The sequence below is a fragment of the Streptomyces sp. NPDC004065 genome, from assembly GCF_044903565.1.
In the GTDB taxonomy this organism is placed as follows: domain Bacteria; phylum Actinomycetota; class Actinomycetes; order Streptomycetales; family Streptomycetaceae; genus Streptomyces.
Map to the genome: position 1 here is coordinate 1 of NZ_JBJDQT010000018.1, position 113,950 is coordinate 113,950.

General features: G+C 71.3%; 102 protein-coding genes, 1 tRNA gene and 2 pseudogenes (1 of these 105 cut by a window edge). 68 read left to right on the plus strand and 37 right to left on the minus strand.

The window, feature by feature from the left end; all coding sequences use genetic code 11:
- Positions 1-129: 129 nt before the first annotated feature.
- From ACI2LW_RS19590 to ACI2LW_RS19600, 3 genes are read right to left on the minus strand one after another with little or no spacing between them, the layout of a single operon-like run.
- Positions 130-936 (minus strand): amino acid ABC transporter ATP-binding protein, encoded by an 807-nt coding sequence (locus ACI2LW_RS19590; protein WP_404732466.1) that lies wholly within the window; start codon positions 934-936, stop codon positions 130-132.
- On the minus strand, positions 933-1,874 hold the full coding sequence (locus ACI2LW_RS19595; RefSeq protein WP_404732467.1) for an amino acid ABC transporter permease: 942 nt from the start codon (positions 1,872-1,874) through the stop codon (positions 933-935). The genes ACI2LW_RS19590 and ACI2LW_RS19595 overlap by 4 nt, the downstream gene beginning before the upstream one ends.
- Positions 1,875-1,906: 32 nt before the next feature.
- Entirely contained in the window at positions 1,907-2,866 is a 960-nt protein-coding gene (locus ACI2LW_RS19600) for an ABC transporter substrate-binding protein (protein WP_404732589.1), read from the minus strand.
- 550 nt (positions 2,867-3,416) lie between these two features.
- On the opposite strand from ACI2LW_RS19600, the gene ACI2LW_RS19605 reads away from it, so the two are divergent.
- Both ACI2LW_RS19605 and ACI2LW_RS19610 read left to right on the plus strand, forming a co-directional pair.
- Positions 3,417-4,640: an NADP-dependent malic enzyme gene (locus ACI2LW_RS19605; RefSeq protein ID WP_404732468.1), complete on the plus strand. Its 1,224-nt coding sequence runs from the start codon at positions 3,417-3,419 to the stop codon at positions 4,638-4,640.
- Between the two features lie 178 nt (positions 4,641-4,818).
- The gene (locus ACI2LW_RS19610) at positions 4,819-5,784 is read left to right on the plus strand and encodes a zinc-binding dehydrogenase (protein ID WP_404732469.1); all 966 of its coding nucleotides are present in this window, start codon (positions 4,819-4,821) and stop codon (positions 5,782-5,784) included.
- Between the two features lie 244 nt (positions 5,785-6,028).
- Here the strand turns inward: ACI2LW_RS19610 and ACI2LW_RS19615 are convergent, their stop codons facing one another.
- The 7 genes from ACI2LW_RS19615 to ACI2LW_RS19645 form a co-directional block, all read right to left on the minus strand.
- Positions 6,029-7,075 carry a helix-turn-helix transcriptional regulator gene (locus ACI2LW_RS19615; RefSeq protein WP_404732470.1) on the minus strand — a complete coding sequence of 349 codons (1,047 nt, stop codon included), beginning with the start codon at positions 7,073-7,075 and terminating at the stop codon, positions 6,029-6,031.
- A gap of 1 nt (position 7,076) precedes the next feature.
- Positions 7,077-8,069: a DUF4097 family beta strand repeat-containing protein gene (locus ACI2LW_RS19620; protein WP_404732471.1), complete on the minus strand. Its 993-nt coding sequence runs from the start codon at positions 8,067-8,069 to the stop codon at positions 7,077-7,079.
- 456 nt (positions 8,070-8,525) lie between these two features.
- The gene (locus ACI2LW_RS19625) at positions 8,526-8,705 is read right to left on the minus strand and encodes a DUF6104 family protein (RefSeq protein WP_003992906.1); all 180 of its coding nucleotides are present in this window, start codon (positions 8,703-8,705) and stop codon (positions 8,526-8,528) included.
- 165 nt (positions 8,706-8,870) lie between these two features.
- Complete coding sequence (locus ACI2LW_RS19630) at positions 8,871-12,728, minus strand: multifunctional oxoglutarate decarboxylase/oxoglutarate dehydrogenase thiamine pyrophosphate-binding subunit/dihydrolipoyllysine-residue succinyltransferase subunit (RefSeq protein WP_404732472.1); 3,858 nt, start codon at positions 12,726-12,728, stop codon at positions 8,871-8,873.
- Between the two features lie 292 nt (positions 12,729-13,020).
- Complete coding sequence (locus tag ACI2LW_RS19635; RefSeq protein WP_404732473.1) at positions 13,021-14,127, minus strand: sensor histidine kinase; 1,107 nt, start codon at positions 14,125-14,127, stop codon at positions 13,021-13,023.
- Entirely contained in the window at positions 14,124-14,861 is a 738-nt protein-coding gene (locus ACI2LW_RS19640; RefSeq protein ID WP_404732474.1) for a response regulator transcription factor, read from the minus strand. The genes ACI2LW_RS19635 and ACI2LW_RS19640 overlap by 4 nt, the downstream gene beginning before the upstream one ends.
- A 121-nt stretch (positions 14,862-14,982) precedes the next feature.
- Positions 14,983-15,663 (minus strand): spermidine synthase, encoded by a 681-nt coding sequence (locus ACI2LW_RS19645; RefSeq protein ID WP_404732475.1) that lies wholly within the window; start codon positions 15,661-15,663, stop codon positions 14,983-14,985.
- Positions 15,664-15,937: 274 nt separating this feature from the next.
- On the opposite strand from ACI2LW_RS19645, the gene ACI2LW_RS19650 reads away from it, so the two are divergent.
- Positions 15,938-16,972: a rhomboid-like protein gene (locus ACI2LW_RS19650; protein WP_404732476.1), complete on the plus strand. Its 1,035-nt coding sequence runs from the start codon at positions 15,938-15,940 to the stop codon at positions 16,970-16,972.
- 316 nt (positions 16,973-17,288) lie between these two features.
- Entirely contained in the window at positions 17,289-19,712 is a 2,424-nt protein-coding gene (gene lon / locus ACI2LW_RS19655) for an endopeptidase La (protein ID WP_404732477.1), read from the plus strand.
- Between the two features lie 192 nt (positions 19,713-19,904).
- Here the strand turns inward: lon and ACI2LW_RS19660 are convergent, their stop codons facing one another.
- Positions 19,905-20,765 carry a lysozyme gene (locus ACI2LW_RS19660; protein ID WP_404732478.1) on the minus strand — a complete coding sequence of 287 codons (861 nt, stop codon included), beginning with the start codon at positions 20,763-20,765 and terminating at the stop codon, positions 19,905-19,907.
- 281 nt (positions 20,766-21,046) lie between these two features.
- Here ACI2LW_RS19660 and ACI2LW_RS19665 point away from each other — a divergent pair, with 281 nt between their 5' ends.
- Entirely contained in the window at positions 21,047-21,538 is a 492-nt protein-coding gene (locus tag ACI2LW_RS19665) for a MarR family winged helix-turn-helix transcriptional regulator (protein ID WP_404732479.1), read from the plus strand.
- A 184-nt stretch (positions 21,539-21,722) separates the two neighbouring features.
- Here ACI2LW_RS19665 and ACI2LW_RS19670 read toward each other — a convergent pair whose 3' ends face one another.
- Positions 21,723-22,511 (minus strand): protein phosphatase 2C domain-containing protein, encoded by a 789-nt coding sequence (locus ACI2LW_RS19670; RefSeq protein WP_404732480.1) that lies wholly within the window; start codon positions 22,509-22,511, stop codon positions 21,723-21,725.
- Between the two features lie 416 nt (positions 22,512-22,927).
- Here ACI2LW_RS19670 and ACI2LW_RS19675 point away from each other — a divergent pair, with 416 nt between their 5' ends.
- The 5 genes from ACI2LW_RS19675 to ACI2LW_RS19695 are packed head-to-tail and all read left to right on the plus strand — an operon-like array spanning position 22,928 to position 28,923.
- Positions 22,928-26,047 (plus strand): nitrate- and nitrite sensing domain-containing protein, encoded by a 3,120-nt coding sequence (locus ACI2LW_RS19675; RefSeq protein ID WP_404732481.1) that lies wholly within the window; start codon positions 22,928-22,930, stop codon positions 26,045-26,047.
- Positions 26,044-26,547, plus strand: a complete 504-nt coding sequence (locus ACI2LW_RS19680; RefSeq protein ID WP_404732482.1) for a roadblock/LC7 domain-containing protein — start codon at positions 26,044-26,046, stop codon at positions 26,545-26,547. Before ACI2LW_RS19675 ends, ACI2LW_RS19680 begins: the two co-directional genes overlap by 4 nt.
- Positions 26,544-26,981 (plus strand): DUF742 domain-containing protein, encoded by a 438-nt coding sequence (locus ACI2LW_RS19685; protein ID WP_404732483.1) that lies wholly within the window; start codon positions 26,544-26,546, stop codon positions 26,979-26,981. Before ACI2LW_RS19680 ends, ACI2LW_RS19685 begins: the two co-directional genes overlap by 4 nt.
- Positions 26,962-27,600, plus strand: coding sequence for a GTP-binding protein (locus ACI2LW_RS19690; RefSeq protein ID WP_404732484.1), 639 nt, complete (start codon positions 26,962-26,964; stop codon positions 27,598-27,600). Before ACI2LW_RS19685 ends, ACI2LW_RS19690 begins: the two co-directional genes overlap by 20 nt.
- A gap of 60 nt (positions 27,601-27,660) precedes the next feature.
- Positions 27,661-28,923, plus strand: coding sequence for a styrene monooxygenase/indole monooxygenase family protein (locus tag ACI2LW_RS19695; protein WP_404732485.1), 1,263 nt, complete (start codon positions 27,661-27,663; stop codon positions 28,921-28,923).
- Here the strand turns inward: ACI2LW_RS19695 and ACI2LW_RS19700 are convergent.
- The 4 genes from ACI2LW_RS19700 to ACI2LW_RS19715 form a co-directional block, all read right to left on the minus strand.
- Positions 28,887-30,035: an NlpC/P60 family protein gene (locus tag ACI2LW_RS19700; protein ID WP_404732486.1), complete on the minus strand. Its 1,149-nt coding sequence runs from the start codon at positions 30,033-30,035 to the stop codon at positions 28,887-28,889. The two genes, ACI2LW_RS19695 and ACI2LW_RS19700, sit on opposite strands and share 37 nt — an antisense overlap.
- A gap of 103 nt (positions 30,036-30,138) precedes the next feature.
- A complete protein-coding gene (locus ACI2LW_RS19705) occupies positions 30,139-30,474 on the minus strand; it encodes a hypothetical protein (RefSeq protein ID WP_404732487.1) in 336 nt (111 codons plus the stop codon).
- Positions 30,467-31,126 (minus strand): TetR/AcrR family transcriptional regulator, encoded by a 660-nt coding sequence (locus ACI2LW_RS19710; protein ID WP_404732488.1) that lies wholly within the window; start codon positions 31,124-31,126, stop codon positions 30,467-30,469. Before ACI2LW_RS19710 ends, ACI2LW_RS19705 begins: the two co-directional genes overlap by 8 nt.
- 73 nt (positions 31,127-31,199) lie before the next feature.
- Entirely contained in the window at positions 31,200-32,138 is a 939-nt protein-coding gene (locus tag ACI2LW_RS19715; protein ID WP_404732489.1) for a diiron oxygenase, read from the minus strand.
- Between the two features lie 151 nt (positions 32,139-32,289).
- Here ACI2LW_RS19715 and ACI2LW_RS19720 point away from each other — a divergent pair, with 151 nt between their 5' ends.
- Positions 32,290-33,402 carry a ferritin-like domain-containing protein gene (locus ACI2LW_RS19720; RefSeq protein ID WP_404732490.1) on the plus strand — a complete coding sequence of 371 codons (1,113 nt, stop codon included), beginning with the start codon at positions 32,290-32,292 and terminating at the stop codon, positions 33,400-33,402.
- Between the two features lie 112 nt (positions 33,403-33,514).
- Here ACI2LW_RS19720 and ACI2LW_RS19725 read toward each other — a convergent pair whose 3' ends face one another.
- From ACI2LW_RS19725 to ACI2LW_RS19745, 5 genes are all read right to left on the minus strand, one after another.
- Positions 33,515-34,024 (minus strand): DUF3291 domain-containing protein, encoded by a 510-nt coding sequence (locus ACI2LW_RS19725; RefSeq protein WP_404732491.1) that lies wholly within the window; start codon positions 34,022-34,024, stop codon positions 33,515-33,517.
- A gap of 116 nt (positions 34,025-34,140) precedes the next feature.
- The gene (locus ACI2LW_RS19730; RefSeq protein WP_404732492.1) at positions 34,141-35,610 is read right to left on the minus strand and encodes a penicillin-binding transpeptidase domain-containing protein; all 1,470 of its coding nucleotides are present in this window, start codon (positions 35,608-35,610) and stop codon (positions 34,141-34,143) included.
- Positions 35,607-36,968, minus strand: coding sequence for an FtsW/RodA/SpoVE family cell cycle protein (locus ACI2LW_RS19735; RefSeq protein ID WP_404732493.1), 1,362 nt, complete (start codon positions 36,966-36,968; stop codon positions 35,607-35,609). The genes ACI2LW_RS19730 and ACI2LW_RS19735 overlap by 4 nt, the downstream gene beginning before the upstream one ends.
- A 43-nt stretch (positions 36,969-37,011) precedes the next feature.
- A complete protein-coding gene (locus tag ACI2LW_RS19740; protein WP_404732494.1) occupies positions 37,012-37,527 on the minus strand; it encodes an SH3 domain-containing protein in 516 nt (171 codons plus the stop codon).
- 556 nt (positions 37,528-38,083) lie between these two features.
- Complete coding sequence (locus tag ACI2LW_RS19745) at positions 38,084-38,590, minus strand: dual specificity protein phosphatase family protein (RefSeq protein ID WP_404732495.1); 507 nt, start codon at positions 38,588-38,590, stop codon at positions 38,084-38,086.
- A 102-nt stretch (positions 38,591-38,692) separates the two neighbouring features.
- Between ACI2LW_RS19745 and ACI2LW_RS19750 the strand changes: the two genes are divergently transcribed.
- Complete coding sequence (locus ACI2LW_RS19750) at positions 38,693-39,505, plus strand: nuclease-related domain-containing protein (protein ID WP_404732496.1); 813 nt, start codon at positions 38,693-38,695, stop codon at positions 39,503-39,505.
- Between the two features lie 120 nt (positions 39,506-39,625).
- Here the strand turns inward: ACI2LW_RS19750 and ligD are convergent, their stop codons facing one another.
- Complete coding sequence (gene ligD, locus ACI2LW_RS19755) at positions 39,626-40,507, minus strand: non-homologous end-joining DNA ligase (protein ID WP_404732497.1); 882 nt, start codon at positions 40,505-40,507, stop codon at positions 39,626-39,628.
- A gap of 90 nt (positions 40,508-40,597) precedes the next feature.
- Between ligD and ACI2LW_RS19760 the strand changes: the two genes are divergently transcribed.
- Positions 40,598-41,722 (plus strand): Ku protein, encoded by a 1,125-nt coding sequence (locus ACI2LW_RS19760; RefSeq protein ID WP_404732498.1) that lies wholly within the window; start codon positions 40,598-40,600, stop codon positions 41,720-41,722.
- A gap of 197 nt (positions 41,723-41,919) precedes the next feature.
- Here ACI2LW_RS19760 and ACI2LW_RS19765 read toward each other — a convergent pair whose 3' ends face one another.
- The 3 genes and pseudogenes from ACI2LW_RS19765 to ACI2LW_RS19775 form a co-directional block, all read right to left on the minus strand.
- Positions 41,920-43,695, minus strand: a complete 1,776-nt coding sequence (locus tag ACI2LW_RS19765; protein ID WP_404732499.1) for a beta-ketoacyl-[acyl-carrier-protein] synthase family protein — start codon at positions 43,693-43,695, stop codon at positions 41,920-41,922.
- A 753-nt stretch (positions 43,696-44,448) separates the two neighbouring features.
- Positions 44,449-44,820: an oleate hydratase gene (locus tag ACI2LW_RS19770; protein WP_404732500.1), complete on the minus strand. Its 372-nt coding sequence runs from the start codon at positions 44,818-44,820 to the stop codon at positions 44,449-44,451.
- Positions 44,763-45,875, minus strand: a pseudogene (locus tag ACI2LW_RS19775) (oleate hydratase). Before ACI2LW_RS19775 ends, ACI2LW_RS19770 begins: the two are co-directional and overlap by 58 nt.
- On the opposite strand from ACI2LW_RS19775, the gene ACI2LW_RS19780 reads away from it, so the two are divergent.
- Positions 45,793-47,421 carry an MFS transporter gene (locus tag ACI2LW_RS19780; RefSeq protein WP_404732501.1) on the plus strand — a complete coding sequence of 543 codons (1,629 nt, stop codon included), beginning with the start codon at positions 45,793-45,795 and terminating at the stop codon, positions 47,419-47,421. The pseudogene ACI2LW_RS19775 and the gene ACI2LW_RS19780 overlap by 83 nt on opposite strands.
- A gap of 143 nt (positions 47,422-47,564) precedes the next feature.
- On the opposite strand, the gene ACI2LW_RS19785 is transcribed toward ACI2LW_RS19780, so the two are convergent.
- Positions 47,565-49,094 (minus strand): DUF2252 domain-containing protein, encoded by a 1,530-nt coding sequence (locus tag ACI2LW_RS19785; RefSeq protein ID WP_404732502.1) that lies wholly within the window; start codon positions 49,092-49,094, stop codon positions 47,565-47,567.
- A gap of 463 nt (positions 49,095-49,557) precedes the next feature.
- Between ACI2LW_RS19785 and ACI2LW_RS19790 the strand changes: the two genes are divergently transcribed.
- Together ACI2LW_RS19790 and ACI2LW_RS19795 are read left to right on the plus strand one after the other, a co-directional pair.
- On the plus strand, positions 49,558-51,114 hold the full coding sequence (locus tag ACI2LW_RS19790) for a diacylglycerol/lipid kinase family protein (protein WP_404732503.1): 1,557 nt from the start codon (positions 49,558-49,560) through the stop codon (positions 51,112-51,114).
- 196 nt (positions 51,115-51,310) lie between these two features.
- Complete coding sequence (locus tag ACI2LW_RS19795) at positions 51,311-51,733, plus strand: hypothetical protein (RefSeq protein WP_404732504.1); 423 nt, start codon at positions 51,311-51,313, stop codon at positions 51,731-51,733.
- Between the two features lie 167 nt (positions 51,734-51,900).
- On the opposite strand, the gene ACI2LW_RS19800 is transcribed toward ACI2LW_RS19795, so the two are convergent.
- Positions 51,901-52,254, minus strand: a complete 354-nt coding sequence (locus ACI2LW_RS19800) for a hypothetical protein (RefSeq protein ID WP_404732505.1) — start codon at positions 52,252-52,254, stop codon at positions 51,901-51,903.
- A gap of 41 nt (positions 52,255-52,295) precedes the next feature.
- Positions 52,296-52,838, minus strand: a complete 543-nt coding sequence (locus ACI2LW_RS19805) for a hypothetical protein (protein ID WP_404732506.1) — start codon at positions 52,836-52,838, stop codon at positions 52,296-52,298.
- Between the two features lie 461 nt (positions 52,839-53,299).
- On the opposite strand from ACI2LW_RS19805, the gene ACI2LW_RS19810 reads away from it, so the two are divergent.
- The 3 genes and pseudogenes from ACI2LW_RS19810 (at position 53,300) to ACI2LW_RS19820 (ending at position 55,629) form a co-directional block, all read left to right on the plus strand.
- The gene (locus ACI2LW_RS19810; RefSeq protein ID WP_404732507.1) at positions 53,300-53,980 is read left to right on the plus strand and encodes a hypothetical protein; all 681 of its coding nucleotides are present in this window, start codon (positions 53,300-53,302) and stop codon (positions 53,978-53,980) included.
- Between the two features lie 691 nt (positions 53,981-54,671).
- Positions 54,672-54,988: pseudogene (locus tag ACI2LW_RS19815) on the plus strand (transposase); the annotation flags it as partial.
- A 218-nt stretch (positions 54,989-55,206) separates the two neighbouring features.
- Entirely contained in the window at positions 55,207-55,629 is a 423-nt protein-coding gene (locus ACI2LW_RS19820; RefSeq protein WP_404732508.1) for a hypothetical protein, read from the plus strand.
- Positions 55,630-55,651: 22 nt separating this feature from the next.
- Here the strand turns inward: ACI2LW_RS19820 and ACI2LW_RS19825 are convergent, their stop codons facing one another.
- A complete protein-coding gene (locus ACI2LW_RS19825) occupies positions 55,652-56,236 on the minus strand; it encodes an AMP-binding protein (protein WP_404732509.1) in 585 nt (194 codons plus the stop codon).
- Positions 56,237-56,404: 168 nt separating this feature from the next.
- Here ACI2LW_RS19825 and ACI2LW_RS19830 point away from each other — a divergent pair, with 168 nt between their 5' ends.
- The 8 genes from ACI2LW_RS19830 to ACI2LW_RS19865 all read left to right on the plus strand — a co-directional run bounded on the left by ACI2LW_RS19830 (position 56,405) and on the right by ACI2LW_RS19865 (position 65,241).
- On the plus strand, positions 56,405-57,052 hold the full coding sequence (locus tag ACI2LW_RS19830) for an N-6 DNA methylase (RefSeq protein WP_404732510.1): 648 nt from the start codon (positions 56,405-56,407) through the stop codon (positions 57,050-57,052).
- Positions 57,049-58,695 (plus strand): Eco57I restriction-modification methylase domain-containing protein, encoded by a 1,647-nt coding sequence (locus tag ACI2LW_RS19835; RefSeq protein WP_404732511.1) that lies wholly within the window; start codon positions 57,049-57,051, stop codon positions 58,693-58,695. The genes ACI2LW_RS19830 and ACI2LW_RS19835 overlap by 4 nt, the downstream gene beginning before the upstream one ends.
- Positions 58,688-61,231: a GIY-YIG nuclease family protein gene (locus ACI2LW_RS19840; protein WP_404732512.1), complete on the plus strand. Its 2,544-nt coding sequence runs from the start codon at positions 58,688-58,690 to the stop codon at positions 61,229-61,231. The genes ACI2LW_RS19835 and ACI2LW_RS19840 overlap by 8 nt, the downstream gene beginning before the upstream one ends.
- A gap of 653 nt (positions 61,232-61,884) precedes the next feature.
- A complete protein-coding gene (locus ACI2LW_RS19845; RefSeq protein ID WP_404732513.1) occupies positions 61,885-62,733 on the plus strand; it encodes a helix-turn-helix domain-containing protein in 849 nt (282 codons plus the stop codon).
- A 95-nt stretch (positions 62,734-62,828) separates the two neighbouring features.
- Complete coding sequence (locus ACI2LW_RS19850) at positions 62,829-63,218, plus strand: ATP-binding protein (RefSeq protein WP_404732514.1); 390 nt, start codon at positions 62,829-62,831, stop codon at positions 63,216-63,218.
- A 175-nt stretch (positions 63,219-63,393) separates the two neighbouring features.
- Positions 63,394-64,245 (plus strand): sigma factor-like helix-turn-helix DNA-binding protein, encoded by an 852-nt coding sequence (locus tag ACI2LW_RS19855; RefSeq protein ID WP_404732515.1) that lies wholly within the window; start codon positions 63,394-63,396, stop codon positions 64,243-64,245.
- Positions 64,242-65,084: an integrase gene (locus tag ACI2LW_RS19860; protein WP_404732516.1), complete on the plus strand. Its 843-nt coding sequence runs from the start codon at positions 64,242-64,244 to the stop codon at positions 65,082-65,084. The genes ACI2LW_RS19855 and ACI2LW_RS19860 overlap by 4 nt, the downstream gene beginning before the upstream one ends.
- 10 nt (positions 65,085-65,094) lie before the next feature.
- Positions 65,095-65,241: a hypothetical protein gene (locus tag ACI2LW_RS19865; protein WP_404732593.1), complete on the plus strand. Its 147-nt coding sequence runs from the start codon at positions 65,095-65,097 to the stop codon at positions 65,239-65,241.
- Between the two features lie 4 nt (positions 65,242-65,245).
- On the opposite strand, the gene ACI2LW_RS19870 is transcribed toward ACI2LW_RS19865, so the two are convergent.
- Positions 65,246-66,487, minus strand: a complete 1,242-nt coding sequence (locus tag ACI2LW_RS19870; RefSeq protein WP_404732517.1) for an IS256 family transposase — start codon at positions 66,485-66,487, stop codon at positions 65,246-65,248.
- 112 nt (positions 66,488-66,599) lie between these two features.
- On the opposite strand from ACI2LW_RS19870, the gene ACI2LW_RS19875 reads away from it, so the two are divergent.
- From ACI2LW_RS19875 to ACI2LW_RS19925, 11 genes are all read left to right on the plus strand, one after another.
- Positions 66,600-66,875 (plus strand): DUF6233 domain-containing protein, encoded by a 276-nt coding sequence (locus ACI2LW_RS19875; RefSeq protein WP_404732518.1) that lies wholly within the window; start codon positions 66,600-66,602, stop codon positions 66,873-66,875.
- A 243-nt stretch (positions 66,876-67,118) separates the two neighbouring features.
- Positions 67,119-67,466, plus strand: a complete 348-nt coding sequence (locus tag ACI2LW_RS19880) for a hypothetical protein (protein WP_086699578.1) — start codon at positions 67,119-67,121, stop codon at positions 67,464-67,466.
- Positions 67,467-67,471: 5 nt separating this feature from the next.
- Complete coding sequence (locus ACI2LW_RS19885; RefSeq protein ID WP_404732519.1) at positions 67,472-68,827, plus strand: FtsK/SpoIIIE domain-containing protein; 1,356 nt, start codon at positions 67,472-67,474, stop codon at positions 68,825-68,827.
- Between the two features lie 85 nt (positions 68,828-68,912).
- Positions 68,913-69,611 carry a DUF2637 domain-containing protein gene (locus ACI2LW_RS19890; protein WP_381016799.1) on the plus strand — a complete coding sequence of 233 codons (699 nt, stop codon included), beginning with the start codon at positions 68,913-68,915 and terminating at the stop codon, positions 69,609-69,611.
- A gap of 13 nt (positions 69,612-69,624) precedes the next feature.
- Positions 69,625-69,804: a mobile element transfer protein gene (locus ACI2LW_RS19895; RefSeq protein WP_381016802.1), complete on the plus strand. Its 180-nt coding sequence runs from the start codon at positions 69,625-69,627 to the stop codon at positions 69,802-69,804.
- A gap of 16 nt (positions 69,805-69,820) precedes the next feature.
- Entirely contained in the window at positions 69,821-69,976 is a 156-nt protein-coding gene (locus tag ACI2LW_RS19900; protein WP_006134826.1) for a hypothetical protein, read from the plus strand.
- Between the two features lie 20 nt (positions 69,977-69,996).
- The gene (locus tag ACI2LW_RS19905) at positions 69,997-70,302 is read left to right on the plus strand and encodes a SpdD-like protein (protein WP_381016805.1); all 306 of its coding nucleotides are present in this window, start codon (positions 69,997-69,999) and stop codon (positions 70,300-70,302) included.
- 93 nt (positions 70,303-70,395) lie between these two features.
- The gene (locus ACI2LW_RS19910) at positions 70,396-71,772 is read left to right on the plus strand and encodes a replication initiator (protein WP_381016808.1); all 1,377 of its coding nucleotides are present in this window, start codon (positions 70,396-70,398) and stop codon (positions 71,770-71,772) included.
- A complete protein-coding gene (locus tag ACI2LW_RS19915; protein ID WP_189696691.1) occupies positions 71,772-71,942 on the plus strand; it encodes an AlpA family transcriptional regulator in 171 nt (56 codons plus the stop codon). Before ACI2LW_RS19910 ends, ACI2LW_RS19915 begins: the two co-directional genes overlap by 1 nt.
- A complete protein-coding gene (locus tag ACI2LW_RS19920; protein ID WP_404732520.1) occupies positions 71,939-73,312 on the plus strand; it encodes a tyrosine-type recombinase/integrase in 1,374 nt (457 codons plus the stop codon). The genes ACI2LW_RS19915 and ACI2LW_RS19920 overlap by 4 nt, the downstream gene beginning before the upstream one ends.
- A gap of 196 nt (positions 73,313-73,508) precedes the next feature.
- A complete protein-coding gene (locus ACI2LW_RS19925; protein WP_404732521.1) occupies positions 73,509-73,892 on the plus strand; it encodes a DUF6083 domain-containing protein in 384 nt (127 codons plus the stop codon).
- Between the two features lie 175 nt (positions 73,893-74,067).
- On the opposite strand, the gene ACI2LW_RS19930 is transcribed toward ACI2LW_RS19925, so the two are convergent.
- Positions 74,068-74,139, minus strand: a tRNA-Arg gene (locus ACI2LW_RS19930).
- A 168-nt stretch (positions 74,140-74,307) separates the two neighbouring features.
- Here ACI2LW_RS19930 and ACI2LW_RS19935 point away from each other — a divergent pair.
- The 25 genes from ACI2LW_RS19935 to ACI2LW_RS20055 all read left to right on the plus strand — a co-directional run bounded on the left by ACI2LW_RS19935 (position 74,308) and on the right by ACI2LW_RS20055 (position 102,187).
- Complete coding sequence (locus ACI2LW_RS19935) at positions 74,308-74,865, plus strand: response regulator (protein WP_404732590.1); 558 nt, start codon at positions 74,308-74,310, stop codon at positions 74,863-74,865.
- A gap of 109 nt (positions 74,866-74,974) precedes the next feature.
- Positions 74,975-76,120 (plus strand): ArgS-related anticodon-binding protein NrtL, encoded by a 1,146-nt coding sequence (nrtL, locus tag ACI2LW_RS19940; RefSeq protein ID WP_404732522.1) that lies wholly within the window; start codon positions 74,975-74,977, stop codon positions 76,118-76,120.
- A gap of 59 nt (positions 76,121-76,179) precedes the next feature.
- Positions 76,180-77,571 (plus strand): diaminopimelate decarboxylase, encoded by a 1,392-nt coding sequence (gene lysA, locus ACI2LW_RS19945; protein ID WP_404732523.1) that lies wholly within the window; start codon positions 76,180-76,182, stop codon positions 77,569-77,571.
- A gap of 294 nt (positions 77,572-77,865) precedes the next feature.
- Positions 77,866-79,158, plus strand: a complete 1,293-nt coding sequence (locus ACI2LW_RS19950; protein ID WP_404732524.1) for a homoserine dehydrogenase — start codon at positions 77,866-77,868, stop codon at positions 79,156-79,158.
- 6 nt (positions 79,159-79,164) lie between these two features.
- On the plus strand, positions 79,165-80,223 hold the full coding sequence (gene thrC, locus ACI2LW_RS19955) for a threonine synthase (protein ID WP_404732525.1): 1,059 nt from the start codon (positions 79,165-79,167) through the stop codon (positions 80,221-80,223).
- A gap of 674 nt (positions 80,224-80,897) precedes the next feature.
- On the plus strand, positions 80,898-81,815 hold the full coding sequence (thrB, locus tag ACI2LW_RS19960) for a homoserine kinase (protein ID WP_404732526.1): 918 nt from the start codon (positions 80,898-80,900) through the stop codon (positions 81,813-81,815).
- Between the two features lie 414 nt (positions 81,816-82,229).
- On the plus strand, positions 82,230-84,248 hold the full coding sequence (gene rho, locus ACI2LW_RS19965; protein WP_404732527.1) for a transcription termination factor Rho: 2,019 nt from the start codon (positions 82,230-82,232) through the stop codon (positions 84,246-84,248).
- Between the two features lie 398 nt (positions 84,249-84,646).
- Positions 84,647-85,819, plus strand: a complete 1,173-nt coding sequence (locus ACI2LW_RS19970) for an LCP family protein (RefSeq protein WP_404732528.1) — start codon at positions 84,647-84,649, stop codon at positions 85,817-85,819.
- Between the two features lie 149 nt (positions 85,820-85,968).
- Positions 85,969-86,193 carry a 50S ribosomal protein L31 gene (gene rpmE / locus ACI2LW_RS19975; protein ID WP_014675000.1) on the plus strand — a complete coding sequence of 75 codons (225 nt, stop codon included), beginning with the start codon at positions 85,969-85,971 and terminating at the stop codon, positions 86,191-86,193.
- 118 nt (positions 86,194-86,311) lie between these two features.
- Positions 86,312-87,379 (plus strand): peptide chain release factor 1, encoded by a 1,068-nt coding sequence (gene prfA / locus ACI2LW_RS19980; protein ID WP_404732529.1) that lies wholly within the window; start codon positions 86,312-86,314, stop codon positions 87,377-87,379.
- 92 nt (positions 87,380-87,471) lie between these two features.
- A complete protein-coding gene (prmC, locus tag ACI2LW_RS19985; protein WP_404732530.1) occupies positions 87,472-88,311 on the plus strand; it encodes a peptide chain release factor N(5)-glutamine methyltransferase in 840 nt (279 codons plus the stop codon).
- A gap of 73 nt (positions 88,312-88,384) precedes the next feature.
- Entirely contained in the window at positions 88,385-89,032 is a 648-nt protein-coding gene (locus tag ACI2LW_RS19990) for an L-threonylcarbamoyladenylate synthase (RefSeq protein WP_404732531.1), read from the plus strand.
- Positions 89,029-89,706, plus strand: coding sequence for a protein-tyrosine-phosphatase (locus tag ACI2LW_RS19995; protein ID WP_404732532.1), 678 nt, complete (start codon positions 89,029-89,031; stop codon positions 89,704-89,706). Before ACI2LW_RS19990 ends, ACI2LW_RS19995 begins: the two co-directional genes overlap by 4 nt.
- A gap of 1,016 nt (positions 89,707-90,722) precedes the next feature.
- A complete protein-coding gene (glyA, locus tag ACI2LW_RS20000) occupies positions 90,723-91,961 on the plus strand; it encodes a serine hydroxymethyltransferase (RefSeq protein WP_404732591.1) in 1,239 nt (412 codons plus the stop codon).
- Between the two features lie 145 nt (positions 91,962-92,106).
- On the plus strand, positions 92,107-93,495 hold the full coding sequence (locus ACI2LW_RS20005) for an MraY family glycosyltransferase (protein WP_404732533.1): 1,389 nt from the start codon (positions 92,107-92,109) through the stop codon (positions 93,493-93,495).
- Positions 93,496-93,794: 299 nt separating this feature from the next.
- Positions 93,795-94,232: a hypothetical protein gene (locus tag ACI2LW_RS20010; protein ID WP_404732534.1), complete on the plus strand. Its 438-nt coding sequence runs from the start codon at positions 93,795-93,797 to the stop codon at positions 94,230-94,232.
- A 225-nt stretch (positions 94,233-94,457) separates the two neighbouring features.
- Positions 94,458-95,279: a F0F1 ATP synthase subunit A gene (gene atpB, locus ACI2LW_RS20015; RefSeq protein WP_404732535.1), complete on the plus strand. Its 822-nt coding sequence runs from the start codon at positions 94,458-94,460 to the stop codon at positions 95,277-95,279.
- Between the two features lie 74 nt (positions 95,280-95,353).
- Positions 95,354-95,578: an ATP synthase F0 subunit C gene (atpE, locus tag ACI2LW_RS20020; RefSeq protein WP_397659511.1), complete on the plus strand. Its 225-nt coding sequence runs from the start codon at positions 95,354-95,356 to the stop codon at positions 95,576-95,578.
- A gap of 41 nt (positions 95,579-95,619) precedes the next feature.
- Positions 95,620-96,165 carry a F0F1 ATP synthase subunit B gene (locus tag ACI2LW_RS20025; RefSeq protein WP_404732536.1) on the plus strand — a complete coding sequence of 182 codons (546 nt, stop codon included), beginning with the start codon at positions 95,620-95,622 and terminating at the stop codon, positions 96,163-96,165.
- Positions 96,162-96,983: a F0F1 ATP synthase subunit delta gene (locus tag ACI2LW_RS20030; RefSeq protein ID WP_404732537.1), complete on the plus strand. Its 822-nt coding sequence runs from the start codon at positions 96,162-96,164 to the stop codon at positions 96,981-96,983. Before ACI2LW_RS20025 ends, ACI2LW_RS20030 begins: the two co-directional genes overlap by 4 nt.
- 140 nt (positions 96,984-97,123) lie before the next feature.
- The gene (atpA, locus tag ACI2LW_RS20035; protein WP_404732538.1) at positions 97,124-98,716 is read left to right on the plus strand and encodes a F0F1 ATP synthase subunit alpha; all 1,593 of its coding nucleotides are present in this window, start codon (positions 97,124-97,126) and stop codon (positions 98,714-98,716) included.
- 21 nt (positions 98,717-98,737) lie between these two features.
- Positions 98,738-99,655, plus strand: coding sequence for a F0F1 ATP synthase subunit gamma (locus tag ACI2LW_RS20040; RefSeq protein ID WP_404732539.1), 918 nt, complete (start codon positions 98,738-98,740; stop codon positions 99,653-99,655).
- Positions 99,656-101,092, plus strand: coding sequence for a F0F1 ATP synthase subunit beta (gene atpD / locus ACI2LW_RS20045; RefSeq protein WP_404732540.1), 1,437 nt, complete (start codon positions 99,656-99,658; stop codon positions 101,090-101,092).
- Between the two features lie 141 nt (positions 101,093-101,233).
- Positions 101,234-101,611, plus strand: coding sequence for a F0F1 ATP synthase subunit epsilon (locus ACI2LW_RS20050; RefSeq protein WP_404732541.1), 378 nt, complete (start codon positions 101,234-101,236; stop codon positions 101,609-101,611).
- 129 nt (positions 101,612-101,740) lie between these two features.
- Positions 101,741-102,187: a DUF2550 domain-containing protein gene (locus ACI2LW_RS20055; protein WP_404732542.1), complete on the plus strand. Its 447-nt coding sequence runs from the start codon at positions 101,741-101,743 to the stop codon at positions 102,185-102,187.
- A 120-nt stretch (positions 102,188-102,307) separates the two neighbouring features.
- Here the strand turns inward: ACI2LW_RS20055 and ACI2LW_RS20060 are convergent, their stop codons facing one another.
- A complete protein-coding gene (locus ACI2LW_RS20060) occupies positions 102,308-104,137 on the minus strand; it encodes a glycosyl hydrolase family 18 protein (RefSeq protein ID WP_404732543.1) in 1,830 nt (609 codons plus the stop codon).
- A 319-nt stretch (positions 104,138-104,456) separates the two neighbouring features.
- Positions 104,457-105,029: a cob(I)yrinic acid a,c-diamide adenosyltransferase gene (locus ACI2LW_RS20065; RefSeq protein WP_404732544.1), complete on the minus strand. Its 573-nt coding sequence runs from the start codon at positions 105,027-105,029 to the stop codon at positions 104,457-104,459.
- Positions 105,030-105,276: 247 nt separating this feature from the next.
- On the opposite strand from ACI2LW_RS20065, the gene ACI2LW_RS20070 reads away from it, so the two are divergent.
- The 3 genes from ACI2LW_RS20070 (at position 105,277) to ACI2LW_RS20080 (ending at position 109,717) form a co-directional block, all read left to right on the plus strand.
- The gene (locus tag ACI2LW_RS20070; protein WP_404732545.1) at positions 105,277-106,125 is read left to right on the plus strand and encodes a 3-hydroxyacyl-CoA dehydrogenase family protein; all 849 of its coding nucleotides are present in this window, start codon (positions 105,277-105,279) and stop codon (positions 106,123-106,125) included.
- A 145-nt stretch (positions 106,126-106,270) separates the two neighbouring features.
- Positions 106,271-106,594: an STAS domain-containing protein gene (locus tag ACI2LW_RS20075; protein WP_404732546.1), complete on the plus strand. Its 324-nt coding sequence runs from the start codon at positions 106,271-106,273 to the stop codon at positions 106,592-106,594.
- A 546-nt stretch (positions 106,595-107,140) separates the two neighbouring features.
- Positions 107,141-109,717, plus strand: a complete 2,577-nt coding sequence (locus tag ACI2LW_RS20080) for an ATP-binding protein (RefSeq protein ID WP_404732547.1) — start codon at positions 107,141-107,143, stop codon at positions 109,715-109,717.
- 165 nt (positions 109,718-109,882) lie between these two features.
- Here ACI2LW_RS20080 and nucS read toward each other — a convergent pair whose 3' ends face one another.
- Positions 109,883-110,569, minus strand: a complete 687-nt coding sequence (nucS, locus tag ACI2LW_RS20085) for an endonuclease NucS (protein ID WP_404732548.1) — start codon at positions 110,567-110,569, stop codon at positions 109,883-109,885.
- Positions 110,570-110,868: 299 nt separating this feature from the next.
- Here nucS and ACI2LW_RS20090 point away from each other — a divergent pair, with 299 nt between their 5' ends.
- Positions 110,869-111,261 carry an SCO5389 family protein gene (locus tag ACI2LW_RS20090; protein ID WP_404732549.1) on the plus strand — a complete coding sequence of 131 codons (393 nt, stop codon included), beginning with the start codon at positions 110,869-110,871 and terminating at the stop codon, positions 111,259-111,261.
- A gap of 83 nt (positions 111,262-111,344) precedes the next feature.
- On the opposite strand, the gene ACI2LW_RS20095 is transcribed toward ACI2LW_RS20090, so the two are convergent.
- On the minus strand, positions 111,345-112,373 hold the full coding sequence (locus tag ACI2LW_RS20095; protein ID WP_404732550.1) for an LLM class flavin-dependent oxidoreductase: 1,029 nt from the start codon (positions 112,371-112,373) through the stop codon (positions 111,345-111,347).
- 244 nt (positions 112,374-112,617) lie between these two features.
- Between ACI2LW_RS20095 and ACI2LW_RS20100 the strand changes: the two genes are divergently transcribed.
- Complete coding sequence (locus ACI2LW_RS20100) at positions 112,618-112,950, plus strand: ATP/GTP-binding protein (protein WP_404732551.1); 333 nt, start codon at positions 112,618-112,620, stop codon at positions 112,948-112,950.
- A 4-nt stretch (positions 112,951-112,954) separates the two neighbouring features.
- On the opposite strand, the gene ACI2LW_RS20105 is transcribed toward ACI2LW_RS20100, so the two are convergent.
- Positions 112,955-113,827 (minus strand): ABC transporter permease, encoded by an 873-nt coding sequence (locus ACI2LW_RS20105; RefSeq protein WP_404732552.1) that lies wholly within the window; start codon positions 113,825-113,827, stop codon positions 112,955-112,957.
- Positions 113,824-113,950, minus strand: the 3' portion of a protein-coding gene (locus tag ACI2LW_RS20110) for an ABC transporter ATP-binding protein (protein WP_404732553.1). The gene runs 1,196 nt beyond the window's last position; only the last 127 of its 1,323 coding nucleotides appear in the window; its start codon lies beyond the right edge, outside the window; it ends in the stop codon at positions 113,824-113,826. Before ACI2LW_RS20110 ends, ACI2LW_RS20105 begins: the two co-directional genes overlap by 4 nt.

Genomic DNA, 113,950 nt, shown 5'->3' on the forward strand with positions numbered 1-113,950 from the left:
AACGCTCGGCTGGGAAACCCCAGCCGAGCGCCTGCATAAACTGCTCGCGGCCTGATCAACACGACCACGTGTTGCGACGACTCCTAGAAACCGCCGTTCCGTACCGCCCCTCGCGCGTGCGGACGGCCGCTACAGCACCTTCGACAGGAAGGACTGCGTGCGCTCGTGCTGCGGGTTCGTCAGCACCTCGCGCGGGTGGCCCGACTCCACGACCACGCCCTCGTCCATGAAGACCAGGCTGTCGCCCACCTCGCGGGCGAAGCCCATCTCGTGGGTGACGACGACCATGGTCATGCCGGACTCGGCGAGGTCGCGCATGACGTCGAGCACGTCACCGACCAGCTCCGGGTCCAGGGCCGAGGTCGGCTCGTCGAACAGCATCAGCTTCGGGTCCATCGCCAGCGCGCGGGCGATCGCCACGCGCTGCTGCTGGCCGCCGGAGAGCTGCGAGGGGTAGTGCCCCGCCCGGTCGGCCAGGCCGACCCGCTCCAGCAACTGCATCGCGCGGTCCTTGGCCTCGCCCTTGCCCACGCCCTTGACCTGCACCGGCGCCTCGATGACGTTCTCCAGCGCGGTCATGTGCGGGAACAGGTTGAAGCGCTGGAAGACCATGCCGATGTCGCGGCGCTTCATGGCGACCTCGCGGTCGCGCAGCTCGTAGAGCTTGTCGCCCTGCTGCCGGTAGCCGACGAGCTCGCCGTCGACGTACAGCCGGCCGGCGTTGATCTTCTCCAGGTGGTTGATGCACCTGAGGAAGGTCGACTTGCCGGAGCCGGAGGGGCCGATGAGGCAGAACACCTCGCCGGGCCTGACCTCCAGGTCGATGCCCTTGAGCACCTCCACCTGGCCGAAGGACTTGTGCACGCCCTCGGCCTTGACCATCGCGACGGAGGTGCCGCGCGGGGTGGCGTCGTTCTTCGTGAGCTTGTCGGTCATGCGCTCATCGCTCCCTTCGGCCGGCCGAGGGAGAGCATGTTCGCCTTCACCTTCTGCCACGGCGTCGGCGGCAGGCTGCGGCTGGAGCCGCGGGCGTAGTACCGCTCGATGTAGTACTGGCCCACGCTCAGCACCGAGGTCATGATCAGGTACCAGGCGGCGGCGAGGAAGTACATCTCCACCGGGGCGCCCGAGACCTGGCCGATGTCCTGGGCGTAGCGGAACAGCTCCGGATACTGGACGGCCGCCACGAGCGAGGTCGTCTTCAGCATGTTGATGACTTCGTTGCCGGTCGGCGGCACGATCACCCGCATGGCCTGCGGGATGACGATCCGGCGCAGGGTCTTGCCGTGGCTCATGCCCAGCGCGTGGGCGGCCTCGGTCTGGCCCTCGTCGACCGCGAGGAGGCCGGCCCGGCAGATCTCCGCCATGTACGCGGCCTCGTTCAGGCCGAGGCCGAGCAGCGCCGTCAGCAGCGGCGTCATGAAGTCCGACCAGTAGTTCTTGTAGATCGGACCCAGGTTGATGTACTCGAAGACCAGGCCCAGGTTGAACCACAGGAACAGCTGGACCAGGACCGGGGTGCCCCGGAAGAACCAGATGTAGAACCACGAGATGGACGAGGTCACCGGGTTCTTCGACAGGCGCATCACGGCCAGGACGACACCGCCGACGATGCCGATCAGCATGGACAGGACGGTCAGCAGGAGGGTCTTGCCGACGCCCTTCATGATCCGGTCGTCGAAGAAGTAGTCCGGCACCGCGTGCCAGTTGATCTTGCCCTGGCCGAATGCGTAGATGATCGCGACCAGCAGCGCGATCGCGATGACGGCGGAGACGTACCGCCCGTAGTGGCGGACCGGGATGGCCTTGATGGCCTCCGGCCCGGCGGCGGGCGTCCTGCCGGCGCCCGCCGTCTTTTCGATGTCAGCAGTCACGGGTCTTGCCTCTCGGTGGCCGCTCGGAGCGGTCACTTGCCGCCGTTGATGACGGACTCCTTCACGGCGCCGTCCTGGGCGCCCCACTTCTCAAGGATCTTCTGGTACTCGCCGCTCTTGATGACCGCGTTGAGCGCGGCCTGCAGCGCGTCGCGCAGCTGGGTGTTCGACTTGCCGACGGCGATGCCGTACGGGGCCGCCTCGACCTGGTCCCCGACGATCTGGAAGTCCTTGCCGCCGCCGGAGGTCTTCACCGCGTACGCCGCGACCGGGAAGTCGGAGGAGGCCGCGTCGGCACCGCCGGAGCGCAGACGGGTCTGGGCCTGCTGGTCGTCGTCGAAGGCCTCGATGGTGAGCTTCTTGCCGCTCGGGCACTTCTTCGCCTCGGCCTTGGCCAGGTCCTCGGAGACGGTGCCGCGCTCCAGGGCGATCTTCTTGCCGCACAGGTCGGACCAGGTGGTGATGTTCTCGGTGTCGCCCTTGCGGGTGTAGATCGAGACGCCGGCGGTCAGGTAGTCGACGAAGTCGACGCCCTCGCCGACCTTCTTGCCCGTGGTCGGGTCGACGCCCTCCTGACGGCTCTTGTTGTCCGTCATGGCCGACATCGCGATGTCGTAGCGGTTGGAGCGGATACCGGTGAGCAGGGCGTCGAAGGTGCCGTTCTCGAACTGGAACTTCACGCCGAGCTGCTTGCCCAGGGCGGCGGCGAGGTCCGGGTCGAGACCGACGACCTTGCCGGACTTGTCCTTGAACTCGACCGGCGCGTACGCGATGTCGGAACCGACCTTGATGACGCCCTTGTCGCGGATCGAGGCCGGGAGCTTGTCGGCCAGCGGGGCGGAGCCGGCGGACGAGCTGCCGGAGGAGTTGTTCTTGTCCTTGGTCTGGTCACCGCAACCGGTGAGAAGCAGGGCGCCTGCGACCGCGATCGCACCGACCGCTGCCAGACGGGAGTGCGCGGCGGTAGTACGACGGGTGGAGCGTGCGGTCATGGTGGGTTCCTCCGGCGGATGGGTGGAGATGCCGATGGGTCGAACGAGCACACACACCTTCGGGTGTCGCGACCTCGTGTGATTGACGCATCTTGCCATTCAGGTTGCGCCATTCAGGGGAGTCGCCATGTCAAAATCGGATAACGGGTGACCCCCGAGCCGCTCGGAGCCGGCCCCTCAGGGCCGGATCATCTGCGGGAATCCCTCGTTCCAGCCGGAAGATCTTCGGCCCTTCCCCGGTCGCACTGGGGTGTAACGCCGTTTTCACGCGGTCTTGAACGCTTGTCAAACAGCTGCATGTGACTTGTGCCCATATTGGTCCACGTGTCGGACCCCCGTCATGTGACCTTGGCGTTATGGACTCGTCGTCGGCGCCGTCCGTCCGGTATGAAGGTTCTTTACACCCCTCATCCGGGGCTCAGGGCGCGTGTGCGGCGCGCCCGTCGCGTATCCGCCCGAGCGCACCACCGACTGGGCTGTGCGCGGTCCCGCCCACCCCTCACCAGGAGTGGCCACCCTCACAACATGAACACTTAAGGGGTAGAACCAAGTGGCAGCGGAGATCGTCAATCCTCGCAGCGACGGGAGTACGGACCAGGACGGCGGAGCAGAGCCGCTCGATTCCTTCGATCCGGCCTTCGCGCTGCACCGCGGCGGCAAGATGGCCGTGCAGGCCACCGTGCCCGTCCGCGACAAGGAGGACCTGTCCCTGGCGTACACGCCCGGCGTCGCGCGGGTGTGCACCGCGATCGCGGAGCAGCCGGAACTGGTCCACGACTACACATGGAAGTCGTCCGTCGTCGCCGTCGTCACCGACGGTACGGCCGTGCTGGGACTCGGTGACATCGGACCGGAGGCCTCCCTCCCGGTCATGGAAGGCAAGGCCATCCTCTTCAAGCAGTTCGGCGGCGTGGACGCGGTCCCGATCGCGCTGAACTGCACCGGCGTCGACGAGATCGTCGAGACCGTGGTGCGGCTCGCTCCCTCGTTCGGCGGAGTGAACCTGGAGGACATCTCGGCGCCCCGGTGCTTCGAGATCGAGCGCCGGCTCCAGGAGCGCCTGGACATCCCCGTCTTCCACGACGACCAGCACGGCACGGCGGTCGTGACCCTCGCGGCGCTGCGCAACGCGGCGCGGCTGAGCGGACGCACCATCGGTGAGCTGCGCGCCGTCATCTCCGGCGCGGGAGCCGCGGGTGTCGCCATCGCCCGGATGCTGGTCGAGGCCGGCATCGGCGACGTCGCGGTGGCCGACCGCAAGGGCGTCGTGTCGGCCGACCGGCAGGACCTGACGCCGGTCAAGCGGGATCTGGCCGAGTTCACCAACAAGGCGGGCATCAGCGGCACCCTCGAGGAGGCCATGGCCGGCGCCGACGTCTTCATCGGCGTCTCCGGCGGCACGGTCTCCGAGGACGCCGTCGCCTCGATGGCCAAGGGCGCCTTCGTCTTCGCCATGGCCAACCCCAACCCGGAGGTGCACCCCGACGTCGCGCACAAGTACGCGGCGGTGGTGGCGACCGGGCGCTCGGACTTCCCGAACCAGATCAACAACGTCCTCGCGTTCCCCGGCATCTTCGCGGGCGCGCTCCAGGTGCGGGCGTCGCGGATCACCGAGGGAATGAAGATCGCGGCGGCCGAGGCGCTGGCGGGCGTGGTCGGCGACGACCTGGCCGCGGACTATGTGATCCCCTCGCCGTTCGACGAGCGGGTCGCCCCGGCCGTGACGGCGGCCGTGGCCGCGGCGGCGCGCGCCGAGGGCGTCGCCCGTCGCTGACGTGACACGGCATGGCCCCGCCCGCCCGGGCGGGGCCATGCGTCTGTCCGGGCGGGGCCATGCGTCTGTCCGGCAGCAGCCGGCCCGGCCGCGTGTGCCGGCGAACCTTGGCAAGAGGGCGTGTGTCACAGCGGTCCTTGGTTCCGTAGGCCGCACCGCGCCCCCTATCGTCAAGGTCATGTTCGCTGTCTACGCCGCCCGAATCGACCGCGACCAGCCGCTGAGCGGGCTGGAGTCGGGGGAGCGCCCGGCCCCCGAGCCCCGCCCCGGCTGGAGCACCGTCAACGTCAGAGCCGCTTCCCTGAACCACCACGACCTCTGGTCGCTCAAGGGCGTCGGCCTGTCCGAGGACAAGCTGCCGATGATCCTCGGCTGCGACGCCGCCGGAGTCGACGAGGACGGCAACGAGGTCGTCCTGCACTCCGTGATCGGCCAGAGCGGGCACGGCGTCGGCCCCCGGGAGCCCCGCTCGATCCTCACCGAGCGCTACCAGGGCACCTTCGCCGAACAGGTCGCCGTACCCACGTGGAACATCCTGCCCAAGCCCAAGGAGCTCTCCTTCGAGGAGGCCGCCTGTCTGCCCACGGCCTGGCTCACCGCCTACCGGATGCTCTTCACCAACGCCGGGGTGCGGCCCGGTGACTCCGTCCTGGTCCAGGGCGCAGGCGGCGGGGTCGCCACCGCCGCCATCGTGCTCGGCAAGGCGGCCGGCCTGCGGGTCTTCGCCACCAGCCGGGACGAGGCCAAGCGCAAGCGGGCGATCGAGCTCGGGGCCGTGGAGGCGGTGGAGACGGGAGCGCGGCTGCCGCAGCGCGTGGACGCCGTGATCGAGACCGTCGGCGCGGCCACCTGGTCCCACTCGGTGAAGTCGCTGCGCCCCGGCGGCACCATCGTCATCTCCGGCGCCACCAGCGGCGACCGTCCCTCGCATGCCGAGCTCACCCGGATCTTCTTCCTGGAGCTGAAGGTGGTCGGCTCGACCATGGGCACCAAGGACGAACTGGAGGACCTGCTGTCCTTCTGCGCCGCCACGGGGGTCCGCCCGGTGATCGACGAGGTGCTTCCCCTCGACCGCGCCCGCGAGGGCTTCGAGCGGCTGGAGTCGGGCGGCCAGTTCGGCAAGATCGTCCTCACCTGCTCCTGACCTCTCCGTTCCCTCCCCCTCCCCCTCCCCCCTCCCCCCTCCGCCCCCTCCGCTTCTCCCGCGGTCGGCTGCCTGCCGATGGCAGGCAGCCGACCGTCGGCGGCTGCTCATGCCCGCTCGGCTCCGGGCCGCTCGGCTCCGGGCCGCTCGGCTCCGGGCCGCTCGGCTCCGGGCCGCTCGGCTCCGGGCCGGACGGCGCGGAGCGCGGCCGGTTGCGTCGGCCGGGTGAGCCGGCCGGACGCGGTCAGACCTTGGGCCGGCGCAGCAGCGCCCCGATGTGGGCCGCCGCTGTGGACAGATGGCGCCGGGTGTCGCGCAGCTGCTCGGGTGTGACGCCGTGGTCCCGGGCCGCGTCGCGCACGTCGTCCCGGAAGCGGTCCAGGAGCCGGTCGAGGTCGCGCGCCGGGTCGCCGGTGAACTCCTCGTGCGCCCAGGACGGCTCATAGGCCGCGGGGAATTCCTCCGGGGTCTCGGAGTACTCGGGGCGCTCCTTCGTGGTGCCGGCGGACGGGCGCCCGAAGCCGAAGTCCTTGCCGAACTCCTTCCCGAAGTCCTTGCCGAAGTCGCTGAACTCCTTGGCCAGTTCGGTCAGGCCCTCACGCACCCCCGTGGGCCAGTCGCCGCGTGAGAAGTGGTCCTGGACCTGGTCCTGGACACGCCGGGCGATGCGCTGCAACTCCTCCTGCGCCTGCTCCCGCGCACGGTCCTGCGCCTCCTTGGCCTGGCGCCGGGCACGCTGGGCCTCCTCGCGGGCCCGGCGGCTCTCGTCCTTGGCGCGCCGGGCCTGCTCCTTCCACTCCTGCTTGACGCGCCGCATCTCCTCCTTGGCGGCGCGCCACGCCTCCTTCTCGTCCAGGTCCTCGTACGCGCCGGCGCCCCGGCCCGCCCCGCCGCCGGGGCTCTTGCGGGCCTCGGAGGCCGCGGCGCGCATCTCGCGGCGCAGGTCGCCCGCCGCGCCGCGCACATCGGCCCGGATCTCGGCGGCGAGCTCGGCCACCGACTCACGGATCTCCAGCTCCAGGTCGGCCAGCTCACCGCTGCGGTCGGCCAGTTCGGCACGGCCCGCGTCGGTGATGGAGTACACCTTGCGGCCGCCCTCGGTGGTGTGGGTGACCAGGCCCTCGGCCTCCAGCTTGGCCAGGCGCGGGTAGACGGTGCCCGCCGAGGGCGCGTACAGCCCCTGGAAGCGCTCCTCCAGGAGGCGGATCACCTCGTACCCGTGACGGGGGGCCTCGTCGAGCAGCTTCAGCAGGTAGAGCCGGAGGCGGCCGTGGGCGAAGACGGGAGGCATGTCAGAGCACCTTCTTGTCGGTCGTGCCGTCGGTCGTGCCGCCGGCCTGGGCGCCGGTCGTGCCGTCGCCCGGACCGGAGTCGGAATGCTGCCCCGGGCCGGTGCCGGGACCCGCACCCGGGCCGCCGTCCGACGGCCCCTGTCCGGGCCGGGTGTCCCGGGGCTCCGTGTCCCAGCCGCCCTCCTCCGCCGGCGGACGGCGCAGCAGGGCGATGGAACCGGAGACGGTCGTCGCCTTCAGCCGTCCGTTGCCGGCGCCGAGCCGGCCGGTGATCCGCTTGGCGCCCCACTGGCCGCTGACCCGGAGGTCCTCGAAGGCGTTGGACACCGAGCCGCTCGCGGTGTTGGCCTCCACCCGGGTGTCCGCGGGGTGCGGCAGCCGGATGGCGATCTCGCCGGAGACGCTGGTCAGGCTGATGTCGGTGGCGGGTCCCGCCGGGTCCAGGTCGACGATCATGGACCCGCTGACCGAGTCGGCCCGGACCGAGGGGCCGGCCGCCTCGACCACCGTCAGGTCACCGGAGACGGAGTTGAACCGCAGGTCACCCGAGAGGGTCTGCGCCTCCACGCTGCCCGAGACGGTGTCCGCGCGCACCGGGCCGGTCAGGCCGACGAGGGTGGTGTCACCGGTGACGCCCTTGACCTCCGCGCGCCCGTCGATGCCCGAGACCGTCGCCGCGGCGCCCACCACTCCGACCTCCACGCGAGCGCGCGCGGGGACGGCCAGGGAGACCACGGCACTGCGCCGCCAGCCCTTGCGGTCGAGCCACTTGAGGAACCCCTTCCAGGGCAGGTCCTCGTACGCCACCGTGAGGGTGCCGCCCTCCTGGGTGACGATCAGGGGCGGGCCCTCGATCTCGGAGATCTCCAGGCGGGTGGAACCTTCGTCGGTGCCCACGACGTTCACCGTTCCGTTGACGACGCGGACGTTGAGCTCGCTCACGGGCTCGTCGAAGGTGAGCTTCCTCGGCTCGCCGACGGACCACTCTGACATGGTGCAGACCTCCTGGGACGGACCGACCACGCGGGCGGCGGGCCGGAGACGGGACCGGACGGCGGGACGCGACACGCCATATCGCGTCTTACAAGAAACACGATATATCGCGCCCACGGAAAGTCAAGGCACCCGTTTCGGTGAGGCCGCCCGGCGGAGGAACGCCGCACGGACGCCGTGTTTCCGGGCGTCCGGGCACAGCGGTGCCGCCGGCCGCGCCGATGACAGCGTGGCCCGGGCCGGCCCACCGGGGCCCCTCGTTCCGGCGGACTGCCCGGCACCAGCCGATGCACCCGCGCCTCGCACGCGCCCCCCGCGACCGCCTCCGCGCCGCCCACCCGCGCTCCCCGGAAACCGAAGAGGCGCCCCAATGGGGCGCCCCGGTCACTCGTCCTGCACATCCTGCAGGTCCTGCACATCCTGCACGTCCTACAGGTCTGGCAGGTCCTGCACGTCCTACTCGTCGTCCTCGTCGTCCAGGCGGGCCAGCCAGGTGGCCAGCCGTTCGACCGGGACCTCGAAGTCAGGGTTCAGGTCGACGAACGTGCGCAGCTGCTCGGCGAGCCACTCGAAGGTGACCTCCTCCTCGCCACGCCGCTTCTCCAGCTCCTCGATGCCGCGGTCGGTGAAGTACATGCGGTTGTTCTCCTGGGATCTTCCACGGGGTGCCCTGCTCCCTGCCCCACAGGGTACGCAGCGCGGGCGGTGACCGGTGCGAAAGGGGGGCCCGCCCCCGAGCGGACTCGGGACCGGGCCCCCGGGTGCCGGTACCGTGCCGTACGGCCGGACCGGCGAGACGGACTACGCCTCGAACACCTCACGCACCAGCTGCTCCTGCTCCGCCTGGTGCCGCTTGGCGGAACCGACGGCCGGGGACGAGCTGTGCGGACGCGAGATGCGGCGCAGGCGCTCGCCGGGCGGGATGTCCGCGCCGACGGCCAGGTCCAGGTGGTCGATCAGGTTGAGCGCGATGAACGGCCAGGCACCCTGGTTCGCCGGCTCCTCCTGGACCCACAGGTACTTCTCGGCGTTCGGGTACTTCTTGATCTCGGCCTGGAGCTCGGCGCCCGGCAGCGGGTACAGCCGCTCGAGGCGGATGATCGCCGTGTCCGTCGCACCGCGCTTGCGGCGCTCGGCGTCGAGGTCGTAGTAGACCTTGCCGGAGCAGAAGACGATCTTCCGGACGGCTGCGGCGTCCACCGAGGCGTCGCCGATGACCGGGCGGAACCCGCCCGTGGTGAACTCCTCCGCCTTCGAGGCCGCGGCCTTCAGGCGCAGCATCGACTTCGGGGTGAAGACGACCAGCGGCTTGTGGTGCGGGTTGTGCACCTGCCACCGCAGGAGGTGGAAGTAGTTCGACGGCAGGGTCGGCATGGCGACCGTCATGTTGTTCTGCGCGCACAGCTGGAGGTAGCGCTCGATACGGGCCGAGGAGTGGTCCGGGCCCTGGCCCTCGTAGCCGTGCGGCAGCAGCAGGACGACGCCGGAGGTCTGGCCCCACTTCTGCTCGGCCGCCGAGATGTACTCGTCGATGACCGACTGGGCGCCGTTGGCGAAGTCGCCGAACTGGGCCTCCCACATCACCAGCGCGTCCGGGCGGGCGAGCGAGTAGCCGTACTCGAAGCCCATGACCGCGTACTCCGAGAGCAGCGAGTCGTAGACGTTGTACCGGGCCTGGTCGGGCGACAGGTACTGCAGCGGCGTGTAGTCCTCGCCCGTCTCGCGGTCGATCAGCACCGCGTGGCGCTGGCCGAAGGTGCCGCGGCGGGAGTCCTGGCCGGACAGCCGGACCGGGACGCCCTCCAGCAGCAGCGAGCCGATGGCCAGGGTCTCGCCCATGCCCCAGTCGATCGTGCCGTCCTCGACCATCGCCGCCCGGCGCTGCAGCTGCGGCAGCAGACGCGGGTGGACGGTGAAGTGCTCGGGGATGTTGACCTGGGACTCGGCGATCCGCTTGACGACCTCCGCGGAGATCGCCGTGCCGACCTGGACCGGGAAGCCCTCCTGCGGGTCGTGGGGCTGCGGGACGGCCGGCTGCGAGGTGGCCTCGCGGACCTCGGTGAAGACCTTCTCCAGCTGGCCCTGGTAGTCCTGCAGCGCCTGCTCGGCCTCTTCCAGGGTGATGTCGCCGCGACCGATCAGGGACTCGGTGTACAGCTTGCGCACCGAGCGCTTCTTGTCGATCAGGTCGTACATCAGCGGCTGGGTGAAGGCCGGGTTGTCGGACTCGTTGTGACCGCGGCGGCGGTAGCAGATGAGGTCGATCACCACGTCCTTGTTGAACGCCTGGCGGAACTCGAAGGCGAGCCGCGCGACGCGGACCACGGCCTCGGGGTCGTCGCCGTTGACGTGGAAGATCGGGGCCTCGATCATCCTCGCCACGTCGGTGGCGTACATCGACGAGCGCGAGGACTCCGGGGCGGCGGTGAAGCCGACCTGGTTGTTGATGACGATGTGGACCGTGCCGCCGGTGCGGTAGCCGCGCAGCTGCGACATGTTCAGGGTCTCGGCCACCACGCCCTGGCCCGCGAAGGCCGCGTCGCCGTGGATCGCCACCGGCAGGACGGTGAAGTCCGTGCCGCCCTTGTTGATGATGTCCTGCTTGGCGCGGGTGATGCCCTCGATGACCGGGTCGACCGTCTCCAGGTGGGAGGGGTTCGCGGCCAGCGAGACCTTGATCTGCTCGCCGTCCAGGCCGGTGAAGGTGCCCTCGGCGCCCAGGTGGTACTTCACGTCGCCGGAGCCGTGCATCGACTTCGGGTCGAGGTTGCCCTCGAACTCGCGGAAGATCTGCGCGTAGGACTTGCCGACGATGTTGGCGAGGACGTTGAGGCGGCCGCGGTGGGCCATGCCGATGACGACCTCGTCCAGGCGGGACTCGGCGGCCGAGTCCAGCACGGCGTCGAGCAGCGGGATGACGGACTCGCCGCCCTCCAGCGAGAAGCGCTTCTGGCCGACGTACTTGGTCTGCAGGAAGGTCTCGAAGGCCTCCGCCGCGTTCAGCCGGCGCAGGATGCGCAGCTGCTCCTCGCGCTCCGGCTTCGTGTGCGGGCGCTCCACCCGGTCCTGGATCCACTTGCGCTGCTTGGGGTCCTGGATGTGCATGTACTCGATGCCGGTGGTGCGGCAGTACGAGTCGCGCAGCACGCCGAGGATGTCGCGCAGCTTCATCATCGACTTGCCGGCGAAGCCGCCGACGGCGAACTCGCGCTCCAGGTCCCACAGGGTGAGGCCGTGCTCGACGATGTCCAGGTCGGGGTGCTTGCGCTGGCGGTACTCCAGCGGGTCGGTGTCGGCCATGACGTGGCCGCGGACCCGGTAGGAGTGGATCAGCTCGAAGACGCGGGCGGCCTTGGTGACGTCGTCGTCGTGGCTGGCGTCGATGTCCTTCAGCCAGCGGACCGGCTCGTAGGGGATGCGCAGCGACTTGAAGATGTCGTCGTAGAAGCCGTTCTCGCCGAGGAGGAGGTTGGCGACCTGGCGGAGGAACTCGCCGGAGGCGGCGCCCTGGATGACCCGGTGGTCGTAGGTCGACGTGAGCGTCATGACCTTGGAGATGCCGAGCTTGTTCAGGGTGTCCTGGGAGGTGCCCTGGAACTCGGCCGGGTAGTCCATGGAGCCGACGCCCATGATCACCGACTGGCCGGGCATCAGGCGCGGCACGGAGTGCACGGTGCCCAGGCCGCCGGGGTTGGTGAGGGAGACGGTCACGCCGGTGAAGTCGTCCATCGTCAGCTTGCCGTCGCGGGCGCGGCGGACGATGTCCTCGTAGGCCTGCCAGAACTCGAAGAAGTTCAGCGTCTCGGCCTTCTTGATGGCCGCGACGACCAGCTGGCGGTCGCCGTTGGGCTTGACCAGGTCGATGGCGAGACCGAGGTTGACGTGCGGCGGCTTGATGAGGGCCGGCTTGCCGTCCTTCTCGCCGAACGACCAGTTCATCGACGGCATGGCCTTGATGGCCTGCACCATCGCGAACCCGATGAGGTGCGTGAAGGAGATCTTCCCGCCGCGGGCCCGCTTGAGGTGGTTGTTGATGACGATGCGGTTGTCGAACAGCAGCTTCACCGGGACCGCGCGCACGGACGTGGCCGTGGGCAGCTCCAGGGAGGCGTTCATGTTCTTGGCGACCGCGGCGGACGGGCCGCGCAGCGTCACGTACTCGGGGCCCTCGGGCGCCTCGCCGTCGGGCGCGGCCTGCTTCGCGGCGGGCGGCTTGGCCCCAGCGGCGGGCTTGGCGGCAGCGGCGGCGGGCTTCGCCGCGGCGGGCTTGGCCGGGGCGGCGGCGGGAGCCGCGGGAGCGGCCTGCGCGGCCGGGGCCTGCTTGGCCGGGGCCGGGGTGGCGGCGGCCGGGGCGGTGGGCGCCGGCCGCGCCGGAGCGGCCGGGGTCTCTGCGGCCCCCGCGGCCGCAGTACCCGTGCCCGCCGGAGCCGCGGCGCCGGCGGCGGCGGCCCCCGGCTTGTAGTCGGCGAAGAAGTCCCACCAGGCGCGGTCTACCGAGTTCGGGTCCTGGAGGTACTGCTGATAGATCTCGTCGACGAGCCACTCGTTGGGACCGAACGCGGCCGCGGGGTTCTTCCCGGCATGGTCGGTGTCGGTCGTCGGGGCGCCTCCCTGCCGAAGGCTGGGGGAGCTCGAGTTACTGGGGGACTGTGGCGACACGGCGGCAACCGCCCTCTTCCGCTTCACAAGGTGATGGACAGCGGGAATAAAGGCTACGCCTCCAAGACCGCGAAGGTCAGGTCGGGCCCGTTCTTCGTCGCGTAAGTCACATCAAAAGCTGTGTTTCGGGGCTTGAAATGGCGGGAAACAACCGTGGTTCACCAGTGAAGGGGAAGGCTGGACCCGGGCCTGACCCCGAAGGTCGCAGGCCCCTGCCCGATCACACGTGTCCGTCTGCGCGGATGCCCGTGGATCATGCGGTTCCGGACCGAACTGTACGTCAATCTTTACGTCAACTTTGCGGAGACGGGACTCCCGGAAGGGTGACGAGGATCCGGCAGCCACGCTCCGATTCGGCCACACGGATCCGGCCGCCGTGCAGATCCACCGCCCAGCGGGCGATCGCCAGCCCGAGCCCGGTGCCGCCGTCGCTGCCCGGTCCGTGCGGCCGGCTCACCGAGCCGCGGTTGAACCGCTCGAAGACCCGGTGCCACTCCGAGCGCGGGATGCCGGGCCCCTCGTCGAGGACCTCCAGCTCCAGCGACTCCGGCTGCGCCCCGCGCCGCGCCTTGACCGTCACCCGGCCGTGCGGCGGGCTGTGCTTGACCGCGTTGTCGATCAGGTTGGCCACCACCTGGTGGATGCGCTCGGGGTCCGCGTGCGCGGTCAGCTCCGGGGGCGAGACGTCCAGGTGCAGATGGACGTCGGTGCGCGTGTGACTGCCGGAGCCGGTGGCCATGCCCGCGCGCGCCGAGGCGACCATGTTGGCCTCCTTCAGCACGCCCGAGAGATACGGCCACACCTCGAACCGGCGCGTCTTCAGCGGCACCACGCCGTTGTCCAGGCGGGACAGGTCCAGCAGGGTCTCCACCAGCCGGCCCAGCCGCTCGGTCTGCTTCAGGGCCGTGCGCATGGTCTCGGGGTCGGCCTCGGTGACCCCGTCGACGATGTTCTCCAGCACCGCGCGCAGGCCCGCGATCGGGGTGCGTAGCTCGTGCGAGACGTTCGCCACCAGCTCCTTGCGCTGGCGGTCCTGGGCCTCCAGCTCGTCCGCCATGACGTTGATCGTCTGGGCCAGGTCGCCCAGCTCGTCGCGGCGGCTCTCACGCACCCGGCGGGTGTAGTCGCCGTGCGAGATGGACCGGGCCACGGTGTTCATCTCGTCCAGCGGCGCGGTGAGCGAATGGGCCACGAACTGCGTGATCAGCAGCGTGGCGATCATCGAGAAGACCATGATGAAGCGGAGCTCGGTCTTGGTGTGCACCGCGATCATCGACAGGCCCGTGGTGATCAGCACGGAGATGACGACCAGCGCGCCCAGCTTGGTCTTGATCGAGAACGGGCGTACGCCGCCCAGGCGCTCGCCGGGCTCCCTCCGCGAGGCCGGCCCGCCGCTCATGGGGTGGGCGTCTCCAGCGCGTAGCCCACGCCGTGCACCGTGCGGATCCGCTCGGCGCCGATCTTCCGGCGCAGCGCCTTGATGTGACTGTCGACGGTACGGGTGCCCGAGGCGTCCGCCCAGTCCCACACCTCCGCCAGCAGCTGTTCACGGGAGAGCACCGCACGCGGGGTGTTGGCCAGGCACACCAGGAGGTCGAACTCCGTCGGTGTGAGGTGGACGTCCTCGCTGCGCACGCGCACCCGGCGCTGCGCGTGGTCGATCTCCAGCTCGCCCAGGCGCAGGATGCCGCTGCGCGGGGTCGAGGCGGCGATGGCCGCCCGCTCCACGCGGCGCAGCAGCACGTGCACGCGCGCGGCCAGCTCCCGCATCGAGAAGGGCTTGGTCATGTAGTCGTCGGCGCCGACGCCGAGGCCGACCAGCATGTCCGTCTCGTCGTCCCGCGCGGTGAGCATCAGCACCGGCACCGGACGCGAGGCCTGCACCCGGCGGCAGACCTCCAGGCCGTCGAAGCCGGGCAGCATGATGTCGAGGATCAGCAGATCGGGCTGCCAGGCCTCGGCGGTGTCGACGGCGGAGGGGCCGTCGCCCGCGGTCTGCACGAGGAATCCCTCCGCGCGCAGGCGGGTCGCGATGGCGTCCAGGATGGTCTGGTCGTCCTCGACCACCAGCACCCGGCGTTGGGCGCCCGGCGTGGCCGTCGTGCCGTTGTGCGCGGTGTGTGTCTGCTCCATCGCCCGCCCCTGAGTTGCTTTTCCGGGATCCGTGGGGTGATCCCTCGACTGCGCTGGTTGCGATTGACGCTTGAATGATCGGCGTCAGGGAAGCAGCGTACGGGGAGTCACCGCGCCTTTGCTATCCAGGGCGGACGCCGATGTGCACCACGTCCGGAACGCCCCGGGCAACGGGGATCTCTTCGGTGCGCACCTGTTGGAACCCGACATTCCGTAGGGTTCCTTCAAATTCCGGAGACGGTTTCGCGGACCACACCGCGAGCACTCCGCCGGGCCTCAACACCCGTGCGCAGCCTGCCAGTCCGGCCGGCCCGTACAGCCCCTCGTTCCCCTCGGTGACCGTCCAGTCGGGGCCGTTGTCGATGTCGAGGCACAGCGCGTCGAACGTGTCGGATGTCACGTTGACGAAGTCGATCAGATCACTTTCGACGATCCGGGTGCGCGGATCGGCCAGCGCCCCGGCGGTCAGGTGGGACAGCGGCCCTCCGTCGCGGTGCCAGCCCACGATCGCGGGTTCCCGCTCGACCACGGTGATCCGTCCCCACCGCGGGTCCGCCGCCGCGTGGGCGAGGGAGAAGCCCACGCCCAGGCCGCCGATCAGCACCTCGGGCCGCGGCCGGCCGTCCAGCGCGGCGAGCGCGGCGTCCACCAAGAGGCGCTCGGAACGTCCGTCGGAGGTGTCCATCAGGAAGCAGCCGTTGGCGATGATCTGCAGCAGCGGGCCGTGCCGCCGCAGCACGACCTCGCCGAAGGGACCCTCGCGACGGTCCAGCACCACAGGAGTCTCGTACGAGGCGGTCATGGGTGCCATCCTGCACCAACGGAGCGACGCCGCACCGTGATTAACGGCTGCCGGGGCCGGTGCCGGGGCCGGGGCCCGGCCCGGTGTCGGTGCCGGGTCGGTGCGGGGCGCGCGGTGGACGCGGGAGGCGGGACGCCGGGCACCGGACGGGCGCCGGAGGATCTTCCGTGAGGAAGTTGAGAAGTTCCTGGGAATGCGGGCCGTGGTGACGTCGGTCATGGACAGGGGTGGCCGTGGACCCAAGGGTGGGGTGCGACGGAAGGAGCTCCCCACGGTGGAACGGACTGCGACGGCCGGCGCCGCGGACGCGTCGGCGCGCGCGGGCGCACCCCTTCCGGCCGGGGAGTCCCGCCCGCCGCCGGACGCGCCCCTGCCGGCCGGGGAGGCCGGCCCGCCATCGGACGTGCCCCTGCCGGCCGGGGAGGCCGGCCCGCCGCTGGACGCGATGCCCCGGCAGCGGCCCCGGGGCACCCGGTGCTCCGAGTCCGTCGTCCGCGCCGCGGCGGGGGAGCGGTGGCCGGACCCGCCGGGCCGGCGCGGGCGGCCCGTGCGCGAGGGGGCGACGCGCGGGCGGTCCCCGCGCGAGCGGCCGGTGGGCCGGTGGGCGGTACCCCGGCCGGTACGGCTCATGCCGCTGTGCGAGCCGGTGCGGTCGCCGCTCCGGCTGCTGCCCGGCCCGGCCGGCACCCCCTTCACCTTCGGGTACGCGCTGCTGCTGACCGTCACCTCGCTGGTCGCCTCGTACGCCGACCCCGCCGTCGTGGACGCGCTGCACCAGGGTTCCAGCACGGACGTCGCCCACCTGGTGCGCGCGCCCCTGCTGGTGCTGCCGGCCAGCGCGCTGTGGCTGGCGGGCGGTCCGCTGTCCCCGTACGCCCTGTGCCTCCTGCTGGTGCTCACGGCGCTGGAGCGCCGGATCGGCGGGCCGCGGACGGCCGGGGTCTTCCTGTTCGGGCATGTGGTGGCCACGCTCGCCACCGAGGTCCCGGTCGGGCTCGCGGTGCTCGCCGGCCGGCTGCCCGACTCCTCGCTGCACCGGCTCGACTACGGCGTCAGCTTCGGTGTCGCGGCCGCGGCCGGGGCCCTCGCGGGGCTGCTCCGCCCGTGGGCGCGGTGGCCGCTGCTCGCGGTGTTCGCCGGCACGGCCGTCAGGGACCTGCTGACGTTCGCCGACCCGATGACGAGCTGGGGGCACCTGATCGCGGTGGCCCTCGGCGTGGCGACCTGGCCGGTGGTACGGCGCCGGGCGCGCCCGCACGCCGCTGCCCCGGGGCACGCCGCCCTGGGTCCGCCGGCGTCCTCCGGCTGAGGAACGCGGCCGGCCTCATCGCTCCGCCGGCCTGCGGGCTCCGCCTCCGGCCGGACGCCGCCCGGCCGGGAACGGCCCCCTTTCCGCCGTACGGGAATCACCCCCTTCGCCGTACGCGTTTGCCTCCCCAGAGGCACCCGGCGTACGCCCCGGACCACCCCGTACGCCCCGGACCACCCCGTACCGCCCGCCCCGCACCCGCCCCCTTCCCCGCCGCCACCACCTGATCGCTCTCAGCGAACAACCGTTGGGGAACATTCAAGGACTCACGAGCATTGAGTCGGCATAGCTCAACTTGACTGCCGAAGGGGAGATCATGGCTGCTGAGTCCACGGCGTTCACACCGCTCGTCCTGCCTGTGCTGCCGCTCGACGACGAGGTCGTGCTGCCCGGGATGGTGGTTCCGCTGGACCTGAGCGACTCCGAAGTGCGCGCCGCGGTCGAGGCCGCCCAGGCCGCCGCCCGTTCGGAGCCCGGAAAGCCCAAGGTGCTGCTGGTGCCGCGCATCGAGGGGACGTACGCGAGGACCGGTGTGCTGGGCACCGTCGAGCAGGTCGGCCGGCTGGCCGACGGCGACCCGGGCGCCCTGATCCGGGGCCGCGGCCGGGTGCGCATCGGCGCCGGGACCACGGGCCCGGGCGCCGCCCTGTGGGTCGAGGGCACCCGGGTCGACGAGAGCGCCCCGGACCCGCTGCCCGGCCAGGTGGCCGAACTGGTCAAGGAGTACAAGGCGCTCGCCACCGCCTGGCTGCGCAAGCGCGGCGCCTGGCAGGTCGTGGACCGTGTGCAGGCCATCGACGACGTCTCCGCGCTGGCCGACAACTCCGGCTACTCGCCCTTCCTGACCACCGAGCAGAAGGTCGAGCTGCTGGAGACCACCGACCCGGTGGCCCGGCTGAAACTGGCGACCCAGCAGCTGCGCGACCACCTCGCCGAGCAGGACGTGGCCGAGACCATCGCCAAGGACGTCCAGGAGGGCGTCGACAAGCAGCAGCGCGAGTTCCTGCTGCGGCGCCAGCTCGAGGCCGTGCGCAAGGAGCTGCGCGAGCTGAACGGCGAGAGCGAGGGCGAGGAGTCCGACGACTACCGCGCCCGCGTGGAGGGCGCCGACCTGCCCGAGAAGGTCCGCGAGGCCGCGCTCAAGGAGGTCGACAAGCTGGAGCGCGCCTCCGACGCCTCGCCCGAGGGCTCCTGGATCCGCACCTGGCTGGACACGGTCCTCGAGATGCCGTGGAACGAGCGGACCGAGGACGCCTACGACATCCGGGGCGCCAAGGCGGTCCTGGACGCCGAGCACGCGGGCCTGGAGGACGTGAAGGAGCGCATCACCGAGTACCTGGCCGTGCGCAAGCGGCGCGGCGAGCGCGGCCTGGGCGTGATCGGCGGCCGGCGCGGCGGCGCCGTGCTGGCCCTCGTCGGCCCGCCCGGCGTGGGCAAGACCTCGCTGGGCGAGTCCGTCGCCCACGCGATGGGCCGCAAGTTCGTCCGCGTCGCCCTCGGCGGCGTCCGCGACGAGGCCGAGGTGCGCGGCCACCGGCGTACCTACGTCGGCGCGCTGCCCGGCCGGATCGTGCGCGCCATCAAGGAGGCCGGGTCCATGAACCCGGTGGTCCTGCTGGACGAGATCGACAAGGTGGGCTCCGACTTCCGCGGCGACCCGGCCGCGGCCCTGCTGGAGGTCCTGGACCCGGCGCAGAACCACACCTTCCGGGACCACTACCTGGAGGTCGAGCTGGACCTGTCGGACGTGGTCTTCCTCGCCACCGCCAACGTCCTGGAGGCGATCCCCGAGGCCCTCGCGGACCGTATGGAGATCGTGCGCCTGGACGGCTACACGGAGGACGAGAAGGTCGTCATCGCCCGTGACCACCTGCTTCCGCGCCAGCTGGAGCGGGCCGGTCTGAGCCGGGACGAGGTGGCGATCGACGAGGGCGCGCTGCGCCGGCTGGCGGGCGAGTACACCCGTGAGGCGGGCGTGCGCACCCTGGAGCGGTCCATCGCGCGGCTGCTGCGCAAGATCGCGGCCCAGCACGAACTGGGCGAGCGCGAGCTGCCGTTCACCGTCACCGCGGACGACCTGCGCGACCTGATCGGCCGGCCGCACCACGTCCCCGAGTCCGCCCAGGACCCGGCTCAGCGCCGTACGGCCGTGCCGGGCGTGGCGACGGGTCTGGCGGTGACCGGTGCCGGCGGTGACGTGCTCTTCGTCGAGGCGTCCCTGGCCGACCCGGAGACGGGCGCGGCGGGGCTCACCCTGACCGGCCAGCTGGGCGACGTGATGAAGGAGTCCGCGCAGATCGCGCTGAGCTTCCTGCGCAGCCACGGCGCCGAACTGGAGCTGCCCGTGGGCGACCTGAAGGACCGGGGCGTGCACATCCACTTCCCGGCCGGCGCGGTGCCGAAGGACGGCCCGAGCGCGGGCATCACCATGACCACCGCGCTCGCCTCGCTGCTCTCGGGCCGCCTCGTCCGTACGGACGTGGCGATGACCGGCGAGGTGTCGCTGACCGGGCGGGTGCTGCCGATCGGCGGGGTGAAGCAGAAGCTGCTCGCCGCCCACCGCGCCGGGGTGACCACCGTGATCATCCCCAAGCGCAACGAGCCCGACCTGGACGACGTCCCGGCGGAGGTGCTGGACAAGCTGGACGTCCACGCCGTCACCGACGTCCGCCAGGTCCTGGAGCTGGCGCTCACGCCCTCGACGAGCGGCGCGGCGCCGGAGGTTCCGGTCGCTGCGTGACGGAAGCGGCCGGATGAGGGAAGGCCCGGGTTTTCGTGAGGGAGGCCCGGGCCTTCCCCATGCGCGCCCGCGGAGGTCGCACGCGTCCGTGGAAGGCGTACGCGTCCGCGGAGGTCGTGCGTGCCCGCGGAGGTCGTACGCGTCCGCGGACGCCGTGGGTGCCTGCGGACGCCGTGCACCCGCGGACGGGCGTCAGCCGTTGGCCAGGGCCTGCACCCGGTCCAGCGCCCCGTTGAACTTGTCGTGGTCCCCGACCGTCGGGCCGGACGAGGTGTACTGCCACATCGTGTAGTAGCCCCAGCCGGCGGGCAGGGTGCCCGGCGTGGAGGCGTACCGGGCGATCCACAGCGGGTTGCTCGCGGCGAAGCCGCCGTAGTTGCCCGTGCACTGGGTCCACCAGCTGGTGGCCGTGTAGATGACGGCGTCCCGGCCGGTGCGGGCCCGGTAGGTGTTCAGGAAGTCGGCGATCCAGCCGACCATGCCGCTCGCCGACTTGCCGTAGCAGGCGGCGCCGTAGGGGTTCCACTCGATGTCGAGCACGCCGGGGAGGGTCCGGCCGTCGCGTGACCAGCCGCCGCCGTGGTCGGCGAAGTAGTTGGCCTGGGCGGCTCCGCTGGTGGTGTCCGGGGTCGCGAAGTGGTACGCGCCGCGGATCATGCCCACGTTGTAGGAGCCGTTGTACTGCTGGGCGAAGTAGGGGTTGGTGTAGTACGTGCCCTCGGTCGCCTTGGTGTAGGCCCAGCGGACGCCGCTGCTCCACAGCGTCGGCCAGGCGACGTTGCCCTGGTGGCTGCTGACGTCGACGCCCTCGGTCTGGGCGGCCGCGGCGACGGTGGGCGGGCCGGAGTTGCCGCCCCGCGCCGGGCCGTCGTGCGCCGCGACGCCCATGCCCATGTACGCCGAGCCGCGGGCCGGGGCGGTGGCGGCCGAGGCGGGCAGGGCGAGGAGGAGGGAGAGCGCGGTGAGCAGGGCCGCCACGGCGGCCGGCCGCCGGACGCGGACCGCCGTGGATCTGCGGGATCTGCCGTACCTGTCGGATCTGCGCACGGGCATGACGTGCCTCCGAAGCTCGGTGGTGCACGGTGGGGGGAGGTGCGGGCATGCCCGCTCGCGCCGCTGGGGAGGGCGGGCCGTTCGCCGGCGTACGGACCACGGCGATCTGGCGTGGGCATGCCATCAGTTGCCTGATAAAGAAGCTACGCACGTAGATGGGGGCTGGGAAGGGGGTCCGGTGTCCGCCGTTGGTCTACGCCTGCGAAATACTGACGGAGCTGCGGCGATGGCTGCGCCTGAAGGAAACTTTCAGGAACGGGAAACTCGAGGCAGGGGCTGACGTGCAGGAAGACGCGAAAGGCGACGGGCGCGAGGCCGCGCCCCGCCCGTCGCCGAGTGGGCCGGACCGGCCGTTCCTGGACCTGGAACGGGAACTGACGGTGCTGCTGCGGCGGGCCCGGGCCAGCCAGGGGGAGATGGCCCGCGAGGTCCACCCCGACCTGGAGTCCGCCGCCTACGGGCTGCTGGTCCGGCTCGACGAGTGCGGAGGCCGGCGCGCCACGGAGCTCGCCGCCTACATCGGCGTCGGCAAGGCCACCATGTCCCGCCAGCTGCGCGCCCTGGAGGAACTCGGCCTCGTGGCACGGGAACCCGACCCCGCGGACGGACGGGCCTGGCTCATCGCGCTCACCGAGGAGGGCCGCCGCCGCGTCGGCCGGGTCCGCGAGGCCCGCCGCGCCCGCTATGTGCGCCAGCTCGCCCACTGGGACCGCCGCGAGGTCGCCGAACTGGCCCGCCTGCTGCACGAGCTGAACGCGATCGCGGAGCGCTAGGCGCGTTGACCGCGGAGCGCGGGGGCGCGGAGCGCCGGGGTACGGAGCACTTGGGCGCGAAGCGCCGGGCCGCCGAGCGCTCGGACGAGGAGCGCCGGGTCACGGTGCGCCGGGCCGGGAACGCCGGGGCCCGACCGGGCCGCGGAGCGCCCGGGCCGTGAAGCGCCGGGGCCCGGAGCCCGGCTCAGCACTGGACGAACACCGCCGTCGCGTCGTCGTGCGTCTTGCTGCGCCCGAGGAACCTCCGCTCCTCGCGGTCGGCCTCCTCCAGCGCCCGTACGCGCCGCACCAGGGCCCGCGCCCCCTCCTCGCGCAGCAGCTTCACGCACCGCGTCCAGTCGCCCTCGCCGAACTTCTCCACCCAGCGCGCCGCACCGTCCGTCAGCGCGGCCAGGGCGCGGACCTCGCGGCGCGGCACGGAGCCCGTGACGGCCCGGCCGGCCACCGCCGGGTCCGCCGCCGCGGTGAAGAAGCCGCCCTCCTTGTTGCGGATCTCCGCGTCGATCAGCGCGTCGGTGGCCAGCGAGGCCCGGGGCAGACGCGCCAGCCGGTCGTCGAGCACCGGGGTCACCACCCCCTCCGGGGACTCCAGCAGGAGCACCGAGTCGGACAGGACCAGGTACTCCGCGCCCTGCCCCGACCAGCGGGCCATCGCCACGGTCGCCTGCGGCGTGCGCGGGTGAGAAAGGTCACAGGTGGAGGCGTGTGCCGCCGCGGTCCGCGCGATGGCGCGCGACAGGACCTCCGGCAGCGTCAGATCTGGGCAGGAAACGGTCAGTTCGGTCAGCGCGCCGCCGAGCCGGGCGGTGAACCAGGGCACGGAATGCAGACAGCCCGTCCCGGTCCTCGGCGGAGTCACCCCGTCCAGGACGACAAGGCAACCGCCCTGTCCAAAAGCGGGCAGCGCGACGCTCGCGAAGTCCTCGTTGGGGTGCTCCGGCAGGCCGGGTTCCGAAACAACGTCAGTGCGCATCCGGCCAGTCTGCACGAGGCCTTCACACGGTGTGCGAACGGCTCCCGGGTGACCCGGAATTGACGCAGCGACGCAGGTCAGACGCCTGTTTTGGGGTGGAATGACGCGCTCGGGGCAGGCGTGGCGGCGAATACTGCCAAAGCCTGCCGCAGACGTCCAACCGGCCCGCCGCGCGGGGCCGTCGCGCCCGCCGCGAGAACTTGCCCGCCAACTCTCCTCCGATGTTCACTCCTTCGGGTGGCCGGTCGGACGATGCGGGACCACCGCCCACCGGCACTGGGAGGGTCGGGAACCGACGCAGGTCTCCCCCCGCTCGAGAGCGGTCGAGAGCTCGGGGGAGGGTGTACGCCTGTCGCACCAGTCGACGGGCCGTCACCCGGGCCCATGAGTACACGAGTACAGGAATGCGAGCACCGGTGCAGAAGACGCGGCCTCGGCGCACAGGCAAGCAGACGGCCTCCGGGGGCCCCGAGCCCACGCCCGGCACGTCCCCCGTCCCCGCCGCCACCCCCGTGGGGAAGGGCCGTCCCACCCATGTGCGCAACCGGCTCATCGCCGCCGTCGCCGTGGTGGCCGCGGCCGTGGCCGGGGCCGGCGCGCCCTCCGTCATAGCCGCCTCCGGGCAGCTCGGCGACTCCCAGGACCTGGTGACCCTCGCCGGGCAGACCCAGGACGCGCTCAGCCTCGCCCACGCCCTCGCCGACGAGCGCGACGAGGTGACCTCCTACGTCGCCGCCGGCCGCCCCAAGTCCAAGGCGCCCTCCGAGCAGCGCAGCACACGCGTCGACCGCCAGGTCGACGAACTGCGCGCCGACACCGACACGCCCGCCTGGCTGCGCTCGGACCTCGACGGCATCGCCGCCGTGCGCCGCGCCGCGCTCACCGGGCAGTCCACGGCCCTGCAGACCCACCAGGCGTACTCCGCCGCCATCGCCGAGCTGCACAGGCTCGCCGAGCAACTGGCCGCTCAGCTGCCGCCGCGCGCCGGCTCCGGCGGCCACTCCCTCGCCGAGCTGGACACCGCCGTCCAGCAGGCCGCCGCCGCCCGCGGACTGCTGCTCGCCGCGCTGAACGTGCCGCGCTCCACGCAGACGGTGATCAGCCCGGTCACCGGCCTGCCCACCACGACGACCACCTCCTCGGCCGCCGGCACCAAGCAGCGCAACGCGCTCAGCGCCGCCGCCCAGCAGGCCCGGGTGCGCTCCGACGCCGCCCTCGCCGGCTTCCGCGAGACGGCGCCCGACGCCGCCCGCGCCTCCTTCGACTCCACTGTCACCGGGCCCGAGGTCGACTCCGCCGAGAAGTACCTCGCCTCCCTCACCGACCAGCCGGAGCTGTCCGACCGCGACCTCGGCACCAGCGTCAGCAAGGCCGAGGCGGCGCTCAGCGCCCGGGTCGACCGGATGCGCGGTGCGGAATCGTCCCTCTACGACCACCGCACCAAGGACCTGGCCAAGCTCCGTGACGACGATGTCACCGCGCTGGAGCTGCGCATCGCCCTGCTCGGCGCGCTGCTGCTGCTCGCCATCGGCACCGCCACCGCCCTCGCCCGCACCCTGACCCGCCCGCTGGCCGTACTGCGCCTGGGCTCGGCCCGGCTGGCCGGCGCCGCGGACGCGACGGCCGAGGAGCCCATCAAGTTCACCGGCCGCAACGACGAGTTCGCCCAGGTCGTCCGCTCCGTCAACGCCCTGCACGCGCAGGCCGCCGCCCTCGCCGAACGCGTCGCCACCCTGGAGACCGACCGCAAGCACCTGGTCGGCCAGCGCCAGAAGATGGCCGACGCCCGCGAGGAGCTGCGCGCCGAACTCGCCGGCTCCGCCGCCCAGCTGGAGCGGCTGCGCGCGAGCATCGGCGGCACCTTCGTCAACCTGGCGCTGCGCACCCTGGGCCTGGTCGAGCGGCAGCTCGCCGTCATCGAGAGCCTGGAGGAACGCGAGCAGGACCCCGACCGCCTCGCGACGCTGTTCAAGCTGGACCACTTCGCCACGGTCATGCGCCGGCACAGCGAGAACCTCCTGGTGCTGGCCGGCACGGAGCACGTCCAGCAGCACGCGGGACCGGTCCCGCTGGTCGACGTCGTCCGCGCGGCGGTCAGCGAGATCGAGCGCTACGAGCGTGTCCGCATCGCCGCCCTGCCGCCGCACGCGCACGTGGCCGGCTTCGCCGCGGACGACCTGTCCCACCTGCTGGCCGAGCTGATGGAGAACGCCACCGCCTTCTCCCCGCCGGACCAGCCGGTGGAGGTCTCCGGCTGGCTGCTGGAGAACGGCGCGGTCATGCTCTCCGTCCAGGACGAGGGCATCGGCATGGCCGCCGAGCGGATGACCCGCCTCAACGCACGCCTGGCCGAGTTCGACCCCGAGTCCCCCTACGACCAGGAGGGCGAGGACGGCCTGGGCCTCGGCCTGTACGTGGTGGCCCGGCTGGCCCACCGGCACGGTGTGCGGGTCCAGCTGCGCGAGCAGAAGCAGGGCGGCACGGCGGCGGTCGCGGTGCTGCCCCAGTCGCTGCTGGCCGCCGCGCCCGACTCCGCCGCCCCGGCCGCCGCCCCGGTCTCCGGCGACACCAGGACCTTCTCCCTGCCCGGAGCGGACGCCGAGGCCAACTCCAACGTCCTGCCCACGCGCAAGAAGGCCGCCGACCCCCTGGTGGCCCTGGCGGAGCAGGCGGTACGGCAGTCGCAGGAGGCCGACGACGACGGGACCCCGGGCACCGCCCGCGCCGAAGGGGCCGCGGAGACCGGGACCGGGGAGCCGGCGGAGACCGCCGGAGCCGGCGAGACGGCGCGGACCGCCGGAGCGCCGGACACCGGGCAGGCGCCCGCGCCCGAGGCACGGCGGCCCGCTCCGCACGGGGACGTGGACCAGGACGTGGCCCCGGACCGTGACGCGGACCCGGACCGGGACACGGACGCGGCCCCGTCCCACGAGTCCCCGGCCGAGACGACGATGGAGCTCCTGCTCCCGCCCCGGCCCGGCGGCACGGCGCAGGTCGTCGCGCCCCGGTCCGGCGAGGCGGACGAACAGGACCGCCGGGACGCGCCGGCCGCCCACGACGAACACGCCCCGCAGACCCCCCACGCCCCGCAGACCCCCCAGACCCCCCAGCCCCGGCAGCAACCACCCGCCCCCGCCGCCGCAGCCCGCGCCGGCGGCCCGGACGGGTCCACCCCGGCCCCCGCCCCGGCCGAGGAAGGCGGCGCCAAAGCGGTGCTGCCCGCGCAGGCCGGGCCGGGGGCCGAGACCGTGCACGAGCGGCCCGCCGAGGACGAGGAGGAGCAGCTCACCGCCAAGGGTCTCCCCAAGCGCACGCCGAGGATCACCGCCCCCACCCAGGCCCCGCGCCAGCGGACCGGCTCGGTCGACGCCGAAGCCCTCCGGCGGCGACTCGGCGGATTCCGCCGGGGCGCCGAGGCCGGCCTGCGCGCCGTGGAGGCGGAGATCGCCGACAGGACGGCCGGGAACGAGCGGCCGGCCGGCCGCACCCATGCCGAGGAATCCACGGGGGGCACAGTCGAGGAGGCAAGCAGTTGACCGCGCCCAGTACCTTCGGACTGAGCAGTGAGGCCCGCAATCTGCACTGGCTGCTGACCAACCTCGTCGAGGAGGTCCCCGGCATCCAATCGGTCGCCGTGGTCTCCTCCGACGGCCTGCTGCTCCTCTCCTCCGACCCGGGACGCATCGCCGAGGCCCGGGAGAACCGCGGAACGGCGCGCACCGGCCCCCGCGGCTCGTCCGCCGACCTCGCCACCATCGTCTCCGGCATCGGCAGCCTCACCGTCGGCGCCGCCCGGCTGATGGACTCCGGCGCGGTGAAGCACACCATGGTCGCGATGGACGAGGGCAGCCTGTTCGTGATGTCGATCAGCGACGGCTCGCTGCTCGGCGTGCACGGCTCCGCCGAGTGCGACATGAGCGTCGTGGCGTACCACATGGCGCTCTTCGTGGGCCGCGCCGGCCATGTCCTGACGCCCGAACTGCGCAGCGAGCTGAGGAAGTCCCTGGAGTCCGAGTCGGCGGGGAGTCAGCGATGAGCAGTGCGATCAGCGGGGCCGCGAGCGGTCCGTACCGGAAACAGCTCCCGGTCCGCGGCGGCGACCGCAAGCCCGCCCGGGTCCGCCCCTACTCGCTCACCGGCGGCCGTACCCGCTTCGGCCACGTCCTCCTGGTGGAGACGTTCGTGGCCGCGCTGGAGGCGCCCGAGGAGCGCAAGGAGCTGACGAATGGTTCCCTCACCACCCGGGTCATGCCGGAGATGCGGGCCATCGTCGAACTGTGCCGCCGTATGCGCACGGTGGCCGAGATCGCCGCGCTGCTGAAGATGCCGCTCGGCGTGGTCCGCGTGCTCCTGAGCGATCTCGCGGACCAGGGAAAGATCCGTGTGTACGGAACCGGGACCGGTCACGGCACCGGCCGTCCGGACCGCGCTCTGCTGGAAAGGGTGCTGAGTGGACTCCGCCGTCTCTGACGCCGCCGGCGTCGCCCCGCTCGTCGTCGAGACCGACGAGGAACCGAAGTCCTGGCAGACGGACCGCACCCGCGCCCCGATCGCCACCAAGATCGTGGTGGCGGGCGGCTTCGGCGTCGGCAAGACCACGCTGGTCACCGCCGTCTCGGAGATCACGCCGCTGCAGACCGAGGCGCTGATGACGGAGGCGAGCGAGGACACCGACGACCTCACCGCCACCCCGGGCAAGCTGACCACCACGGTGGCCATGGACTTCGGCCGCATCACGCTCGACGACGACCTGGTGCTCTACCTGTTCGGCACCCCCGGCCAGCAGCGCTTCTGGTTCATGTGGGACGACCTGGTGCGCGGCGCGATCGGCGCCGTCGTCCTGGCCGACACCCGCCGCCTGAAGGACTGCTTCCCGGCGCTGGACTACTTCGAGAGCTGCGGGCTGCCGTACGTCGTCGCCGTCAACCACTTCGACGGCACCGAGCTGTTCGAGCCGGAGGACGTGCGGGAGGCGCTCACGATCCCCCCGCACATACCTGTCATGATCATGGACGCGCGGCGCCGTATCTCGGTGGTCGAGACCCTGCTGGCCCTCGTGGCCCACGCCCTCGAGGAAACCCCCGAGTGACCGGGTGACCGCCCGAGCAGTCCCTGACGCCGTCCAGAAGTCCTAGGAGGCACCACCCGCATGCGCAAGATACTCGTCGTGGGGGCCGGCCAGTCCGGCCTCCAGCTCGCCCTCGGCCTCCAGTCGCACGGGTACGAGGTCACCCTGATGTCCAACCGGACCGCGGACGAGATCCGCTCCGGCCGGGTGATGTCGACGCAGTGCATGTTCCACACGGCACTCCAGCACGAACGCGACCTCGAGCTGAACTTCTGGGAGTCGCAGGCCCCGAGGATCGAGGGGCTCGGCGTCTCCGTCGCCGCCCCCGGCTCCTTCGACCCGGGCCCCTCGCAGCGCGCGATCGACTGGGTGGGCCGGCTCGACGGGTACGCGCAGTCGGTCGACCAGCGGGTGAAGATGGCCGGCTGGATGGAGACGTTCGCGCAGCGCGGCGGCCAGCTGGTCATCCACGGCGCGGCGGTCGGCGACCTCGACTACTTCTCCCGCGCCTACGACCTGGTGCTGGTCTCCGCGGGCAAGGGCGAACTGGTGTCGATGTTCGAGCGCGACGCCTCCCGCTCCCCGTACAGCGAGCCGCAGCGCGCCCTGGCCGTGGCGTACGTGCACGGCCTCGGCCCGCGCCCGGAGCACCCGGACTTCGACGCGGTCCGCTGCAACCTGGTGCCCGGGGTCGGCGAGATGTTCATCATGCCGACGTACACCCTCTCCGGCCGTGCCGACATCCTGTTCTGGGAGGGCATCCCCGGCGGCCCGCTCGACGTGTTCAACGGCGTCAAGGACCCCGGCGAGCACCTGCGCCTGACGCTGGAGCTCATGGAGAAGTTCCTGCCCTGGGAGTACGCGCGCGCCACGGACGTGGAGCTCACGGACGCGGGCGGCACCCTCGCCGGCCGCTACGCCCCGACCGTCCGCAAGCCGATCGGCCGGCTGCCCGGCGGCGGCCTGGTCCTGGGCGTGGCGGACGTGGTCGTGGCCAACGACCCGATCACCGGCCAGGGCTCCAACTCGGCCTCCAAGTGCGCCGCCGCCTACCTCGCCTCGATCCTCGAGCACGGCGACAAGCCGTTCGACGAGGCGTGGATGCAGCAGACGTTCGACCGCTACTGGGCCACCGCCCAGCACGTCACCAAGTGGACGAACGCCATGCTCGCCCCGCCGCCCGAGCACGTGCTGAACCTGATCGGCGCGGCCGGTCAGCTCCAGCCGGTGGCCGACCGCTTCGCCAACGCCTTCAACGACCCGGCCGACTTCGAGAACTTCTTCTTCGAGCCGGAGAAGACCGAGGCCTATCTGGCCGAGGTGACCGGAGCGCCGGCCGCGTAGAGGCCCGCGTCCGGGCCGTCCAGGGCGCCCGCGGGGAGCTTCGGCGGCGTGTACCGCCGCAGGGGCTCCCCGCCCGGGTCGGGCCGTACGGCCCCCAGCACCGGGTTGGCGGCGATGGGGGACACCTTGACCTTGGCGCCGGGCCGCGGCGCCTGCACGACCATGCCGTCGCCGAGGTAGAGGGCGACATGGGTGGCCTCGGGGAAGTAGACGACCAGGTCGCCCGGCCGCAGCCGGTTCAGCGGCACGTGCGGCAGCCGGGCCCACTGCTCCTGACTGGTGCGCGGGATGGGCGTCCCGGCGTGCCGCCAGGCCTGGGCGGTCAGCCCCGAGCAGTCGTACGCCGCCGGGCCCTCGGCGCCCCACTGGTAGGGCTTGCCCAGCTGCCGTACCGCGTAGCGCACCGCCCGGTCGCCCTCCTGGGTCGGCGGGGTGCCGGCGCTGAGCGTGCCGGAGGCCAGGAACCTCTTCTGCGCCTCGGCGATCCCGTTCTTCTCGAACTCGGCGAGCGCCGCCAGTTGCGCGGCGCTGAGCGAGGCGAGCAGCCTCTCCACCTCGTGCAGCCGTCCGCGCACGTCGTCCCGGGCCTGCTGCTGCCGCCGGGCCAGGGCGAGCCGGGTGTCCAGCGCCTTGCGGGCCTCGCGGGCGAGGTCGTCGGCCTTCTTCTCGCTGCCGGCCAGCCGGCTCACCGTCCCGGCCCGCTCCCGCGCCAGCTGTCCGATGACGTGGCCCTCCTCCAGCGCGTGCTGCGGGTCGCGGGCCAGCAGCAGCCGGAGGTAGGGGGACAGGCCGCTGCTGCTCTGGTACTGCTGCCGGGCCAGCTGTCCGGCCGCCGCGCGGCTGCCCCGCAGGGCGAGCCGGGCGCGGGCGAGGTCCGCCCGCAGCCGGTCGCTCTCGGCGCGCTGCTTCTTCAGCTGCTCGGCGGTGGCGTTGTAGGTCTCGGTGGCCCGCTCGGCCTGCCGGTACAGCCGCTGAAGGTCCGTCAGCAGTGTGGCCACGGAGGGCTGTCCGGGCTGGGGCGGGGGCGGCACGGCCGTCGCGGACACCGGTACGAGGGCGGCCTGTGCCGCCACCGTCGCCGCACCCACCAGACGGAGCATCCGTCCTGACACGTCATCACCTCCGGTCGCGGAGCGGTGTTCCCGCTCCTCACCGAGAGGATTCGACGTATGAGCCGACTGGTGTGCCGATTGTGCGCCGTACGGCGCAACGCGGTCACCCGCCGGTGTCCTCCGGCTTGCCGCCGGGCCGCTTGCGGGGTCCGGATCCCGACCACGGCCACCTCGGCCGGACGCCCTTGCCGCCCTTGCCGCCCTCCGGGTCGTAGGCGTACTTCCAGCCCTGCCGCAGGCCGAGCGTCCGGCTCTGCCCGCGCGGCACCCGCCGGTAGACCAGCACGGTCGGCGGGCCGCCGGCCGCGTCCGGCACCGGGATGCGGTACGTCCTGGGCGGGTGGCCGGTGGGGCCCACCAGCACGGGCAGCACCCGGCCGTCCATCGGCCCGCCCTCGAAGGGGGTGTCTTCGCTCTTCACGCCACCAGTGTCAGCCATCCGCCGGGGACAGGGCGCGGGCCACCAGCGCGGCGGTCTGCGCGTCCCGGGCGGCGGTCACGGTCATCACGGCCACGAACTGCTCCACCAGCCAGTCCCGCAGCTCCTCCACCGGCGGCTGCTTGCCCTCGTCGAGCCAGATCAGCGAGGCGGCCTCCACCGCCGTGATCCACATCCGCACGGTCATCCGCAGCCGCGGTCCCGGGTCCGCCACCTCCAGATGGCTGAGGATGCGCTCGGCGGCGGCCCGGCGCACCCCGTCCACGATGGCCGTGGTCCGCGAGGTCTCCACCACGCTGCCGCCCTGGAGCAGCGCGGAGAAACCGGCGTCGTGCTGGTCCACGAAGGTCAGATAGCGGTCCAGGGCGCGGGCGAGGCGGGGCAGCGGCGGCCCCTCGTGCGGCTCGTCGAAGCACAGCCGCAGCTCCTCGGCGGCCGACCGGAGCGCGGCCTCGTACAGCTGCTGCTTGCCGCCGGGGAAGTACCGGTACACCAGTGGCCGGGAGACGCCCGCCGCCTCCGCCACGTCGTCCAGCGAGACGTCCTCCGGCGCCCGGTGCGCGAAGAGGGACAGGGCCGCTTCGAGCAGCTGGGCGCGCCGTTCCTCGACGCTGAGTCGGCGGTAAGCGGGGGTGGGCGCGGCAGGGGTCATGTCCGGCAGCGTAATCGCCGCCCGCCCGGCCCACCCACGTCGAGAGGCCGGGGCGCCGCCGCCCGGGACGGGCTCAGGCCAGCAGCCCCGAGGACTTCCACAGCCGCCGTCCCACACCCCGCAGCACGCCGATGTCGTCCAGGAAGTCCGTCAGCCGCTTGGCGCCGGTCTGCATGACCTCCCGCCGGTGCGCGCTCGCCTTCACCTGGGCCACGGCCTCGCGCTTGTCCAGGCCGACGTTCGTGTACACCTCGGGGTTGACGAAGGCCACGGAGAACACGCGGGCGAACTCGCCGGAGGTCACCCGGGTGAACTCCTGGGACCACCTCGGCGCCGTCACCATCTGCCGGCGCAGCTCCTCACGGGCGTAGCGCACGTGCCGGGCCTCCTCCACCACGTGGATCCGCGTCACGCCCCGGATCAGCGGCTGCACCCGCTCGTCCGGGAACGTCAGCCGCTGCATCCAGTCCAGGACCTCCTCGCCCAGCAGCGTGGCGGTGAAGGAGCCGGGGGTGGTGGAGACGGTCTTGAACAGCCGGCCGAGGTTCTGGTGCACCCGGCTGACCGGGTACCAGGGGGTGCCGCCGCGCTGGATCACCCGGGCGAACATCTTCGAGTGCCGGCACTCGTCCTCGATCTCGGTCAGCGCGTAGCGCACGTGCGCGCTCGTGGCCGCCTTGTCGTAGATGTGCCGTACCAGCAGCTGCATCAGGATCAGCTCGAACCAGATGCCGAGCGAGGCGAGCGCCGCGGCCTCGTGCTGGGAGAGCAGGATGCGCTGCTCCTCGCTCATCCGCCGCCACATCGGTGTGTCGTACAGGGACACCAGCTCGGGCGGCCAGAACCACTTGCCCTCCTCGAAGGGCGCGTCCCAGTCCAGTTCCTTGTCCGGGTCGAAGGAGTGCCTGGCGGAAGAGGCGAGCAGCCGCTCGGCCACCTGCTCGCGGTCCTTGAGCAGGCCGAGCGCGTCGCGCAGTCCGGCGAGCGCGTCGGCTTCCGTCACGGTCGTCATGGCTGTCCACCTCGTCGTACGGGGGTGCGGCTGGGGTGCTGGTTACCCGCGGGTCAGTTCTTCCGACTCTTATGAGACTGCCTGTCAGCAAGCCCGTCAATCCCTTGCACAGGACTTGTTGACTCCGCGTCTACGTGTGAGCCTGCGAAGTATGCCGACCTACGACCTGTACGCCATGGATCCCGGCGACCCCCACTGGCAGGTCCCCGCGTCCGGAGCGGCCCGGTTCAGCTGGGAGTACGACGAGGGACGCGACCGACTGCTCGCCCTGTACCAGAAGGGCAAGGACAAGCAGTGGGACGGGCAGAAGCGGATCGACTGGGACCTGGACGTCGACCCGTACGACCCGCTGGGCACCCCGGAGGAGGCGATGACCCTCTACGGGACCCGCTACTGGGACGCGATGACCGAGCGGGACAAGGGCGAGCTGCGACAGCACTTCGCGTCCTGGCAGTTCAGCCAGTTCCTGCACGGCGAGCAGGGCGCCATGATCTGCGCCGCGCGGATCGTGGAGTCCGTCCCCGACCTGGACGCGAAGTTCTACTCGGCCACCCAGACCATGGACGAGGCCCGGCACGCGGAGATCTACGGCCGCTTCCTGCACGAGAAGATCGGCATGGTCTACCCGGTCAACGACAACCTCCAGGCGCTGCTCGGCGACACCCTGCGCGACAGCCGCTGGGACATGCCCTATCTCGGCATGCAGGTGCTGATCGAGGGACTGGCGCTGGCCGCCTTCGGCATGATCCGCGACACCACCGACAAGCCGCTGCCCAAGCAGATCCTCGCCTACGTCATGCAGGACGAGGCCCGGCACGTGGCCTTCGGCCGGATGGCGCTGCGCGACTACTACCGGCAGCTCACCGACGCCGAACTGCGCGAGCGCGAGGAGTTCGTCATCGAGGGCTGCTACCTCATGCGGGACCGGCTGCGGGGCGTGGAGGTCCTGGAGAACTTCGGCATCCCCAGGGCGGAGGCCGAGGAGCTCAGCGAGCGCTCCGAGTTCCTGCGGCTGTTCCGCCAGTTGCTCTTCAGCCGCATCGTGCCCTGCGTCAAGGACATCGGCCTGTGGGGCAAACGCCTGCAGCAGGCCTACGTCGACATGGGCGTCTTCGAGATGGGCGACTCCAACCTCGACCTGCTGATGGCCCAGGACGAGGAGATCGCCGAGAAGCTGGACGCGGAGCGCTTCGCGGCCGAGGAGCGCGACCGCGTCGCGGAGGTGACGGCGGCGATCGAGGAGGGCCGCCAGGTCACCGGCTGACCGCCCGCCGCCGCGCGTCACCGGCACCGTGCGGGGCGGCGGCCCGGGCGCGGGCGTCCGCCCCGTCCTGGGCGTCCCGGGCGCCCGGGCGGCCCCGTCCGCGCACGTCACCTCACCCGACCGAGCAGCCGAGCCCTTCGGGCACCGGTCGGGTCAGCGGCCCGTGGGCTCCCGGCCCGTACGACGTGCGCAGGGTGAAGGCGTACGGCGTCGGGCCGTTGGCCCGCAGGTGCAGCAGGCGGGCCTCGGCCTCGGCGACCGTCGGCCGGTGGCCCGCCGGCACCCACCACAGGGCCGTCACCGCCTCCTCGAGCCGCTCGAAGAACTCACGCCGGCGGGAGAGCATCTCCCGGTGCCGGCCCTGGTACATGAAGGCGGTCAGGGCGTCGGTGTCCCGCCACACCGACATGTTGACGATCAGCCACGCGTCCCCGAAGACCGGCACGTCGGTGGCGTTCCCTCCCTCGCCGGCCAGCCGCCACACGAAGCCGTCCGCGGCGTCCGCGTCCGCGTTCACCGGATCCAGCGCGTCGACGAAGTCCTTCAACCGCGGTGAGTCCAAAGGGGCTTTGAGGCGGGCGATGTTGACCTGGGCGAGTTCGTACCGCTCGGCAGACGTCATGCCCGGACGGTAGGCCGAACCCGCCGCGCGGCGGTACCCCCCGTCTCACCAGACGGGCATCACCGGGCGGGCATCACCGGGCGGGCATCACCCAGACGGGTATCACCGGGCGGGCATCACCGGGCCGGTGCGGCGCGCAGCACCGCCTCCATCACCGCCCGCGCGATCGGCGCCGCCGTACCCCCGCCGCTGATGTCCCCGCGCCGCGCCGAGGCGTCCTCCACCACCACCGCGACCGCGACCCGCGGGTCCATGTCGTCCTCGCCCTGCGCCCAGGAGACGAACCAGGCGTACGGCGTCCCGGAGTTGCCCACCCCGTGCTGCGCCGTGCCGGTCTTGCCGCCCACCGTCGCCCCCGGGATCGCCGCGTTGCGGCCGGTGCCGTCCTCGACCACGTCGCACATCAGCTCCCGCAGCCGCTCCGCCGTCGCCGGGCGCATCACCTGGCGCAGCGGCCGGGAACCCGCGGTCGACACGGTCCCGCCGCCGCGGCGCGTGGTCCGCTCCACCAGGTACGGCGCGCGCACCTGCCCGCCGCCGGAGACCGCCGCTGCCACCATCGCCATCTGCAGCGCGGTCGCCCGGGTGTTGTACTGGCCGATGGACGACAGCGCCAGCTGCGCCCGGTCCACCCGGGTGTCGAAGGTGCTCGGCGCGACCGAGAACGGAATTCGAAGCTCCGTGTCGTTGAAGCCGAAGCTCTCGGCCGCCGCCCGCATCCGGTCCACGCCCACGTCCACGGCCAGTTTCGCGAACACCGTGTTGCACGACCACTCGAAGGCGTACCGCAGGGAGGCGTTCGCACAGCCCTCGGCCTCGTTCACCAGGCTCGTCCGGGTGCCGGGCAGCCGGTAGGGGTCCGGGGAGCGGGTCGGCGCGTCGAGGTCGGTCACCACCCCCGCGTCCAGCGCCGCCGCCGCCGTGACCACCTTGAACGTCGAGCCCGGCGGATAGGTCTGCCGCACCGCCCGGTTCAGCATCGGCTTCTCCGGGTCGTCGTTCAGCCGCTGCCAGGCCGCCGTCACCGCCGGACCGTTCCCGGACAGCTCCGCCGGGTCGTACGACGGAGTGGACACCAGCGCCAGGATCCGTCCGGTCGCCGGCTCGACCGCCGCCACCGCGCCCTTGCGCGCGCCGAGCCCCCGGAACGCGGCCAGCTGGGCGCCCGGCTCCAGGGTGGTGACCACGTTGCCGCCCGGGCTCCGCGCCCGCGTGAAGTCGTTCCACAGCCGCAGGCCCGCCAGTATCGGGTCGGTGCCCGCCAGCAGGTCGTCCTCCGCGTGCTCCAGGAACGTCGTCCCGTACCGCTGCGAGGCGAACCCGGTGACCGGCGCGTACAACGGCCCGTCGGTGTACGTCCGCTCGTAGCGCAGCTGCTCGCCGGTGTCCCTGGAACCGGTGACCGGCCGGCCGGCCACCAGGATGTCGCCGCGCGGCTGGCCGTAACGGGCGATGGTGGGACGCCGGTTGGCCGGATTGTCGCCGTAGGCCGGCGCCTGGAGGACCTGGAGCCAGGCCGTGTTCACCAGCAGCGCCCCCAGCAGCAGCACACAGAAGGCGGCGGCGTGCCGGATGTACCTGCTCATGGGGCCACCCTCCCGTCGTACTGGCGGCGCGCCACATGGCTCACCCGGATCAGCAGCGCGACGATCGCCCAGTTGGTCACCACCGAGGAGCCGCCCTGCGCCAGGAACGGCATCGCCATGCCGGTCAGCGGGATCAGTCCCGTCACCCCGCCCGCGATCACGAACACCTGGAGCGCCACGATCGAGGCCAGCCCGACCGCGAGCAGCCGCCCGAACGGGTCGTGCAGGGCGAGGCCGGCCCGGTAGCCGCGCTCCACGAGCAGGGCGTACAGCAGGAACACCGCCGACAGCCCGGCCAGCCCCAGCTCCTCCCCGGCGGTGGCCAGGATGAAGTCCGACTTGACGGCGAAGCCCACCAGGATCGAGTGGCCGAGGCCGAGGCCGGTGCCGAGCAGCCCGCCCGCCGCGAAGGAGAACAGCGACTGCGCCACCTGCCCCGGCCCCTGGCCCGCCTCGATGGACGCGAACGGGTGCAGCCACTCGTGGACCCGGCTGTGCACATGCGGCTCCAGCCAGCCCACGGCGACCGCCCCGGCCGCCGCGAGCAGCAGCCCGACCGCGATCCAGCCGGTGCGGCCGGTGGCGACGTAGAGCAGCACCACGAACAGGCCGAAGAACAGCAGCGAGGTCCCCAGGTCCCGCTCCAGCACCAGGACGCCCACGCTCAGCAGCCAGATCGCCACCACCGGCCCGAGCACCCGCCCGGTGGGCAGCTGGAGCCGCCACACCCTGCGGCCGGTGAACGCCAGCGCGCCCCGGTTGGCGGCCAGGTACGCGGCGAAGAACACCGCCAGCAGCACCTTGGCGAACTCGCCCGGCTGGAAGGACAGGTCGCCGAGCCGGATCCAGATGCGGGCGCCGTTCACGGCGGGGAAGAGGATGGGCAGCGTCAGCAGGACGAGCGCGACGACGACGCAGAGATAGGCGTAGCGCTGGAGCCAGCGGTGGTCGCGCAGCACCAGGACGACCAGGATGAACAGGCCCACGCCCAGCGTCGACCACACCAGCTGTACGGGCGCTGCCCGCTCGCCCGGCGTCTCCAGGTCCAGCCGGTAGATCAGCACCAGGCCGAGCCCGTTGAGCAGCACCCCGATCGGCAGCAGCAGCGGATCGGCGTACGGCGCCCGCAGCCGCACCGCCCCGTGGGCGAGCAGCGCGAGCACGCCGAGCCCGGCGCCGTAACCGGCGGCGCCGGGCGGGACGGTGCCGTACCGCGCCAGGCCGACGGCGCAGTAGCCGTACACGGACAGCAGGACGGCGAGGACGATGAGGGCGAGCTCGACGCCGCGGCGCCGGGGGAGGCGGACGGGGGACACGGGCGGGTCCGCCGCTGACACGGTGGTGCCGGCCTTGGTCATGTCCGGAACTTACACAAAACGGGCGTGCTGTCGGCTGTGGGTGTCAGCACCAGCGTGGCGGCGCCCCGAGGTTCGCGATGAAGCGCGCCGAGCCGAAGGACCAGACGCCGTCCGCGAGCAGGTACCACACACGGTTGCCGAGCACGTTCTGGCCCAGTGTCCTGCAGTAGATCCAGACGACCTCGCCCGGGCGGGCGATGCGGACCACCCGGCTGCCCTGGGTGGGACGGCTGCGCAGCGCCAGTCCGCCGCGGGCCGTGACGACGCCCCGGTAGAAGCGCGGGGCGTCCTGCCCGGCGGTGCCGGCAGCGGTGCCGGTGGCGGTGCTCTGCGTGCTGGGCTTGTCGCCGGTCTTGCCCGCGTTCCCGGCGGCGGTCGGGGAGGGCGAGGCGGCGGGGGCGGCCGCGGGCGCCGACGCGGTGTTCGGGGCGGGACCGGGAGCGGGTTCCGGGCCGCCCCGGTGGTCGGCGGCGAGGGCGGGCACCACGGCGGCGGCGGTCACCAGGGCGCCGGCGGCGAGCGTCGTGGCCAGCCGGGTGATGGGGGAGTGCAGGGGCATGGGTAGGTACCTCCACCTGAGGTGGCGAAGCCCGCCGACGGCTGCTCGACAGCGGACGGATCCGGGCGAATCTGACTCACTGCCACATTAGGAGCGCTTCCGGCGGGGCGCCCGTCACGCTCCGCCATCGGGGGCGCGTGGACACCCAAGTCGTCAGGGAGGCTCGGGGCGTCGTCAGTTGAGGTGGCGTCATCCGCGGTGCGTGTACGGTGTGCGGCCGGCCGGCCGGTGGGCGCGGTGTCCGCCGGTCCTCGGTCCGCCGGGTCGGTCCGCCGGGTCCGTCCGCCGCCCCCCCCGCGGTCCGGCCGGTGCGTCCGCCGGGGTACCGCCCCGTACCGTCGCCGTTCGTCACCGGGGCCGGACGCCTTGTGACGCCGCCGGTGCCTCCGGCCGCCACGGTGCCGCACCCGGAGGGACGGGCCCCCGGAGGGACGTGCGCCCGGAGGGACGGGCCTCTGGAGGGATGTGCCCCTGGAGGGACGGGCTCCCGCAAGGACGACCGCCGCCGTGAGGGGAGCGGCGACCACCGCCGCGGTGCTCCCCACGGGCGAAACGATTACTCGGCCAGTTCCTCCAGCAGCCGCACCGTCGGCAGCCCCGCCCGCAGGTACGCGACGAACAGTTCGTTGTGCAGCGCCCAGGACGAGCGGCGGGCGCGGATCAGCCGGATCGCCTCGTCGGCGGAGCACCCCCGGCCCACCAGCGCGTGGGCGACGACCAGGCCGGACCGGTTGTACCCGGAGTAGCAGCGGACGAGGACCCGGCGGCCCGCGTCCAGCGCGTCGCAGGCGGCCTGCGCCAGCCGCATCACCCCGGCCAGCTGCGTCCCGTCCAGCGGGCCGTCCGGGATCGGCCACACCTGGTGCTCCACGCCGGGGTCGGGGCCGTATCCGGGGAGCCTGAGCAGGCTCTGCACGAGATCGAACTCGTCGTGCACGACGGCGAGCTCCACCTGGCCGGAGCGGCTCCTGAACTCGTGCCCGCCCATCCACAGGCCGGGCACGATCTCGCTCCAGGGGCTGTCCGGAGCCGGTACGTCGGGCTGCTTCCCGCGGGTCCGCAATGACGCCTCCCCCAACTCCCCTGCCAACCGCTTCTCAAAGGTAGCCGGGTTCTTGCCTCGGGAGCACCCCGCCTGTTCCCATGGTCATGGGGGTGATGGTGCATGAGCGGACACCGCGGACTGCGCGTCATACCGACCTGGCGCCACGGACAGGACCGGCTGTACGTCTGCCGTCCGGACGGCGGGAACGTCGCCTGGTACGACCGTGAGGCCGCCCGGGTCAACATCCTGAGCGAGGACGAGCGGGAGGCCGTGCTCGAGGCGCTGGGGCCCTTCCTCACCGGCCCGGTCGCGGTGGGCCCGCCACCGGTTCCCACCCCGGCCGAACTCGCCCGCCTCAGCCTGCACCCGGACGACGACCTGGCGCCCAACCGGCCCGGCGAGGCCCTGCTGGTCGCCCTCGACCGGGACCCGGCCCCCGCCCACCGCCTCCGCCCGGACCCGCGCCGCCGCGCCCTCGCCGCCGAGCAGACGGTGGGCGACGCCCTGGACCGCCTGGACGGCGCGGGCTGGCACACCCTGCACTCGGTCCCGCTGCCCGGCGGCGACCGCATCCACCACCTCGCGATCGGCCCCGGCGGCCTGCTCGCCGTCCACTCGCTGCACGCCCGCAGGCAGCGGGTCCGGATCTCCGACCCCATGGTCGCCCTCGGCCGCCACGACCCGGAGCCCCTGCTGCGGCACCTGCGCGCCACCGCCGACCGCGCCTCCTACGCCCTCACCGCCGAGGTGCGCCCGGTCCTGGTCCTCGAGGGCCCCGCCGACGTCCACGTCACGGCCCCGCCCCGGGGCGTGCGCGTCCTTCAGGACACGGACGTGGAGAACCTCACCCGCCTGGGCGGCGTACTGAAGCCGGCGGACGTGGAAGCCCTGCACGCCATGGCCCGGGACCGGGGCACGTGGCTGCGGGTGTGAGACCGGCCTGAGACCCGGAGCCACCATCTGAGCGCCGCACGGGGCGCCGGCCCCGAGTGCCGGGCCCCGAGTGCCGGCCCCCGACTGCCGGGCTCCGTACGCCCGCGCCCCGCGCCCCGCTCACGGCAGCGAGCCCGCGCGCCCCGGGTCCAGCAGCGGAGCCAGAAGATCGCCGAAGTCCCGGACCCGGGGCGGTACGTCCTGCGCCCGGAACTCCATCGCGGCCACCGCCCGGCACCGGGCCACCTCCTCCCAGGTGACCGGCGTGGAGACCGTCGGCTCGGCCCGCGCCCGCAGGGTGTACGGCGCCGCCGTGGTCTTGCGCGCCGCGTTCTGGCTCCAGTCGACGAACACCTTCCCCGGCCGCAGACTGCGCGTCATCCGGTGCAGCACCAGCCGCGGCATCGCCTGCTCCGCCTCCATGGCCAGCGCCTTCGCGTACTCGGACGTCCGCTCGCTGGACGCCCCCCGCACCGCCGCCAGCAGGTGCAGCCCCTTGGACCCCGACGTCTTCGCGTACGCCTCGATCCCGTCCGCCGCGAGCCGCTCCCGCAGCCACAGCGCCACACGGCAGCAGTCCACCACGGTCGCCGGCGGCCCCGGGTCCAGGTCGAACACCAGCCGGTCGGCCTCCCCGGGCGCCTCGATCACCCACTGCGGGGTGTGGAACTCGGTGACGAGGTTGGCCGCCCACATCAGGCTCGGCAGATCCTGCACCAGCACCATCCGGGCCGGCCCGTCCGACCGCGGCACCCGCGCCGTCGTCACCCACTCGGGCGTACCGGCCGGAACGTTCTTGACGAAGAACACCTGGCCGTCGGGCCCGTCGGGGTACCGCAGGAAGGACAGCGGCCGGTCCCGCAGATGGGGGAGCAGTACGCCGGCGACGGTCGCGTAGTAGTGCAGCATCTCGGCCTTGGTGAACCCGGTCGCGGGATGGAGCACCTTCTCCAGGTTGGTCAGCGCGAGCCGTCGCCCCTCCACCTCTGTGATCGGCGCCATACGATAAGAAAACCACGCACACACCGGAAAACAGGTGAGACCTGGAAAAAGCGTGGCATACGGCCCACAAGGACCCGGAAGGTGCTGCACGTGCGATCCATCTGGAACGGCGCCATCTCGTTCGGCCTGGTCAGCATCCCGATCAAGCTGATGAACGCCACCGAGAGCCACACCGTCTCCTTCCGCCAGATCCACACGCAGGACGGCGGCCGCATCCGCTACCGCAAGGTGTGCGAGCTGGAGGGCCGGGAGGTCCCGCAGTCCGAGATCGGCAAGGGCTACGAGGACGCGGACGGCTCCGTCATCCCGATCACCGACGAGGACCTGGCCCGCCTGCCGCTTCCCACCGCGAAGACCATCGACATCGAGGCCTTCGTCCCGGCCGACCTGATCGACCCGCTGCAGATGGAGAACGCGTACTACCTGGCCGTGAGCGGCGCGCCCGCCGCCAAGCCGTACACGCTGCTGCGCGAGGCGCTCAAGCGCAGCGAGAGGGTGGCGATCGCGAAGTTCGCGCTGCGCGGCCGTGAGCGGCTGGGCATGCTCCGCGTGGTGGACGACGTGATCGTCCTGCACGGCCTGCTCTGGCCGGACGAGATCCGGGCCCCCGAGGGCGTGGCCCCGGACGCCGACGTCACGGTCCGGGACAAGGAGCTGGATCTGGCCGACGCCTTGATGGACACGCTCGGCGAGGTCGACCTGGAGGAGCTGCACGACGAGTACCGCGAGGCGCTGGAGGAGGTCGTCGCCGCCAAGGCCGCCGGCCAGGCGCCGCCCGAGGCGCCCGAGCCCGCGCGGGAGGGCAAGGTCCTGGACCTGATGGCGGCCCTGGAGAACAGCGTCCGGGCGGCCCGGCGGTCCAGGGGCGGGGAGACGGCGGCCGGGCGGGCGGCCGGGGAGCCGTCGGAATCGGAGACGGAGACGGAGGCCGAGGTCAGGCAGCTCCGGCAGCGCAAGTCCACCGCCGGGAGCGCGGCCGGGAAGGCCGCGCGGGCGGAGAAGAAGCCCGCCGCGAAGAAGGCGGCGGGCACGAAGAAGACGGCGGCCGGCCGGTCCGCCCGCACCGCGAAGAAGGAGGCGTCGGGGGCGGGGTCGGGAAAGGCCTCGGGACGGGCGTCGGGGTCGGCCTCGGGGTCGGCGAAGGCGGCCGCGGCCAAGGGCTCGTCGAAGAAGACCCCCGCGAAGAAGACGGCCGCCCGCAAGCGCACGGCCTGACCACCCGCCGGAGCACCCAGCCCCGCCGGAGCACCCAGCCCCGCCGGAGCACCCGGCCCCGCCGGAGCACCTGGCCGCGCCGGAGCACCTGGCCGCGCCGGAGCACCTGGCCGCGCCGGAGCACCTGGCCGCGCCGGAGCACCCGGCCTGAGCATCCAGGACCCCCCGAGCATCCAGGCCCCCCGAGGCCGGGAGGCCTACCGGGTGCGGCGCAGGGCCAGCACCGCGTTGTGGCCGCCGAAGCCGAACGAGTTGCTCAGGACCAGGTCGCCGTCGCCCGGCAGGGCGCGGGGCTCACCGCGCACCAGGTCGAGCCCGATCTCCTCGTCGGGCTCCGCGCAGCCCACGATCGGCGGCACGACGCCGTGGTGCAGGGTCAGCACGGCGGCCACGGCCTCGACGCCGCCCGCGGCACCCTGCAGATGCCCGAGGTGTCCCTTGAGCGCGGTGACGGGGACTCCGGGCACGCCCAGCACGGCGCGCAGGGCCCCCGCCTCGGCGAGGTCGCCCTCCACGGTGGCCGTGGCGTGCGCGTTGACGTGCACGACGTCGACGACGTGCCCGCCGGCGTCCCGCACCGCCCGGCGCAGCGCGAGCGCGACTCCGCTGCCCGAGGGGTCGGGTGCGGCCATGTGGTGGGCGTCGGCGGACAGCCCCCACCCGGCGGCCTCGCAGTAGATCCGGGCGCCCCGGGCCCGGGCGTGCTCCTCGGACTCCAGCACGAGCAGCCCGGCCCCCTCGCCGTTGACGAACCCGGCGCGGTCCTTGGCGAAGGGCCGTGAGGGCGAGGTGCCGTCCTCCAGGCCGTGACCGGACAGCGCGCGCATGGCCGAGAACGACGCCATGATCGCCGGCGTGACGACGGCCTCGGCGCCGCCGGCCAGGGCGACGTCCACACGGCCGTACCGTATGCGGTCGACGGCCTCGCCGATCGCCTCGGTGCCGGAGGCGCAGGCGCTGGTCACGGTGCGTGCCTCACCGGTGATGCGCAGGTCCAGCGACACCTGCGAGGCGGCCTGCGAGGGCACCGTCATGGGCGTGGTGAGCGGCGACACACCCCGGGGGCCCTTCTCACGCAGCTTGCGGTCCCCGCCGACGAGGATCGACGCGTCGCCGAGGATGGCCCCGAGGCTGACCCCGACCCGCTCCGGGTCGAGCCCGCTCTCGCGGGTCCCGCCCTCGGCGAAGCCGGCGTCGGCCCAGGCCTGCCGGGCCGCGAGCACGGCGAACTGGGCGGCCCGGTTCATCCGCCGGGCGGCGGCCCGGGGCAGCAGCGCGGCCGGGTCCACGGGCACCACGCCCGCGGTCCGCACGGGCAGCTCCGCGAACTCCTCGCCCTCCAACTCCCTTATGCCGTGCCGTCCGTCGAGCAGGCCCTTCCACAGCTCGTCCACCGAGGCGCCGAGCGGGGTGACGGCGCCGAGGCCGGTCACGACCACGCGCCGCGGCCCGGCCGTAGAGGGCTCGCGCGTCGGGCGCGTCTCGTGCCGTACGACGTACCCCTCGCGGTCGGCGTCGGCGGCCCATCCCCGCACGTCGTCGTCGGTGACCGTCTCGCCGCGGCCCGCGTCGAGGTCCCGGTGCCAGACGCCCCACCTGCGCCGGTACGTCACCTCGGCGCCCTCCGGGTCAGTGGCCCGCAGCCGGGTCACCAGGTCCCCGTCGTGGAACTCCACGGCGTCCAGCCGGGGGGAGGACACGGCCGGTACGGCCGCCACGTCCACCCGCCGGCCGGCGACGAACACCTGCTGCCCGCGCCCGAGGATCCGCTCCCGGTCCGTACCGCCGAGCGGCGGCCGCAGCACCACCGAGATCGTCTCGGGCGAGTCCGGAAGCGTGTGCATCACGACACACCACTGCTGCCGCTCGGCCTCCTCCTGCGACAGAGCGACCAGGTCGCCCGGGACCACCTCGGCGGCGGCAACTGCGTGGGGATCGATGGGGACTTCGGGCAACTCGGGCGAATAGGACATATCCGATACAGCTTCCTGAGGTGTGAAGTGTCGTATGCGGGCCTTTCCGAGTGAAAGGGGCGAAGGAGCGAAAAGCCATGGGGGTGCATGTGGCGTGCCAAACAGGACGGATGTGCGAATGCGGGTAACCGCCTTGAGCGGTCGCGGAGTTGGCCGGGTGCCCGCAGGGCGGTGTGCGACACCTCACGTACGCGTGGCGCGGGACGGGGTGTGACTCCGCCTACATTCGGGCGCTTTGACGGGAGCGGATGAGGTGAGGCTGTGTGACGTGGGGCACTTTCAGGCCGGTGACAGTGCGTGGCGAGGGTGGGAGGTGAGTGTGCGTGGCGAGGGTGGGAGGTGAGTGTGCGTGGCGAGGGTGCGAGGTGAGTGCGCGTGGCGGAGGTGAGCGGCGCGTGGGCCGAAGCGCCCCTTTGCGTCGGCCGTTCGGCCCGCTCGCCGTGCCCTCGCGGGGGACCGGTGGCCGTCGTGTGCGGGACCGCACGGCCCGCGCGCCGGGCGCCCGGCCGGGCCATGCTGGCCAGTGACCGGCCCCTGGACGCCGCACGAACCCCGGTTCGGTTCGGCTGCCCGGCCACGTCTTCTCGTGTCCACGGCCGCGGCACGCGCCGCGTCCGCACGGGCCGGTCGCCGCCCGGCCGGCCCACCTGCCACGGCCGGCCGGTGATCCGCCACGCCCCGGCGCCGGATCCGGCGCGGTGCGGGCCGCCCGGACGCGCGAGGCGAGCCGGGGCGTGGCGGATCAGTGGCCGCTCAGGCCAGTGCGGCCCTGAGCACGGTGAGCGCGGTCTTCGGCTCGGCCGCCGCGTGATGGATGCCGGGGATCTCCTTGTCCAGTCCGAGCAGGCCGTGGACGGCGTGCATGGCACCGCGCACGGAGTACTCGACGGTGAACACCACGTCCTCCGGGATCTCCGTGAACTGGCCCAGGAAGGCGAAGTTGGCCGCGCCGCGCGGGACGACCGGAGGCCGGTCGTGGACCGTGCGCGGGGCGAACTGGCTGGTGACGTACGGCATCATCACCGGGACGACGGTCGTGGTGGCCGCGACCTCCTCCTCGATGTCCGTCATCCCGGGGTGGCCGAGCAGCTCGGTGAGGATCTCCCGCCCGGTGGCCCGCGCCATCGGCTTGCCGACGAAGTCGCCCTCGCGGTCGACGAACAGGCCGTAGCCCCACAGCCGCCATGCGCCGTCGCGCCTGTCGCGGACCAGTTCGGGCGCGTGGTCGTCACTGCCGTAGGCGGCGTCGGCGGTCTCGAGCCCAGGGTGAGGAACGCGTAGTCGCCGGGGCCCAGTTCAAGGGTGCCGGGCTGTCCGTCCCGCTCCAGGTGCAGCCGCCGCACCCGGCGGGTGCCGTCCTCGCCGGTGCTGAAGTCCACGTCGGTGACGCGCACCCCGTACTCGAAGCGCACCCCGCGGGCCTCCAGTCAGGCGCGCAGCGGGCGGATGACCGAGTCGTACTGGTTCAGCCGGGTGCGGCGCACCCCCGACAGGGTGTGCAGGCGCGGGAACTCCTGCATGAAGCGCAGGAAGTAGCGCTTGAGGTCGATGGCGCTGTGCCAGTTCTGGAAGGCGAACGTCGTGCGCCACGTCGTCCAGAACTTCGTCCCGAAGAAGTGCGGCGAGAAGAAGTCCTCGATCCGCCGCGCCCCGATCACCGACTCGGGCGGCACCAGCAGCCGCGTCAGCTCCAGCCGGTCCTGGACGTCGAGCCCGTAGTCCGAGGCGTCGAGCACCGTGCCGCCCGTGCCGATCAGCCGCGCTTTCGCCTCGGTGGGCCACTTGGCGTTGAACGCGACGATCTCCTCGCGCACCGACACGCCGGCGTCGGTCAGCGTCGGGATCGTCTCCGGGCCTCCTGGGCCTCCTGGGCCTCCTGGGCGTCCTGGGCGTCCTGGGCGTCCTGGGCCCATTGGTCCTCCTGGTCCTGTTGGACCTCCTCCCTCGATCTTCATTCCCGGGGAGCTTTCGCCTCCCCCGAGGAGGGTGAGGCCGCGAAGGCGCCGGACCGGTGTGATGGACACGGCGGCGGAACGCGTGCCGCTGCCGGGGCGTCCCGCCGGCGGCCCCGGGCCGGACGAGGCCAGGAGGCACCGAGTGACCCACTGGCGCGCTCTGATCGTGCTCGGGGCGGCCCAGTTCCTGATGGTTCTGGACACCTCCGTGATGAACGTCTCCATCAGCCAACTGGTCGAGGACTTCGACACCGAGGTGACCGCCATCCAGGCCGTCATCACCCTGTACGCCCTGGTCATGGCGGCGTTCATGATCGTCGGAGGGAGACTGGGGGACATCCTCGGACGGCGGCGCATCTTCTTCCTGGGACTGGCCGTCTACGCCACCGGATCGGCCCTGACCGCCCTGGCCCCCACCCTGTCGGTCCTCACCCTGGGCTGGTCGGTCGTCGAAGGACTCGGCGCCGCGCTGGTGCTGCCCGCCATGGCCGCCCTGGTCGCCGAGAACTACCGCGGGCCGGACCGGGCCGTCGCCTACGGCGTCATCGGGGGACTGGCCGGCGCGGGCATCGCGGTCGGCCCGCTGCTCGGCGGCTGGGTGACGACGTACCTCACCTGGCGGCTGGTCTTCGCCGGCGAGGTGGTCGTCGTGGCGGCCGTCCTGTGCTGCCACCGCTGGATCACGGAAGCCCCCCGGACCGGTCCGCGGCCCCGGCTGGACGCCGTGGGCGCCGTCCTCTCCGCGACCGGGCTGGCGCTGGGGGTGCTCGGCGTACTGCAGAGCGGCACCTGGGGGTGGGTGCAGCCGCGCAACCCGCCCTTCACCGTCCTGGGCTTCGCCCCGACCCTGTTCGTCATCGGTGCCGGAGTGGCCGTACTGGCCCTGTTCACGCACTGGGAACGGCGACGGGACGCCCGGGGCGCCGAACCCCTGGTGCATCTGGCGCTGCTGCGCCGGCCCGTGCTGCGCGCCGGTCTGCTGTCCCTGCTGAGCCAGAACGTCATCCTCCTCGGGCTGTTCTTCACGATCCCGCTGTACCTGCAGGTGGTGCAGGGCTTCGACGCCTTCCGGACGGGGCTGCGGCTGCTCCCGGTGTCGGCGGCGATGCTGGTCGCCTCCGCGGTCGGCTCCCGCGCCGGGCGGGTCGCCGGACCGCGCAGGGTGGTCCGGCTGGCCCTGGTGATCCTGGCGGGATCCATCCTGTGGCTCCTGGCCACCATCGACCCGGTCATCGACGACGCGCAGTTCGCCGCGGCCATGGCCCTGCTCGGCGTGGGCATGGGCCTGCTCGCCTCCCAGCTCGGCAACGTCGTCCAGTCCGGTGTGGGGGAGGAGGAACGCAGCGAGGCCGGCGGACTGCAGTTCACCGCCCAGAACCTGGGCTCCGCCCTGGGCACCGCCCTCATCGGGTCCCTGCTCATCGGCGCCCTCGCCCACGCGTTCACCACCCAGGTGGAGTCGGACCCGCGGCTGTCGCAGGAGGCACGCCGGCAGACCGGCGTGGCGCTCGAGGCCGGGGTCAGCTTCGTCCCCACCGACCAGGTCCGCTCGGCGGCCGAACACGCCGGGCTGCCGCCCGCCGAGGTCGACGCGATCGCGGACTCCTACGCGTCGGCGCAGCTGAACGGCCTGAAGTCGGCCATCCTCGCCACCGGCGGGATCACCCTCGCCAGTCTCCTGGTCACCGCCCCGCTGCCGGCCGGGCGCGCCAAGGACGACCGGACCCGGGGCGCCGGCGCCCCGGCCGACGAGCCGGACCCGGCCACCTGAGCCTGACGCGCCCGGCCGCCCGAGCCTGACGGCGCCCGGCCGTCGTGTCCGCGCCTGGTCGCCGTCTCCGTGCCCGGCCGCCGTCTCCCCACCCGGTCGCCGTGTCCGCGCCTGGTGGGCGCGGGCGGACGCGGCTCACGCGCTCACGCGCTCTCCGCCCGGACCCTCCCCGAGCGCACGGCGGCCCCCAACGCCTCGAAGTCGCGCTCGTTCTGGTCGGCGTACGCCTGCGCGAACCCGGCGAGAGCACGGTCGAAGCGATCGCTCCGCCCCAGGTAGGAAGCGATGGCCACCGGGTCACCGGAGCGGGCGTGGGCGCGCGCCAGACTGGCCCCGCACACCTGCGCGAACAGACGCATCAGCGCGGGGCTCATCGTGTCCGGCCGCGCGATGCCCTTCCAGTCCCGCAACTGCCGTACGTAGAAGTCCCGGCCGTGCCCGTCGAAGCCCACCACGTGCGTCCAGCCCAGGAAGATGTCCCCGGCGGTCTGCATCAGCCGCTGCCCCGCCACCACCCGGCGGCCCTGGTTGTCGTAGCGCTCACCGCCCGTGTGCGCGGCCAGCACGGACTCCTGCGCCTCCTTGGCCTGGAGCAGCAGGGGATCGTCGTCGTCCCGGCCGAGCAGGAGCAGGATCCAGCAGCGGGTACCGACACTCCCGACCCCCACCACCTTGCGGGCCACGTCCACGAGCCGGTAGTGGCGCAGCAGGTGCCGCCGCTCGGAGGGCAGGGTCCGTGCGTAGCTCTCCAGGATGGTCCGCAGCTCCCGCTCCTGGTCCGGCGCGTCCTGACCCTGCGCGTCCTGGGGCTGCCCGTCCCGCTGCTGCCCGCCGCCGGACGACGATGCGGACGACAACGTTGCGGACGACGATGCGGACGACAACGTTGCGGACGACGATGCGGGCCACGCGGCCGGTACGAGGTCCCGCAGCGGAGTGATCAGCGGCGGATCCGGAGTGATCCGCCGCCCTGCGGCGGTGACCCGGGTGAGCTTCTCGAACGCCTGCATATAGGTGCGGGTACGGGCCCGCGCCGCGGCCTCGGCGGAACGCCGCCGGGCCTCCTTGTCCATCGACGAGGCCAGCAGTTCCCGCAGACGGTCGGCGTCGTCCAGGGCGTACCAAACGTCCAGGGTGCGCATACCGGCGAACTCGTGCATCCGCTGCCGGTAGGCCCGTACGCACGTCTGCACCGCGCTGTTCTGCTCCCCGACCGGGAACCCGTTGGCCCGGCCCGCGACGGCGAAGCTGGTCGCCAGCCGCTTGACGTCCCATTCGAACGGCCCCGCCAGCGTCTCGTCGAAGTCGTTGATGTCGAACACGAGATGGCGCTCCGGGGAGGCGAGCAGCCGGAAGTTCAGGAGATGGGCGTCCCCGCAGAGCTGCACCGTGAGCCCGGTGCTCGGCGCGGGCCCGAGATCGGCGGCCATGACCGCCGCCGCACCGCGCAGGAAACGGAACGGCGACTCGAGCATCCGCCCGTAGCGGATCGGCACCAGCTCCGGCACCCGCGTGGCCGACTGGCGCTCCAGCACCTCCACGGGATCCGGCCGCTGCGGCCCCGCCTCGAACCAGCCGTGACAGGACCGCGAGGCACGCTTGCGCGCGTCCTTGCCGTACGCCGCCCTCTCGGCCGGCGTCAGCGAGGCCGTGAACGCACTCGGTATGGCCATGACTCACCCTCCGGTCCGGCCGTCCTCCACGTCCTCCTCCAGCTCACCCTCCCGCTCACCGGGCCGCCGTCCGAACCGGCGACGACACCTGCCGGCGGGTGCCACCGCGACCGTCCGAACCGGCGGCGAACCGGCGGCGACCCGGCGGGCGCCGCCGCCACGGCCTGGTCTGGCTGCGACACCCGGCGGGTCCACCGCCGCCGTCACCGCCCCGACCTGGCGGTGACACCCGGCCGGCACCACCGCGGCCACCCAGGTCGGCACCACCGCGGCCACCCGGCCGGCCGGTGGTCGGCCGTCGGTGCTGCCGTCAGCCACCACTCCACCGCCCGGGGACCGCGGAGGGATCACCCGCCGGGGGTGATCCCTCCGGCCGGCACCACGCGGGACGCTTCCCCCGGCGGCGTACCGCCCCGCCGACGGCCCATGCCGCCGACAGCCCACCACCCCGAGGAGGGCACCGATGAGACCACGCGGCCCCACCGCGAGCCGACCAGCCCGAGGCTCCCCGGCAGCGGCAGCGGCAGCGGCAGCGGCAGCGGCAGCGCGAGGCCGCGCCGGTTGGGCGCGCCTGGCCCTGCTCGCCCTGCTGGCGAGCGTCCTCGTACCGCTCGTCGTGGCCGGCCTGCGCAGCGTGCTGTGGGTCCTCATCGGCATCGCCGGACTGGCCCTGGCCGCCGTCGGCGTGTGGTGGACCCTGGCGCACACCGGAGTGACCCGCGTGCTCGGACTGGCCCTGTCGGTGCTGGCGCCGGTCGCGGTCCTGGCCCTGTACGCCGCGTCCGGCATGCTGGGGCCGGCCCTGCTCTCCCTGGCGCTGTGGACGCTGGCCGTCCTCGCGGCCCGCACCGCGTCGGCCCCGGCCCCCGCCCCCTCCTCACCCCAGCGCGAACCGCCCCCCGCCGAGCGCCCACGGCACCCCTGGATCCTCATGAACCCGCGCTCGGGCGGCGGCAAGGTGGACCGTCACCACCTGGTGGACAAGGCCGCTGCGGTGGGCGCCGATGTCGTCCTTCTGGGCCCCGGCCACCAGGACGTGGCCGCGCTCGCCCGCCGGGCGGTGTCCGAGGGGGCCGACCTGCTGGGCGTGGCCGGCGGCGACGGCACGCAGGCCCTGGTGGCGGAGGTCGCGGCACGGCACGGCCTGCCGTTCATGGTCGTCCCCGCCGGCACCCGTAACCACTTCGCCCTCGACCTCGGCCTCGACCGCGAGAACCCGGCGGCCGCCCTGGACGCCCTGACCGACGGGGTGGAGATCCGGGTGGACCTCGGCTTCGCGGCCGACCGGGTCTTCGTCAACAACGCCTCCTTCGGCACGTACGCGGCCGTCGTCGGCGACCCGGCCTACCGCGACGACAAAGTACGCACGGCCCTGCAGACCCTGCCGGGCATGCTCACCGGCACGGACGCCCCCAGGCTGCGGGCACGCTCCGAGGACGTGAGCGCGGACGGCCTGCAGGCCCTGCTGATCAGCAACAACCCCTACCGACGGGCCGTCGACTCCCCCCACCCCGGACGCCGCGAACGACTGGACTCAGGAATGCTCGGCGTACTCGGCGTCCACATCCAGAACACCGCCCAGGCCGCCCACCTCATCCGCGGCCCCCACTCCCCGAACCTCACACGCTTCACGACCCGAAAGGTCGTAGTGGAAGCGGACGCAGAAGTACATACGCCCCAGAACACACCCCCGTACACGGCCCAGAACGCGGCCCAGAACCCGGACAAGAAGTCAGACCCGCCCCCGTCCCTGCCGCCCCCGCCACCCCCGGCGATCCCGCCACCCCCGACGATCCCGCCACCCCCGGCGATCCCGGCCGGCATCGACGGAGAACACGTACTGCTCCCCACACCGGTGGTCTGCCGCATCGCCCCCGGTGCCCTGCGCGTGGTCGTCCCCCGCCACCGCCCGGGCTCCCCGCCCGCCCGGCCCGCGGCCGACTGGCCCCGCGTCGTGCGCCTCGCCCTCCGCCCGCACACCACGCGGGAGGGTCTTCCCTTTCGCCGTTCGGAGGCGTAGGTACCGGTTACCCCGCGAGGGCGCCTTCCGAGGCGTCGGCCCGCCAGTTCCGGACGGCGGGCCGCGCGGGGGCCAACTTCCCCCGTAAGCCCACCTGCCCACCTCACGGACAGCACCCGCCCGCCCACCGACGCACTGTCAGTGCCCGCGCCTAGAGTGCGCACCGCAGCGCAGGACTCACATCGGGAGGCAACAGGTGGGCGGCAACGCGTGGAGGCACACGGGCCCGTACCAGAGGGATCTGGCGGCGGCGTTCCGGCAGGAGCAGGACCGGGAGCTGGCGCGGGACAACCACGGGTTCGACGGCCGGTCGATAGAGGAACTGTGGCGGGACCGGGAGTGGCACGAGTACATCTTCACGGGCGGCACCGCCTCGGTCGTGGACTTCCCTCGCATGATCGAGCCCACGGACACCACCGAAGGCCCCTTCATGCGGCCACTGACCGAGCAGGAGGTCCGGGCGTGGTGCCCCAGCGGCCGTCCCACCTACGAGGAGTGGTCCGCCGCCCTGTCCTCCGACAAGCTGGACTTCCCCGCCCGCGGCCGAGGCAACCGCACGGTGCTCCACCACGGCGGCCGGCCCACGCAGATCGGCTACTGGGGAGTCACCGCGGACTAGCAGCGGACCGGCATTCGACCACGGAGCGAACCCGGCCCGAGTCGGCACGGAGCGAACCGGAGCCGAGCCGGCCCGACGCCCGAAGGCACCGGCCGGTCCCCGCCGCGTGATCCCTCACCCGACGGGGACTGCCACTGGCGCCGGCCCTGGCCCCGGCACTGGCAGGGTCAGGCAAGCCGCCGCCCCATCTTCGCCGACTGCCGGTTGTGCCCCTTCGTGTCCCACCACTCCTCGAGGTGCGCACGCACGAGGTGCACCAGCATCCGCACACGATCGGGCGGCGGCGCGGGCGAGGTGAGCACGTCCACCCAGGACTTGTCGTCCCAGGGCAGAGCGACCACCCAGCGCTCGTCCGGGTGGCCCGGGCGCCCCACGGTGAGCGAGTACGTGAACGTCATGCCGCGGTCCGGACGATGCTCGACCGACATCTCGGTGACGTCGAAACGGGTCCCGTCAGCAGCGACGTACGAGCGGCTCAGGGCCTGCTCGGCCGGTGTCCGCTGCTGCTCCTCCACGAGCAATCACCCACGCTCTCACCTCGGCCCACGTCTCACCCCGCCGACTAGCAGGCGGCAACACCCGCGACGATCGCCCGATCGACGTTGTAGGCCGTCAGAAGGTCGTTGTTCCCGGCCGGAGTACCCAGGATGGTGCGGAACTTCTCCACCCGCGGGCACTGGTTGAGGTAGGTGGAGTAACCACCACGGCCATTGGGGTCACCGGTCCCGATGGCCGCCTTGATCTTGCGGTCCATCGTGGCGTTCCACCCGTGCCGCAGCTTGATGTGCTTCCACCCCCACGTCTTGGTGCCGCAGCGCAGCGTGTAGAAGGTGGGCGGTCCCACGGGCACCTGACGGTAGTACTTCTTCAGCACGTAGTTACGGCTGTGGCTACGGCACTTGGCATCAAAACTGGCCGCCGCCGAAACACTCTCCGCGGAGGCGGAGGCGGAGGCGGAGGCGGAGGCGGAGGCGGAGGCGGGAGCCGCGGACATGGGCGCCGCGGATGCGGGAGCCGCGGACGCGGACCCGGCCACCGGAACCACCAGAGCCGCCGAAACGGCAGCACCGGACAGCACCGCCTTGACAGACGTGTTGAACAGCATGTGTTCCCCTCTTCATCCCCGTGGTCAGCGGGGACTTGGTCGGAAACGCCACCATTGGTGACGCCCCGTCATCCTTCCATCGCCCCCCACCCACAGGTCAATCCAAATTCACCCCACCCGACCCCCCTCTTCACACCCTCACCGCATCAGGCCGGCCGAGGCTCCAGGGCTCCTGCCCTCCCGTCGTGACGTGCGTCCGTCCGACCGGGCCGGCCGTACGCACGAACTGACAGGAACTGAAACGCATCGCGGCCGGTCGCCCTGACGACGGGAATCGGCCGCACTGACGACGGGAATCGGCCGCACTGACGACGGGAAAAGGGCCGATCCCGCCGCCCTCACCGGGCACGGCCGACGACCGGCGGCGGGACACCCGCTGCCGCCCTGGCCGTGGCTGATAGGCTCGCCTGTCGATCATGGGCATGATCGTTCGACGTACGGAGACGGAACAAGGGGGGCCCGTGCGGGCGATTCCGACGACCATGGCACTGGCGTGTTTACTGTGCGGGACCGCACTCACCGGCTGCGCGGCCGATGACAGCGCTGCGACGAAGTCCGCGGCCGACCTGCTCGACGACGCCAACCGCACCATGCGTGGGCTGCGTTCCGTGACCGTGGAGACGACCAACACCAGTGCCCGTGGCACGGTGAAGTCCCGGCTCAGCACCGATCTCAAGGAGCGATGCAGGGCGAAGGTCACCTGGACCGGGAACGGCAGCCTCGAACAGATCCGGATCGGCAAGACGGACTACGTCCGCCCGGACGACACATACCTCGAGCACTGGAGCGGCAGGAAGATCGAGGGTCTTCGGCCGAAGCGGTGGGTGAAGCAGCCCGCCGACCGGGCGCAGCCGGGTGACGGACTGACGACCTGTACCTGGCAGTTCGACTCGTTCGGCGAGGCGGAGAAGGGCGAGTCCCTCCACATCGGTGGTCGCGAGGCCATCGGGCTGCGCGTCAAGGACAAAGCCGATAAACAAGGAACGTACACCTTCTACGTGGCCACCGAGGGCAAGCCGTACCTGCTGAGGGTCGCCTACAGGTCTGACGCGAACGTCACCACCACGTCGTTCAGCGCCTTCGACGAGCCGGTCGACATCCAGCCCCCCGCGGCGTCGACAGTGCTGGACGCAGCACGCTGAGGACAGACGGCTCGGTCGGCCGTACTGCCTGGCGCGCCTGCAACGGATGCGCAAGCGGCGCGAATCGGAACGCCGCTGGCCGGGCCTGACCGACGCCGAGCCGCTGACGCCGGCGGTGATGCAGGCCCTGCCCGGCTTCGTCACGGGTTGGGTGGAGCAGCGGGGGCAGGGGGTGTTTGCCCTGACCCGAAGGGCGCTGAGCCGAAGGGCGCCGCACCAGGCGGCGTTGGTGCGAACGAGGCCGGGACGGCTGACGGCGAAGCCTCGACCGAGCGTCCCTTGCGAGCCCCCACCACGACGGAAACGCCCGCGATCTCTAGAGCGATCCCGGCCATGCCGAGGAGGATCGGAGTGTGCAGGCCGTCCTCGGTGCCGCAGATCTGCACCGGTTCCTGTCCTATTTTCGTGGCCCGGCACTCCCACCCTGTGGCGTCGTCCATGTCCCATAGGGCGGCATAGGCGAGTAGGGCAAAGCCGGAGAGCATCAGGGCGATCTGCAAGGTGCGGGCTATCGGTGACATGGCCAGTCACCATAGCGGTCAGGGTGCGCTCTTCGGGCACTGTCACGTTGACTGGCCGGGTGGGATGATCTTCGGGTTGATCATGGTGGAGGCGGTGGTCCGTGGGCGGTACGCCGCCGTCGTACAAGGGGCACCGGTACCCGGTCGAGATCATCGCGCACTGCGTGTAGCTGTACTTCCGCTTCCCGCTGTCGTTCCGCGAGGTCGAGGAGCTGATGCTCGAGCGCGGCGTGATCGTCTCCCACGAGACCACCGTCCGCCGCTGGGGCGACAAGTCCGGGCAGTCCTCGCCAACGGCCTGCGCCGCCGACAGCCCCGGCCCGTGGACAAGTGGCACTTGGACGAGGTCTTCCACAAGATCAACGCAGAGCGGAAGTACCTGTGGCGGGCCGTCGACGCCGACGGCAACGTGCTCGACATCCTCGTACAGAACCGGCGGGACACCGCTGCGGCCAGGCGCTTCTTCCGCACGCTGCTGACGAAGACGGGGGCAAGCCTTGGCGGGCCGGTCCGACAACCCCGTGCCCCCGCCGTGCCGGGCTGCTGGGTACCGCTGTCGTCCGCCGTCGTTGCCGCTGCGGCAAGATGTCGCCAACCGGCGTACCGAGGACCTGCTCCGCGAGTACAGGTGATCGGGCGGTCCGCTGTCGGTGCCTTCCTTTACGCTGCGCCTTCGGTTGAACAGTTCAGTGGGGAGGGACAGAGGTGGGCGGCAACGCATGGCAGGACACTGGTCCGTATCAGCGTGATCTGGAGGCCGCATTCCGGCAGGCCCAGGAAGAGGAGCTGGCGCGGGACAACCATGGTTTCGAGGGCCGGTCTGTCGAGGAGCTGTGGCGCGACCCGGAGTGGCAGGAATACATTCTCACCGGCGGCACGGGCACCGTGCTGGACTTTCCCTGCATGATCGCGGCCACGGACACCGACAACGGCCCGTTCATGCGCCTGCTGACCGATGATGAGGTGCGTGCGTGGGCTCCTCACGGCCGGCCCACCTACGCGGAGTGGGACGCCGCCCTCGACTCGGAGCGGTTGGGCTTCCCGGGCCGCGCCCAGGGGAACTGCACGGTGCTCTACCGCGACGGCCGGCCCGCGCAGATCGCCTACTGGGGGGTCACTGCCGACTAGCGGGGCGGCGTCGTCATCAGGCTCAGTGGAGGAGGCACCTCGGTGGCCCCCGGACTCGTCCGGGGGCCACCAACGTTTCCGGATGGTGACCAGGGCAACCCTCGCCGGCGCAGATCACCAGCCGTAGCGAGGCCAAGTCCCGGGCCAGGCGTTCGTCCTCCCGCACGGTGTGCAGGAGTTCGGCGTAGAAGCTCGGCACCGTCAGGGTGTGCGTCACCCCGTGCCGGGCGACGAGCCCGACGAGCACCTCGGGGCGCCTGATTCCTTCGACGAACAGTCCACAAGCCCTGACATACAGCCACTCCAGGCGGCACACGCCTGCACTACGCGAAGACCCCGGCCTCAGCGTTTCCGCTGGTGACGGGGTCTTTGGGCACCTAATCGATGGTGCCCCCGGCAGGATTCGAACCTGCGCACACGGCTCCGGAGGGGGCTTGAGTCCTCGACGTCTCTGCTGGTCATAGCCATGCCGCATCGTTAAGGGGAGGCCCTCGTCCACGAATGGTCCAAGCCATCTACGGGCCATAGATCCCCGCTGGAGGAGGGACGATGGACCCGCGCGGCCGCCAGCGCTCGCCGGCACCGCCCATGCGCCCCTTGAGAGCATCCGACGTCACTGACCACCCCGCTTCGCCGGGGCCCGACCGGAACAAAAGCGTGGAAAGGGGATGCCAGGCGTCGACGGTCCCCTCAGCGCTGCTTGCGTGTTTCTTTGCCTGGACTTGGTTACTCAGCAGTCAGCCTCTAGACGGCCCGGTCATACTAGACTCCCTGTGTGAATCTGGTGAAGTCGAAGAAGCGGGTAGCCGACCACGGCGAGGTGTTCACACCGTCGGAGATGGTCGAGGCCATGATTGACCTGGTCAAGGACGAGTCGGAGCGGATCGACTCTCGCTTCTTGGAGCCAGCCTGCGGGTCGGGTAATTTCCTCGTGCCGGTACTACGGCGCAAGCTCGTCACGGTCGAAGTCAGGTACGGCAAGAGTGAGTTCGAGCGGCGCCACCACGCGCTGAAGGCGCTGATGTCGATCTACGGCATCGAACTGCTCGCCGACAACATCGAGGAGTGCCGCAGGAACCTCCTGGAGATCTTCGCCGACTACCTGAGCCTCGACGCGGACGATGAGTGGTACGCCGCTGCCGCCACGGTGCTGCGCACCAACATCGTGCATGGCGACGCGCTCTCGATGACGACGCTGGAGCCGAAACCACGACCGATCGCCTTCGCCGAGTGGTCCTACCTCGGCAAGGGCCGTTACCAGCGCCGCGACTTCCGTTTCGACACCCTCACTCAGCGGGCATCGTTCGGTGCGGACGACACCCTCTTCGCCGATCTTGGTCGCCATGAAATCTTCACCCCTACCGTAGACCACGGATCCCTGTCGGTTGCCGACCTGGCCATGGAGAAGGGGAATCGCCCGTGAGCGAGCAGGTCTCGTTCAGCTTGCGCAACCCGGATGTGCTCAGCTGCATCGCAAACCTGTCTAACGACGAGATATTCACCTCGCCGGACTTCGCGAACCAGATGTTGGACCTTCTGGCGCAGACCTACGCTGACGACCACGATGGCGCCAGCCTATGGGCGAACAGCTCGCTGCGGTTCCTGGACCCGGTCACCAAGTCGGGAGTGTTCCTTCGCGAGATCGCCGCCCGACTCACCAAGGGGCTCGCGGAGGAGATACCGGACCTGCAGCAGCGGGTTGATCACATCCTGTCCAAGCAAGTCTTCGGTATGGGGATCACCCGGCTGACTAGCCTGATCGCACGCCGCAGCGTCTACTGCTCAAAGACCGCCAACGGCGAGTATTCCATCGTTACCTGCTTCGACAGCGAAGACGGCAACATCTGGTTCGAACCCATGCAGCACACCTGGGCCGGCGCTACCGAGTTCGTCGAGACTGCAGATCTCGACGGCAACCCGGTCAAACGCGGAGTCAACGGCAAGTGCATCTACTGCGGCGCCAGCCAGAAGACCCTAGACCGCGGTGACGGTCTCGAGACCCACGCCTACGCCTTCATCCACACCAACGACATCAATGCTCGCATCGCGGAGCTGTTCGGAGACGACATGCAATTCGACGTCATCATCGGCAACCCGCCCTACCAACTCGACGACGGGGGCCATAACAACTCCGCCACTCCGATCTACGATCGCTTTGTTGAGAAGGCGATGGATCTGGACCCCCGATACCTTGTAATGGTCACGCCGTCGCGCTGGTTCGCTGGAGGCCGTGTGCCCAAGTCATTTAGAGAGCGCATGCTAAATGACGGCCGGATAAGGCATATCACCGACTATCCGAAGCTCTACGATGGATTTCCCGGTGTGAAGATCCGGGGAGGTATTTCGTATTTTCTCTGGGACCGGGAATACAGCGGACCCTGTGCTATTCAAACGATGTGGGATAGCAAGCCGCTCGGAGAGCCGGTAACTCGACGACTGGACCAGTTCGACGTATTCGTTCGACGGAATGAAGCGGTGCCGATCCTGGAAAAGGTTGTAGCAAAGGCTGAGCCTGTCCTGAGTAAGCGCGTCTCCGCGCAAAAGCCGTTCGGTCTTCGTACCTTCTTCCACGGTGTCGCGAGCCCCACCGGCCTGAAGGATCCCGTGAAGTTGTACGGCTCGCAGAAGGTCTCGTGGGTGGAGCGCTCCGCCATCACCCAGAACCCCGAGTGGATCGATAAGTGGAAGGTCTTCATCAGCAGAGTCCAGGGAACCAGCGCGGCGGTTGAGCGCATTTTCCTTGGCAAGCCAATCGTGTCGGGACCGGGTGAGGCGTGCACCGAGACTTACCTCGTGGCCGGACTCTTCGAAGATGAGGAACAGGCGGCGCGATACGCGGCGTACCTCAGAACCCGGTTTGTTCGATTCCTGGTCTCTCTCCGCAAGAGCACCCAGGACGCGGCACGAGGCGTCTACGCCTTCGTCCCTGATCTCCCGCTCGATAGGGACTGGACCGACGCGAAACTGTACGCCCGCTACGGCCTGACGCAGGAAGAGGTCGCGTTCATCGAGTCGCAGGTCGCTGAGCACGCCGACACGCTGCTTGACGAGGGCGTCGATGAGTAGGCCGGTCGAGGAACTGCTGCCTCAGAAGCCCAACGCGAGGCTGCGCATCTACGTCTACTCGATAGACGACGAGGCTCACGCTGGGATGGTCAAGGTTGGGCAGACGACCCGGAGCGTGAAGGCTCGCGTCGCCGAGCAGGTCAAAACCGCGTTGGTGAAGAACTACACCATCCACCTCGACGAAGCTGCCGACCGGTCAGACGGGTCCGTATTCACCGACCACGAGGTGCGCGCCCGGCTGCAGCAGAAGGGCTTCCAGCGGGTCGACTTGGAGTGGATGCGGTGCTCCCCGCACGACGTGCAGGTCGTGATCAATGAACTGCGCACGGGAAAGCAGGTCAGTGGGACGCACCACGAGACCTTCGGGATGCGTCCGGAGCAGGCAGAGGCGGTGAACAAGACGCATGCGTACTTCCACTCGATCTGGACCGAGGATATGCATGCCGTCCCGCGGTTCTTGTGGAACGCGAAGATGCGGTTCGGTAAGACGTTCGCCACTTACCAGCTTGCGAAGAAGCTGGGGGCTCGGAAAGTCCTCGTGGTGACTTTCAAGCCGGCCGTGGAGGACGCGTGGCAGCACGACCTACAGTCGCATGCCGACTTCGAAGGTTGGCAGTACCTGTCCAAGGCCACCAAGATCGACCCGACGACCGCCGACAGGCATCAGCCGCTGGTCTACTTTGGTTCATTCCAGGACCTGCTCGGCAGAGATAATGCTGGCAATATCAAGGCCAGGAACACTTGGCTACACGCGACCAACTGGGATTTGGTCGTCTTCGATGAGTACCACTTCGGCGCCTGGCGGGAGAACGCCCGGGAACTCTTCGAGGGCGAAGATAGCGCCGAGGCAAAGAAGGAAACGAAGGCGGCGTACGATCCCAGTCTCGACGACTTCAACGAGGAGTTGGGTGAGCTCGGCGAGAGCGAGACTGAGTTCCTGCCGATCACCACTAAAGCGTACCTGTATCTCTCCGGCACGCCGTTTCGAGCAATCAAGACCGGGGAGTTCATCGAAGAGCAGATCTTCAACTGGACTTACACCGACGAACAGCGGGCGAAGCGGGAATGGCCCGAGATACACCCAGGTACTCGGAATCCGTATGGTGCATTGCCGGAGATGCGCCTGCTCACCTACCAGATGCCCGACGAGCTGCTGGCGATCGCTAGTCAGGGCGAGTTCGACGAGTTCGACCTTAACGAGTTTTTCGCGGCGACAGGCCGTGGTGAGGCAGCTCAGTTCAGACACAAGGGCGACGTGCAGAAGTGGCTCGATATTATCCGCGGGGCGTATGTTGCAACGCAGGTCGACAACCTCAAGCTAGGCGCGGAGAGGCCGCCGTTCCCCTACTCTGACGTCCGGCTTCGGCCCTATCTGAACCACTCGTTCTGGTTCCTGCCGTCGGTCGCGTCCTGCCATGCAATGGCGAACTTGCTGGCGGAGCGACAGAACACGTTCTTCCATGACTACCAGGTGCTCACCGTTGCCGGTACGGGCGCTGGTGTTGGTCTTGCCGCCCTGCCGCCTGTACGTCATGCGATTGGCGCGGGTCACGACACGCAAACGATCACGCTCTCGTGCGGCAAGTTGACCACCGGTGTGACGGTGCCGCAGTGGTCCTCGATCCTCATGCTCCGCAACCTGAGCTCGCCTGAGACCTACTTTCAGGCTGCGTTCAGGGTGCAGTCTCCGTGGGCGATCAAGAACCCTAACGGCGATGACCCAAATGAGGAGGAGATCCTCAAGCCGGTCTGCTTCGTCTTCGATTTCGCACCGACCCGAGCGCTTCGCCAAATCGCGGAGTACGGCGCCGGTCTCGCGCCCGATGCTGCCAACCCGGAGGACGCAGTCCAGGAGTTGGTGAGCTTCCTTCCGGTACTGGCCTACGACGGCTCCCACATGACCCAGGTCGATGCTGGCGGCATCCTCGATATCGCCATGGCGGGGACATCGGCGACGCTGCTGGCTCGTAAGTGGGAGTCCGCCCTGCTGGTGAACGTCGATAACGACACCCTCCGTCGGATCCTCGCCGACCCCAGGGCGCTGGCTGCGATCATGCAGATCGAGGGCTTCCGCGCATTGGGGAGCGACATCCTTGAGACCGTCGTCAACAAGAGCGAAAAAGTCAAGGCGACAAAGAAGGAGAAGGGCGACAACATCTCCAAGAAGGAGAAGCAGGAAATCTCCGACGAAGAGAAGGACTACAAGGACAAGCGCAAGAAAATTCAGGAGAAGTTGGTCAAGTTCGCTACCCGTATCCCGGCCTTCATGTACCTCACCGACTTCCGCGAGAACACTCTCCGCGACGTCATCACCAACCTCGAGCCCGAGCTTTTCAAGACCGTTACTGGGCTCACCGTCGATGACTTTCATCTACTCGTCAGGCTCAACGTATTCAACAGTTCACACATGAACCAGGCCGTCTTCGCCTTCCGCCGCTACGAGGATGCTTCCCTCTCCTACACCGGCATCGAGAGTCACGAAGGGCTGCGCCACTTTGGTCTCTACGACACGGTTGTTGCGCGGGAAGAGGCATGACGCTGCTATGGGAGGTCTTCGTGACTCCGACTGAAAGAAGTTCGTCCTCGTAGGATGGCCGGATCGGCCGGGTGGATGGCTAGCCCTAGACGACCGGGGGCGGGGTCAGAGGTGTTGTTGGGCGGGATCTCTGGCGCACGACCTCTGACCGCGTGTTCTCCGGTCTCCAAGTGCAGACGACCGCACCTTCCACACGTATTTCAAGGGATTGAGCTGACAGCGGGCACTCGACAAACAGGTCGGTGTAGCGGCTTTGGGGTGGCGCTGCTTTGGCGCGAGTGATCATGGCCCCGTAAGCTTCCGGCGCGTCGGGCAGTCTGTGGACCTGCCCGGTAAAGCACGACGTTGGGGCCATGATCTGCGAGGATCGCGCCAAAGTGGCTCCGTAAAGCCGTGGAGCCGACCGCCCCAGGCACGACGTACCCCTTCTCTCGGATCAGGCGGCTGATTGCTGAGAGCGCGGCACGGGCGCCGGCCGGGCTGGAGCGGGGCGGAGACAGGAGCGCAGGCCCGGCCGGGGGCCGGGCCGCGCGCGGTGAGCGGAGCGAGCCGCCTTGAACCAGTAGGGAGAGTTTCAATCACGCTGGGATTGCTCATCGTTGATGCTGCTCTTGTGCCTGGTGAGGGTTGGCTCGTGGTGTAGAACCCTGGGTATGGGGAGTGAACGGCGCGAGCGGATGAGGGTGCTTGGGGCACGTCTTCGGGCTCTGCGTGCGGAGGCTGGTCTGACGGGTGCTGCTCTGGCTCAGCGGGCCGGCGTTGGTCAGCCGACGGTCTCCAAGGTAGAAACCGGGCGCATGGTCCCCAGCGTCGATGTGCTGGACCGGCTGTGCCGAGCACTCAACCTCGATGAGTCGGCGGCCGGGGAAGTTCATGACCTGCTCGTCGCCGTTGAGTCTGCGATCGCCACCGACTCCGAACCGGCGGGGCTGCCCGTTGAGCTCGTCGTCGATGACGCGGTCCGCGGTGTTCGGTCGGTGCGATCCTTCCAGTGCGTCGTTCTGCCTGCCCTGCTCCAGAGCGCGGAGTACGCCCGTCACGTCTTCGAGAGCGCACCGGACTCGACCCCTGAGGCGGTCGGTCGGGCTGTCGCTGCTCGTGTGGAGCGGCAGAGCGTGTTGTACGAGCCGGGGCGTGAGTCGGTGTTCGTGCTGACGGAGGCCGTGCTGCGGACCTGGCCGGGCACGCCGGCGTTGATGCTGGCCCAGCTCGACCGGCTGCTCGCCGTCGAGAGCCTGAGCACCGTGCGGCTTGGCGTCATCCCGTGGCGCCGTCCGGTGCCGCTCCTGCCTCGTCATGGATTCACGCTGTGCGACGAGCAGGCTGTCGTGATTGAGGCGTTCACCGGTGAGCGGGTGTCGGTCGACTCCGCCGAGGTGGCTGCGTACGAGGAGACCTTCGACCGCTTCCAAGGCACAGCCGTCTTCGGGGACGAGGTACGTGAGCTGTTGTTGCGGGTGATGAAGGAGTTCCGCGAGCTGGGAGACACGGTCACCCCTTAGAGGAATAATTCCTCTACATGCCTGGCGTGCGGAGCGCTTGTGGGCATAGCCTGCCGTCGCTGTCTAGTCCCCTAGACGCAGACAAGGAGCTTGCCATGCGTACCAAGTGGTGCCGCGCCTTCCCCGGTCTGGCCGAGCAAGTGGTCCAGGCCCGTCACTTCGTCGCTGCCTTAGTCGCCGAGAAGGGGCCGGTCGATGACGCCACCCTGGTTGTCAGCGAACTGGCCACCAACGCCGTTCGTCACTCGCTGAGCGGGGCGGAAGGCGGTTGGTTCCTCGTGGTCGTCGGCCTCGGTGACGGTTTCATCCGAATCGAGGTGGTGGACCAGGGCGGCGAACGCGTCCCGCACCTGTGCGATGTGACCAGTCAGGAAGAGGGCGGGCGCGGGCTGCTGCTGATCGCGGCCTGCGCCAAGGACTGGGGCGTGAAGAACTGGCCCGACGGGCGTTCCGTCTGGGCGGAGCTGACTTGGGAGGGCGCGTGACCGGGCGCCCGTCACTGATGGGGGGCCGTTGCCGTGCCGGCGGTGACGAGTGACTCCTCGGGGTGTGCCTCGGCGACGGTCGCGTTTCTTCGTCGTTGAAAGTCGTACGGGACGGCGCCTCCCGCCCATTCCGTCTAGGGCCCTAGACTCCTGGGTACTTCTGGGAGGTGTGGTCATGTCGGACGAGTTGCAGCGGATCATGGCTATCGATGATCCGTACCTGCTCCTGCGTGAGGTCACCACGAGGCTGGCCGCTGCGCAGCAGGAGGTGACCGAACTCGCCCGGCTCCGCCGCCGCGTGGTTCAGGACCTCCACGCACAAGGAATGTCCTACGCGCAGATCGCCGAGAAGGCCGGCCTGAGCCGCGGGCGTATCCATCAGATCCGGCACACCGGCCCGGCGCCCGAGGGGGCTTTCCTCGGGACGGGCGCCGTCACGGTGGTGACGCCGCTCCGGTGGGACGACGCGAAGAAGCGCCCGGTTGTTGCCATGGCCGACATGAACTCCGGCAAGCGGCTGGAGGAGCTGGCGAAGTCGTACGGGCTCGACGTCAGCTCCGGCCACGTGCAGGTGAGCGGCGAGGTCGACCTCAACCGTGACGGCCTGGTCGTCGTCTGCGGTCCGGGCATGTCCCAGGCCATGCGAGACCTGTACGCCCAGGACCCGGTACTCGCCTGGGAACGCCCGGAGGGCGAGCCCTGGGCGCTCGTGGACCGGCGCACCGGCACGGCGTACCACGCAGGCGCGGACCTTGAACCGAGCCGCCCGCACGACGTCGGATACCTGGGCCGACTGCCCCGTCCAGACGGCAACGGCTCGGTCCTCGCCATCGCCGGCATCCACACGGCAGGCTCCCTCGGCGTCGTCCACCTGCTCGCCTCAGACCTCAGCACGCTATGGGGACAGGTGGGGGAGCGGCACTTCTCCACCCTGGTGAGTGTCGAGTACGACCCCGAGACCGAAGAGCCGCAATCCGCCGAACTCCTCTGCCCCCTCTACCTGCACGACGAGGAGGCGACGGCGTGAACGTCGTCCTCGGCACGCTGCCCGCTGAACCAGACCAGCAGAACGAGGACTTCGCGGCCACCGCTCCCGGTGCGGCCGTCCTCCTCGACGGTGCCGGCGTCGCCGGGGCCGAGACCGGATGCGTCCACGGCATCGCGTGGTTCTCCTCGACGCTGGGCGGACTGCTGCTGGGCAACATCGCGCAAGATCCCGCCCGGCCGCTCGCCGACTGTCTCGCCGGCGCGATCCGCGGCGTCCGGTCCCTGCACGAGGACACGTGCGATCTGGCCTACCGGGCCAGCCCGACCAGCACAGTCGTCGCGGTCCGCGTCGGCGGGGGAGCGCTGGAATACCTCGTCCTCGGCGACTCGACCCTCCTCCTCGCCGGTCAGGACGGGAAGACGACCGCTGTCACCGACGACCGCCTGGACCAGGTCGGAAAGCAACTCCGTGCGTCGGTCGACCGACTGCCCACCGGCACGCCCGAGCACGCTGCGGCCCTGGCCCAGTACCGCGACGACCTGACGGGACTCCGTAACCGGCCGGGCGGCTTCTGGATCGCAGGCCCCGAACCATGGGCAGCCGAGCACGCCCTCACCGGAACGGTGCCGCTGGAGTCGCTGGCGTCCGTGACCCTGCTGAGCGACGGCGCGACACGCCTCGTCGACCGGTTCGGCCTCGCCGACTGGACGGACGTGCTGGACGTGCTCGCGTCCGCCAGCCCGGACGAACTCATCCGCCGTGTACGGGAAGCGGAGAACAGCGATCCCGACGGGCAGCGATGGCCTCGCGGAAAGGCGAGGGACGACGCCACTGTTCTCCACTGGGTGCCCTCGTCGGAGCCGCACACCCAACCATAGAATCGAACGTGTGAGCGACCAACCGTCCCGACTGGAGCTGCTGCGCTTCGCGCGCCGTGTGGTCGTGCAGCAGGCGACGGCTGCCGTGCGGCAGCTCGACGGGTGGATCGCGGACGAGGAGCGGCGCGAGGCGGTCATGTCCCCTGTCGTGGTGTAGCCGATCATCCAGCGGTTGTGTTGGTGGTGTTGGGTAGCGCGGGGGCGCTTTCGGGGCGTTCGGAGGGGTAGAGCTGGTCCATGCTTCCCTCGGGCAGGTAGCGGCGGGGGAAGGCGATCCATTCGTCGTGCAGTTCGAAGAGCACGGCGGTGACCAGCCGCAGGAGCGCGTTGTCGTTGGGGAAGACCTGGACGACGTCGGTGCGGCGCTTGACCTCGCGGTTGATCCGTTCCAGCGGGTTGGTGGACTGGATCTTCTTCCAATGTCGCTCGGGGAAGGCGGCGAAGGCAGTCAGGTCGTCTTTCGCCTCCAGCAGCATGTCTTTGACCTTGGGGAACTGTTTTCCGAGCATGTCGGCGACGGTGTCGAGCTGGGTGCGGACCGCGTCCGCGGTGGGCTGGGCGAAGATCGTGCGGATGGTGGCGGCGGCCATCTCGGCCGCTTCCTTGCTGATCACGCTGAACACGTTGCGCAGGAAGTGAACCCTGCAGCGCTGGTAGGCGGCCCCGAGCATGACCTTGCGGATGGCTTTGACCAGTCCCAGGTGGTGGTCGCCGATGACGAGCCGGACCCCGGTCAGACCGCGTTCGCGCAAGGAACGCAGGAAATCGGTCCAGAACACCTCGGTCTCGCTGTCGCCGACCATCACACCCAGTACCTCCCGGCCGCCGTCCTCGGTGATTCCGGTGGCGATCACCACGGCCCGGGAGACGATCTGGTGCTCGACCCGCGCCTTGCAGTAGGTCGCGTCCAGATAGACATACGGGAAGCGGACGTGGTCCAGGGGCCGGGCCCGGAAGGCGGTCAGCCGGCCGTCCAGGTCCTGGCAGATCCGCGAGACCTCGCTCTTGGATATTCCGGTGTCCGCGCCGAGGGCCTTGACCAGGTCGTCGACCGACCGCGTGGACACGCCGTGCACGTAAGCCTCCATGATGACCGCATACAGTGCCTGGTCGATGCGGCGGCGGCGCTCCAGCAGGGCGGGGAAGAAGCTACCCGAGCGGAGCTTGGGAATCGCGAGGTCCAGATCGCCGGCCTGGGTGGTGAGCGTCTTGTCGCGGTGGCCGTTGCGAAGCGCGGTGCGCGTCTCGGTGTGCTCGTTCCACTCCGCGCCGATCCGGACGGTGGCCTCGGCCTCGATCAGCTCCTGGAGCATCCGCTCGGCCACATGCCGGACGAGTTCGAGCCCGTCCGCCGAACGTAGTGACTCAAGCAGGCGAAGTAAGTCATGCTGAGACAGGGCCATCCTGCACCTCCCGCGTTGAACTGCCCGTTCACTACGGAGAGTTGCACGATGGCCCACCTTGCGGGCAGGGAGCGAAAACCATCGGCACACGCCCCCGGCGCACCCCCTCACCTTGATCGGCTACACCACACAGCGGGACGCCATCCGCGAGGCGGAGCGGCGTCGAGGTGAGGAGATGCGGCCGCCGCCTCCGGACTGGCTGCTCCAGTACGGGCTCAACCGGAAGAACGTGGATGCCGTTCATGCCGGGGACTGCTGGGCAGCGGCGAAGTCGGGCCGGTGTCGTCCCGCGTCCCGCGAGCAGGTGGTTGAAGCTCTGCGGCATGGCGTGCCGGCGTGTGTGCACTGCCGTCCGGATACGGCGCTGGGCCTGCTCGACAACCCGTGACGGTGGTGGTCTAAAAGCGGGCGAGGGGCTCCCAAATGGCGTCACCGGCCGCTGCGAGATCGGGTGGTCCCATCGGCGCTCGCGCGACACGTTCGTATACCCCCCTAGACAGTTGACGGGACGTCGGCTTACGGTAGGCGTCAACCCCCCTAGACAGTTGGGGTGGTCGCCTCCTTGTGCTGTCTAGGGGGGTATTCAACGGCTCGGCGTCCACGAGGGCGCCCGAATCAAGTGAGGTTCAGAATGCGTGTCATCCCCGTGGACACCTCGTCCGCCACTCTGCTGGTCACCAAGCTCCCCGAGGTCAAGGTGAGGGACCGGCAGACCGGCGAGGTGGCCGTGGACCCGGTCACCAACGACCGGCTCATGGTCATGGAGCTGGTGTTCATCGCCCAGGGCGGCTCGGACATGATCAAGGTCACCGTGCCCGAGAAGGGCATCGGCGAAGGACTGGCCATGGGTGCACCGGTGTTCCTGTCCGGCCTTGTCGCCCGGCCCTGGGAGAGCGAGTTCGGCGGCCGTACCCGGCACGGCATCGCCTACCGGGCGGACGCCGTCATGGTCGACACCCCGGCCGCGGTGCAGGGCTGAGCGTCATGACCGACGCCCTGTGGATTCTGCTGTTAGCGCTGCTGGTGGCGGCTGCGCTGGTCGCTGTGCGTCGTCGGCTGCCGGTCCTGTTCTGGTGGTTGGTCGGGTATCCGGCTGTGACGCTGCGGGTGCTCGCCACGTATCGGGCCACAATGGACGCCTGCGGGCTGACGGTGCCCGCCTCGGCCATGCGCCGTGCAACAGCCCGGATGCTGGGTCGGCAGGCCGCTCCCGTGCCGCCTCGTCGGTCGCTGCCACTGCCGACCGGGTCCGGACTCGTGATGCGGCTACGTATGGCGGCCGGCCAGGCACCCGAAGACTTCAACGCGTCCGCCGACCGGCTACGGCATGCCTGGGGTGCGCACGCCGTGCACGTCCGGCCCACCAAGCCGGGACGGCTGGAGCTGCGGTTGGTCGGCTGGGACGTCCTCACTGACGTGCGGCCCCCGCGTCGGTGGCTGCGGACCGAACCGCTGACCTTGCCTCTGGCGCTGCGCGAGGACGGACACTGGCACGTCCGGGACTTCCGCACCGTGCCGCACGAACTCATCCTCGGCGCAACACAGTCGGGCAAGTCCGTGTACCTGCGCAACCTGCTCTGCGGGCTGGCCCGGCAACCCGTCGCACTCGTCGGCATCGACTGCAAATGGGGCGTCGAACTGGCGCCGTTTGCGCCCCGATTGTCGGCGCTCGCCGATACACCGGACCGTGCGAACGACCTCCTTGACGTCCTGGTGGACGAGATGGAAGCACGCTTCCGCCTCATCGGCATGACGGGCGGGGCCGGTCCGGACGCCGTGCTCACCTCGGACGTCTGGGGCCTGCCGGAGAAGGCGCGGCCGGTGCCGGTCGTGGTCGTCGTCGACGAGGTCGCCGAACTCTTCCTCGCTGCGAGCAAGGACGACGAGAAGCGGCGGGACGCCATGGTCACCAAGCTCATCCGCCTCGCCCAGCTCGGCCGCGCGGCCGGCATCTATCTGGAGGTGTGCGGGCAGCGCTTCGGCGCCGAACTCGGCAAGGGCGCCACCATGCTCCGCGCCCAGCTCACCGGGCGGGTCTGCCACCGCGTCAACGACGAGACGTCCGCCAACATGGCCCTCGGCGACATCGCACCGGAAGCGGCGCTGGCAGCCACCAGGATCCCGGCCGAACGACCCGGCGTCGCGGTCGTCGGTGACTCCTCCGGCGGCTGGTCCCGGGTCCGCTCCCCGCACCTCACCCTCGAAGACGCGGCGGCCGTCTGCCGCGACACCTCGGGCCTCATTCCGGGACTGCCCCGCCTGGACACCTTCCGACCTGTTGTGGCGCAGCCTTCCGCTGCTCCCGCCGCACAGCCCACCGCGCGCCCGGTGACCGGGTAGCCGCACTTCCCTCCCACGGTCGGCGTGACCGCCTCACGCCAAGTCCCTACCCCCGCCATGCCTGAAACCGAAGGAGCCCGAGCCGATGCGTGCCCACCTGGCCCGCGTGGACGCCGTGATCGTGCAGGCCGTCATCGCCGGTGCCCTGTCCTTCTCCCACCTGCACGACGTCGCCGCGGCGGCCGGACAGGACGGCTGGAAGGCGTGGGCCTACCCCGTGAGTGTCGACCTGCTCTTGGTCGCCGCCTGGCGCCGGATGCGCCAGTCGCAGCGAGCGGGCCAGGCGGCCGGCGGTCCGCGTCTGTGGTTCCTCGTAGCCCTGGCCGCGTCCCTCGGCGCCAACGTCGCCACGGCCGGCCTCCTCGACCTGGACGACGTACCCGCCTGGCTCCGCGTGACGGTCGCGGGCTGGCCCGCTGTCGCCTTCTTCGGCGGCACGCTGCTGGCCCACGCTCCGCACACCCCGGAAGGGCCCGCCGCCTCTCCCGCGACGGAAGCCGCTACGGCTCCTGACGGCGATTCGTCCGACGTGGAGGGGCCCGATCACAAGGTTCCGTACCCCGCCGACCCCGAACCGGCTCCCGAGCCTGCTGCCGCACCGGCCACCGCTCCCGCCCCGGCGCCTGCTCCAGCCGTCGCCCTGCCGCCCGCCCTCGTCGACCGCGTCCGGGCCTTGGCCGAGGAACACCGCTCGGCCACCGGCCGCCCCGCCGACCCCGACGCCGTACGCACTCGGCTCGGCCTGCCCCCGTCCATGACCGCATCCGTCGCCGCACACCTCTGAGAGGAGCCCCACCATGAACCCGCGCTTCCGCAACGTCCGCCGCATCGGCCCCGTCAACGTCGCCTCCTACGTCGAACGCGGCCGGAACCGCCACCTGGCCGCCTGCACCGCGCCCCGCTGCGACTTCTCCACCGAGTACGACAGCCGCGCCGCCGCCGAACTCGCGGCCCGTACCCACCGCTGCCCGGCCTGACAGGAGACCACCCGACATGGACGTTCCGCTCTGGCTCGCCCTGCTCGTCGTCGGCGTCCTCGGCGTCAAGCTCATCCGCCCGCCCTGGTGGCTCATCGCCGTACTGCTCCTCGGCGGCTACCTCCTCGCCGACAGCCTGCTCGCCCCCGTCATCGACCCCGCCCTCAAGTGACCCGCTAAGGGAGACCGCTCATGTTCCGACCGAAAGTCCCGACCATGCCGCAGCCCACCGGCCTGACCACCCTGCCCGCAGTCGTCGAACCGACCACAGTCACGCCGCACGCCCCGGCCCCGGCATCGACAGCCGCCAGCCCAGCTCCGAACCGTTCGGTCGTCCAGCTCACGCCGGGCACCGTGCTCGCCCTCGTCGGCGGCGGCACCGCCGTGGTCCTGGTCGTCGGCGCCGTCCTGGTCTCCCTGCTCCTCGCCGTCGCCCTCACCGCCGCATCCGTGGCCGTGTGTGCCCTCACCGTCCGCTCCTGCATCGCCCGCCGCTGACACCACTGCCCCGACCTCTCGGCCTTCTCGCACTGTCTAGTCCCCTCGACAAAAGCAACTGCACACCCACCCCACGCAAGGAGGACCCCGCACATGACTCCTGCGGCTCCGACCGCAGCTATCCGCCAGCTGGCAGCACTCGCCCGCCACGGCGACCTCAGCGCCTACGCCCACCAGATCCAGCGCCTCGGCGGCTGCGAGCGGCCCATCCGAATGGAGGGCCACCGGCTCGACGTCCACGCCACCACGGGGGAGATCGTCCGGGAGATCACCGACCGCGACCTCCCGGCCGGACAGCTCCTCATCCGCTGCAACAACCGCCGCGCCACCCGGTGCGCCTCCTGCGCCGAGATCTATCGCAAAGACACGTTCCACCTCGTCACCGCTGGACTGAGCGGCGGCAAGGGCATCGGCCCGTCCGTCGCCGGGCACCCGCGCGTCTTCGCCACCTTCACCGCACCGTCCTTCGGCCCCGTCCACAACCGCCCCGGCGGCGGCCGGTGCCGCTGCGGACGCCTCCACCCGGACGACGACCCCGCCCTCGGCACGCCCCTGGACCCGGACCGATACGACTACCGCGCAGCCGTCCTGTGGAACGCACACGCCGGGGCACTGTGGGGCCGCTTCACCACCTACCTGCGCCAGCAGCTTGCCTCCCGCGCGGGCCTCAGCCGCTCGGCGCTGCGCCACTGCCTCAAGGTCTCCTACGCCAAGGTCGCCGAGTACCAGCGGCGCGGCGCCGTCCACTTCCACGCCGTCATCCGCCTCGACGGCCCGGAGGGCGCCGAGGACACCCCGCCGGCCTGGGCCACGACCGAACTCCTCACCGACGCGATCCGCTCCGCGGCCCGGACGGCTGAAACACCCGGTCCGGTCCTCGACGAACACGCGTACGCCTTCCGCTTCGGCGACCAGCTCGACATCCGCCCCATCCGCTCAGCCGACTTCGACGGCACCTCGGAACTGTCCAGCCGCGCCGTGGCCGCCTACATCGCCAAGTACGCCACCAAGGGAGCCGAGACCGCGGGCACCCTCGACCGGCCCATCCGCAACCCGATCACCGACCTGATCGGTTCCGGCGTCACCGACCACGCCCGGCGCATGATCCTCACCTGCTGGCACCTCGGCGCCCTGCCCGAACTCGAAGACCTGCGCCTGCGCAAGTGGGCCCACATGCTCGGCTTCCGCGGCCACTTCTCCACCAAGTCCCGCGCCTACTCCGTCACGCTCGGCGCCCTCCGGCAAGAGCGCGCCGACTACAACGAAGCCCTGGCCCGCGAACGCGCGGCCGAGGCCGGCCACCCGCTGCCCGACCCGGACACCGTGCTCGTCCTCTCCCACTGGGTCTTCGCCGGGGTCGGCCTGACCGCTGCAGAACACCTCATCGCTCACGGCATTCCTTCGTCCGTAGCCCTGACAGACGACCACACGGAAGGAGAACCGGCGTGGACCACCGACGCGACGAATTGATGACCGTCCCGCAAATCCTCGAAGAGCTGGGGGGTGTGTCCCGCCGTACTTTCTACCGGTGGCGCGAGCTGGGGCAGGGCCCCGCTGCGTTCAAGCTGCCCAACGGGGAGCTCCGGGTGTGGCGGAGTGACTTCACCGCCTGGTTGCGGCAGTTGGAGGCAGCGGCGTGAAGTCTCTCGACGTAAAGGTGTGGGGTGTTCGGAAGAGGAACACCAAGAAGTCGTCCTATGACGTCCGGTGGACCGTTGCCGGGAACGTGTTCTCCGAACAGTTCCGCACCAAAGGGCTTGCGGACCACTACCGTTCCAAGTTGCTCCGCGCCGCTCATGCCGGTGAAGAGTTCGACACGGCGACAGGGTTGCCCGACTCGATGGTTGAAAAGGCAGCCTCGATGACCTGGTACGCCTTCGCCCTGAAGTACCTCGCCATGAAGTGGCCGCATGCGGCGCCGAACACGCGCAACGGGATCAATGAGGCCTTGACCGCCGTAACGATGGCCCTTCTTGACGAGCGTCCGGGGCAGCCGTCCGAGGAACTGATCAGGAGGGCGCTCCGTAACTGGGCCTTCGTCCTTCCCGGACCGGACGAGCGCGAATTGCCGACCGAGATCGCGAACACCTTGCACTGGGTGGCCAAGACGTCGCGTCCGCTCTCGGACCTCGGTGACGCTGCGATCGGCAGGGCCGTCCTGGACTCGCTCAAGCTGAAGCTCGACGGGACGGCGGCAGCCGCGGAGACCGTCCGGCGCAAGCGTCGGACACTCGTCAACGCGCTGCACTATGCAGTGGACCTCGGGGAATTCAAAGAGAACCCGATCACGGGCATCCGCTGGAAGAAGCCGAAGGTGGCCGGGGAAGTCGACCCTCGGGTGGTCGCCAATCCCGCGCAGGCCCGTTCCCTGCTGACTGCGGTCTCGTACGTCGGTGGGTACGGCCGGGCTCGTGGTCGCCGACTTGTCGGCCTGTTCGCCTGCATGTACTACGGCGCCTTGCGTCCGGCTGAAGCCGTCGGCCTCACCGATGCGGACCTGAAACTGCCCGAGGTCGGCTGGGGGACGGTGCTGCTCAACCGGACGCGCCCCAGCGTCGGAAAGCAGTGGACGGACTCCGGCGAGACCCACGACGACCGGGGCCTCAAGAACCGCCCGGCGGAAGAGGTCCGGCTCGTACCGATCCCGCCCCAGCTCGTTGCCATCCTTCGGCAGCACCTCGACACGTTCGGCACCGCCGAGGACGGGCGGCTGTTCACCAACGAGCGTGGGGGAGTGGTCGGCTCCTCGACGTACTACCGCGTCTGGCAGGAGGCCCGTGCGCTGGCGCTTCCGCCAGCCGCGGTCGCCTCTCCGCTCGCGGCTCGCCCGTATGACCTCCGGCACTCGGCACTGTCGACCTGGCTCAACTCCGGGGTGGACCCGACGGAAGTCGCCGAACGTGCGGGCAACAGCGTGGAGGTCCTGCTGAGCCGCTACGCCAAGTGCATCGACGGACGGCAGGAGATCGTCAACCGCAAGATCGAGGAGTTGTTGCGCGAGTACGAGTGATCACGCGCGTAGGCCGTTAGCCCTCCAGCCCGCATGGGCCGGAGGGCTTCGCCGTATCTCGGCCGTGTGACGTCGGCCATTGGTTGCTGGTTGCACCTGCCGCGTCGTCTCTCGTCTCTTGGCCGGACGGTTGCCCCAGGGGTTCCGTCCGGTTTGCGCTCTACGCCTGGGCCGTCGGGCTGGCGACTCTCACGGTATGGGGCTTTTAGAAGAGAAGCCGCGGCGGCTGGGTGGTGGGCAGTCTCGCTGTCCGTCCTGCGGGCTGCTGGGGGATCGGGTGGCGACGATCGAGCATGACTGGGTGCTACTGGAGCCGGACATGCATCCACTGGCTCACACGGTGCCGGCGGAGCATCGGTGGATCGAGCTGTCTGATGGACGGGTGACGGTCTACGGGGTGTGTCCGCCGGATCAGTTCCAGCGGTGCCGTATCGAGCACCGTCTCGCCTGCCCGGCGCAGCCGCTGCCGGATCTGTGGCCGTGGTTGACGAGCCTGCGAGGGGAGAACGCGCGGCAAGCGGAGCTGCGGGACGATCCGAAGCCGCCTCCGCCTCCTGAGGAGTGGCCGGACGCCGGCTGACGGGCCCTTCGGAAACCTCGGGGCTGACCAGGGAAGATGCCCCAAGATCCTGTCCACAAATAGTCCACGGACGCCGACATAGGGCCGCTCAGAGCGGCACACGCCTGCACATACGCGAAGACCCCGCTCTCAGCGTTTCCGCTGGTGACGGGGTCTTTGGGCACCTCATACAGGGTGCCCCCGGCAGGATTCGAACCTGCGCACACGGCTCCGGAGGCCGTTGCTCTATCCCCTGAGCTACGGGGGCGGGTCGGGCGCGTTGTCTGCGCGGCGACGGGTAGAACACTACCAGCTCTGTGGGGGTGGTCATGAACGTTTTCCCCCGGGCAGCGGGTAGGGCCGTGGAGGGGCGGTCGTGCAGGGGCTGCGCAGTGTGACGCGCGTCCACTTCGTGGCGTGGTGTCCCCCGCACGGGGTGGAAGTGGGGAAAACCCGGACGCGATGGCCGGTCTACACCTACGCTCGAGTTGTGCCAGCCGCTTCGGGCCGGGTGCTTGTTGTGGACGACAACAAGGTCATCCGGCAGTTGATCAGGGTCAATCTCGAGCTTGAGGGGCTTGAGGTCGTGACCGCGGCCGATGGTGCCGAGTGTCTGGATGTCGTGCATCACGTGCGGCCCGATGTCGTCACCCTCGATGTCGTCATGCCCCGGCTCGACGGGCTCCGTACCGCGGCCCGGCTGCGGGCCGATCCCCGGACTCGTGATCTTCCCCTCGCCATCGTCAGCGCCTGTACGCAGTACGAGGTCGAGGCCGGTCTTGAGGCCGGCGTGGACGCCTTCCTCGCCAAGCCCTTCGAGCCGGCCGAGCTGGTCAGGGTCGTGAAGCGGCTGCTCGCGGGGGATGTCGTGCGGGGTGTGGGTGCGGTTGGGCCCGGCTCCCGCGGGTCCACCGGGTCCGCAGGAGCTGCTGGGTCGGCTGGGGCCACTGGATCCGCTGGGTCTGCTGGAGAGGCCGAGCCCGCCGGGCGGTAGAAGATCGGGTGGTTGTCGCTCGGCGGGGTGTCTCAGGGGGTGTCCATATGTCGGAACCTCGGAGTAATCGGCTCGCCTCCTTACCCCCCTCCTCCCCTACGCTGGTCCCGTGACCCCCGTTGAGCTCTCCCGTACCGTGCTGCGCGCGGTGCGCTGTGCTGTCGATGGGGGAGAGCTGCGGGTCGCTGTTCCTGAGCGGGTCGTCGTGACGCGGCCTCGGCCCGGGGGGTGCGGGGACTACGCCACCAATGTGGCGCTTCAGCTCGCTCGGCCGGCCGGGCAGCCCGCTCAGCGCGTCGCTGAGGTGCTCAAGGCCCATCTCGCTGACGTCGACGGCATCGCGGACGTCTCCGTGACCGGGCCCGGGTTCCTCAACATCAGTCTTCGGGAGGGTGAGGGCGTCGGCTCCGCTGCCCTTGTGGAGGAGATTCTGCGGTGTGGGGCGCGGTACGGCTTCGTTGAGCAGGACAGCAGCACGGGCGGGGGGCCGGGCGCCAATGCTCGGCGGGATGTGCGGCTGTGGTGTGCCTGTGAGGTGCGGGCCGTTGTCGTGGGCGATGTCGTTGCGCGGCTGCTTCGGGCGCAGGGGGTGTCTGTCCGTACGTACTGTGCGGGGGCCGTTGCGCGGGAGTGGGAGTACGTGTTCGGCGTTCGGGTCGAGGCGGAGGTCCCCGGGGGCCGTCACTCCGGCGCCGGCGCCGGCTCCGCGGACGGCGGCGGCCACTCCGCTCACTCCGACATCCAGATCCGCCCCGTTCCCGCCCCCGCCGACCCCACCCCCCTCGGGCGTGATGCCGGGCGGTGGGCCTTGCTGTTGCCCGCCGGGCATGACCGGCCCCGGGTCGCCGGCGGCGAGGGGGACCTCCATTTGCTCCAGCGTGAGAGCAACCCCCTCTTCCGGGTGCGGTACGCCCATGCCCGGACGCGTGCGCTGACGCGCAATGCCGCCGACCTCGGGTTCCGGTCGCGGCCGGGGGCCGTGGGCGGCGGCGCGGCGGAGGCGTTGGTCGCGCTGCTCGCCGATCATCCCCGTGTTCTCGCGCGCGCCGCCTCGCTGCGCGCTCCCGATCTGCTCGCCCGGCACCTCGTCAACGTCGCCGATGCCGTGCTGCCCCTCCTTCCCACGGTGCTGCCCGTCGGGGAGGAGAAACCCTCGGCCGCCCACCGCGCCCGGCTCGCCCTTGCCGAAGCCGCCGGGACGGTGCTGGCCGGTGGCCTGTCCCTGCTCGGCATCGACGCACCCGACCACCTCTGAGAGCCGTGACGGCGAGCGCGCCGCGGCGGCCGGAGAGTTAGAGAGCCAGAGAACCAGACATGAGCCGTTCCGCACATCCCGCCGGGCCCCGTCACGCCGACGTCCTGCCCGAGGGCCACTACTCCGCACCGCCCGCCGACCTCAACGTCCTCGACCCGAAGGTGTGGGCCCAGACCGTCACCCGGGGCGACGACGGTGTCGTGACCGTGGGCGGGATTCCCGTCACCCGGCTCGCCGAGGAGGTCGGGACCCCGGCCTACGTACTCGACGAGGCCGACTTCCGCGCGCGGGCCCGCGCCTGGCGCGCCGCCTTCGGGACCGACGCCGACGTCTTCTACGCCGGCAAGGCGTTCCTGTCGCGGGCCGTGGTGCGCTGGCTGGACGAGGAGGGGCTGAACCTCGACGTCTGCTCCGGGACCGAGCTGGCGACCGCGCTGTCCGCCGGGATGCCGGCCGAGCGCATCGCCTTCCACGGCAACAACAAGTCCAGCGCCGAGATCCACCGGGCCGTCGAGGCCGGGGTCGGGCGGATCGTGCTCGACTCCTTCCAGGAGATCGTCCGGGTCGCGCACATCGCCCAGTCGCTCGGGAAGCGGCAGCGGGTGCAGATCCGGATCACGGTCGGCGTCGAGGCGCACACGCACGAGTTCATCGCGACCGCGCACGAGGACCAGAAGTTCGGCATTCCGCTGGCCGGCGGGCAGGCCGCGGAGGCCGTGCGGCGGGCGCTGCAGCTCGACGGGCTGGAGCTCATCGGGATCCACAGCCACATCGGGTCGCAGATCTTCGACATGTCCGGGTTCGAGGTGGCCGCCCACCGGGTCGTGGGCCTGCTCCGGGAGATCCGGGACGAGCACGGCGTCGAGCTGCCCGAGATCGACCTCGGCGGCGGCCTCGGCATCGCTTACACCAGTGACGACGACCCCCGTGAGCCGCACGAGATCGCCAAGGCGCTGACCGAGATCGTCTCCCGGGAGTGCGACGCCGCCCGGCTGCGTACGCCGCGCATCTCCGTCGAGCCGGGGCGCGCCATCGTCGGGCCCACCGCCTTCACGCTCTACGAGGTCGGCACCGTCAAGCCGCTCGAAGGGCTGCGGACGTACGTCTCGGTCGACGGCGGGATGTCGGACAACATCCGCACCGCGCTCTACGACGCCGAGTACAGCGTCGCCCTGGTCTCCCGCGCCTCCGACGCCGAGCCCATGCTGGTCCGGGTCGTCGGCAAGCACTGCGAGAGCGGGGACATCGTGGTGAAGGACGCGTTCCTGCCGGCCGACCTGGCGCCCGGGGACCTGATCGCCGTGCCCGCCACCGGCGCGTACTGCCGCTCCATGGCCAGCAACTACAACCACGCGCTCCGCCCGCCGGTCGTCGCCGTGGCGGACGGCCGGGCGCGGGTGATCGTGCGCCGGGAGACGGAGGACGATCTGCTGCGGCTCGACGTCGGGTGACAAGTACGGACAAGTACGGACGAGTGCGGTGGAGGGCGGGGCGCGCTGGGCCGGCAGGGCCCTGCGACGGGCGCGGGCCGGGCCGGGGCCGGGCCGGGGCCGCGCCGCCGGGCGCCGAGGCGGAGGAGCTGGACAGCCGGGTACGGCGCGGGGCGCACGGCCGGGCCGGAAGATCTCCGTTCTCCGGACCGACGAAAATGAAATAAACGTCTCACGATCCGGACAAAGGGCAGAAACTCCGGTGCGGTGAGTGAGACTGGTCCCACCGTAGACGGTAAGAGGAAACGAGGTCGGATGATGCGTACGCGTCCGCTGAAGGTGGCGCTGCTGGGCTGTGGGGTTGTCGGCTCAGAGGTGGCGCGCATCATGACGACGCACGCCGACGACCTCGCCGCCAGGATCGGGGCACCCGTGGAGCTCGCCGGGGTCGCCGTGCGGCGGCCCGGCAAGGTCCGCGAGGGCATCGACCCGGCCCTCGTCACCACCGACGCCACCGCCCTCGTCAAACGCGGGGACATCGACGTCGTGGTCGAGGTGATCGGCGGGATCGAGCCCGCCCGGACGCTGATCACCACCGCCTTCGAGCACGGGGCCTCGGTCGTCTCCGCCAACAAGGCGCTGCTCGCCCAGGACGGGGCCGCCCTGCACGCCGCCGCCGAGGAGCACGGCAGGGACCTCTACTACGAGGCCGCCGTCGCCGGCGCCATCCCGCTGATCCGGCCGCTGCGCGAGTCCCTCGCCGGCGACAAGGTCAACCGTGTGCTCGGCATCGTCAACGGCACGACGAACTTCATCCTCGACAAGATGGACTCCACCGGGGCCGGCTACCAGGAGGCCCTCGACGAGGCCACCGCGCTCGGGTACGCCGAGGCCGACCCCACCGCCGACGTCGAGGCGTTCGACGCGGCCGCCAAGGCGGCCATCCTCGCCGGGATCTCCTTCCACACGCGGGTGCGCCTCGACGACGTTTACCGCGAGGGAATGACCGAGGTCACCGCGGCCGACTTCGCCTCCGCCAAGGAGATGGGCTGCACCATCAAGCTGCTCGCCATCTGCGAGCGGGCCGCCAACGGCGCCTCCGTCACCGCGCGCGTGCACCCCGCGATGATCCCGCTCAGCCACCCGCTGGCATCGGTCCGCGGGGCGTACAACGCCGTGTTCGTCGAGTCCGACGCCGCGGGCCGGCTGATGTTCTACGGGCCCGGCGCCGGCGGGTCGCCCACCGCCTCCGCGGTGCTCGGCGACCTGGTCGCCGTGTGCCGCAACCGGCTCAACGGGGCCACCGGGCCCGGTGAGTCGGCGTACGCGGCGCTGCCGGTCTCGCCGATGGGCGACGTGGTCACGCGCTACCACATCAGTCTGGACGTGGCCGACAAACCGGGTGTTCTCGCCCAGGTCGCCACCGTGTTCGCCGAGCACGGCGTGTCCATCGACACTGTTCGCCAGCAGGGCAAGGACGGCGAGGCCTCCCTCGTCGTCGTCACCCACCGTGCGTCCGACGCCTCCCTGAACGGGACCGTCGAGGCGCTGCGCAGCCTCGACACCGTGCGGGGTGTCGCCAGCATCATGCGGGTTGAAGGAGAGTAACCAGCAATGACCCACCAGTGGCGCGGAATCATCGAGGAGTACCGGGACCGGCTGCCGGTGTCCGACAGCACGCCGGTCGTCACGCTCCGCGAGGGCGGTACGCCTCTCGTGCCCGCGCAGGTGCTCTCCGAGCGCACGGGCTGCGAGGTCCACCTCAAGGTCGAGGGCGCGAACCCGACCGGGTCCTTCAAGGACCGCGGCATGACCATGGCCATCAGCAAGGCGAAGGAGGAGGGCGCCAAGGCCGTCATCTGCGCCTCCACCGGCAACACCTCCGCCTCCGCCGCCGCGTACGCCGTACGGGCCGGGATGGTCTCGGCCGTGCTCGTGCCGCAGGGCAAGATCGCGCTCGGCAAGATGGGCCAGGCGCTGGTGCACGGCGCCAAGATCCTCCAGGTCGACGGCAACTTCGACGACTGCCTCACCCTCGCCCGCGCGCTCAGCGACAACTACCCCGTGGCGCTGGTCAATTCGGTCAACCCGGTGCGTATCGAGGGCCAGAAGACGGCCGCGTTCGAGATCGTCGACATGCTCGGCGACGCGCCCGACATCCACGTCCTGCCGGTCGGCAACGCGGGCAACATCACGGCCTACTGGAAGGGTTACCAGGAGTACGCCGCCGACGGCGTGGCCGCGCGGACCCCGCGGATGTGGGGCTTCCAGGCCTCCGGCAGCGCGCCGATCGTGCGGGGCGAGGTGGTCAAGGACCCGTCGACCATCGCCACCGCCATCCGGATCGGCAACCCGGCCTCCTGGACCTACGCGCTGGCCGCGCGCGACGAGTCCGGCGGCGCCATCGACGAGGTGACGGACCGTGAGATCCTGCGCGCCTACCGGCTGTTGGCCGCGCAGGAGGGCGTGTTCGTGGAGCCCGCCTCGGCCGCGTCGGTCGCCGGTCTGCTGAAGGCCGCCGAGCAGGGCAAGGTGGACCCCGGGCAGCGGATCGTGTGCACCGTCACCGGCAACGGGCTCAAGGACCCCGACTGGGCCGTCGCGGGCGCCCCGCAGCCGGTCACCGTGCCGGTCGACGCGGTGACGGCGGCGCAGCGGCTGGGTCTGGGCTGACGGCCGGGGGCCGGGGCCGGCGGCTGATGGCTGCCGGCCGGCGGCTGACGGCCAGGGTTCCGAGGGGTTCTTGCCGGCGGGCGGCGGCCGGTCCGTTTCCGCGGGCCGGCGGCCTCCCGCCCGGGTGCGGTCCCACCTCGCGTACCGCCCGTACCTCTCGTACGCCCTGTACGCCTCAGTACGGCTCGTGCTCCCCGTACTCCCCGTACTCTCCGTACCCTCCGTACGGCCTGTACGAGATGGTGCGGGGTGGCGCGAAGTCCCGGCCCGCCGGGGCCCACCGGGTCCCCCGACCGGCCGCGCGCATCCGGCCAGGAGCCCGTGCGGCCGGCCGCCCCGCCGTCGCGCCCCGGGTGCGTACGCCGAGCCACCGCCGCTCGCCCCCACGCAACCCCGTCCGCCTGCAAGGCGTCCTCATGCGGGGACTCGCGGAAAGTGGGAGCACAGGGGGCTTACGACACGCATCGTGCGCCTCCTGTGCGCCCTATGTCGCCACAGAACCTTCCTTCGATAGGCTGTAGGGAACCCGCCCGCCGCATATGCCCTCGCGCAGCGCGCGGTGCCGCGCCGTTCGCGCGGTCCGAGGGTCCTCGTACGCATCGAATGCCCGTCGAATCGTCCGAATCGCCGAGTCCCATTCGACCATCACGCAGCTCAAGGAGAGTCAACGAGCGATGGCCGGTCCAGCGTTCCGCGCCGCCGCCGTCCGGGTGCGCGTCCCCGCCACCAGCGCCAACCTCGGCCCGGGCTTCGACGCCCTCGGCCTGGCCCTGGGGCTCTACGACGACGTGGTGGTCCGGGTGGCCGACTCCGGGCTGCACATCGACATCGCGGGCGAGGGCAGCGAGACGCTGCCGCGTGACGAGAAGCACCTGCTCGTACGGTCCCTGCGCACCGCCTTCGACGTGCTCGGCGGACAGCCGCGCGGCCTGGAGATCGTCTGCGCGAACCGCATCCCGCACGGGCGCGGGCTCGGTTCCTCCTCCGCGGCGATCTGCGCCGGCATCGTGGCCGCCCGCGCCGTGACCATAGGCGGCGAGGCCAGGCTCGACGACACCGCGCTGCTCGAGCTGGCCACCGAGATCGAGGGCCACCCGGACAACGTCGCGGCCTGCCTGCTCGGCGGCTTCACCCTGTCCTGGATGGAGGCCGGCGGCGCCCGGGCCATCAGGATGGAGCCCTCCGATTCCATCGTTCCGGTGGTTTTCGTGCCCGGAAAGCCGGTACTGACCGAAACCGCGCGCGGCCTGCTGCCGCGCACCGTGCCGCACGTCGACGCCGCCGTCAACGCGGGCCGCGCCGCCCTGCTCGTCGAGGCCCTCACCCGGCGCCCCGAGCTGCTGCTGCCCGCCACCGAGGACCGTCTGCACCAGGAGTACCGCGCCCCGGCCATGCCGGAGAGCGCGGCGCTGGTGGAGCGGCTGCGGGCGGACGGCATCCCCGCCGTCATCTCCGGCGCCGGCCCCACGGTCATGGCGCTGGCCGACGCGGGCACCGCGGACAAGGTCGAACAGCTCGCGGGCGCCGGCTGGGCCGCCAACCGGCTGAGCCTCGACCTGCAAGGAGCCGGCGTGCTGCCACTCGCGGGCTGACACGCGATTGCCGGATTTCGAGAGGGGGAATGTTTGTTGGATCCGGTAGTGTTAACCTCAAGTCTGCACCCGACCTCACCATGGCGAGGTGCTTCGTGTCCCCGTCCGGGACCAACATTCTTCCGGGAGCTCCCCAAGCCACTCTGTGTTCCGTACGCCGTATCCGGGCAGTACGTCGTACGCGGGCGCTGAGCGGCCCACAGGGCACGCTCCGGAATCGGTGCATCCACGCCACGTGACACTGTGACACTCGGTGCCACGGCTCGTCGAGGAAGCGCCAGTCACCAGATATCTCTTCCGCCGCTTTGGCGGACCACCGCCCCGGCACGGTCCCCGTATCAAGGGCCGAAGCCGGACAGCACAACCGGTCGCCGAGCCAGACAGGCCGACGTCCGCTCCAGGGAAGGACCCTTCGTGAGCGACACCACCGATCTGATGGGCGCACGTGTCGAGGAGACCGCTGCCGCGCCCGCCACGGACGCCTCCGCGCCTGCCACCGGTGCCGGCTCCCGGCGGCGCCGCGGTACCGGCCTCGAGGGCATGGTGCTGGCCGAGCTGCAGCAGGTCGCATCCGGCCTCGGCATCAGGGGCACCGCGCGTATGCGCAAGAGCCAGCTGATCGAGGTCATCAAGGAGGCGCAGGCCCAGGGAGGCGGCGCCGCCCCGGCGAAGGCCGACGCCGCCGACGCCAAGCCGAAGCGCCGCGCCACGTCCCGTACCCGTACGGACGACGCCGCCGCGGAGGGCAAGGCGGGCGAGGCCCAGGCCCCCGCCGACCAGGCCGCGGCCCAGCAGCAGATCGAGATCCCCGGCCAGCCGGCCGGCGCGGACGCCCCCGCCGCCGAGCGGCGCCGCCGTCGCGCGACCGCCGAGGCGGGCAGCCCCGAGACCGTCGCCGCGGAGGCGAAGGCCGAGACGAAGAGCGAGCCGAAGGCCGCCGAGGCGCCCGCCCCGTCGCAGCAGCAGGGGCAGCAGGGGCAGGGCGCCCAGGGCGAGGCGAAGGGCGGCGACGCGGGTGACGGCGGCGAGGGCCGCCGGCGCGACCGCCGTGACCGTGACCGCGACCGCGGCCGGGACCGTGACCGCCGTGGCAAGGGCGACGACCAGCAGGGCCAGGACGGCCGGCGCCAGCAGCAGAACCAGCAGCAGGGCGGCGGACGCCAGGACCGCGGCAACGGCCCCCAGGACGACGACGACTTCGAGGGCGGGCGCCGTGGCCGGCGCGGCCGCTACCGGGACCGCCGCGGCCGCCGCGGCCGCGACGAGGTCTCCGAGCCGCAGATCGCCGAGGACGACGTCCTGATCCCGGTCGCGGGCATCCTCGACATCCTCGACAACTACGCCTTCATCCGGACGTCGGGCTACCTGCCCGGTCCCAACGACGTGTACGTCTCCCTCGCCCAGGTCCGCAAGAACGGCCTGCGCAAGGGCGACCACATCACCGGCGCGGTGCGCCAGCCGAAGGAGGGCGAGCGCCGCGAGAAGTTCAACGCGCTGGTCCGCCTCGACTCGGTCAACGGCATGGCGCCCGAACACGGCCGCGGGCGGCCGGAGTTCAACAAGCTGACGCCGCTGTACCCGCAGGACCGGCTCCGTCTGGAGACCGACCCGGGCGTGCTGACCACGCGGATCATCGACCTGGTGTCGCCGATCGGCAAGGGCCAGCGCGGTCTGATCGTGGCCCCGCCGAAGACCGGCAAGACCATGATCATGCAGGCGATCGCCAACGCGATCACCCACAACAACCCCGAGTGCCACCTGATGGTCGTCCTCGTCGACGAACGTCCGGAAGAGGTCACCGACATGCAGCGGTCGGTCAAGGGCGAGGTCATCTCCTCGACCTTCGACCGCCCGGCCGAGGACCACACCACGGTCGCCGAGCTCGCCATCGAGCGCGCCAAGCGCCTGGTGGAGCTGGGCCACGACGTGGTCGTCCTGCTGGACTCGATCACCCGTCTGGGCCGCGCGTACAACCTCGCCGCCCCGGCCTCCGGCCGCATCCTGTCCGGTGGTGTCGACTCCACGGCCCTGTACCCGCCGAAGCGCTTCTTCGGTGCGGCCCGCAACATCGAGGACGGCGGTTCGCTGACCATCCTCGCCACCGCCCTGGTGGACACCGGGTCCCGCATGGACGAGGTGATCTTCGAGGAGTTCAAGGGCACCGGCAACATGGAGCTCAAGCTCGACCGGAAGCTCGCCGACAAGCGCATCTTCCCGGCGGTGGACGTGGACGCGTCCGGCACCCGCAAGGAGGAGATCCTGCTCGCCCCCGAGGAGCTGTCCATCGTCTGGAAGCTGCGCCGGGTGCTGCACGCGCTGGACCAGCAGCAGGCGATCGAGCTGCTCCTGGACAAGATGAAGCAGACCAAGTCGAACGTCGAGTTCCTGATGCAGATCCAGAAGACGACCCCGGCCCCGGGCAACGGCGACTGACGCCGCACCGCCCCACCGAGGACGCGACAGGAGGCCGCCCCCGTCATGCGACGGGGGCGGCCTCCTGGTTTTTTCGCCGGCGCACCAGGGAGCGCCCTCCGGGCGGGAGCGCCGCCCCCGGCGAGACCTTTGCCACAGCCACCGCGCACCCCGCCGCCCGCCCCGGGCCGTCGTCACCGCAGGTGAGCGAGGTGCCGAAGGGGACACAGCTACGCACAGTGCCCATGTCCGCACCTGGCGGACACAGGGCGTTGTGCAACCCTTTCCCCGATTCCGCCGTCTGACCGTACGCGCGACCACGACCGTACGCGCGACCATGGTGACGGAAAGGTCCGGACGGACCAGGCCTGTTGCTGACAGCAGGGGGTAAGCGGCCGTACACGAGAGCTGAGGAGCACATGTCCGCCCAGAGCACGCCCGACCCGGCCATACCGGGGGAAACCGGCTCCACCGGCCCGACGAGCGACGCCGCCGGACCGCGCGGCCGCGGCAGGGGCCGCCGCCGCAAACCGCCCACCGGGCGGCGCAGGGCGCTGACGGCCGCGGCCTGGACCGCCGCGGGGATCGTGGTGCTCGGCGGCACCGGAGCGGGCTACCTCTACTTCAAGCTCAACGGCAACCTCAGCACGGTCGACATCAACCAGGCCCTCGGCGGCGACCGCCCGGCCAAGGCCGGCAACGGCTCCGAGAACATCCTCGTCCTCGGCTCCGACAGCCGCTCCGGCGGCAACAGGAAGCTGGGCGGCGGCACCGACGACGGCAGCGCGCGCTCCGACACGGCGATGATCGTGCACGTGTACAAGGGCCACAAGAGGGCGAGCGTCGTCTCCATGCCGCGCGACACCCTCGTCGACCGGCCCGAGTGCACCGACACCAAGGGCACCACCCACCCGGCCGCCCGGGGCGTGATGTTCAACGAGGCGTACTCCACCGGGGGCGCCGCCTGCACGGTCCGGACCGTGGAGTCCCTGACCGGTCTGCGCATGGACCACTACCTGGAGGTCGACTTCCGCGGCTTCCAGAAGCTGATCGACGAACTCGGCGGCGTCGAGGTGACCACGACGAAGGCCATCCACGACCCCGACAGCCATCTCGACCTCGCCGCCGGCACCCACACCCTCGACGGGCAGCGGGCCCTCGGCCTGGTCCGCACCCGGCACGGCGTCGGCGACGGCTCCGACCTCGGCCGCATCCAGCTCCAGCAGGCGTTCGTGAAGGCGCTGGCCGACCAGGTCAGGCACGTCGGCCTGTTCACCAGCCCCAAGAAGCTCTACGACCTCGCCGACACCGCCACCAAGGCGGTCACCGCCGACTCCGACCTCGGCTCGGTGAACTCCCTGATCTCCTTCGCCGACGGCCTGAAGGGCATCAGCTCCTCCCACATGACCATGATCACCACACCGGTGCGGTACGACCCGGCCGACCCCAACCGGGTCGTCGTCGAGAAGGCCAAGGCCCAGCAGGTCTGGGACGCGCTCAGGAACGACCGCCCGATCCCCGCGAGCGCCACCGAGGGAACCGCCACCGGCGAGGCCAAGGGCGTGGTCAGCGCGTCCTCCCGGACCCGCTGAAGCACCCCGCGACCCGCCGGGAATAGCCGGCTCCCGCCCCCGGTTTTGGGAGATGGCGCCAGTCCTGGCAGACTGGTACGTCGGCTCCGGTTCACGCTCCCGCACCCCGCGGCTGCGACCCGGCGCCCTCCCGGAACATAGGAGACACCTTGAAGCGCGACATCCACCCCGCGTACGTCGAGACGCAGGTCAGCTGCACCTGCGGCGCGTCGTTCACGACCCGCAGCACCATCGAGTCCGGCACCATCCGGGCCGAGGTCTGCTCCGAGTGCCACCCGTTCTACACGGGCAAGCAGAAGATCCTCGACACCGGTGGCCGTGTGGCCCGCTTCGAGGCCCGCTTCGGCAAGGCTGCCGCCGGCTCCAAGAAGTAGCGAGCCCCTTTTCGCCGGTCCACGGCCGTGCCCCCACCCGGGGGGCGGGGCCTGGACCGGCGTTTTTGGTCGTTCGCCTTCCCCTTCCCCGCAGTACAGGCAGTACAGGAGCCGCAAGATGTTCGAGGCCGTCGAGGAACTCGTCGCCGAGCACGCCGATCTCGAGAAGAAGCTCGCCGACCCGTCGGTCCACTCCGACCAGGCCAACGCGCGCAAGCTCAACAAGCGCTACGCCGAGCTGACCCCGATCGTCGCCACCTACCGCTCCTGGAGGCAGACCGGCGACGACATCGAGACCGCACGTGAACTGGCCGCCGACGACCCGGACTTCGCCGCCGAGGTCAAGGAGCTGGACCGGCAGCGCGAGGAGCTGACCGAGAAGCTGCGCCTGCTGCTCGTCCCGCGCGACCCCAGCGACGACAAGGACGTCATCCTGGAGATCAAGGCGGGCGCGGGCGGCGACGAGTCGGCGCTGTTCGCCGGCGACCTGCTGCGCATGTACCTGCGCTACGCCGAGCGCGCCGGCTGGAAGACCGAGATCATCGACGCCACCGAGTCCGAGCTGGGCGGCTACAAGGACGTCCAGGTCGCGGTGAAGGCCCGCGGGCAGACCGAGCCCGGACAGGGCGTGTGGGCGCGGCTGAAGTACGAGGGCGGCGTGCACCGCGTGCAGCGGGTGCCGGCCACCGAGTCCCAGGGCCGTATCCACACCTCCGCGGCGGGCGTGCTGGTCACCCCCGAGGCGGAGGAGGTGGACGTGGAGATCAACCCCAACGACCTCCGCATCGACGTCTACCGCTCCTCCGGGCCCGGCGGCCAGTCCGTCAACACCACCGACTCCGCGGTGCGCATCACGCACCTGCCCACCGGAGTCGTGGCCTCCTGCCAGAACGAGAAGAGCCAGCTGCAGAACAAGGAGCAGGCGATGCGTATCCTGCGCTCCAGGCTTCTCGCCATGGCGCAGGAGGAGGCGGAGAAGGAGGCCGCGGACGCCCGCCGCAGCCAGGTCCGCACCGTCGACCGCTCCGAGAAGATCCGCACCTACAACTTCCCGGAGAACCGCATCTCCGACCACCGCGTCGGATTCAAGGCGTACAACCTGGACCAGGTCCTGGACGGCGACCTCGACGCGGTGATCCAGGCCTGCGTGGACGCGGACTCGGCCGCCAAGCTCGCGGCCGCGTAAGGCACGCAGGCGCGTAGGCACGTAGCACGTACGAGTACCGGAGGACCAGCGTGCAGCAAGATTTCGGGGGGCGGCCCCCAAGCCCCCGCAGCGTGCTGCTCGCCGAGGTGGCGCAGGCCACCCAGCGGCTGGCCGACGCCGGCGTGCCCTCGCCGCGCAACGACGCCGAGGAGCTCGCCGCGTTCGTGCACGGCGTCAAGCGGGGACAGCTGCACACCGTGCGGGACGCCGACTTCGACGCCCGGTACTGGGAGGTCGTCGCCCGGCGCGAGCAGCGCGAGCCGCTCCAGCACATCACCGGGCGCGCCTACTTCCGGTACCTGGAGCTCCAGGTCGGCCCGGGGGTGTTCGTACCGCGCCCGGAGACCGAGTCGGTGGTCGGCTGGGCCATAGACGCCGTACGGGCCATGGACGTGGTCGAGCCGTGCATCGTGGACCTGTGCACCGGCTCGGGCGCCATCGCGCTCGCCCTCGCCCAGGAGGTGCCGCGTTCGCGCGTGCACGCCGTGGAGCTGAGCGAGGAGGCGCTGCCCTGGACCCGCAAGAACGTGGAGGGCAGCAGGGTCGAGCTGCGCCAGGGCGACGCCCTGACCGCGTTCCCCGACCTCGACGGCCAGGTCGACCTGGTCATCTCCAACCCGCCGTACATCCCGCTGACCGAATGGGAGTACGTCGCTCCGGAGGCCCGTGACTACGACCCCGAGATGGCGCTGTTCTCGGGGGAGGACGGCCTCGACCTGATCCGCGGCCTGGAGCGCACCGCGCACCGGCTGCTGCGGCCCGGCGGTGTCGTGGTGATCGAGCACGCCGACACCCAGGGCGGCCAGGTGCCGTGGATCTTCACCGAGGAGCGCGGCTGGGCGGACGCCGCGGACCACCCCGACCTCAACAACCGGCCCCGGTTCGCCACCGCCCGCAGGGCGATGCCGTGAGCCCCGCACGGCCGCCGGCCGGCCCCACCAGGACTTCAAGCCAGCAGTACGTGTACGAGGAGGCCCGCTGACAATGGCACGGCGATACGACACCAACGACGCGACCGACCGCGCGACGGGTCTGCGCGAGGCCGCGTCCGCCGTCCGCCGGGGCGAACTCGTGGTGCTGCCGACCGACACGGTGTACGGCATCGGCGCCGACGCCTTCTCCTCCGAGGGCGTCGCCGATCTGCTCGCCGCCAAGGGCCGGGGCCGCAACATGCCCACGCCCGTCCTCATCGGCTCCCCGAACACGCTGCACGGCCTGGTCACCGACTTCTCCGAGGCGGCCTGGGAACTCGTCGACGCCTTCTGGCCGGGCGCGCTCACCCTGGTCGCCCGGCACCAGCCGTCCCTGCAGTGGGACCTCGGCGACACCCGGGGCACGGTCGCCGTGCGCATGCCGCTGCACCCGGTCGCCATCGAACTGCTCACCGAGGTCGGCCCGATGGCCGTCTCGTCCGCGAACCTCACCGGCCACCCGGCGCCGGAGACCTGCGACGCCGCGCAGGACATGCTCGGCGACTCCGTCTCCGTCTACCTCGACGGCGGGCCCACCCCTGGCAACGTGCCGTCCTCCATCGTCGACGTCACCGGCCGGGTGCCGGTGCTGCTGCGTGAGGGCGCGCTGTCGCCGGAGGAGCTGCGCAAGGTCGTACCCGACCTCGAGGTGGCCAATTGACGGCCCCTGACGCGGGGCGTGGCATAGGCGTGGGGGGAGACGGGGTGATCCCGGTCCAGCCGGGCCCGCCCGGCGACACCTTCCGCATCCTCCACGTCAGCACCGGCAACGTGTGCCGCTCACCCATCACCGAGCGGCTGACCCGGCACTTCCTGGCCGACCGGCTGGGCGGGGCGGGCAGCTGCGGGCTGATCGTGGAGAGCGCGGGCACCTGGGGCCACGAGGGCGCGCCCATGGAGGCCAACGCGGAGGCGGTCCTCGCCGACTTCGGCGCGGACGCCTCCGGCTTCACCGGCCGCGAACTGCTGGACGAGCACGTGATCAGGGCCGATCTGGTGCTGACCGCGACCCGCGACCACCGCGCCCAGGTGATCTCCATGGGCCACTCGGCGGGCCTGCGCACCTTCACGCTGAAGGAGTTCACCCGGCTGGTGAAGGCGATAGACCCCGCGACGCTGCCTCCGCTGGAGGACGGCGTGGTGGAGCGCGCGCGAGCCCTGGTACGCGCCGCGGCGGCTCTACGCGGGTGGCTCCTGGCCCCCACGGCGGAGGCGGACGAGGTGTACGACCCCTACGGCGCGCCGCTGACGTTCTTCCGGTCGATCGGCGACGAGATACACCAGGCCCTGGACCCGGTGGTGACAGCACTGACGGGGGTCCGCTCCCGCGCCTGATCCCGGCGGCCCCGCGGCCTGGAGCGACCGCGGGGGCCGGTGGCCCTGCGGCCCAGGGGGCTGGGGGTCCGGCGGCCTGGGGCCGAGGGGGCTGGGGGTCCTGCGGCCTTGCGGCCCGGTGGTCCGGCTGTCTGGGGGCCTGGCGGCCCGGTGGCCTTGCGGCCCGGGGGCCCGGGGGTCCTGAGGCCTTGCGGCCCGGCGGCCCGGGGGCCCGGGGGCCCAGGGGTCCTGAGGCCTTGCGGTCTGGCGGCCTGGCCCGGCGGTCTGGGGGCCTGGGGCCGAGGGGTCTAGGGGTCCGGTGGCCTTGCGGCCTGGCGGCGCCTTGCGGCCTCGCGGCCCGGTGGTCTGGGGGCCTGGCTGTATGGGGCCCAGGGGCTCGCGGGCCGGTGGCCCCGCGGTCCGGATGCCTGGGGGCCTTGCGGTCTCGTGGCTCGGTGGTCTGGGGGTCTGGCGGCCTCACGGCCCAGAGAGCTTGGGGTCCGGCGGCCTTGCGGCCCGGTGGCCCCGCGGCTCGGTCGTCTGGGGCCTTGCGGTCTCGCGGCTCGGTGGTCTGGGGGCCTGGCTGTATGGGCCCAGGGGCTCGTCGGGCCGGTGGCCCCGCGGTCCGGATGCCTGGCGGCCTCACTGCCCAGGGAGTTGGCGGTCCGGCGGCCTTGCGGCCCGGTGGCCCCGCGGGTCGGTGGTCTGGGGCCCAGGGGCCCGGCGGGTCGGTGGCCTCTTCGGGCGGCGGTCGGCGGCCTGGCCCGGCGGTCTGGGGGGCCCGGCGGCCCGGCGGTTTGGGGGTCTGGCTGTCTGGGGCCGGCGGGCCGGTGGCACCGTGGGGCGGTGTGCGGGTGTGGGCGTCGGGGGCGTGCCGTCGTGGGGGTTCGGGCGGTGCGGCGGGCTGGGGAGGGGGTCTGTCGGGGGCCTGGGGCGTGTGGTGCCGTGGTGTAGCCGGGACGGGGGAACAGCCGCGCGGGGGCCGGGTGGCGGGCCTACATTGGTCGTACGTCACCGTCGACCGCCCGGAGCCCACCATGCCGGTCATCCCCGCACTCGAGGTCGATGTCCTGCGGCGGCAGGACCCTGAAGTGGCCGGCCTCCTGCTCGGAGAGCTCGACCGGCAGTCCACGACCCTGCAGTTGACCGCCGCCGAGAACTTCACCTCGCCCGCGGTGCTCGCCGCCCTCGGCTCACCGCTGGCCAACAAGTACGCGGAGGGCTACCCCGGCGCGCGGCACCACGGCGGCTGCGAGATCGTCGACGTGGCCGAACGCCTCGCGATCGAGCGCGCCAAGGCCCTGTTCGGCGCCGAGCACGCCAACGTGCAGTCCCACTCCGGCTCGTCGGCGGTGCTCGCCGCCTACGCGGCCCTGCTGCGGCCCGGCGACACCGTGCTCGCCCTCGGCCTGCCCTACGGCGGCCACCTCACCCACGGCTCGCCCGCCAACTTCTCCGGCCGCTGGTTCGACTTCGTCGGCTACGGCGTGGACGCCGAGAGCGGCCTCATCGACCACGACCAGGTGCGCACCCTGGCCCGGACCCGCCGTCCCAAGGCGATCGTGTGCGGGTCGATCGCCTACCCGCGCCACATCGACTACGCCTTCTTCCGCGAGGTCGCCGACGAGGTGGGCGCCTATCTGATCGCGGACGCCGCGCACCCCATCGGCCTGGTCGCCGGGGGAGTGGCGCCCAGCCCGGTGCCGTACGCCGACGTGGTGTGCGCGACCACCCACAAGGTGCTGCGGGGCCCGCGCGGCGGGATGGTGCTGTGCGGCAGCGAGCTGGCCGAGCGCGTGGACCGGGCGGTGTTCCCCTTCACCCAGGGCGGCGCCCAGATGCACACCATCGCCGCCAAGGCCGTCGCCTTCGGCGAGGCGGCCAGGCCGGCCTTCGGCGCGTACACCCGGCAGGTCGTCGCCAACGCGCGGGTGCTCGCGGCGTCGCTGGCCGTCGAGGGCCTCGCGGTGACCACCGGGGGCACCGACACCCACCTGATCACCGCCGACCCCGCCCCGCTCGGCGTGGACGGCCGCACCGCGCGCGGCCGGCTGGCCGCCGCCGGAATGGTCCTGGACTGCTGTGCGCTGCCCCACACCGACGCCCGCGGGCTGCGCCTGGGCACGGCGGCGGTGACCACCCAGGGCATGCGCCAGGAGGAGATGGAGTGGATCGCGGTGCTGTTCGGCAAGGTGCTGCGCGGCGAGATCGACGGGGCGCGGGCCCGCGCGGACGTGCGCGAGTTCACCGGTGGATTCCCGCCCTACCCCGGCTGAGGCGGGGTAGGCGTACCGTCGTACCCGGCCGGCCGCCCGCACAGGCAGGCGTGCAACCATCGTCGCTACCCGGAAGTCCCCATACATATGCCTGCGTCGCTAGGGTGTGGGGCTGAGATGGCCAGCGAGACCTGTGGGGAAGCCCGTGCGTGAATATCTGCTGACGCTCTGCATCACGGCCGCGGTGACGTACCTGCTGACAGGGCCGGTGCGGAAGTTCGCGATCGTGGCCGGGGCGATGCCGCAGATCCGGGCGCGCGACGTGCACCGGGAGCCCACGCCCCGGCTCGGCGGGATCGCGATGTTCTTCGGCATGTGCGCGGGGCTGCTGGTCGCCGACCACCTCACCAACCTCAACGAGGTCTTCGAGAAGTCCAACGAGCCGCGGGCGCTGCTCTCGGGCGCCGCGCTGATCTGGCTGATCGGCGTCCTCGACGACAAGTTCGAGATCGACGCCCTGATCAAGCTGGGCGGCCAGATGATCGCGGCCGGTGTGATGGTCATGCAGGGCCTGACGATCCTCTGGCTGCCGGTCCCGGGCGTCGGCACGGTGGCGCTGACCCAGTGGCAGGGCACCCTGCTGACCGTGGCCCTGGTGGTCATCACCATCAACGCGGTCAACTTCGTCGACGGACTGGACGGCCTGGCCGCCGGCATGGTGTGCATCGCGGCCGCCGCGTTCTTCATGTACACGTACCGGATCTGGTACTCGTACGGCATCGAGGCCGCCGCCCCGGCCACCCTCTTCGCGGCCGTGCTGATGGGCATGTGCCTGGGCTTCCTGCCGCACAACATGCACCCCGCGCGGATCTTCATGGGCGACTCGGGGTCCATGCTCATCGGCCTGGTGCTGGCCGCCGGCGCGATCTCCGTGACCGGCCAGGTGGACCCGGACGTGATGAAGCTGTTCTCCGGGTCCGAGCGCAACACGGTGCACCAGATGGTGCCGGTCTACATCCCGCTGCTGATGCCGCTGACGATCATCGCGATCCCCACCGCGGACTTCGTGTTCGCCGTGGTGCGCCGCACCTGGCGCGGGCAGTCCCCGTTCGCCGCCGACCGCGGCCATCTGCACCACCGCCTGCTGGAGATCGGCCACTCGCACAGCAGGGCCGTGCTGATCATGTACTTCTGGGCGGCGCTGATCGGCTTCGGCGCGCTGGCCTACTCGGTCAACTCCGCGTCCATGTGGATCGTCCTGGGCATCGTCTTCCTGAGCTTCATCGGCCTGGTGCTGCTCCTGCTGCCGCGCTTCACCCCGCGCACCCCGCGCTGGGCCGAGCGGTTCGTGCCGCCGCGCTACCGGCGCCGCCGGGCGGCCGCCGTGCCGGCCACGGCTCCGGGCGCCGCCACGCCCGCGGCGGCCGCCGGGGAGGGACACGAGGCCGGTGGCGCCCATGACGCGCACGCGGCCCGCGGGGCGCACGGGCGTTCCGCGCCGGTCGCGGCCGGTGTGGCGGGAGTCAACGGAGCGACCGCCGCGGGACCCCGTTCGCGGCTTCTCGACGGGCGCAAGGCCGAAACGTCGCGCTGACGCCCAAGGTAAGAATCTGACTAAAGCGTTGCCGACTCATGGGGGTGCGAACTCCCCCATACCAGACAATTCGGCCCGCTTTTTGCACAGACGGGCGCGGTCACTCTCATGCGTGACATCGAGCACATCCACCAGGTAAAGACCTCATCAAATAGTTTGTGATACCGTTCACGAGAACCCGGACAGAGCCGAAGGACCCCAGTGCCAAGGGCCTCAGGTCTTGAGGTTCCTCTCTCCAAGCCGGGACTACGCTCGTCCATGACGACACCCCTGCCCCCTGTGAAAGCGGAGTTGCCGCCATGCCGTCCAATGACGTCCGGAACCTGGTGCCGATCGCCGTGCCCACGGCGACCGTCGGCGTGGTCGCGGTCGCGGTCAGCGGTGCGGTGGCCGGCGGCAAGGGTGCGCTCGGCGCCGCCGTGGGCGTGCTGCTCGCGATCGCGTTCATGGGAATCGGCCTGTACGTGCTGCAGTGGACGGCGAGGACCCTGCCGCAGCTGTTCCAGGCCATGGGCCTCATGCTCTACGTCGCCCAACTCCTGCTGCTCATGATCTTCGTGGCCCTCTTCAAGGGCACCTCGCTCTTCAACCCGAGGGCGTTCGCGTTCTCGCTCGTCATCGCGACCGTCGTGTGGATGGCCGCGCAGGCGCGGGCGCACATGAAGGCCAAGATCTTCTACGTCGAGCCGGACTCGGAGAAGAGTGAGAAGCCCGAGAGGACGGGGTCCTCGTCGTGAGGGGTAGGGCCGGGATAAAGACGGCGGAGTTCTCCTGCTATCGTCCGGTGCCAACTGCGGCATCGCGGGCGCGGGCAGCTGAGCCGGCGCCTGCTCGATCGCGAGGCTCGATGCCCCCCGGCCGCCCCCACATCCGTAACACCAGTCCGGTGCCGACCCGCGGCCGTGTGCCGCGCCGACACAACGAGGTTGCCGTACCCATGCGCCACGCAGAAGGAGTCCGCGGTGAGTGCTGACCCGACGCAGGTGCTCGCCTTCGAGACCGACTGCCACATCTTCAGCGGCTGTGGCTTCCCCGCTCCGGGCCTGCACTCGTTCCTGTTCGAGCCCCTGTGGGGTGACGGGGACAGCAACTTGTACTTCAACAAGACGATGCTGCTGGCGCTGCTCGGCTCGATCGTCATCGTCGCCTTCTTCTGGGCCGCCTTCCGCAAGCCGAAGGTCGTTCCCGGCAAGGTCCAGATGGTCGGCGAGGCCGCCTACGACTTCGTGCGCCGCGGCATCGTCTACGAGACCATCGGCAAGCGCGAGGGCGAGAAGTACGTGCCCTTCATGGTGTCGCTGTTCTTCTTCGTCTGGATGATGAACCTCTGGTCGATCATCCCGCTGGCGCAGTTCCCGGTGACCGCGATCATCTCGTACCCGCTGGTGCTCGCGCTGATCGTCTGGTTCACCTGGATCATCCTGACCTTCAAGCGGCACGGCTTCGTCGGCTTCTTCAAGAACGTCACGGGCTACGACCCCTCCATCGGCCCGGTGCTGCCGCTGTCGATGACCATCGAGTTCTTCTCGAACATCCTGGTCCGGCCGTTCACCCACGCCGTGCGGCTCTTCGCGAACATGTTCGCGGGCCACACGCTGCTGCTGCTGTTCACCATCGCCAGCTGGTACCTGCTGAACGGCATCGGCATCGCCTACGCCGGCGTCTCGTTCGTGATGGTCCTCGTGATGACCCTCTTCGAGCTCTTCATCCAGGCCGTCCAGGCGTACGTCTTCGTCCTCCTGGCCTGCAGCTACGTCCAGGGCGCGCTCGCCGAGCACCACTGAGCACCCCCGGCTCCCACCCCCGATTCGTCCGGTGGCCAACCCCCACCGGTCCGCAAAGAGAAGGAAGAACTGGCATGTCCCAGACCCTCGCCGCCGTCACCGGTTCCCTCAGCTCCGTGGGTTACGGCCTTGCTGCCATCGGCCCCGGCGTCGGCATCGGCATCATCTTCGGCAACGGCACCCAGGCTCTGGCCCGTCAGCCCGAGGCCGCCGGTCTGATCCGCGCCAACCAGATCCTCGGCTTCGCGTTCTGTGAGGCGCTGGCCCTCATCGGCCTCGTCATGCCGTTCGTCTACTAAGCCGGACAGCTACCCAGCACCCCAGGACGAAAGGCACTGATGTGAACCCCCTGGTTCAGCTCGCGGCAGAGGGCAAGGAGAACCCCCTTGTCCCGCCGATCCCCGAGCTCGTCATCGGCCTGATCGCCTTCGTCATCGTCTTCGGCTTCCTCGCCAAGAAGCTCCTCCCGAACATCAACAAGGTTCTGGAAGAGCGGCGTGAGGCCATCGAGGGCGGTATCGAGAAGGCCGAGGCCGCGCAGACCGAGGCTCAGAGCGTCCTCGAGCAGTACAAGGCCCAGCTCGCCGAGGCCCGGCACGAGGCCGCGCGACTGCGCCAGGAGGCGCAGGAGCAGGGTGCCGCCCTCATCGCCGAGATGCGGGCCGAGGGCCAGCGTCAGCGCGAGGAGATCGTCGCCGCCGGTCACGCGCAGATCGAGGCCGACCGCAAGGCCGCCGCGTCCGCGCTGCGCCAGGACGTCGGCCGGCTGGCCACCGAGCTGGCCGGCAAGCTCGTCGGCGAGTCCCTCGAGGACCACGCCCGGCAGAGCCGCGTGATCGACCGCTTCCTCGACGAGCTCGAGGAGAAGGCAGAGGCGGCTCGATGACCGCGCACGGAGCCAGCCGCGAGGCACTGACCGCCGCACGTGAGCGTCTGGACGCGCTGACCGACGCCACCTCGGTGGACGCCGTTCGGCTCGCCGACGAGCTGGCGGCCGTCACCGCGCTGCTCCACCGCGAGGCCGGCCTGCGCCGGGTCCTCACCGACCCGGCGCAGTCCGGCGAGGCCAAGGCCCAGCTGGTCCAGCGCCTGCTCGGCGGCCAGGTCGGCGGCCAGACCGTCGACCTCGTGGCCGGCATGGTGCGCTCCCGCTGGTCGCAGCCCCGCGACCTGGTGGACGCGCTCGAGCAGCTGGCGGACATCGCCGACCTCACCGCCGCCGAGCGGGCCGGTGAGCTCGACGACGTGGAGGACGAGCTCTTCCGCTTCGGGCGGATCGTCTCCTCCAGCAGCGGGCTGCGCGCGGCGCTGACCGACCAGGCCGCGAGCCCCGCGGCCAAGACCGAGCTGCTGCACCGGCTGCTCGGCGGCCGGGCCAAGGCGTGCACCGAGCGTCTGGTGACGCGCCTTGTGACCGCGCCGCGGGGACGTAGCCTGGAGTCGGGACTGGAGTCCCTGTCCAAGCTCGCCGCCGAGCGCCGGGACCGCATGGTCGCCGTCGTCACCTCGGCGGTGCCGCTGAGCGACACGCAGAAGCAGCGCCTCGGCGCGGCTCTCGCGAAGCTCTACGGCCGCCGTATGCACCTCAACCTCGACGTGGACCCCGAGGTCATCGGCGGGATCAGGGTGCAGGTCGGCGACGAGGTCATCAACGGCTCGCTCGCGGACCGGCTCGAGGACGCCGCCCGGCGCATGGCGAGCTAGCAGCAACTCAACACAAGACGTACACGACGGCCCTGGTTGGGCCGTGCAGAGGATTCACCTCTTATTGGGGGGAGTCCCGCGACTCGTGAATCACCCCCCAAGTGAAACTTCGGGCCCAACAAGGAGAGCAGGGAACCCAGATGGCGGAGCTCACGATCCGGCCGGAGGAGATCCGGGACGCGCTGGAGAACTTCGTCCAGTCGTACAAGCCGGACGCGGCCTCGCGCGAGGAGGTCGGTACGGTCACCCTTGCCGGCGACGGCATCGCGAAGGTCGAGGGCCTGCCCTCGGCCATGGCCAACGAGCTGCTGAAGTTCGAGGACGGCACCCTCGGCCTCGCCCTCAACCTCGAGGAGCGCGAGATCGGTGCCATCGTCCTCGGTGAGTTCAGCGGCATCGAGGAGGGCCAGCCGGTCACCCGCACCGGCGAGGTCCTGTCCGTCGCCGTGGGCGAGGGCTACCTCGGCCGCGTGGTGGACCCGCTCGGCAACCCGATCGACGGCCTCGGCGAGATCGAGACCGAGGGCCGCCGCGCCCTCGAACTGCAGGCCCCCACGGTCATGCAGCGCAAGTCGGTGCACGAGCCGATGGAGACGGGCTACAAGGCCGTCGACGCCATGACCCCGATCGGCCGCGGTCAGCGTCAGCTGATCATCGGCGACCGCCAGACCGGCAAGACCGCCCTGGCCGTCGACACGATCATCAACCAGCGCGACAACTGGCGCACCGGCGACCCGAACAAGCAGGTCCGCTGCATCTACGTCGCCATCGGCCAGAAGGGCTCCACCATCGCGTCGGTCCGCCGCGCGCTGGAGGAGAACGGCGCGCTGGAGTACACGACCATCGTCGCCGCCCCGGCGTCCGACCCGGCCGGCTTCAAGTACCTGGCGCCCTACACCGGTTCCGCCATCGGCCAGCACTGGATGTACCAGGGCAAGCACGTCCTGATCATCTTCGACGACCTGTCGAAGCAGGCCGACGCCTACCGCGCCGTGTCGCTGCTGCTGCGCCGCCCGCCGGGCCGCGAGGCCTACCCGGGTGACGTCTTCTACCTGCACTCCCGGCTGCTGGAGCGCTGCGCGAAGCTCTCGGACGAGATGGGCAAGGGCTCGATGACCGGTCTGCCGATCGTCGAGACCAAGGCCAACGACGTCTCGGCGTTCATCCCGACCAACGTCATCTCCATCACCGACGGCCAGTGCTTCCTGGAGTCGGACCTGTTCAACGCCGGTCAGCGCCCCGCGCTGAACGTCGGTATCTCCGTCTCCCGAGTCGGTGGTTCCGCGCAGCACAAGGCGATGAAGCAGGTCTCCGGCCGCCTCCGCGTCGACCTCGCCCAGTTCCGTGAGCTGGAGGCGTTCGCCGCCTTCGGTTCCGACCTGGACTCCGCCTCCAAGGCCCAGCTGGAGCGCGGTCAGCGCATGGTCGAGCTGCTCAAGCAGGACCAGTACCAGCCGATGGCCACCGAGGACCAGGTCGTCTCCGTGTGGGCCGGCACCACCGGCAAGATGGACAACGTCCCCGTCGCCGACATCCGCCGCTTCGAGAAGGAGCTCCTGGAGTACCTGCACCGCAAGGAGCAGGGCCTCATGACCTCCATCAAGGAGGGCGGCAAGATGTCCGACGACACCCTGCAGGCCGTGGCCGAGGCGATCGCGGAGTTCAAGAAGCAGTTCGAGACGAGCGACGGCAAGCTGCTCGGCGAGGACACCCCGGCCGCTGCCGCCAAGTGACGTAAGGAAGGGACCTGACTCATGGGAGCCCAGCTCCGGGTCTACAAGCGTCGCATCCGATCCGTCACCGCGACCAAGAAGATCACCAAGGCGATGGAGATGATCGCCGCCTCGCGCGTCGTCAAGGCGCAGCGCAAGGTGGCGGCCTCCACGCCGTACGCGCAGGAACTGACCCGCGCGGTCACGGCGGTCGGCACCGGTTCGAACACCAGGCACCCGCTGACCACGGAGGCGGACAACCCGGCCCGTGCCGCGATCCTGCTCCTGACGAGCGACCGCGGTCTGGCCGGCGCCTTCAACTCCAACGCCATCAAGGCCGCGGAGCAGCTGACCGAGCGCCTGGAGCGCGAGGGCAAGCAGGTCGACACCTACATCGTCGGCCGGCGCGGTCTGGCCCACTACAACTTCCGTGAGCGCAAGGTCGCGGAGTCGTGGACGGGCTTCACCGACGAGCCCTCGTACGCGGACGCCAAGCAGGTCGCGGCGCCCCTGATCGAGGCCATCGAGAAGGACACGGCGGACGGCGGCGTGGACGAACTCCACATCGTCTACACCGAGTTCGTCTCGATGATGACGCAGACGGCGATCGACTCCCGGCTGCTGCCGCTGCGCCTCGACGAGGTCGCGGCCGAGGCCGCGCCCAAGGGCGAGATCCTGCCGCTGTACGACTTCGAGCCGTCGGCGGAGGACGTCCTCGACGCCCTGCTGCCGCGCTACGTCGAGAGCCGCATCTACAACGCGCTGCTCCAGTCGGCCGCCTCCAAGCACGCCGCCACGCGGCGCGCGATGAAGTCGGCCACCGACAACGCGGGCGAGCTGATCAACACGCTCTCCCGTCTTGCCAACGCGGCCCGCCAGGCCGAAATCACCCAGGAAATCAGCGAGATCGTCGGTGGCGCGAGCGCCCTGGCCGACGCGACCGCGGGGAGTGACCGATAAATGACCACCACTGTTGAGACCGCGACGGCTACGGGCCGCGTCGCCCGGGTCATCGGCCCGGTCGTCGACGTGGAGTTCCCCGTCGACGCGATGCCGGAGATCTACAACGCCCTGCACGTCGAGGTCGCCGACCCGGCGAACGAGGGCGAGAAGAAGACGCTGACCCTGGAGGTCGCCCAGCACCTGGGTGACGGCCTGGTCCGCACCATCTCCATGCAGCCCACCGACGGCCTGGTCCGCCAGGCCCCGGTGACCGACACGGGCGCGTCCATCTCCGTCCCGGTCGGCGACTTCACCAAGGGCAAGGTGTTCAACACCCTCGGTGAGGTGCTGAACGTCGACGCCGAGTACGACGGCGAGCGCTGGCCGATCCACCGCAAGGCGCCGAACTTCGACGAGCTCGAGTCGAAGACCGAGATGTTCGAGACCGGCGTCAAGGTCATCGACCTGCTGACCCCGTACGTCAAGGGCGGCAAGATCGGTCTGTTCGGCGGCGCCGGCGTCGGCAAGACGGTGCTCATCCAGGAGATGATCTACCGCGTCGCCAACAACCACGACGGTGTCTCCGTGTTCGCCGGTGTCGGCGAGCGCACCCGTGAGGGCAACGACCTCATCGAGGAGATGTCCGAGTCGGGCGTCATCGACAAGACCGCGCTGGTCTTCGGCCAGATGGACGAGCCGCCGGGCACCCGTCTGCGCGTCGCGCTGGCCGGCCTGACCATGGCCGAGTACTTCCGCGACGTCCAGAAGCAGGACGTGCTGTTCTTCATCGACAACATCTTCCGCTTCACGCAGGCCGGCTCCGAGGTCTCCACCCTGCTCGGCCGGATGCCGTCCGCGGTGGGCTACCAGCCGAACCTGGCCGACGAGATGGGCCTCCTCCAGGAGCGCATCACCTCGACCCGCGGTCACTCGATCACCTCGATGCAGGCGATCTACGTCCCCGCCGACGACCTGACCGACCCGGCCCCGGCGACCACCTTCGCCCACCTCGACGCGACGACGGTGCTGTCCCGTCCGATCTCGGAGAAGGGCATCTACCCGGCCGTGGACCCGCTGGACTCCACGTCCCGGATCCTGGACCCGCGCTACATCACGCAGGACCACTACAACGCGGCCATGCGCGTGAAGAACATCCTGCAGAAGTACAAGGACCTCCAGGACATCATCGCGATCCTCGGTATCGACGAGCTCGGCGAGGAGGACAAGCTCGTCGTCCACCGGGCCCGTCGTGTGGAGCGCTTCCTGTCCCAGAACACCCACGTGGCCAAGCAGTTCACCGGTGTGGACGGCTCGGACGTGCCGCTCGACGAGTCGATCGCCGCGTTCAACGCGATCTGCGACGGCGAGTACGACCACTTCCCCGAGCAGGCGTTCTTCATGTGCGGTGGTCTCGAGGACCTGAAGAAGAACGCGAAGGAGCTGGGCGTCTCCTGAGCCCCGTGCTCGTCCGGAAGGGGCGGGGACGAGCCCTCGCGGGGGCCTTCCCCGCGGGGCCGTGTCCGCCCCTTCCGCCACGCCCACTAGAATCGACCCACACCCGGCACCTCCGCCGGGTGGTGACCCGAGGAGCCACCCTTGGCTGCTGAGCTGCACGTCGAGCTGGTCGCGGCCGACCGGAAGGTCTGGTCCGGCGAGGCCACCCTGGTCGTCGCGCGCACCACGTCCGGCGACATCGGCGTCATGCCCGGTCACCAGCCGCTGCTCGGTGTGCTGGAATCGGGCCCGGTGACCATCCGTACGAGTGAAGGTGCGACGGTCGTCGCCGCGGTGCACGGCGGTTTCATCTCGTTCGCGGACAACAAGCTGTCGCTGCTGGCGGAGATCGCCGAGCTCTCGGAAGAGATCGACGTCCAGCGCGCGGAGCGGGCGCTCGAACGCGCCCAGTCGGAGGCCGACGCCCTGGCCGAGCGCCGCGCGTCCGTCCGGCTGCGCGCCGCCACGGCGGTGCGCTGAACGCAGTAAGCATGCGATGACGTCTCTCAGCCGCGGCCGGTACCGGAGCAATCCGGTACCGGCCGCGGCTGAGGCAGATGTGGGTGTTTTTTCCGTTCCATTACCTAGGAGACGAGGAGGTCGGTGCCGATGGTCCTCGCTCTGAGTGTGTGCGGAGTAGTGATCGCGCTCGTGGTGGTGGGACTGTTCGTCTTCGGTCTGCGGCGCAGACTGATCCAGCGCTCCGGCGGCACGTTCGACTGCAGCCTGCGCTGGGACGTGCCGGAGCGGACCGACACCAGCGGCAAGGGCTGGAGCTACGGCGTCGCCCGCTACAACGGCGACCGCGTCGAGTGGTACCGCGTGTTCTCCTACGCCCCCCGGCCGCGCCGCACGCTGGAGCGGGCGTCCATCGAGGTGGCCGGCCGGCGGCTGCCCGAGGGCGAGGAGGAACTGGCGCTCCTGTCCGACGCCGTGATCCTCGCCTGCCGGCACCGGGGCACGCGCCTGGAGCTCGCCATGAGCGAGGACGCCCTGACCGGCTTCCTCGCCTGGCTGGAAGCCGCCCCGCCGGGACAGAGGGTGAACGTCGCGTAGGGCGGCGTCCCGGGCCCGTCGGGGGACAGAGTTTCCGTCGCGGCGGGCGTGAAGAGCGCCGCGGACGGACCCGGTGGGATCCGCCCGCGGCGCGAGTGGGGCCGCGGTGCCGCGTTCGGCTCAGCTCAGCCCGCTGTTGATGGCGCTCACCAGCTCTCCGTTGCCGGTGTCACCGCTGAACTCCCAGAAGAACGCGCCGCCCAGACCCTGGGACTTCGCCCAGCTCATCTTGGAGGCGATGGTGGCGGGAGTGTCGTAGGACCACCAGTTGCCGCCGCAGTGGGCGTAGGCCGTGCCCGCGACGGTGCCGGTGGCCGGGCAGGACGTCTTGAGCACCTTGTAGTCCTCGATGCCCTGCTCGTAGGTGCCGGCGGCCGGGCCCGTGGCCGTGCCGCCCGGGGCGTCCTGGGTGACGCCGGTCCAGCCGCGGCCGTAGAAGCCGATGCCGATGAGCAGCTTGTTCGCCGGCACGCCGATCGCCTTGAACTTGGCCATCGCGTCGGCCGTGGTGAAGCCGGCCTTCGGGATGCCGCTGTAGGAGGTGAGCGGGGAGTGCGGGGCGGTGGGGCCCTGCGCGTCCCAGGCGCCGAAGAAGTCGTACGTCATCACGTTGTACCAGTTGAGGTACTGTGCGGCGCCCGCGTAGTCGGCGGCCTCGATCTTGCCGCCGGCCGAGCCGTCCGCGGTGACCGCCGCGGTGACCAGGGCGGAGGAGCCGAACTTGGCGCGCAGCGCGGCCATCAGGTTCCTGAAGGCCGCCGCCCCGCTGGTGTCGCAGGACAGACCGCAGGCGTTCGGGTACTCCCAGTCGATGTCGATGCCGTCGAAGACGCCCGCCCAGCGCGGGTCGTGCACCAGGTCGTAGCAGGACTGGGCGAAGGCCGCCGGGTTCTTGGCCGCCTCACCGAAGCCGCCGGACCAGGTCCAGCCGCCGAAGGACCACAGCACCTTGATGTTCGGGTACTTCGCCTTGAGCTGCCGCAGCTGGTTGAAGTTGCCGCGCAGCGGCTGGTCCCAGGTGTCGGCGGTGCCGCTGACGGACTGGTCGGCGGTGAACGCCTTGTCGTAGTCGGCGTAGGAGTCGCCGATCGCGCACTTGCCGCCGGTGACGTTGCCGAAGGCGTAGTTGATGTGCGTGATCCTGGAGGCGGATCCCGAGGTCACCAGGTTCTTGACGTTGTAGTTCCGGCCGTAGATGCCCCACTCGGTGAAGTAGCCGAGCCGGACCTTGTCGCCGGTGGGCGGGGGATTGGTGCCGCCTCCGGTGGTGTGCACGGCGACCGGGCCGCTGACCGGGCCGGTCTGGCCGGCGGTGTCGCGGGCCTGCACCGTGTAGGAGTAGTCGGTGCCGGCGGTCAGCCCGCTGTCGGTGTACGAGGTGGCGGTGACGGTGGCGACCTTCCTGCCGTCGCGCAGGACGTCGTAGTTCTGCACGCCCTTGTCGTCGGTGGCCGCGCTCCAGGACAGCTTCACCGAGGTGTCGGTGATGTTCGACGCGGTCGGGGTGCCCGGCGCGGAGGGCGGGTTGTCGCCGGGGACGCTCGGGCCGCCGTCACAGCTTCCGCCGTTGAGCGTGCAGTTGGCGGGGGAGCCGGAGCCGGCGCCGTTGAAGCCGAAGGACACCGAGGCGCCCGGGGCGATGGAGCCGTTGTACGACTTGTTCCTCGCGGTCCAGTGGTTGCCCGAGGAGGTGACGTCGGCGTCCCAGGCGGAGGTGACGGACGTGCCGGAGGGGAAGTCCCACTCCACGGTCCAGGAGCTGATCGCCGTGGTCCCGGTGTTCTTGACGGTCCACTGCCCGCCGAAGCCGGTGCCCCAGTCGCTGGTCTTGGTGTAGGTGGCGGTGGCGGTGCCCGCGGCCTGGGCGGGGGCGGCGGCGAGGCCGACCAGACCGGCCAGGGGGAGCAACAGGGTCGCGAACCCTGCCGCGGCTCGGTGTCTGAAGCGCATGCTGCGCCCTCCCTTGTCAGGGTTGGTTGACGAGGGCATGACTGAGCCTCCATGCCCACGGTGCTGTGAGAGTAGAAAGGTCTGGACCACAGGTCAATAGGTCTGGACCAGTCTGATGGGGAGGAATCCTGGTCCCCAACTCCCTTGTACGGGGCACGGTTTGACATAGCAGGACGCCCGCCGCGGAAGCGGCGGGCGTCGGCGTGGGTGCTGTGGGAGCGCGGTGTGGGTGGCGGCGCAGCTGGTGCGGGTGGCGGCGCGGTTGGTCCAGGTGGTGCTGGCGGTGCGCGTGGTGCGGGTGGCGCGGGAGCGGCTGGGCTCAGCGCTCCCCGCCCGGGACCCACAGGACGTCACCGGTGTCCTTGTTGGCGATGCGGGCCAGGATGAACAGGAGGTCCGAGAGGCGGTTGAGATAGGTGGCGGTCAGCGGGTTCATCGTGTCGCCGTGGACCTCCAGCGCGGCCCAGGTGGACCGCTCGGCGCGGCGGACCACCGTGCACGCCTGGTGGAGCAGGGCCGCGCCCGGAGTGCCGCCGGGGAGGATGAAGGAGCGCAGCTTCTCCAGCCGCTCGTTGAAGCGGTCGCAGTCCGCCTCCAGCCGGTCGATGTAGAACTGCTCCACCCGCAGCGGCGGGAACTCGGGGTTCTCCACCACCGGCGTGGACAGGTCGGCGCCCACGTCGAACAGGTCGTTCTGCACCCGGGTGAGGACCTCGACGACCTCCTGTGCGAGACCGCCCAGCGCGATCGCCGTGCCGATCACCGCGTTCGCCTCGTTGGCGTCGGCGTACGCCGAGATCCGCAGGTCGGTCTTGGCGACCCGGCTCATGTCACCCAGGGCGGTCGTGCCCTTGTCGCCGGTCCTGGTGTAGATGCGTGTCAGATTGACCATGCGGCCAGCCTAGTTGCGCCCCGCCCGGAGGGAAGGGGGGCCAAGGGGGCACCTTCCGCCCAACTACGCCGTCCGGGGCGGCCAGTGACGCCTGGGGGTGTGATGTCCGTCATCTGAGACGTGACGCGCATTACTTACCGGTCACAGGGCGCCGCGCGAGCGCTAATGTCCGCCGTGGAGCCATACGTAAACAGCGTGTAAGCGCTCGCAGGTCGTCGCTCGCGCAGTCGTTCAAAGGGGAGTCGGAGTGGCACGGAAGCTCGCCGTCATCGGAGCCGGTCTCATGGGGTCCGGCATCGCCCAGGTCTCCGCGCAGGCGGGCTGGGACGTCGTCCTGCGGGACGTCACCGACGAGGCACTGAGGCGTGGCACCGACGGGATCAAGGCGTCGTACGACAAGTTCGTGAGCAAGGGGAAGCTGGCGGCCGAGGACGCCGAGGCCGCCCTCGCCCGGATCACCGCGACCACCGACCTGGACGCCGCAGCCGACGCGGACGTCGTGGTCGAGGCGGTCTTCGAGAAGCTCGACGTCAAGCACGAGATCTTCCGGACCCTGGACAAGCTGGTGCGCGAGGACACGGTCCTGGCCTCCAACACCTCCGCCATCCCGATCACCAAGATCGCGGCCGCGACGGAGTGCCCGGAGCGGGTCGTCGGCGTGCACTTCTTCTCGCCGGTGCCGATGATGCAGCTCGTCGAGCTCGTCCGCGGCTACAAGACCAGCGACGAAGCGCTCGCCACCGCGCGGGAGTTCGCCGAGTCCGTCGGCAAGACCTGCATCGTGGTCAACCGGGACGTGGCCGGCTTCGTGACCACCCGTCTCATCTCGGCGCTCGTCGTGGAGGCGACCAAGCTGTACGAGTCGGGCGTCGCCACGGCCGAGGACATCGACCTCGCCTGCCGGCTGGGCTTCGGCCACGCCATGGGCCCGCTGGCCACCGCGGACCTCACCGGCGTCGACATCCTGCTGCACGCCACCAGCAACATCTACACCGAGACCCAGGACGAGAAGTTCGCCCCGCCCGAGCTGATGCGCCGGATGGTTGACGCCGGTGACATCGGGCGCAAGAGCGGGCAGGGCTTCTACAAGCACTGAGACCGCACGGGCGTCACCGCACTCACTCTTCGGGGTGAATTCGGTATCGGTTCGCTTACAAGCAGCAACCGTATCGCCACAGAAGCAGTCAGACGTTGCACAGCCACCGTCACGGAGCACGCCACCGCATTCACGGGGAGCGCATATGCACATCAGGGGCGACCACGCCGAGCTGGTCGTCGGGGGCCGCCTCGACGTCCGCAGCGCGGCGGACGCCCGCACGGTCCTGCACTCGGCCGTCGACGACGGCGTCGGCGACCTGGTGCTCGACCTGTCCGAGCTCGACTCGTGGGACGCCACCGGACTCGGTGTGATCATGGGTGCCCACCGGCGCGCCGGCCGCTGCGGCCGGCGGCTGGTGCTGCGCGGCGTGCCGCCGCAGATGCAGCGCCTGCTGGTGGCCACCCGGCTGCACCGCATCCTCGCCATCGAGGGCGGTATCGGGGCCGACTCCCTGCCCCGCGTCTGACGCCCGCCGCCGCGGCGCACCACCTGCCGAGGCGCGCCACCTGCCGAGGCGCGCCACCTGCCGAGGCGCGCCACCTGCCGAGGCGCGCCACCTGCTGCGCGCGCCCTGCCCCCAGCCCGCCGCGCCCCCACCGGCCCCGCCCGCGCCCGCCACGGGCCCGACCGGCCCGCACCCGCCCGCCACCGGTTGGCCCCGGTCCGCCGCCGCCCCGCCCCCGGTCCGCGACGAGTTCGCCGCGGGCCCGCCGCCAACTCGCCCGCGCCCGCGGAACGCATCGCTCCGTACGGGTGTGAACCCGGCGACAGGGGAGACCCGGACCCCCGTCGCCGAACCGTACGACGCGTGCAATCCTCATGAGACCGTGATGTCTCGGACGGCGCGGTACCCCGGACTGTCGTAGATACTGTGCGAAGGTTTAGGGTTCGGTCGCCCGCTGCCATGCGACCCTCGAGCGGGCCCGGACCAGAAGCGACAGCGCGGTGAGCGGCAAGGCCGGGAGGGGCTGGCCCGTGTCAGCACACGACGCTTTTGGGGGGCTTGGAACCTATGGACCCGAACACCCGGGAACCCGAGGACATGGGCCATGACGGCGAAGGCCACGTGCCGGGCCGGCGCCCGCCCAGGGAATCCCTCTCACCGGACTTCGGACAGTACGCGCCCGCACTGGCGCGCACGGTCCAGCTCGTCAGCGGCGACTTCCTGCTGACCGTCAACCCCGTCGACGGCAGCGAGATCGAGGCCTGCCCGCCGGGGCAGCGTCCCGAGAGGCCGCGCAAGTACACGGAGGCCGAGCGCGCCGAGGCCGAGCGCGCCGCCAGGCCGCCCGCCCCGGCGGGCCCCGCGCCGTCCGCCCAGCCGCTGCTGGAGCGGCAGGACGAACGCGAGCAGCTGGTACGCCTGCTCGCCCGCGGCCGCTCCGTGCGCCTGACCGGCCCGGGCGGCTCCGGCCGCACCAGCCTCCTCGACCTCGTCGCCGAGGACTGCGCGGACCTCGCCCCCGACGGCGTGGTCCGCCTCACCGGCCACCGCCGCACGACGGCCGACCTGCTGCACGACCTCTTCCGCGCCGTCTACCACGCCCCGCTGCACCGGCCCGGCCAGGACGAGCTGCTGGAGCACGTCCGGGAGATCGGCGCGGTCGTCGTCGTCGACGACCTCGAGTTCGGCGGCGGCGCCCTCGACGAACTGCTCGACGCCACCCCCGAGTGCGCCTTCCTGTTCAGCGCCACCCCGGACGTGCCCGCCCCCTCCGCCGAGTCCGGCGTCGAGGACGTCGTCCTCGGCGGTCTCGACCGGGCCGGCGGTGTCGAGCTCATCGAGCGCGCCGTGGGCCGGGTGCTCACCGAGGAGGAGTCCAACTGGGCCGGCGACCTCTGGTTCGAGTCCGAGGGACTGCCGCTGCGCTTCGTCCAGGCCGGCGCCCTGCTGCGCCAGCAGGACCAGTTGCGGGCCGCGGCCAACGCCGTCGACGAGTTCGGCGTGTTCGAGGACGCGCCGCCCGCGGACGCCGTGATCGACAGCGGCGACGGCGGCGACGTACCGCTGCCCTCGCTCGGCGAGGCCGCCGCGCCCGCTCCGCTGCTCGCCCGGCGGCTGAGCGCCTCCGCCCGCGCCACCCTGCGGTTCGCCGTCGCCCTCGGCGGCGAGGTGCCCCACCAGGCCCATCTGCCCGCGCTGGTGGGCGACACCCACGCCGACGCCGCACTCGGCGAGCTGGCGAGCTGCGGCCTGGTCTCCCCGGTGGGCGCCCGCTACCGGCTCGCCGCCGGGGTGCTCACCCAGCTGGAGGCGGCCGGCTACGGCGAGGACGCCGAGGCCCAGGCCCTCACCGTCGCCCGGCACTACGCCTGGTGGGCCGGACACCCCTCGGTCACCCCCGAGCGGGTGTCCGCCGAGGCGGACGCCCTGCTCGCCGCGCTCAACGTGCTGGTGCCGGCCACCACGCCGCCCGAGGGGGACGAGGAGGCCACCGCCGTCGCCCTCGCCCGCACCGCGGCGCCCGCGTTCGCCGCGGGCCTGAACTGGAGCGCCTGGGAACGCGTGCTGCGCTGCGGCACCGAGGCGTCCCGGCTGGCCGGGGACGTCGCCGAGCAGGCGTACTTCCACCACGAGCTGGGCGCCCTGGCGCTGTGCGGCAACCAGTTGGACCGTGCCCGCGCCGAACTGGAGGCCTCCATCGGCCTGCGCGGCGCCCTGTCCGACAAGCGCGGCACCGTCGCGGGCCGCCGCGCCCTCGCCCTGGTCGCCGACCGCTCCGGCACGGCCCTGGGCCCGGCCGCCGCGCCGGCCCTCGGCACGGGCGCGGGCGAGGAGGTGCCCGGCGCCCGCACCGAGGAGCCGGCCTCGCCGTCCGGCGGGGTGCCGGCGCCGTTCCCGGCCCTCCTGCCGCCCGGCGACACCACGACGCTGATCGGCCGGCCCGTGGCCGCCGGTGCGCCGTCCACGCCGTACGGCTCCTCCGCCGACGCCCCGGCCAGGCACCGGGTCGGCCTGCGCGGGCTCGCCCGGCGCAACCTGGTGGCGGCCGGCGCGGGCGCGCTGCTCGCCGCCGTCCTCGGCACCGTGGTGACGCTCGGCGCCACCTCCCACAACGACGCCGACGACCCCTCCGACAAGGTGAACGTCAACCCGTCGGCCGGGCAGGAACTGGACGACGGCGGCCTGGGCGCCGACACGCCGAAGAAGGACGACGGCGGCGACGGCGACACCGGCACGGCGACCAGCCGCCCCACCAACCCGGGCCCCGACGGCACCTACGGCACGTCGGACGACCCGACGCCGCCCGCCCGCCCTGCACGGCCCTCGGCCGGCCCCACCGGGACCAGGGGGTCCGGCGGCGGTGGCGGTACGACGGTCCGGCCGCCGAAGTCGCCGACGGCCAGGCCGTCGACGCCGTCCGAGCCGTCCACCTCGCCGTCCAGGAGCTCCAAGCCGAGCCCGAGCCCGTCGAAGTCGCAGACCCCCTCGCCGACACCGACGCCGTCGCAGTCGACGAGCCCCTCGGGGTCCAACTCGGCCAGCGGCCCCGCCACCTCCAGCGCCCCCGCCGTCTCCAGCGCCCCCGCGAGCACCGGTGGCGAGGGCAGCGGCTCTCCGAGCAGCTCGGGCGAGGCCGTCATCTGAGCCGCCGCGACGGCGCACACGACGCGGCACGCACCGCACGCCAAGGCACCGCACGGCGCTCACCGCGCCGCGGCACACGCGCGCACCACACAGCGGGGGCCGGGCCCGTACGAGACGGACCCGGCCCCGGTGCGTACCCGCGGCGCGGTGCGCCGGCTTCCCGCCTCAGAACAGCCGCAGCTTGTCGTCCTCGATGCCGCGCAGCGCGTCGTAGTCCAGGACCTGGCAGCCGATGCCCCGGTCGGTGGCGAGGACACGGGCCTGAGGCTTGATCTCCTGGGCGGCGAAGATGCCGCGCACCGGGGCGAGATGCGGATCGCGGTTGAGCAGCTCCAGGTAGCGGGTGAGCTGTTCCACGCCGTCGATCTCGCCGCGCCGCTTGATCTCCACCGCGACCGTCTGCCCGTCGCCGTCCCGGCACAGGATGTCCACCGGGCCGATGGCCGTCATGTACTCGCGCCGGATGAGGGTGTAGCCCTCGCCGAGCGTCTCGATGCGGTCGGCGAGCAGCTCCTGCAGGTGCGCTTCCACGCCGTCCTTGATCAGCCCCGGGTCCACGCCGAGTTCGTGCGAGGAGTCGTGGAGGATCTCCTCCATCGTGATGATGAGCTTCTCGCCCGCCTTGTTGACGACGGTCCACACCGCCGCCGCGCCGTCGGCCCCCGCGTCCCCGGTGTCCTCCTTCAGGGTGCACGGCGGCGACATCCAGTTCAGGGGTTTGTAGGCGCGGTCGTCCGCGTGGATCGAGACGCTGCCGTCCGCCTTCACCAGGATCAGACGGGGCGCTGACGGCAGGTGGGCGGTGAGCCGGCCCGCGTAGTCGACGGAGCATCGGGCAATGACGAGACGCATGGTCGGCAACGCTACTCGACGTACGGCGGTGCGCGCGAAGCGCCCGGGAAAACCCCGTCCGGACCGCCGGACGGACCCGCCGGGCCGCCCCATTTTTCCCTGGATCACCCGTGTTCACTTCTGGCCGATTGTGTTCCCAACCCGCCTTGCCTGTACGCGCATTCGCCTGGTGGGCCCCCGTTCTGTTGCTTACCGTAGTGAACGGGAGGTCGCGGTATGTGTACGCACCGTGTCCGGTGTCGCGAGCTTCCCTATCTGTCCGGCAACCCCTGCTGTTCGGGGGTGCGAGAGGAGAACCCATGTCGCTCGACGTCTCACCGGCCCTACTCGAACAGGCCGAGCGAGGCGAGGTCGACGAAGCTGACTTCGTCGACTGCGTCCGGACCTCCCTGCCCTACGCATGGGAGATGATCAGCTCCCTGGTGGCCCAGCTGAAGGTGGACGGCGGCAACTTCGCCGACAACCAGACGCCCCCGCCGGACGAGCAGGCACGCGGTCAGCTGCTGCGTGTGCTCGCGAGTGACGCCATACGCGGTGCGCTGCAGCGGCACTTCGGTGTGCGCCTGGCCTTCCAGAACTGCCACCGGGTGGCGGTGTTCCCGCCGGACACCTCCGCCGACGAGGCACTGGCCCGCTTCACCTCGGTGCGCAGTCAGCTGCTCAACCAGTCCCCGGAGCTCAGGGACTGCTGAGGCGGTGGTCGCATGCTTGCCGCTCCGCTCGCGGGAGGTGCTTGGAGTGCTGGGGCGGCAAGCCGATCCGTGACCTCGTCCGACTAGCCCAGCTGCGGCAGGACCTCGGCGCCGAGCCGTCGTACGTTCTCCTCCGTCGCCGCCAGGTCGCCCGAGCCCTCGACGAGCAGGGCGAAGCGGGAGACGCCGGTCCGCTCGGAGGTCGCCGCGAGCCGGTCGGCGCACAGCCGCGGAGTGCCCACCGGGTGCAGCCCGCAGAGCAGTTCGGTGTACGCCAGCGGGTCGCGCATCCGGCGTTCGCGGCCGTCCACCGTGACGTGCGCCTCCAGCCCCTGCCGCAGCCAGCCCGGCATCGCCTTCAGCAGGGTCTCCTCCGCGTCGGTGCGCCGGTCGGCGATCTGGCAGACGCCGGCCGAGACGTGCGCCGCGCGGCGGACCTCGTCGTCCGGCCGCCCGGCCGCCCGCGCGCAGCGCTGCCACAGGGCGACCATCTCGGCCTTCTCCTCGTCCCCGACGTGCATCCCGAGCAGCATCGGCAGCCCGCGCTCGGCGGCGAGGCGGACGCTCGCGGGCGAGGTGCAGGCGACGACCACCTCGGGGCCCGGGACCTCGGTGAGCGCCTCCGAGGGGCGCGGCACGACCGGGACCTCACGGAAGCCGAATCGTTCCCCCGAGGCCGACACCGCCGGCTCGCGCAGCCAGCGCGTCAGCAGGTCGAGCGACTCCGGGAACCCCTTCTCGTACGCCTCCAGGCCCGTCCCGAAGACCTCCAGGTCCACCCACGGACCGCCGCGGCCCACCCCCAGCGAGAACCGCCCCCCGCTCGTCACGTGCAGCAGCGCCGCCTGCTCGCCGAGGGCGACCGGGTGGACGGTGGGCAGCACGCTGACCGCCGTGCCCACCCGCAGCCGGCGGGTGCGCCCGAGCAGCAGCGCGGCGAGGGTGATGGCCGACGGGCACGTCCCGTACGGTACGAAGTGGTGCTCGGCGAGCCAGACCGCGTCGAGGCCCGCCTCCTCCGCGACCTCGGCCGTGCGCACCGCGCGGTGCAGCGCCTCCCCCTGGCCCTGCCCAGGGAACTGGGCCGCCAGCACGAAACTTCCAACGAGCATTGCCTTTTCCTGCTTCCTCGGCTCCGACACGGAGCTCCCCCACCCGGCATAACCGGGCGACACGTGCCGAGGACACGGCCTGACGAAGAGATTTCCGGATTGTCTGCGGAATCGGCCGTCCGATGAGGGGATTTGAGCCGGTGCCGACGGGGTTCGGCCGGTGATCCGTCCTTCGCCTCCGCCCCCCTCCGTGCCGCGTAGGCTGGAGGCGGCCCGTCCCGTCCGAAGCCCCGTGAGGTGTCCTGTGTCCCCGCGCCGCAACCGCCCCAAGGTCCCCGGCCCGTCCGGCCGGAGCCCCGAGGACGACCCCGCGGGCCGCTACGGCGGCTGGCAGTCCACGGAGAGCTGGCGGGGCGAGGACTGGAGCGTGCGCCATGTGGCGGGCGCCAGCGCGCAGGGCAAGACCTACCGCTGCCCGGGCTGCGACCAGGTGATCCCCTCCGGTGTGCCGCACGTGGTGGCCTGGCCCGAGTACGCCGGCGTGGACGACCGCAGGCACTGGCACAAGGCCTGCTGGAACGCGAAGGACCGCCGCACCACGCGGGTGCAGCGGTCCCGTAACGCGCCGAGGTTCTGACCCCTCACACGTCCCGCTTGTTCAGCAGCGTCCAGGCGCCCGCGAAGGCGGCGGCCGTCACGCCGAGGACGATCCACAGCGGGTCCCAGCCCGAGGGGCCGGACTGGGTGAGCGAGTTGGAGTAGAAGACGCTCAGCTGGTTCGGGATGGAGTACTCGAACAGCGCCTGGCGCACCTTCTCCAGCGACTGCGTGAACATGAACAGCGCGATGACCAGCGGGGCGAGCACCACGCCGATCATGATGGTGATCGCGCCGGCCGAATGGCGCAGCACCGAGCCGACGGCGAGCGAGAGCAGCCCGAGCAGGGCCATGTAGAGGCTGACGCCGACCGTCGCCTTGAACCACTCCGCGCCGGTGGGCTGCCGGGCGCCGCTGCCGTCGAGCATCGCCGTCTGCGCCAGGGCGACCAGCCCGGTGGACACCAGGGTGACGGTGAAGGCGAGGAGGAAGAACACCAGCGCCTTCGCCGCGAGCACCCGGCCGCGGGTCGGGCAGGCGGTCATGGTGGTGCGGATCATTCCGGTGCCGTACTCCGAGGCCGTGGTCAGCACGCCGAGGGTGATGACGCAGATGCTGCCGAGCAGCAGCCCGAAGAAGCCCAGCGCCAGCGGGTTCTCCTCGCCCGACAGGTCCGAGGAGGAGTTGACGACCACCAGGCCGGTCAGCAGTCCGATCCCGAGCACGAGCAGCACGAACACCCCGAGCGTCCACATCGTGGAGCGCACGGACTTGATCTTCGTCCACTCCGACGCGACGGCGTGCCCGAGGTGCGTGCGCACCACGGGGATCGGCGAGGTGTAACCGGGATACGCGGACCCGGGCGCCGTCTGCCAGGCCGGCGCTGCCTGCGACATGGGGGGCTGGGGCGTGCTCATCGGGCGTCCTCGGGCTTGGTGGTGTCGGCGGGGGCGGGGGCCGGGGCTGCAGCGGCGGGCGGTGCCGCGGGGGCCGCCGGTGCCGGTGCGGTCTGCGGGGCCGCGGGCTGGGCGGGCACCTGC

Excerpts from the sequence above, each read along its gene's own strand:
- ACI2LW_RS19590 (WP_404732466.1), bottom strand. The coding sequence starts at position 936 with ATGACCGACAAGCTCACGAAGAACGACGCCACCCCGCGCGGCACCTCC.
- ACI2LW_RS19600 (WP_404732589.1), bottom strand. The coding sequence starts at position 2,866 with ATGACCGCACGCTCCACCCGTCGTACTACCGCCGCGCACTCCCGTCTG.
- ACI2LW_RS19610 (WP_404732469.1), top strand. The coding sequence starts at position 4,819 with ATGTTCGCTGTCTACGCCGCCCGAATCGACCGCGACCAGCCGCTGAGC.
- ACI2LW_RS19615 (WP_404732470.1), bottom strand. The coding sequence starts at position 7,075 with ATGCCTCCCGTCTTCGCCCACGGCCGCCTCCGGCTCTACCTGCTGAAG.
- ACI2LW_RS19620 (WP_404732471.1), bottom strand. The coding sequence starts at position 8,069 with ATGTCAGAGTGGTCCGTCGGCGAGCCGAGGAAGCTCACCTTCGACGAG.
- ACI2LW_RS19625 (WP_003992906.1), bottom strand. The coding sequence starts at position 8,705 with ATGTACTTCACCGACCGCGGCATCGAGGAGCTGGAGAAGCGGCGTGGC.
- ACI2LW_RS19635 (WP_404732473.1), bottom strand. The coding sequence starts at position 14,127 with ATGAGCGGCGGGCCGGCCTCGCGGAGGGAGCCCGGCGAGCGCCTGGGC.
- ACI2LW_RS19640 (WP_404732474.1), bottom strand. The coding sequence starts at position 14,861 with ATGGAGCAGACACACACCGCGCACAACGGCACGACGGCCACGCCGGGC.
- ACI2LW_RS19645 (WP_404732475.1), bottom strand. The coding sequence starts at position 15,663 with ATGACCGCCTCGTACGAGACTCCTGTGGTGCTGGACCGTCGCGAGGGT.
- lon (WP_404732477.1), top strand. The coding sequence starts at position 17,289 with ATGGCTGCTGAGTCCACGGCGTTCACACCGCTCGTCCTGCCTGTGCTG.
- ACI2LW_RS19660 (WP_404732478.1), bottom strand. The coding sequence starts at position 20,765 with ATGCCCGTGCGCAGATCCGACAGGTACGGCAGATCCCGCAGATCCACG.
- ACI2LW_RS19670 (WP_404732480.1), bottom strand. The coding sequence starts at position 22,511 with ATGCGCACTGACGTTGTTTCGGAACCCGGCCTGCCGGAGCACCCCAAC.
- ACI2LW_RS19685 (WP_404732483.1), top strand. The coding sequence starts at position 26,544 with ATGAGCAGTGCGATCAGCGGGGCCGCGAGCGGTCCGTACCGGAAACAG.
- ACI2LW_RS19695 (WP_404732485.1), top strand. The coding sequence starts at position 27,661 with ATGCGCAAGATACTCGTCGTGGGGGCCGGCCAGTCCGGCCTCCAGCTC.
- ACI2LW_RS19705 (WP_404732487.1), bottom strand. The coding sequence starts at position 30,474 with ATGGCTGACACTGGTGGCGTGAAGAGCGAAGACACCCCCTTCGAGGGC.
- ACI2LW_RS19710 (WP_404732488.1), bottom strand. The coding sequence starts at position 31,126 with ATGACCCCTGCCGCGCCCACCCCCGCTTACCGCCGACTCAGCGTCGAG.
- ACI2LW_RS19715 (WP_404732489.1), bottom strand. The coding sequence starts at position 32,138 with ATGACGACCGTGACGGAAGCCGACGCGCTCGCCGGACTGCGCGACGCG.
- ACI2LW_RS19720 (WP_404732490.1), top strand. The coding sequence starts at position 32,290 with ATGCCGACCTACGACCTGTACGCCATGGATCCCGGCGACCCCCACTGG.
- ACI2LW_RS19725 (WP_404732491.1), bottom strand. The coding sequence starts at position 34,024 with ATGACGTCTGCCGAGCGGTACGAACTCGCCCAGGTCAACATCGCCCGC.
- ACI2LW_RS19730 (WP_404732492.1), bottom strand. The coding sequence starts at position 35,610 with ATGAGCAGGTACATCCGGCACGCCGCCGCCTTCTGTGTGCTGCTGCTG.
- ACI2LW_RS19735 (WP_404732493.1), bottom strand. The coding sequence starts at position 36,968 with ATGACCAAGGCCGGCACCACCGTGTCAGCGGCGGACCCGCCCGTGTCC.
- ACI2LW_RS19740 (WP_404732494.1), bottom strand. The coding sequence starts at position 37,527 with ATGCCCCTGCACTCCCCCATCACCCGGCTGGCCACGACGCTCGCCGCC.
- ACI2LW_RS19750 (WP_404732496.1), top strand. The coding sequence starts at position 38,693 with ATGAGCGGACACCGCGGACTGCGCGTCATACCGACCTGGCGCCACGGA.
- ligD (WP_404732497.1), bottom strand. The coding sequence starts at position 40,507 with ATGGCGCCGATCACAGAGGTGGAGGGGCGACGGCTCGCGCTGACCAAC.
- ACI2LW_RS19765 (WP_404732499.1), bottom strand. The coding sequence starts at position 43,695 with ATGTCCTATTCGCCCGAGTTGCCCGAAGTCCCCATCGATCCCCACGCA.
- ACI2LW_RS19770 (WP_404732500.1), bottom strand. The coding sequence starts at position 44,820 with ATGGCGCGGGCCACCGGGCGGGAGATCCTCACCGAGCTGCTCGGCCAC.
- ACI2LW_RS19785 (WP_404732502.1), bottom strand. The coding sequence starts at position 49,094 with ATGGCCATACCGAGTGCGTTCACGGCCTCGCTGACGCCGGCCGAGAGG.
- ACI2LW_RS19790 (WP_404732503.1), top strand. The coding sequence starts at position 49,558 with ATGAGACCACGCGGCCCCACCGCGAGCCGACCAGCCCGAGGCTCCCCG.
- ACI2LW_RS19805 (WP_404732506.1), bottom strand. The coding sequence starts at position 52,838 with ATGCTGTTCAACACGTCTGTCAAGGCGGTGCTGTCCGGTGCTGCCGTT.
- ACI2LW_RS19825 (WP_404732509.1), bottom strand. The coding sequence starts at position 56,236 with ATGCTCTCAAGGGGCGCATGGGCGGTGCCGGCGAGCGCTGGCGGCCGC.
- ACI2LW_RS19840 (WP_404732512.1), top strand. The coding sequence starts at position 58,688 with ATGAGTAGGCCGGTCGAGGAACTGCTGCCTCAGAAGCCCAACGCGAGG.
- ACI2LW_RS19845 (WP_404732513.1), top strand. The coding sequence starts at position 61,885 with ATGGGGAGTGAACGGCGCGAGCGGATGAGGGTGCTTGGGGCACGTCTT.
- ACI2LW_RS19850 (WP_404732514.1), top strand. The coding sequence starts at position 62,829 with ATGCGTACCAAGTGGTGCCGCGCCTTCCCCGGTCTGGCCGAGCAAGTG.
- ACI2LW_RS19855 (WP_404732515.1), top strand. The coding sequence starts at position 63,394 with ATGTCGGACGAGTTGCAGCGGATCATGGCTATCGATGATCCGTACCTG.
- ACI2LW_RS19870 (WP_404732517.1), bottom strand. The coding sequence starts at position 66,487 with ATGGCCCTGTCTCAGCATGACTTACTTCGCCTGCTTGAGTCACTACGT.
- ACI2LW_RS19880 (WP_086699578.1), top strand. The coding sequence starts at position 67,119 with ATGCGTGTCATCCCCGTGGACACCTCGTCCGCCACTCTGCTGGTCACC.
- ACI2LW_RS19885 (WP_404732519.1), top strand. The coding sequence starts at position 67,472 with ATGACCGACGCCCTGTGGATTCTGCTGTTAGCGCTGCTGGTGGCGGCT.
- ACI2LW_RS19890 (WP_381016799.1), top strand. The coding sequence starts at position 68,913 with ATGCGTGCCCACCTGGCCCGCGTGGACGCCGTGATCGTGCAGGCCGTC.
- ACI2LW_RS19895 (WP_381016802.1), top strand. The coding sequence starts at position 69,625 with ATGAACCCGCGCTTCCGCAACGTCCGCCGCATCGGCCCCGTCAACGTC.
- ACI2LW_RS19900 (WP_006134826.1), top strand. The coding sequence starts at position 69,821 with ATGGACGTTCCGCTCTGGCTCGCCCTGCTCGTCGTCGGCGTCCTCGGC.
- ACI2LW_RS19905 (WP_381016805.1), top strand. The coding sequence starts at position 69,997 with ATGTTCCGACCGAAAGTCCCGACCATGCCGCAGCCCACCGGCCTGACC.
- ACI2LW_RS19910 (WP_381016808.1), top strand. The coding sequence starts at position 70,396 with ATGACTCCTGCGGCTCCGACCGCAGCTATCCGCCAGCTGGCAGCACTC.
- ACI2LW_RS19915 (WP_189696691.1), top strand. The coding sequence starts at position 71,772 with ATGACCGTCCCGCAAATCCTCGAAGAGCTGGGGGGTGTGTCCCGCCGT.
- ACI2LW_RS19925 (WP_404732521.1), top strand. The coding sequence starts at position 73,509 with ATGGGGCTTTTAGAAGAGAAGCCGCGGCGGCTGGGTGGTGGGCAGTCT.
- lysA (WP_404732523.1), top strand. The coding sequence starts at position 76,180 with ATGAGCCGTTCCGCACATCCCGCCGGGCCCCGTCACGCCGACGTCCTG.
- ACI2LW_RS19950 (WP_404732524.1), top strand. The coding sequence starts at position 77,866 with ATGATGCGTACGCGTCCGCTGAAGGTGGCGCTGCTGGGCTGTGGGGTT.
- thrC (WP_404732525.1), top strand. The coding sequence starts at position 79,165 with ATGACCCACCAGTGGCGCGGAATCATCGAGGAGTACCGGGACCGGCTG.
- thrB (WP_404732526.1), top strand. The coding sequence starts at position 80,898 with ATGGCCGGTCCAGCGTTCCGCGCCGCCGCCGTCCGGGTGCGCGTCCCC.
- ACI2LW_RS19970 (WP_404732528.1), top strand. The coding sequence starts at position 84,647 with ATGTCCGCCCAGAGCACGCCCGACCCGGCCATACCGGGGGAAACCGGC.
- prfA (WP_404732529.1), top strand. The coding sequence starts at position 86,312 with ATGTTCGAGGCCGTCGAGGAACTCGTCGCCGAGCACGCCGATCTCGAG.
- ACI2LW_RS19990 (WP_404732531.1), top strand. The coding sequence starts at position 88,385 with ATGGCACGGCGATACGACACCAACGACGCGACCGACCGCGCGACGGGT.
- glyA (WP_404732591.1), top strand. The coding sequence starts at position 90,723 with ATGCCGGTCATCCCCGCACTCGAGGTCGATGTCCTGCGGCGGCAGGAC.
- ACI2LW_RS20010 (WP_404732534.1), top strand. The coding sequence starts at position 93,795 with ATGCCGTCCAATGACGTCCGGAACCTGGTGCCGATCGCCGTGCCCACG.
- atpE (WP_397659511.1), top strand. The coding sequence starts at position 95,354 with ATGTCCCAGACCCTCGCCGCCGTCACCGGTTCCCTCAGCTCCGTGGGT.
- ACI2LW_RS20030 (WP_404732537.1), top strand. The coding sequence starts at position 96,162 with ATGACCGCGCACGGAGCCAGCCGCGAGGCACTGACCGCCGCACGTGAG.
- atpA (WP_404732538.1), top strand. The coding sequence starts at position 97,124 with ATGGCGGAGCTCACGATCCGGCCGGAGGAGATCCGGGACGCGCTGGAG.
- ACI2LW_RS20040 (WP_404732539.1), top strand. The coding sequence starts at position 98,738 with ATGGGAGCCCAGCTCCGGGTCTACAAGCGTCGCATCCGATCCGTCACC.
- atpD (WP_404732540.1), top strand. The coding sequence starts at position 99,656 with ATGACCACCACTGTTGAGACCGCGACGGCTACGGGCCGCGTCGCCCGG.
- ACI2LW_RS20055 (WP_404732542.1), top strand. The coding sequence starts at position 101,741 with ATGGTCCTCGCTCTGAGTGTGTGCGGAGTAGTGATCGCGCTCGTGGTG.
- ACI2LW_RS20060 (WP_404732543.1), bottom strand. The coding sequence starts at position 104,137 with ATGCGCTTCAGACACCGAGCCGCGGCAGGGTTCGCGACCCTGTTGCTC.
- ACI2LW_RS20065 (WP_404732544.1), bottom strand. The coding sequence starts at position 105,029 with ATGGTCAATCTGACACGCATCTACACCAGGACCGGCGACAAGGGCACG.
- ACI2LW_RS20075 (WP_404732546.1), top strand. The coding sequence starts at position 106,271 with ATGCACATCAGGGGCGACCACGCCGAGCTGGTCGTCGGGGGCCGCCTC.
- ACI2LW_RS20080 (WP_404732547.1), top strand. The coding sequence starts at position 107,141 with ATGGACCCGAACACCCGGGAACCCGAGGACATGGGCCATGACGGCGAA.
- nucS (WP_404732548.1), bottom strand. The coding sequence starts at position 110,569 with ATGCGTCTCGTCATTGCCCGATGCTCCGTCGACTACGCGGGCCGGCTC.
- ACI2LW_RS20090 (WP_404732549.1), top strand. The coding sequence starts at position 110,869 with ATGTCGCTCGACGTCTCACCGGCCCTACTCGAACAGGCCGAGCGAGGC.
- ACI2LW_RS20095 (WP_404732550.1), bottom strand. The coding sequence starts at position 112,373 with ATGCTCGTTGGAAGTTTCGTGCTGGCGGCCCAGTTCCCTGGGCAGGGC.
- ACI2LW_RS20105 (WP_404732552.1), bottom strand. The coding sequence starts at position 113,827 with ATGAGCACGCCCCAGCCCCCCATGTCGCAGGCAGCGCCGGCCTGGCAG.